The organism is Sinorhizobium sp. GQ132, assembly GCF_059758575.1.
In genome coordinates, this window is record NZ_JCAXDX010000013.1 from 1 (window position 1) to 110,554 (window position 110,554).

Annotated in this window: 114 protein-coding genes, 6 tRNA genes and 5 pseudogenes; 59 read left to right on the forward strand and 66 right to left on the reverse strand. The window is 61.3% G+C overall.

Features of this window, described 5'->3' with window-relative positions:
• Positions 1-104 precede the first annotated feature (104 nt).
• The 7 genes from AC6CIG_RS24775 to AC6CIG_RS24805 all read right to left on the reverse strand — a co-directional run bounded on the left by AC6CIG_RS24775 (position 105) and on the right by AC6CIG_RS24805 (position 7,467).
• Positions 105-941 carry an MBL fold metallo-hydrolase gene (locus tag AC6CIG_RS24775; protein WP_437407732.1) on the reverse strand — a complete coding sequence of 279 codons (837 nt, stop codon included), beginning with the start codon at positions 939-941 and terminating at the stop codon, positions 105-107.
• 1 nt (position 942) lies between these two features.
• Entirely contained in the window at positions 943-1,722 is a 780-nt protein-coding gene (locus AC6CIG_RS24780) for a TatD family hydrolase (RefSeq protein ID WP_018094908.1), read from the reverse strand.
• 13 nt (positions 1,723-1,735) lie between these two features.
• Positions 1,736-3,286, reverse strand: a complete 1,551-nt coding sequence (gene metG / locus AC6CIG_RS24785) for a methionine--tRNA ligase (protein ID WP_379941021.1) — start codon at positions 3,284-3,286, stop codon at positions 1,736-1,738.
• A gap of 136 nt (positions 3,287-3,422) precedes the next feature.
• Positions 3,423-4,454: a DNA polymerase III subunit delta' gene (locus AC6CIG_RS24790; RefSeq protein ID WP_437407731.1), complete on the reverse strand. Its 1,032-nt coding sequence runs from the start codon at positions 4,452-4,454 to the stop codon at positions 3,423-3,425.
• Entirely contained in the window at positions 4,451-5,155 is a 705-nt protein-coding gene (tmk, locus tag AC6CIG_RS24795) for a dTMP kinase (protein ID WP_437407730.1), read from the reverse strand. Before tmk ends, AC6CIG_RS24790 begins: the two co-directional genes overlap by 4 nt.
• A gap of 57 nt (positions 5,156-5,212) precedes the next feature.
• Positions 5,213-6,367: a D-alanyl-D-alanine carboxypeptidase family protein gene (locus AC6CIG_RS24800; protein ID WP_127709868.1), complete on the reverse strand. Its 1,155-nt coding sequence runs from the start codon at positions 6,365-6,367 to the stop codon at positions 5,213-5,215.
• A 56-nt stretch (positions 6,368-6,423) separates the two neighbouring features.
• Positions 6,424-7,467: a septal ring lytic transglycosylase RlpA family protein gene (locus AC6CIG_RS24805; protein WP_437407729.1), complete on the reverse strand. Its 1,044-nt coding sequence runs from the start codon at positions 7,465-7,467 to the stop codon at positions 6,424-6,426.
• A 450-nt stretch (positions 7,468-7,917) separates the two neighbouring features.
• Here AC6CIG_RS24805 and AC6CIG_RS24810 point away from each other — a divergent pair, with 450 nt between their 5' ends.
• From AC6CIG_RS24810 to AC6CIG_RS24850, 9 genes and pseudogenes are all read left to right on the forward strand, one after another.
• Complete coding sequence (locus AC6CIG_RS24810; protein ID WP_127709870.1) at positions 7,918-8,130, forward strand: hypothetical protein; 213 nt, start codon at positions 7,918-7,920, stop codon at positions 8,128-8,130.
• 194 nt (positions 8,131-8,324) lie between these two features.
• Positions 8,325-8,414: transfer RNA gene (locus tag AC6CIG_RS24815), tRNA-Ser, on the forward strand.
• A gap of 268 nt (positions 8,415-8,682) precedes the next feature.
• Positions 8,683-8,758 (forward strand) — tRNA-Ala (locus AC6CIG_RS24820).
• A gap of 193 nt (positions 8,759-8,951) precedes the next feature.
• Positions 8,952-9,116 (forward strand): hypothetical protein, encoded by a 165-nt coding sequence (locus tag AC6CIG_RS24825; RefSeq protein WP_013844460.1) that lies wholly within the window; start codon positions 8,952-8,954, stop codon positions 9,114-9,116.
• A gap of 209 nt (positions 9,117-9,325) precedes the next feature.
• The gene (gene lexA, locus AC6CIG_RS24830) at positions 9,326-10,042 is read left to right on the forward strand and encodes a transcriptional repressor LexA (RefSeq protein WP_437407728.1); all 717 of its coding nucleotides are present in this window, start codon (positions 9,326-9,328) and stop codon (positions 10,040-10,042) included.
• Between the two features lie 218 nt (positions 10,043-10,260).
• Positions 10,261-10,334 (forward strand) — tRNA-Cys (locus AC6CIG_RS24835).
• 91 nt (positions 10,335-10,425) lie between these two features.
• Positions 10,426-10,653: a hypothetical protein gene (locus AC6CIG_RS24840; RefSeq protein ID WP_437407727.1), complete on the forward strand. Its 228-nt coding sequence runs from the start codon at positions 10,426-10,428 to the stop codon at positions 10,651-10,653.
• 95 nt (positions 10,654-10,748) lie between these two features.
• Positions 10,749-10,970 (forward strand): annotated as a pseudogene (locus AC6CIG_RS24845) (IS66 family transposase); the annotation flags it as partial.
• A gap of 62 nt (positions 10,971-11,032) precedes the next feature.
• Positions 11,033-11,722, forward strand: coding sequence for a hypothetical protein (locus AC6CIG_RS24850; RefSeq protein WP_437407726.1), 690 nt, complete (start codon positions 11,033-11,035; stop codon positions 11,720-11,722).
• Between the two features lie 158 nt (positions 11,723-11,880).
• Here AC6CIG_RS24850 and AC6CIG_RS24855 read toward each other — a convergent pair whose 3' ends face one another.
• The 4 genes and pseudogenes from AC6CIG_RS24855 to AC6CIG_RS24870 all read right to left on the reverse strand — a co-directional run bounded on the left by AC6CIG_RS24855 (position 11,881) and on the right by AC6CIG_RS24870 (position 13,416).
• On the reverse strand, positions 11,881-12,204 hold the full coding sequence (locus tag AC6CIG_RS24855; protein ID WP_437407725.1) for an immunity protein CdiI family protein: 324 nt from the start codon (positions 12,202-12,204) through the stop codon (positions 11,881-11,883).
• A gap of 59 nt (positions 12,205-12,263) precedes the next feature.
• Positions 12,264-12,764 (reverse strand): hypothetical protein, encoded by a 501-nt coding sequence (locus AC6CIG_RS24860; RefSeq protein ID WP_437407724.1) that lies wholly within the window; start codon positions 12,762-12,764, stop codon positions 12,264-12,266.
• 80 nt (positions 12,765-12,844) lie between these two features.
• Positions 12,845-13,045: pseudogene (locus AC6CIG_RS24865) on the reverse strand (transposase domain-containing protein); the annotation flags it as partial.
• Complete coding sequence (locus AC6CIG_RS24870) at positions 12,976-13,416, reverse strand: hypothetical protein (RefSeq protein WP_437407723.1); 441 nt, start codon at positions 13,414-13,416, stop codon at positions 12,976-12,978. The gene AC6CIG_RS24870 and the pseudogene AC6CIG_RS24865, both read right to left, overlap by 70 nt.
• Before the next feature lie 429 nt (positions 13,417-13,845).
• Here AC6CIG_RS24870 and AC6CIG_RS24875 point away from each other — a divergent pair, with 429 nt between their 5' ends.
• Both AC6CIG_RS24875 and AC6CIG_RS24880 read left to right on the forward strand, forming a co-directional pair.
• Positions 13,846-14,133, forward strand: a complete 288-nt coding sequence (locus AC6CIG_RS24875) for a hypothetical protein (RefSeq protein ID WP_437407722.1) — start codon at positions 13,846-13,848, stop codon at positions 14,131-14,133.
• A 188-nt stretch (positions 14,134-14,321) separates the two neighbouring features.
• Positions 14,322-14,606: a hypothetical protein gene (locus tag AC6CIG_RS24880; RefSeq protein WP_498324059.1), complete on the forward strand. Its 285-nt coding sequence runs from the start codon at positions 14,322-14,324 to the stop codon at positions 14,604-14,606.
• A 138-nt stretch (positions 14,607-14,744) separates the two neighbouring features.
• Here the strand turns inward: AC6CIG_RS24880 and AC6CIG_RS24885 are convergent, their stop codons facing one another.
• Positions 14,745-15,824 carry a calcium-binding protein gene (locus AC6CIG_RS24885; protein ID WP_437407720.1) on the reverse strand — a complete coding sequence of 360 codons (1,080 nt, stop codon included), beginning with the start codon at positions 15,822-15,824 and terminating at the stop codon, positions 14,745-14,747.
• A 400-nt stretch (positions 15,825-16,224) separates the two neighbouring features.
• Between AC6CIG_RS24885 and AC6CIG_RS24890 the strand changes: the two genes are divergently transcribed.
• Positions 16,225-16,572, forward strand: a complete 348-nt coding sequence (locus AC6CIG_RS24890; RefSeq protein WP_437407819.1) for a hypothetical protein — start codon at positions 16,225-16,227, stop codon at positions 16,570-16,572.
• A gap of 48 nt (positions 16,573-16,620) precedes the next feature.
• On the opposite strand, the gene AC6CIG_RS24895 is transcribed toward AC6CIG_RS24890, so the two are convergent.
• Entirely contained in the window at positions 16,621-16,902 is a 282-nt protein-coding gene (locus AC6CIG_RS24895; RefSeq protein ID WP_018094919.1) for a membrane protein, read from the reverse strand.
• Between the two features lie 142 nt (positions 16,903-17,044).
• Between AC6CIG_RS24895 and AC6CIG_RS24900 the strand changes: the two genes are divergently transcribed.
• Positions 17,045-17,119 (forward strand) — tRNA-Asn (locus AC6CIG_RS24900).
• A 376-nt stretch (positions 17,120-17,495) separates the two neighbouring features.
• On the opposite strand, the gene AC6CIG_RS24905 is transcribed toward AC6CIG_RS24900, so the two are convergent.
• The 4 genes from AC6CIG_RS24905 to AC6CIG_RS24920 form a co-directional block, all read right to left on the reverse strand.
• Positions 17,496-17,669: a DUF3606 domain-containing protein gene (locus AC6CIG_RS24905; RefSeq protein WP_437407719.1), complete on the reverse strand. Its 174-nt coding sequence runs from the start codon at positions 17,667-17,669 to the stop codon at positions 17,496-17,498.
• Between the two features lie 537 nt (positions 17,670-18,206).
• On the reverse strand, positions 18,207-19,049 hold the full coding sequence (locus AC6CIG_RS24910; RefSeq protein WP_018094923.1) for a type 1 glutamine amidotransferase domain-containing protein: 843 nt from the start codon (positions 19,047-19,049) through the stop codon (positions 18,207-18,209).
• A 54-nt stretch (positions 19,050-19,103) separates the two neighbouring features.
• Positions 19,104-19,406 (reverse strand): putative quinol monooxygenase, encoded by a 303-nt coding sequence (locus AC6CIG_RS24915; protein WP_127709886.1) that lies wholly within the window; start codon positions 19,404-19,406, stop codon positions 19,104-19,106.
• A gap of 13 nt (positions 19,407-19,419) precedes the next feature.
• On the reverse strand, positions 19,420-20,211 hold the full coding sequence (locus AC6CIG_RS24920) for an SDR family NAD(P)-dependent oxidoreductase (RefSeq protein WP_018094925.1): 792 nt from the start codon (positions 20,209-20,211) through the stop codon (positions 19,420-19,422).
• Between the two features lie 97 nt (positions 20,212-20,308).
• Between AC6CIG_RS24920 and AC6CIG_RS24925 the strand changes: the two genes are divergently transcribed.
• Positions 20,309-21,226: a LysR family transcriptional regulator gene (locus tag AC6CIG_RS24925; RefSeq protein WP_127709890.1), complete on the forward strand. Its 918-nt coding sequence runs from the start codon at positions 20,309-20,311 to the stop codon at positions 21,224-21,226.
• 17 nt (positions 21,227-21,243) lie between these two features.
• On the opposite strand, the gene AC6CIG_RS24930 is transcribed toward AC6CIG_RS24925, so the two are convergent.
• The gene (locus AC6CIG_RS24930; protein ID WP_018094927.1) at positions 21,244-21,633 is read right to left on the reverse strand and encodes a cupin domain-containing protein; all 390 of its coding nucleotides are present in this window, start codon (positions 21,631-21,633) and stop codon (positions 21,244-21,246) included.
• Positions 21,634-21,799: 166 nt separating this feature from the next.
• Positions 21,800-22,183: a VOC family protein gene (locus AC6CIG_RS24935; protein ID WP_102761322.1), complete on the reverse strand. Its 384-nt coding sequence runs from the start codon at positions 22,181-22,183 to the stop codon at positions 21,800-21,802.
• 463 nt (positions 22,184-22,646) lie between these two features.
• Here AC6CIG_RS24935 and AC6CIG_RS24940 point away from each other — a divergent pair, with 463 nt between their 5' ends.
• Entirely contained in the window at positions 22,647-22,991 is a 345-nt protein-coding gene (locus AC6CIG_RS24940; protein ID WP_100674320.1) for an SMR family transporter, read from the forward strand.
• On the forward strand, positions 22,988-23,314 hold the full coding sequence (locus AC6CIG_RS24945; RefSeq protein WP_100674260.1) for an SMR family transporter: 327 nt from the start codon (positions 22,988-22,990) through the stop codon (positions 23,312-23,314). Before AC6CIG_RS24940 ends, AC6CIG_RS24945 begins: the two co-directional genes overlap by 4 nt.
• 72 nt (positions 23,315-23,386) lie before the next feature.
• Here the strand turns inward: AC6CIG_RS24945 and AC6CIG_RS24950 are convergent.
• Together AC6CIG_RS24950 and AC6CIG_RS24955 are read right to left on the reverse strand one after the other, a co-directional pair.
• A pseudogene (locus AC6CIG_RS24950) lies at positions 23,387-23,569 on the reverse strand (VapC toxin family PIN domain ribonuclease); the annotation flags it as partial.
• A gap of 32 nt (positions 23,570-23,601) precedes the next feature.
• Positions 23,602-24,483 (reverse strand): SDR family NAD(P)-dependent oxidoreductase, encoded by an 882-nt coding sequence (locus tag AC6CIG_RS24955; RefSeq protein ID WP_437407717.1) that lies wholly within the window; start codon positions 24,481-24,483, stop codon positions 23,602-23,604.
• Between the two features lie 312 nt (positions 24,484-24,795).
• Between AC6CIG_RS24955 and AC6CIG_RS24960 the strand changes: the two genes are divergently transcribed.
• The 5 genes from AC6CIG_RS24960 (at position 24,796) to AC6CIG_RS24980 (ending at position 28,648) form a co-directional block, all read left to right on the forward strand.
• Complete coding sequence (locus tag AC6CIG_RS24960) at positions 24,796-25,836, forward strand: cysteine synthase A (RefSeq protein ID WP_026168589.1); 1,041 nt, start codon at positions 24,796-24,798, stop codon at positions 25,834-25,836.
• A 7-nt stretch (positions 25,837-25,843) separates the two neighbouring features.
• Entirely contained in the window at positions 25,844-26,593 is a 750-nt protein-coding gene (locus AC6CIG_RS24965; RefSeq protein WP_018094933.1) for an alanyl-tRNA editing protein, read from the forward strand.
• A 52-nt stretch (positions 26,594-26,645) separates the two neighbouring features.
• A complete protein-coding gene (gene sseA, locus AC6CIG_RS24970; RefSeq protein WP_018094934.1) occupies positions 26,646-27,509 on the forward strand; it encodes a 3-mercaptopyruvate sulfurtransferase in 864 nt (287 codons plus the stop codon).
• A 5-nt stretch (positions 27,510-27,514) separates the two neighbouring features.
• Positions 27,515-28,078 carry a GNAT family N-acetyltransferase gene (locus tag AC6CIG_RS24975; protein ID WP_018094935.1) on the forward strand — a complete coding sequence of 188 codons (564 nt, stop codon included), beginning with the start codon at positions 27,515-27,517 and terminating at the stop codon, positions 28,076-28,078.
• A gap of 102 nt (positions 28,079-28,180) precedes the next feature.
• On the forward strand, positions 28,181-28,648 hold the full coding sequence (locus tag AC6CIG_RS24980) for a DUF1203 domain-containing protein (RefSeq protein ID WP_437407716.1): 468 nt from the start codon (positions 28,181-28,183) through the stop codon (positions 28,646-28,648).
• 41 nt (positions 28,649-28,689) lie between these two features.
• On the opposite strand, the gene ald is transcribed toward AC6CIG_RS24980, so the two are convergent.
• Positions 28,690-29,808, reverse strand: a complete 1,119-nt coding sequence (ald, locus tag AC6CIG_RS24985; protein ID WP_018094937.1) for an alanine dehydrogenase — start codon at positions 29,806-29,808, stop codon at positions 28,690-28,692.
• Positions 29,809-29,964: 156 nt separating this feature from the next.
• Between ald and AC6CIG_RS24990 the strand changes: the two genes are divergently transcribed.
• Together AC6CIG_RS24990 and AC6CIG_RS24995 are read left to right on the forward strand one after the other, a co-directional pair.
• Positions 29,965-30,426 (forward strand): Lrp/AsnC family transcriptional regulator, encoded by a 462-nt coding sequence (locus AC6CIG_RS24990; RefSeq protein ID WP_018094938.1) that lies wholly within the window; start codon positions 29,965-29,967, stop codon positions 30,424-30,426.
• A 119-nt stretch (positions 30,427-30,545) separates the two neighbouring features.
• Positions 30,546-32,519: a bifunctional 2',3'-cyclic-nucleotide 2'-phosphodiesterase/3'-nucleotidase gene (locus AC6CIG_RS24995; protein WP_437407715.1), complete on the forward strand. Its 1,974-nt coding sequence runs from the start codon at positions 30,546-30,548 to the stop codon at positions 32,517-32,519.
• 94 nt (positions 32,520-32,613) lie between these two features.
• On the opposite strand, the gene AC6CIG_RS25000 is transcribed toward AC6CIG_RS24995, so the two are convergent.
• Together AC6CIG_RS25000 and ilvA are read right to left on the reverse strand one after the other, a co-directional pair.
• Positions 32,614-32,934 carry an HlyU family transcriptional regulator gene (locus AC6CIG_RS25000; RefSeq protein WP_018094940.1) on the reverse strand — a complete coding sequence of 107 codons (321 nt, stop codon included), beginning with the start codon at positions 32,932-32,934 and terminating at the stop codon, positions 32,614-32,616.
• A gap of 77 nt (positions 32,935-33,011) precedes the next feature.
• Positions 33,012-34,259, reverse strand: coding sequence for a threonine ammonia-lyase (gene ilvA / locus AC6CIG_RS25005; RefSeq protein ID WP_437407714.1), 1,248 nt, complete (start codon positions 34,257-34,259; stop codon positions 33,012-33,014).
• Positions 34,260-34,419: 160 nt separating this feature from the next.
• Between ilvA and AC6CIG_RS25010 the strand changes: the two genes are divergently transcribed.
• Positions 34,420-35,874, forward strand: a complete 1,455-nt coding sequence (locus AC6CIG_RS25010; RefSeq protein ID WP_026168590.1) for a TrkH family potassium uptake protein — start codon at positions 34,420-34,422, stop codon at positions 35,872-35,874.
• A gap of 86 nt (positions 35,875-35,960) precedes the next feature.
• Positions 35,961-36,551: a hypothetical protein gene (locus AC6CIG_RS25015; protein WP_018094943.1), complete on the forward strand. Its 591-nt coding sequence runs from the start codon at positions 35,961-35,963 to the stop codon at positions 36,549-36,551.
• A 75-nt stretch (positions 36,552-36,626) separates the two neighbouring features.
• On the opposite strand, the gene AC6CIG_RS25020 is transcribed toward AC6CIG_RS25015, so the two are convergent.
• The 4 genes from AC6CIG_RS25020 to AC6CIG_RS25035 form a co-directional block, all read right to left on the reverse strand.
• Positions 36,627-36,709, reverse strand: a tRNA-Leu gene (locus tag AC6CIG_RS25020).
• Between the two features lie 191 nt (positions 36,710-36,900).
• Positions 36,901-37,206: a hypothetical protein gene (locus AC6CIG_RS25025; protein ID WP_437407713.1), complete on the reverse strand. Its 306-nt coding sequence runs from the start codon at positions 37,204-37,206 to the stop codon at positions 36,901-36,903.
• Between the two features lie 267 nt (positions 37,207-37,473).
• Positions 37,474-37,863: a YciI family protein gene (locus AC6CIG_RS25030; RefSeq protein WP_437407712.1), complete on the reverse strand. Its 390-nt coding sequence runs from the start codon at positions 37,861-37,863 to the stop codon at positions 37,474-37,476.
• A gap of 180 nt (positions 37,864-38,043) precedes the next feature.
• Complete coding sequence (locus tag AC6CIG_RS25035; protein ID WP_437407711.1) at positions 38,044-38,304, reverse strand: hypothetical protein; 261 nt, start codon at positions 38,302-38,304, stop codon at positions 38,044-38,046.
• 207 nt (positions 38,305-38,511) lie between these two features.
• On the opposite strand from AC6CIG_RS25035, the gene AC6CIG_RS25040 reads away from it, so the two are divergent.
• Complete coding sequence (locus tag AC6CIG_RS25040; protein ID WP_018094959.1) at positions 38,512-38,751, forward strand: hypothetical protein; 240 nt, start codon at positions 38,512-38,514, stop codon at positions 38,749-38,751.
• A 44-nt stretch (positions 38,752-38,795) separates the two neighbouring features.
• On the opposite strand, the gene AC6CIG_RS25045 is transcribed toward AC6CIG_RS25040, so the two are convergent.
• The 3 genes from AC6CIG_RS25045 to wrbA all read right to left on the reverse strand — a co-directional run bounded on the left by AC6CIG_RS25045 (position 38,796) and on the right by wrbA (position 40,298).
• Positions 38,796-39,014 (reverse strand): hypothetical protein, encoded by a 219-nt coding sequence (locus AC6CIG_RS25045; RefSeq protein ID WP_018094960.1) that lies wholly within the window; start codon positions 39,012-39,014, stop codon positions 38,796-38,798.
• Between the two features lie 86 nt (positions 39,015-39,100).
• Positions 39,101-39,343 carry a DUF2188 domain-containing protein gene (locus tag AC6CIG_RS25050; RefSeq protein ID WP_003528075.1) on the reverse strand — a complete coding sequence of 81 codons (243 nt, stop codon included), beginning with the start codon at positions 39,341-39,343 and terminating at the stop codon, positions 39,101-39,103.
• A gap of 355 nt (positions 39,344-39,698) precedes the next feature.
• Positions 39,699-40,298, reverse strand: coding sequence for an NAD(P)H:quinone oxidoreductase type IV (wrbA, locus tag AC6CIG_RS25055; RefSeq protein ID WP_127709915.1), 600 nt, complete (start codon positions 40,296-40,298; stop codon positions 39,699-39,701).
• A 161-nt stretch (positions 40,299-40,459) separates the two neighbouring features.
• Between wrbA and AC6CIG_RS25060 the strand changes: the two genes are divergently transcribed.
• Together AC6CIG_RS25060 and gpt are read left to right on the forward strand one after the other, a co-directional pair.
• The gene (locus AC6CIG_RS25060) at positions 40,460-41,221 is read left to right on the forward strand and encodes a competence/damage-inducible protein A (protein WP_018094962.1); all 762 of its coding nucleotides are present in this window, start codon (positions 40,460-40,462) and stop codon (positions 41,219-41,221) included.
• Positions 41,222-41,390: 169 nt separating this feature from the next.
• Complete coding sequence (gene gpt, locus AC6CIG_RS25065; protein ID WP_015007526.1) at positions 41,391-41,888, forward strand: xanthine phosphoribosyltransferase; 498 nt, start codon at positions 41,391-41,393, stop codon at positions 41,886-41,888.
• A gap of 121 nt (positions 41,889-42,009) precedes the next feature.
• Here gpt and AC6CIG_RS25070 read toward each other — a convergent pair whose 3' ends face one another.
• Complete coding sequence (locus tag AC6CIG_RS25070) at positions 42,010-43,494, reverse strand: NAD(P)H-hydrate dehydratase (protein ID WP_437407710.1); 1,485 nt, start codon at positions 43,492-43,494, stop codon at positions 42,010-42,012.
• Positions 43,495-43,840: 346 nt separating this feature from the next.
• On the opposite strand from AC6CIG_RS25070, the gene AC6CIG_RS25075 reads away from it, so the two are divergent.
• From AC6CIG_RS25075 to hspQ, 3 genes are all read left to right on the forward strand, one after another.
• Entirely contained in the window at positions 43,841-44,179 is a 339-nt protein-coding gene (locus AC6CIG_RS25075; RefSeq protein WP_003528058.1) for a P-II family nitrogen regulator, read from the forward strand.
• 82 nt (positions 44,180-44,261) lie between these two features.
• On the forward strand, positions 44,262-45,671 hold the full coding sequence (gene glnA / locus AC6CIG_RS25080; RefSeq protein WP_100674228.1) for a type I glutamate--ammonia ligase: 1,410 nt from the start codon (positions 44,262-44,264) through the stop codon (positions 45,669-45,671).
• Positions 45,672-45,851: 180 nt separating this feature from the next.
• A complete protein-coding gene (gene hspQ / locus AC6CIG_RS25085) occupies positions 45,852-46,181 on the forward strand; it encodes a heat shock protein HspQ (RefSeq protein ID WP_437407709.1) in 330 nt (109 codons plus the stop codon).
• Between the two features lie 162 nt (positions 46,182-46,343).
• On the opposite strand, the gene AC6CIG_RS25090 is transcribed toward hspQ, so the two are convergent.
• Positions 46,344-46,973: an invasion associated locus B family protein gene (locus AC6CIG_RS25090; protein WP_100674227.1), complete on the reverse strand. Its 630-nt coding sequence runs from the start codon at positions 46,971-46,973 to the stop codon at positions 46,344-46,346.
• A gap of 319 nt (positions 46,974-47,292) precedes the next feature.
• Here AC6CIG_RS25090 and AC6CIG_RS25095 point away from each other — a divergent pair, with 319 nt between their 5' ends.
• Together AC6CIG_RS25095 and AC6CIG_RS25100 are read left to right on the forward strand one after the other, a co-directional pair.
• The gene (locus AC6CIG_RS25095) at positions 47,293-49,107 is read left to right on the forward strand and encodes an extracellular solute-binding protein (protein WP_018094966.1); all 1,815 of its coding nucleotides are present in this window, start codon (positions 47,293-47,295) and stop codon (positions 49,105-49,107) included.
• A gap of 82 nt (positions 49,108-49,189) precedes the next feature.
• The gene (locus AC6CIG_RS25100; protein WP_437405085.1) at positions 49,190-49,855 is read left to right on the forward strand and encodes a DsbA family oxidoreductase; all 666 of its coding nucleotides are present in this window, start codon (positions 49,190-49,192) and stop codon (positions 49,853-49,855) included.
• A gap of 88 nt (positions 49,856-49,943) precedes the next feature.
• On the opposite strand, the gene AC6CIG_RS25105 is transcribed toward AC6CIG_RS25100, so the two are convergent.
• Complete coding sequence (locus tag AC6CIG_RS25105) at positions 49,944-50,873, reverse strand: AraC family transcriptional regulator (protein ID WP_127710045.1); 930 nt, start codon at positions 50,871-50,873, stop codon at positions 49,944-49,946.
• Positions 50,874-51,131: 258 nt separating this feature from the next.
• On the opposite strand from AC6CIG_RS25105, the gene AC6CIG_RS25110 reads away from it, so the two are divergent.
• The 5 genes from AC6CIG_RS25110 (at position 51,132) to AC6CIG_RS25130 (ending at position 55,295) form a co-directional block, all read left to right on the forward strand.
• Positions 51,132-52,574: a DUF1254 domain-containing protein gene (locus tag AC6CIG_RS25110; protein ID WP_437407708.1), complete on the forward strand. Its 1,443-nt coding sequence runs from the start codon at positions 51,132-51,134 to the stop codon at positions 52,572-52,574.
• A 100-nt stretch (positions 52,575-52,674) separates the two neighbouring features.
• A complete protein-coding gene (locus tag AC6CIG_RS25115; protein WP_164866912.1) occupies positions 52,675-53,925 on the forward strand; it encodes an alpha/beta hydrolase in 1,251 nt (416 codons plus the stop codon).
• Positions 53,926-54,101: 176 nt separating this feature from the next.
• Complete coding sequence (locus AC6CIG_RS25120; RefSeq protein ID WP_018094971.1) at positions 54,102-54,278, forward strand: hypothetical protein; 177 nt, start codon at positions 54,102-54,104, stop codon at positions 54,276-54,278.
• A 4-nt stretch (positions 54,279-54,282) separates the two neighbouring features.
• Positions 54,283-55,077: an exodeoxyribonuclease III gene (gene xth, locus AC6CIG_RS25125; protein ID WP_275597931.1), complete on the forward strand. Its 795-nt coding sequence runs from the start codon at positions 54,283-54,285 to the stop codon at positions 55,075-55,077.
• Positions 55,074-55,295: a hypothetical protein gene (locus tag AC6CIG_RS25130; RefSeq protein ID WP_018094973.1), complete on the forward strand. Its 222-nt coding sequence runs from the start codon at positions 55,074-55,076 to the stop codon at positions 55,293-55,295. Before xth ends, AC6CIG_RS25130 begins: the two co-directional genes overlap by 4 nt.
• Positions 55,296-55,367: 72 nt before the next feature.
• Here the strand turns inward: AC6CIG_RS25130 and mfd are convergent, their stop codons facing one another.
• Both mfd and AC6CIG_RS25140 read right to left on the reverse strand, forming a co-directional pair.
• Positions 55,368-58,883 carry a transcription-repair coupling factor gene (mfd, locus tag AC6CIG_RS25135; RefSeq protein WP_437407707.1) on the reverse strand — a complete coding sequence of 1,172 codons (3,516 nt, stop codon included), beginning with the start codon at positions 58,881-58,883 and terminating at the stop codon, positions 55,368-55,370.
• A 2-nt stretch (positions 58,884-58,885) separates the two neighbouring features.
• Positions 58,886-59,191: an FAD assembly factor SdhE gene (locus AC6CIG_RS25140; RefSeq protein ID WP_003537695.1), complete on the reverse strand. Its 306-nt coding sequence runs from the start codon at positions 59,189-59,191 to the stop codon at positions 58,886-58,888.
• 116 nt (positions 59,192-59,307) lie between these two features.
• Here AC6CIG_RS25140 and recG point away from each other — a divergent pair, with 116 nt between their 5' ends.
• Positions 59,308-61,413, forward strand: coding sequence for an ATP-dependent DNA helicase RecG (gene recG, locus AC6CIG_RS25145; RefSeq protein WP_437407706.1), 2,106 nt, complete (start codon positions 59,308-59,310; stop codon positions 61,411-61,413).
• 18 nt (positions 61,414-61,431) lie between these two features.
• Here recG and AC6CIG_RS25150 read toward each other — a convergent pair whose 3' ends face one another.
• The 5 genes from AC6CIG_RS25150 to AC6CIG_RS25170 form a co-directional block, all read right to left on the reverse strand.
• Positions 61,432-62,124: a DUF502 domain-containing protein gene (locus AC6CIG_RS25150; RefSeq protein WP_018094976.1), complete on the reverse strand. Its 693-nt coding sequence runs from the start codon at positions 62,122-62,124 to the stop codon at positions 61,432-61,434.
• Positions 62,125-62,142: 18 nt separating this feature from the next.
• On the reverse strand, positions 62,143-62,640 hold the full coding sequence (locus AC6CIG_RS25155; RefSeq protein WP_437412231.1) for a GNAT family N-acetyltransferase: 498 nt from the start codon (positions 62,638-62,640) through the stop codon (positions 62,143-62,145).
• Entirely contained in the window at positions 62,637-64,463 is a 1,827-nt protein-coding gene (gene glmS, locus AC6CIG_RS25160) for a glutamine--fructose-6-phosphate transaminase (isomerizing) (protein ID WP_437407704.1), read from the reverse strand. The genes AC6CIG_RS25155 and glmS overlap by 4 nt, the downstream gene beginning before the upstream one ends.
• 243 nt (positions 64,464-64,706) lie before the next feature.
• Entirely contained in the window at positions 64,707-66,077 is a 1,371-nt protein-coding gene (glmU, locus tag AC6CIG_RS25165; protein ID WP_437407703.1) for a bifunctional UDP-N-acetylglucosamine diphosphorylase/glucosamine-1-phosphate N-acetyltransferase GlmU, read from the reverse strand.
• Between the two features lie 153 nt (positions 66,078-66,230).
• Entirely contained in the window at positions 66,231-67,877 is a 1,647-nt protein-coding gene (locus tag AC6CIG_RS25170; RefSeq protein WP_437407702.1) for a Na/Pi cotransporter family protein, read from the reverse strand.
• Positions 67,878-68,228: 351 nt separating this feature from the next.
• Between AC6CIG_RS25170 and AC6CIG_RS25175 the strand changes: the two genes are divergently transcribed.
• The 5 genes from AC6CIG_RS25175 to AC6CIG_RS25195 are packed head-to-tail and all read left to right on the forward strand — an operon-like array spanning position 68,229 to position 73,692.
• Entirely contained in the window at positions 68,229-70,121 is a 1,893-nt protein-coding gene (locus tag AC6CIG_RS25175; protein ID WP_437407701.1) for a peptidylprolyl isomerase, read from the forward strand.
• An 18-nt stretch (positions 70,122-70,139) separates the two neighbouring features.
• Positions 70,140-71,153 (forward strand): anthranilate phosphoribosyltransferase, encoded by a 1,014-nt coding sequence (gene trpD / locus AC6CIG_RS25180; protein WP_437407700.1) that lies wholly within the window; start codon positions 70,140-70,142, stop codon positions 71,151-71,153.
• Positions 71,154-71,162: 9 nt separating this feature from the next.
• Positions 71,163-71,978: an indole-3-glycerol phosphate synthase TrpC gene (trpC, locus tag AC6CIG_RS25185; RefSeq protein ID WP_100673221.1), complete on the forward strand. Its 816-nt coding sequence runs from the start codon at positions 71,163-71,165 to the stop codon at positions 71,976-71,978.
• Positions 71,978-72,472, forward strand: a complete 495-nt coding sequence (gene moaC, locus AC6CIG_RS25190; protein WP_100673220.1) for a cyclic pyranopterin monophosphate synthase MoaC — start codon at positions 71,978-71,980, stop codon at positions 72,470-72,472. Before trpC ends, moaC begins: the two co-directional genes overlap by 1 nt.
• Positions 72,472-73,692: a molybdopterin molybdotransferase MoeA gene (locus AC6CIG_RS25195; RefSeq protein ID WP_437412229.1), complete on the forward strand. Its 1,221-nt coding sequence runs from the start codon at positions 72,472-72,474 to the stop codon at positions 73,690-73,692. Before moaC ends, AC6CIG_RS25195 begins: the two co-directional genes overlap by 1 nt.
• Before the next feature lie 59 nt (positions 73,693-73,751).
• On the opposite strand, the gene AC6CIG_RS25200 is transcribed toward AC6CIG_RS25195, so the two are convergent.
• The 9 genes from AC6CIG_RS25200 to pcsA all read right to left on the reverse strand — a co-directional run bounded on the left by AC6CIG_RS25200 (position 73,752) and on the right by pcsA (position 83,723).
• Positions 73,752-74,342 (reverse strand): hypothetical protein, encoded by a 591-nt coding sequence (locus tag AC6CIG_RS25200; RefSeq protein WP_437407698.1) that lies wholly within the window; start codon positions 74,340-74,342, stop codon positions 73,752-73,754.
• A 125-nt stretch (positions 74,343-74,467) separates the two neighbouring features.
• On the reverse strand, positions 74,468-75,760 hold the full coding sequence (locus tag AC6CIG_RS25205) for a hemolysin family protein (protein WP_018094987.1): 1,293 nt from the start codon (positions 75,758-75,760) through the stop codon (positions 74,468-74,470).
• Positions 75,761-76,188: 428 nt separating this feature from the next.
• On the reverse strand, positions 76,189-76,938 hold the full coding sequence (locus AC6CIG_RS25210; protein WP_018094988.1) for a FadR/GntR family transcriptional regulator: 750 nt from the start codon (positions 76,936-76,938) through the stop codon (positions 76,189-76,191).
• 176 nt (positions 76,939-77,114) lie between these two features.
• Positions 77,115-78,185 (reverse strand): BMP family ABC transporter substrate-binding protein, encoded by a 1,071-nt coding sequence (locus tag AC6CIG_RS25215; protein ID WP_498324060.1) that lies wholly within the window; start codon positions 78,183-78,185, stop codon positions 77,115-77,117.
• Between the two features lie 46 nt (positions 78,186-78,231).
• The gene (locus AC6CIG_RS25220; RefSeq protein WP_437412228.1) at positions 78,232-79,152 is read right to left on the reverse strand and encodes an ABC transporter permease; all 921 of its coding nucleotides are present in this window, start codon (positions 79,150-79,152) and stop codon (positions 78,232-78,234) included.
• Positions 79,152-80,246, reverse strand: coding sequence for an ABC transporter permease (locus AC6CIG_RS25225; protein ID WP_437407696.1), 1,095 nt, complete (start codon positions 80,244-80,246; stop codon positions 79,152-79,154). The genes AC6CIG_RS25220 and AC6CIG_RS25225 overlap by 1 nt, the downstream gene beginning before the upstream one ends.
• Positions 80,236-81,822 carry an ABC transporter ATP-binding protein gene (locus AC6CIG_RS25230; RefSeq protein ID WP_437407695.1) on the reverse strand — a complete coding sequence of 529 codons (1,587 nt, stop codon included), beginning with the start codon at positions 81,820-81,822 and terminating at the stop codon, positions 80,236-80,238. Before AC6CIG_RS25230 ends, AC6CIG_RS25225 begins: the two co-directional genes overlap by 11 nt.
• 144 nt (positions 81,823-81,966) lie before the next feature.
• Positions 81,967-82,944: a quinone oxidoreductase family protein gene (locus tag AC6CIG_RS25235; RefSeq protein WP_437412227.1), complete on the reverse strand. Its 978-nt coding sequence runs from the start codon at positions 82,942-82,944 to the stop codon at positions 81,967-81,969.
• Positions 82,945-82,997: 53 nt separating this feature from the next.
• A complete protein-coding gene (gene pcsA, locus AC6CIG_RS25240; protein ID WP_127709952.1) occupies positions 82,998-83,723 on the reverse strand; it encodes a phosphatidylcholine synthase in 726 nt (241 codons plus the stop codon).
• 343 nt (positions 83,724-84,066) lie between these two features.
• Here pcsA and AC6CIG_RS25245 point away from each other — a divergent pair, with 343 nt between their 5' ends.
• Positions 84,067-85,278 (forward strand): UbiH/UbiF family hydroxylase, encoded by a 1,212-nt coding sequence (locus AC6CIG_RS25245; protein ID WP_127709954.1) that lies wholly within the window; start codon positions 84,067-84,069, stop codon positions 85,276-85,278.
• On the opposite strand, the gene AC6CIG_RS25250 is transcribed toward AC6CIG_RS25245, so the two are convergent.
• Together AC6CIG_RS25250 and AC6CIG_RS25255 are read right to left on the reverse strand one after the other, a co-directional pair.
• Positions 85,246-86,208: an AEC family transporter gene (locus AC6CIG_RS25250; protein ID WP_127709956.1), complete on the reverse strand. Its 963-nt coding sequence runs from the start codon at positions 86,206-86,208 to the stop codon at positions 85,246-85,248. The two genes, AC6CIG_RS25245 and AC6CIG_RS25250, sit on opposite strands and share 33 nt — an antisense overlap.
• A 138-nt stretch (positions 86,209-86,346) precedes the next feature.
• Positions 86,347-87,090, reverse strand: coding sequence for a cytochrome c biogenesis CcdA family protein (locus AC6CIG_RS25255; protein ID WP_026168597.1), 744 nt, complete (start codon positions 87,088-87,090; stop codon positions 86,347-86,349).
• Positions 87,091-87,330: 240 nt separating this feature from the next.
• Between AC6CIG_RS25255 and AC6CIG_RS25260 the strand changes: the two genes are divergently transcribed.
• Positions 87,331-87,406 (forward strand) — tRNA-Lys (locus AC6CIG_RS25260).
• Positions 87,407-87,530: 124 nt separating this feature from the next.
• On the opposite strand, the pseudogene AC6CIG_RS25265 reads toward AC6CIG_RS25260, so the two are convergent.
• Positions 87,531-87,827: pseudogene (locus tag AC6CIG_RS25265) on the reverse strand (hypothetical protein).
• Between the two features lie 180 nt (positions 87,828-88,007).
• On the opposite strand from AC6CIG_RS25265, the gene AC6CIG_RS25270 reads away from it, so the two are divergent.
• From AC6CIG_RS25270 to AC6CIG_RS25295, 6 genes are all read left to right on the forward strand, one after another.
• Entirely contained in the window at positions 88,008-88,253 is a 246-nt protein-coding gene (locus tag AC6CIG_RS25270; protein WP_018094998.1) for a membrane protein, read from the forward strand.
• Positions 88,254-88,633: 380 nt separating this feature from the next.
• Positions 88,634-88,939 carry a hypothetical protein gene (locus AC6CIG_RS25275; protein ID WP_026168598.1) on the forward strand — a complete coding sequence of 102 codons (306 nt, stop codon included), beginning with the start codon at positions 88,634-88,636 and terminating at the stop codon, positions 88,937-88,939.
• A 19-nt stretch (positions 88,940-88,958) separates the two neighbouring features.
• Positions 88,959-89,138, forward strand: a complete 180-nt coding sequence (locus tag AC6CIG_RS25280) for a hypothetical protein (RefSeq protein WP_018095000.1) — start codon at positions 88,959-88,961, stop codon at positions 89,136-89,138.
• Between the two features lie 179 nt (positions 89,139-89,317).
• The gene (locus AC6CIG_RS25285) at positions 89,318-89,461 is read left to right on the forward strand and encodes a hypothetical protein (RefSeq protein ID WP_164866908.1); all 144 of its coding nucleotides are present in this window, start codon (positions 89,318-89,320) and stop codon (positions 89,459-89,461) included.
• Positions 89,462-89,500: 39 nt separating this feature from the next.
• Positions 89,501-89,764, forward strand: coding sequence for a hypothetical protein (locus AC6CIG_RS25290; RefSeq protein WP_018095002.1), 264 nt, complete (start codon positions 89,501-89,503; stop codon positions 89,762-89,764).
• Between the two features lie 452 nt (positions 89,765-90,216).
• On the forward strand, positions 90,217-90,456 hold the full coding sequence (locus tag AC6CIG_RS25295) for a hypothetical protein (RefSeq protein WP_018095003.1): 240 nt from the start codon (positions 90,217-90,219) through the stop codon (positions 90,454-90,456).
• A 73-nt stretch (positions 90,457-90,529) separates the two neighbouring features.
• On the opposite strand, the gene AC6CIG_RS25300 is transcribed toward AC6CIG_RS25295, so the two are convergent.
• On the reverse strand, positions 90,530-90,829 hold the full coding sequence (locus tag AC6CIG_RS25300) for a hypothetical protein (RefSeq protein WP_026168599.1): 300 nt from the start codon (positions 90,827-90,829) through the stop codon (positions 90,530-90,532).
• A gap of 217 nt (positions 90,830-91,046) precedes the next feature.
• On the opposite strand from AC6CIG_RS25300, the gene AC6CIG_RS25305 reads away from it, so the two are divergent.
• From AC6CIG_RS25305 to AC6CIG_RS25315, 3 genes are all read left to right on the forward strand, one after another.
• A complete protein-coding gene (locus AC6CIG_RS25305; RefSeq protein ID WP_100673203.1) occupies positions 91,047-91,448 on the forward strand; it encodes a DUF1236 domain-containing protein in 402 nt (133 codons plus the stop codon).
• Positions 91,449-92,353: 905 nt separating this feature from the next.
• Positions 92,354-92,761: a DUF1236 domain-containing protein gene (locus tag AC6CIG_RS25310; RefSeq protein WP_437412226.1), complete on the forward strand. Its 408-nt coding sequence runs from the start codon at positions 92,354-92,356 to the stop codon at positions 92,759-92,761.
• Between the two features lie 325 nt (positions 92,762-93,086).
• Positions 93,087-93,398 (forward strand): hypothetical protein, encoded by a 312-nt coding sequence (locus tag AC6CIG_RS25315; RefSeq protein WP_018095009.1) that lies wholly within the window; start codon positions 93,087-93,089, stop codon positions 93,396-93,398.
• Positions 93,399-93,489: 91 nt separating this feature from the next.
• On the opposite strand, the gene AC6CIG_RS25320 is transcribed toward AC6CIG_RS25315, so the two are convergent.
• Complete coding sequence (locus tag AC6CIG_RS25320) at positions 93,490-94,491, reverse strand: GlxA family transcriptional regulator (RefSeq protein ID WP_437407692.1); 1,002 nt, start codon at positions 94,489-94,491, stop codon at positions 93,490-93,492.
• Between the two features lie 261 nt (positions 94,492-94,752).
• Between AC6CIG_RS25320 and AC6CIG_RS25325 the strand changes: the two genes are divergently transcribed.
• A complete protein-coding gene (locus AC6CIG_RS25325) occupies positions 94,753-95,400 on the forward strand; it encodes an outer membrane protein (protein WP_437407691.1) in 648 nt (215 codons plus the stop codon).
• A 154-nt stretch (positions 95,401-95,554) separates the two neighbouring features.
• A complete protein-coding gene (locus AC6CIG_RS25330; RefSeq protein ID WP_018095012.1) occupies positions 95,555-95,818 on the forward strand; it encodes a hypothetical protein in 264 nt (87 codons plus the stop codon).
• 16 nt (positions 95,819-95,834) lie between these two features.
• Here AC6CIG_RS25330 and AC6CIG_RS25335 read toward each other — a convergent pair whose 3' ends face one another.
• From AC6CIG_RS25335 to AC6CIG_RS25380, 10 genes are all read right to left on the reverse strand, one after another.
• The gene (locus tag AC6CIG_RS25335) at positions 95,835-96,692 is read right to left on the reverse strand and encodes a PCC domain-containing protein (protein WP_437412224.1); all 858 of its coding nucleotides are present in this window, start codon (positions 96,690-96,692) and stop codon (positions 95,835-95,837) included.
• Positions 96,689-97,450: an SDR family NAD(P)-dependent oxidoreductase gene (locus AC6CIG_RS25340; RefSeq protein ID WP_127709964.1), complete on the reverse strand. Its 762-nt coding sequence runs from the start codon at positions 97,448-97,450 to the stop codon at positions 96,689-96,691. The genes AC6CIG_RS25335 and AC6CIG_RS25340 overlap by 4 nt, the downstream gene beginning before the upstream one ends.
• On the reverse strand, positions 97,447-99,096 hold the full coding sequence (locus AC6CIG_RS25345; protein ID WP_437407690.1) for an acyl-CoA synthetase: 1,650 nt from the start codon (positions 99,094-99,096) through the stop codon (positions 97,447-97,449). The genes AC6CIG_RS25340 and AC6CIG_RS25345 overlap by 4 nt, the downstream gene beginning before the upstream one ends.
• The gene (locus AC6CIG_RS25350) at positions 99,093-100,262 is read right to left on the reverse strand and encodes an acetyl-CoA acetyltransferase (RefSeq protein WP_437407689.1); all 1,170 of its coding nucleotides are present in this window, start codon (positions 100,260-100,262) and stop codon (positions 99,093-99,095) included. Before AC6CIG_RS25350 ends, AC6CIG_RS25345 begins: the two co-directional genes overlap by 4 nt.
• Positions 100,259-101,107 (reverse strand): IclR family transcriptional regulator, encoded by an 849-nt coding sequence (locus AC6CIG_RS25355; RefSeq protein WP_018095017.1) that lies wholly within the window; start codon positions 101,105-101,107, stop codon positions 100,259-100,261. Before AC6CIG_RS25355 ends, AC6CIG_RS25350 begins: the two co-directional genes overlap by 4 nt.
• A gap of 3 nt (positions 101,108-101,110) precedes the next feature.
• Positions 101,111-101,914: an SDR family NAD(P)-dependent oxidoreductase gene (locus tag AC6CIG_RS25360; RefSeq protein WP_127709970.1), complete on the reverse strand. Its 804-nt coding sequence runs from the start codon at positions 101,912-101,914 to the stop codon at positions 101,111-101,113.
• Positions 101,915-102,022: 108 nt separating this feature from the next.
• Positions 102,023-103,033 carry a TRAP transporter substrate-binding protein gene (locus tag AC6CIG_RS25365; RefSeq protein WP_437407688.1) on the reverse strand — a complete coding sequence of 337 codons (1,011 nt, stop codon included), beginning with the start codon at positions 103,031-103,033 and terminating at the stop codon, positions 102,023-102,025.
• A 48-nt stretch (positions 103,034-103,081) separates the two neighbouring features.
• Positions 103,082-104,950: a TRAP transporter large permease gene (locus tag AC6CIG_RS25370; RefSeq protein ID WP_018095020.1), complete on the reverse strand. Its 1,869-nt coding sequence runs from the start codon at positions 104,948-104,950 to the stop codon at positions 103,082-103,084.
• Positions 104,951-105,373: 423 nt separating this feature from the next.
• A complete protein-coding gene (locus AC6CIG_RS25375) occupies positions 105,374-106,249 on the reverse strand; it encodes an MBL fold metallo-hydrolase (RefSeq protein ID WP_018095021.1) in 876 nt (291 codons plus the stop codon).
• The gene (locus AC6CIG_RS25380) at positions 106,236-107,735 is read right to left on the reverse strand and encodes an aminotransferase class V-fold PLP-dependent enzyme (protein WP_026168600.1); all 1,500 of its coding nucleotides are present in this window, start codon (positions 107,733-107,735) and stop codon (positions 106,236-106,238) included. The genes AC6CIG_RS25375 and AC6CIG_RS25380 overlap by 14 nt, the downstream gene beginning before the upstream one ends.
• Before the next feature lie 99 nt (positions 107,736-107,834).
• Between AC6CIG_RS25380 and AC6CIG_RS25385 the strand changes: the two genes are divergently transcribed.
• Complete coding sequence (locus AC6CIG_RS25385) at positions 107,835-108,317, forward strand: Lrp/AsnC family transcriptional regulator (protein ID WP_018095023.1); 483 nt, start codon at positions 107,835-107,837, stop codon at positions 108,315-108,317.
• Between the two features lie 182 nt (positions 108,318-108,499).
• Positions 108,500-109,666 (forward strand): BCCT family transporter, encoded by a 1,167-nt coding sequence (locus tag AC6CIG_RS25390; RefSeq protein ID WP_127709976.1) that lies wholly within the window; start codon positions 108,500-108,502, stop codon positions 109,664-109,666.
• Between the two features lie 544 nt (positions 109,667-110,210).
• On the opposite strand, the pseudogene AC6CIG_RS25395 reads toward AC6CIG_RS25390, so the two are convergent.
• Positions 110,211-110,510, reverse strand: a pseudogene (locus AC6CIG_RS25395) (YybH family protein); the annotation flags it as partial.
• Positions 110,511-110,554: the final 44 nt, after the last annotated feature.

The window sequence follows — 110,554 nt, forward strand, 5'->3', positions numbered from 1 at the left end:
TGCATACGTCGCATAAGATAGATTATGGAACAAGACGCCGTTATCTAAGAAAGGCGTAAGTCGCTTCAGATCAGTGAGTTAGATAAAATCTCTGATATGGGACTTTATGCGTCTTCCGCCGACGGCTGGTCGATATCGAATTCCATGCGCATCATGTCGTAAGCCGGCTCGACGTGATCCGGCGTCTCGGCGCACACGGTCTCGTAATCCATCGGCACATGCATATGCGTGAGCACGGCGCGTTTCGGCCGTAGCCGGTTGATCCACACGAGCGACTGCACCAGGGACAAGTGACTCGGGTGAAATTTGTACTGCAGCGTGTCGATGACGAGCAGATCGAGCCCGCCGAGCTTCCCGACCGTTTCCACCGGAAAGTCGCTGACGTCGCTGCAATAGGCAAAACCGCCGATGCGGAAGCCGAGCGAATGGACGTTGCCGTGAAACTGCATCAGCGGCTCGAACGGGATCGGCCCGCCGGCGCCATGGATGGTCAACGGCGGCAGGTCGTCGGGAATAACGTATGGCTCGACGATCGGCGGATAGCCGCTGCCCGGCGGCGACTCCAGACAGTAGCGGAAGCCGTCGCGAATACGGGCCATCGTGAACGCATCGGCCCAGATCGGCACGCGCCTGCGATTCTCGATGACGAAACCGCGCAGATCGTCGATCCCGTGCAGATGGTCCGCATGGGCATGGGTGTAGAGCACGGCATCGATGTGGCGTACATTCGCCGCGATCATCTGGGCGCGGAAATCCGGGCCGGTGTCGATCACCACGGTCGTCTTGCCGCCGTCCGGCGCAAACTGTTCTACGAGCAAGGCCGCTCGCATGCGACGGTTGCGGGGGTTCGACGGATCGCAGGCGCCCCAATCACCGGTGATGCGCGGCACGCCCGGCGACGAGCCGCAGCCCAGAATGGTGAAGACCCGCCGAAACGCCATTTCAAAGCCTCGGCATCTTCGAGAAGATCCTGAAGGCGTTTTCAGTGGTGATTTCGGCAATCTCCTCGCTGGAGACGCCAATGGCTTGCGCCAGCACCTCGGCCGTGTGCGCCACGTAGGCCGGTTCGTTGCGCTTGCCGCGGAAGGGCTTCGGTGCCAAATAGGGCGCGTCCGTCTCGACGATCATCCGATCGCGCGGGACTGTCCTGGCTATGTCCCTCAGTTCCTCGGATTTCGGGAATGTCAGGATCCCCGAAAAAGACACATAGCCGCCGAGCTCGACGCCGATCCGGGCAAGGTCCGGGCCGGACGAGAAGCAATGGAGAAGGAAGGGGAAGGCGCCCTTCCCCGATTCCTCTGTTAGAATGGCAGCCATATCGTCGTCGGCCGACCTGCTATGGATGACGAGCGGCAGTCCGGTTGTTCGCGCTGCCGCGATATGCCGCCTCAATCCCTCCGCCTGCGCGTCGCGCGGCGCGTTGTCGTAAAAATAATCCAGCCCCGCCTCGCCGATCGCGACGACCTTGGGATGGGCGGAGAGCCGAACGAGATCGTCGGCCGTCACGTCCAGTTCCTCATCGGCATTATGCGGATGCGTGCCGACGGAACAGAAGACGTTCGGATATTTCTCGGCGATGGCGAGGATCGTGTCGAAACGTTTCACCCGGGTCGAAATCGTCACCATCTGCGCCACGCCGGCCTCGCGCGCGCGCTCGATGATTGCGTCGCGTTCGGCCTCAAAATCTGGAAAATCGAGGTGGCAATGGGTGTCGATCAGCATGCTTTCGTCTCGTTCAGGCTTCCGGCGCGACGTAGCGCGGGAAGACCGGCTTGGGTGCTTCGAGCGGCGTTCCCGACACGAGGCGCCCGGCTTCGCCGAGATGGGCGAAATCGCGACGGTCGGCCGGTAGGGCGACGAGATCCAGGAGTTTTCCCGCCGATTCCGGCATGAATGGCTGCAGAAGGATCGCGACCTGGCGAACGACCTCCGCCGTGACGTAAAGCACGGTTGCCATGCGGCTCGGATCGGTCTTCTTCAGCGCCCAGGGCTCCTGGCCTGCGAAGTAGCGGTCGGTCTCGGAAACGACGGCGATGATCGCCGCAAGTGCGCGATGAATGAGCTGCTTGCCCATTTCCTCGCGTGCGGTTTCGATCAGCGAGTCGGCGGCGGCGAGCATCGCCTTGTCTTCGTCGGTCAGCGGCCCACAGAGCGGAATCTGGCCGTCACAATTCTTGACGATCATCGACAGGGAACGGCTGGCGAGATTGCCGATACCGTTGGCGAGGTCGGAATTGATGCGGGTCGCTATCCCCTCCTCGCTGTAGCTGCCGTCCTGGCCGAACGAGACTTCGCGGAGGAAGAAATAGCGGATCTGATCGAGGCCGAAATGCTCGACCAGATTGAACGGATCGACCACATTGCCGAGCGACTTCGACATCTTCTCGCCCTTGTTGAGCAGGAATCCGTGAGCGAAGACGCGCTTGGGAAGCGGAAGACCGGCCGACATCAGGAATGCCGGCCAATAGACGGCGTGGAAACGGATGATGTCCTTGCCGATGACGTGGATGTTTGCGGGCCAGAACTTCGCGCGCGGACCTGTCGGATCTGTCAGATAGCCGGTGGCGGTGACGTAGTTGGTCAGCGCGTCGACCCACACATACATGACATGAGCGGGATCGTTCGGAACTTTGATTCCCCAGTCGAATGTGGTGCGCGAGACGGAGAGGTCCTTCAGGCCCGACTTGACGAAGGAAATGACCTCGTTGCGCCGTTCCGCCGGACCGATGAAGTCTGGATTTTCCTCGTAGTGTTTGAGGAGCTTGTCCTGGTAGGCGGACAGCCGGAAGAAGTAGCTCTCTTCCTCCACCCATTCCACAGGCGTTCCCTGCGGTCCGTATCGTACGCCGTCGCCGCGCAGTTCCGTTTCGTTTTCCTGGTAATAGGCCTCGTCTCGAACGGAATACCACCCGGCATAGGAATCCTTGTAAAGGTCGCCCGCCTCGCCCATGCGGACCCAGATCGCCTGCGAGGCCTCGTGGTGGCGCTGTTCGGTCGTGCGGATGAAATCGTCGTTGGAGGCGTTGAGCAGCCGCGCCATATTCTGGAACTCGGCCGAATTGCGGGCGGCCAGCTCCTGCGGAGAAATCCCTTCCCTCTTCGCCGTCTGCTGCATTTTCTGTCCATGCTCGTCCGTCCCGGTCAGGAAGAAGACCTCGCGCCCGTCAAGCCGCTGAAAGCGTGCCATGGCATCCGTCGCGATCAGCTCATAGGCATGACCGATATGCGGCTTGCCGTTCGGATAGGAAATCGCGGTGGTGATGTAGAACGGGGACGTATCTCTCATAGCGGGCTTCGATATCCTCGGGACAGAAACTATGGGGTGCTATTACCGCATCGCATTCGGGTAGGAAACCGGTAGATCACGTTGAATTTAGGCCGGAGCGGCCTGACTGTGGCCGTGAACCGTCTTCGCTCCCGACCTATAGAGCTTCCTTGAGATCATCGAGGAGGGAAAGGACCGTCTGCTTGCGGTCGAGGTTATAGGCCGCGCTCAGCGTCAGGCGTTCGCCGACAGTGCTGGACAGCCTGGCGAACCGTTCGGCCGCGCCGACGTCGCCGGCGATCGCCGCCTCGCGTGCCATCCGCATGATGCGCCCCGACAGCAGCGACGAAAAGAAATCGAAGATCGTTTCGCTGTCCTTGCCCGAAAGCACGTCGGCCAGCTTGTGCATGTTCTTGCGGACAGCCGGGCCCTGCCCGGCCAGAATGTCTTCGAAAGCCTCGGCTATATCCAGCCCGCCATAGTTGACGAGCTTCAGCGCCTCAGAAACGCTGCCGTTTGCGGCGGCGAGGACGCGCTCTGCATTCAGGCCCGCGAGATCGAGCCCGAGATGCGCAAGCGCCTGGCGCAGGGCTTCCGTGTCCAGAGGCTTCAGCCGCAAAGGCAGGCAACGCGAGCGGATGGTCGGCAGGAGTTTTCCCGGCGCATGGGTGAGCACCAGAAACAGCGAACGGCGCGGCGGCTCCTCCAACATCTTCAAAATGGCATTGGCGGCGTTGCGGTTGAGATCGTCGGCCGGATCGATGATGACGATGCGCCAGTTTCCGGTGCCCGACGTCTGGCCGAAGAACTTGCCGGCGCGGCGAACCTCGTCGACCGTGATCGCGCCCTTCGTCCTGCCCGTCTTTTCGTCCACTGGGCGCGCGAGATGCAGGAGATTGTGCGATGCGCCCGAACCGAGCTGTCTCGTGACGATAGAGGCGGGATCAGGGTCGGCAAGCCTTTCGGGGGCGTCTGCCGGATCCGGATGGCTCAGGACATGATTGGCGAAGCGGAAGGCGAGTGTGGCCTTGCCTATCCCCTCTTGCCCTTCGATCAGGATCGCGTGATGACCCTTTCCGGACCGGTAGCTCTGCGCGAGAAAGGCTTCCGCCTCCTGATGACCGAAGAGCTTGCTGTTCATCACGGGAGCAAGCGCGCCCTCCAGCACACCTGGCTGTTCCGGGGTCATGACGTCGCTTCCGCATTCGAGGGGTGCGGTTTGCCCTCAAGCGGCAATAGCGCCTCGACCAGACTCAATACTTCGGCAGCGATCGCGGTCGGCGGACGGTTGGCATCGACGACGCGGCATCGTTCCGGATCGGCCGCGGCAATATCGAGAAAGGCTTCGCGCCGCTTTTCATGCGTCGCCAACTGTTCCTTTTCAAATCGGTCGGGACGGTCGTTTGCGGCGCGGCGGCGGGCGCGCTCCAGCCCGACCGAGGCGGGAAGATCGAAAATGATGGTGCAGTCGGGAATGACACCGTTCACCGCAACGCGTTCCATGGTCTCGACGAAGGCCGGTTCCAGATTGCCGGTCACGCCCTGATAGACGCGCGAGGAATCCATGAACCGATCGCAAAGGACCATCGTTCCTTGCTGGAGCGCCGGCCGGATCACCTCCTCGACGTGGTCGCTGCGGGCGGCCGCAAAGAGGATCGCCTCCATCCGGACTCCGAAGGACTCCGCCGCGCCCGAAAGAAGGACGTGGCGAACGGCTTCGGCACCCGCGGAGCCTCCCGGCTCGCGCGTGGTGAGCACGCGGTAGCCGCGCGCGCTCAGCGCTTGCGCAAGAAGGCGCATCTGGGTCGACTTGCCGGCCCCCTCTCCCCCCTCGAATGTTATGAACAAACCCTTGGTCAGCGACACTTCAATTCCCGGATCGGCGTGCATTATCGTCTCTGTTTAGCCGATCGGTCCCGCGGAAGGAACCGTCGCAAAGCGCATTTGTCACAGCCAGAAGAACAGCAGTTCCTGCAGCGCGTCGAGCGCCCGGCTCGTGAGCGTTCCGGACTCGACCGCCCTCGCCGTCTTCACGGGAACTTCCCGCAGCAGCTTGTCCCCGTTCCAGAGCTTGACGACGCCGACCTGCTGACCGGCAGCGACGGGTGCGTTGAGCGGCCATTTGTAGACGATGCGTGCCGTCAGCCGTTCGGGATTTTTTACCGGCAGCAGAACGTCGACCGGGCCGCCCGCCACGAGCGCCACCCGGGAATCCGCACCGCCGTAGACGCTCGCCTCTCCGATGGTTTCACCATCTGCGAAAATGCGCCGTTTCTCGAAAGCGGTCATCGCCCAATCCAGGACCCTGCGGCTCTCGTCGATTCTCTCCTTTTCGCTCTCGAGGCCCCCCATCGCGAGAAAGACCCGGCGGTCGCCCCGTTGCATCGAGACGGCGAGCGAGAAGCCGAAACCCTCCGCAAAGCCGGTCGCCAATCCATCGACGCCGACATTCGCGGCGATCAGAGGGTTCTTGTTGCGCTGAAGGATCTTGTTCCACTCGAATTCCGGCTGCGAATAGAGCCGGTAGTAATTCGGGTGCGCCTCGTACAGGTGCCGCGTAAGGGCGACGAGTTCGCGCATCGTGATCTTGTTTTCCGGATGCGGCAGCCCCGTGGCATTCCTGAATGTGGCGACCGGCAGCCCCAGCTCGCGGGCCCGCTTGGTCATCAGTTCGGCAAAAGCAGCCTCGCTGCCAGCAATTCCCTCAGCCAGGACAATGCACGCATCGTTGGCGAGTTGCACCGTTGCGCCCTGGATGAGATCCGCAACGCGGATCCTGGATTTGATCGCGGCGAACATCGTTGCAGTGCCGGAGGGGGCCCCGCCTGTACGCCACGCATGTTCAGAAACCTCGAAACTCGTCTCGGACGTCAGGTCGCCCTTATCCAGGGCTTCGAAAACCACCTCCATCGCCATGAGTTTGGCGAGCGAGGCAGGCGGGACGGGTGCATCCTCGTCGCGTGAAAAGAGCACTGTGCCCGTCTCGGCATCGACGAGATATATCTGCTTCGCTTTGGTGTCGAAGGCGGGCGTCTGCGCGACCGCTTGCCCCGAAACGATGGCCGCGAGGAACCCTACGACCGCAAGCCACTTCATGCGCATGAGAAACTCCGGTTCTGCATGGGCATATCAGCGCGAAAAGCCCTCTTCAACCGGCGTCAGCGCGAGTCGGCGTTTCGGTACTGGCGCTTCGCATAGGCGAGAATGGAATCGGGGGTCAGCGGATTGCGATCGACCATGATCGCCTCGAAGGGCGACGGCTTGTCGCTGACGCGAACTTCGACATAGGCCGCAGCATAGGCTATGCTGCCATCCGGCAGCGGGATCAATTGCGGGCGCGACGTCGGCATGGGGCCGATCTGCGGCAGAACGACGAATTCGTCGAAGGCGCTTGGTGCCGCCGAGGCCTGCGCCGGCTTTGCGAGCGCGTTCACCGGCACGCCGGCATCGAGCGTCGATCTGTTCGGAACCGGAACGGCGCGGAGATTCGGAACCATGTCGCGCAGCGGCTCGTTGGAAGCCACCATAACGCCTGAGGCGATCTGCCCTTCCGGCATCACGCTCGGGCCACGGTCGCCTTTCCTGACGTACGAGGCCATGAGGTAGGGCATGTCATTGCCTTCGAGCGGCGCACGACCGACATATTGAACGCGAACATTGGCGCTGCCCTTGCGCTTGATGTCCAGCAGGTCGGCGGTCTTCGAAGAGACGTCGATGATCCGGCCGTATTCATAGGGGCCGCGATCATTGACACGGACGATGACGGACGTGCCGTTCTCCAGGTTGGTCACGCGCGCATAGCTCGGCAGCGGAAACGTCGGGTGAGCGGCCGAAAGGTGATGCTTGTCATAGACCTCGCCATTGGCCGTCAGCCGGCCATGGAAGGCAGACCCGTACCAGGAGGCCATCCCGCTCTTGTTGTAGCCGAAATCCTCCTTCGGCTGATACCACTTGCCTTTGACCTGATAGGGTTTGCCTACCTGGTAGCGGCCACCGCCCTTGGGAATGTTGTTTCCGGTAGCGACTCTGGGGCTGGCTTTGACGCCATAGACGGACTCGGCGAAGTATTCCTTGCTCCGCGACTTGGTCTTCTTGACGCTCGACGTCGTCGATCCGCAGGCCGCAAGCACCGCGCAAAGCAACGGAACCGCTGCGAGACGGAGCCCCCTCACAAGATATGCCGCACCGTTATTGGATGTCATCTGTCCCACAAGATCATTCGCAAAGCCGCACCCGAAATCCGCTCCTGCAGCGCTCACGCATCCGACCGAACGCGCAACGATCGTCGCAATCGTGCAGTAGTTCCCCCGCGAGAATTTCGCCGTCCCGAAACGGAACAGCCGAACAATCATGACAACAACAAGGCAAAATTGCGAACCGGAGGACGAACGGACGCTAAAAAACGCTCGCTATGGTTTACGAAACGTAAATGAGCCGCTGGACCATAGTCCGATAGAGCGCGCCAAAGGTCCGAAACCCGTTGCCGGGTTTCCCTGCCGACACATATCGCAATAAGTACCCACGCGGCTCGTCGGCCGCGGGGTGCGGCGGCCTCAGAGCTGGCCGAAGCTTCCCGTCGGTGCAACTCTGAGGCTCCGTCCCCGGTTGGCGTGCTGCCCGTGCTCCGGCCCAACGTCCGAGAGGATATCGCAATGGACGACAGATACGATTATGGGCCGCCGGAGCGACGGGCGGCAACCGGCCTCCCCTTAGGCATAATGCTCCTGTCGATGTTGGCGATTGCCGTTTATCTGCTTGCCGGAGCGGCGCTCCTGGACGGCAGAAGCCGGGACGTCGCGGCCTACGTCGCTCGGGCAGGCGACGAAAGTCCGCCTGCAGCGCCGGACAGCGGACGGCGCCCGTGACGATGGCCCACAACCGTGCCATGGGCGCATGCGGCGCGGCACGCCTCGAATGCAAGCAAATGCTCCGGAGCAAGTTGACGCTGTGATCAAAGCTGCTAAAAAGCCAGCCGTTGGTGAATGGGCAGCAAACCCGGTGGCGATCGCCGGTCCATCGAGAACTCGGAAACGAATTTCACGAAGCTCCGCAATCACCTGGAAGAGTGGCCGAGCGGTTTAAGGCACCGGTCTTGAAAACCGGCGTGCGTGAAAGCGTACCGTGGGTTCGAATCCCACCTCTTCCGCCATTTCAGAATTGATCCGGGCACGCCGGAATTCCCGACTTCTCGTCACTGATGGCCGTCTTCCCCACCCGCAAGGCTCATGGCTGCCCTGCCCTTCCGACGCTTTGCGTCACCTGCCGGAGCGGAAGAAGCTGCTTTGGGACTCCATCGCGAAGGGGCGATATTCGGGTGGATGAATTGCAGCGTGCCCTACCGGGCGGCAAGGGTGAAGCCGGCAGACGGAATGCACTGGCGCGCGGGGCCGAAAAATCTTATACAACGAGTGACCAGTGGGGTCGTAGCTCAGTTGGGAGAGCGCCGCAATCGCACTGCGGAGGTCGAGGGTTCGACTCCCTTCGACTCCACCATTCCCCTCTTGTCCAGCCCGGACACCTAGGTGACAGGTCTTACCTGAGGTAACTTCCACCGATGCCGGACGTCAGGCTGCCAGAGCTCGGTCGATGCCGCGGCTCGCCTGCGCTTGCCAAAAAAGCTGATTTGAGAGAAAGTTTTAGTCTGACCCGTTCGAGGTCTGGGCAACTCCCGCGAGTGGAGAAAAACATGCCTGTTAAATCTTTGGTGGCAGCCGTAATTTTTTCCCTCTTCGCCCTTTCGGGGTGCGCCAGCACAGGCTCGACCAACACGACCTATACCCAGTGGTACGGGCCCTATCCCGAGCCTGAATTCGACGTTCTTACGCCGGGCGGACTGCGGCTTGCCTATTAGCATGGCATAGGTGAGCGACTGGGCCGGCCGCTGTAAGTGAGCGTACGCCCCTGCCCCGACATTCCGAGCGATCGCCAACGACACGCCGGATCGGAAGCGGACAGGCATTCAGCAGCAAGCGGTATTCACGGAATTTTAGGCACTTGCGGAACACATATGGAACATATAGGTTCTGTTCTTGATTTGTTTCGCGATTCTGGAGTGACGCCATGCTGACCCGCAAGCAACAGGAATTGCTTCTGTTCATTCATGAACGAATGAAGGAATCCGGGGTTCCGCCGTCCTTCGACGAGATGAAAGATGCCCTCGACCTTGCCTCCAAATCGGGCATCCACCGTCTGATCACCGCACTCGAAGAGCGCGGGTTCATTCGCCGGCTACCGAATCGCGCTCGAGCCCTCGAAGTCATCAAGCTGCCGGAGGCCTATGCCGGTGTTTCGCAGGTCCGCCGCGGCTTTTCGCCGAGCGTGATCGAAGGCAGTCTGGGCAAGCCTGCGGCCCCGCCCCCTGCACCGAAACCGGCGCCCCTGGCCGAGATCGCGTCGGTCGCTGTCCCGGTCATGGGACGCATTGCCGCCGGCGTGCCGATTTCCGCAATCCAGAACAACATGCACGATATTTCCGTACCGGTCGAAATGATCGGCAGCGGCGAGCACTACGCTCTCGAGATCAAGGGTGATTCGATGATCGAGGCCGGCATCCTCGATGGCGATACGGTGATCATCCGGAACGGAAGCACTGCCACCCCCGGGGATATCGTCGTCGCCCTGATCGACGACGAGGAAGCAACTCTGAAGCGTTTCCGTCGCAAGGGCGCCTCTATTGCGCTCGAAGCCGCCAATCCGGCTTACGAGACACGGATATTCGGTCCGGATCGGGTCAAGATCCAAGGCAGGCTTGTCGGCCTCATCCGGCGGTACCACTAGGCTCCCGACGAGGTGTGCAGGCGTTTCTCACGGAAGTACGCAATTTCAACGCGTTAGAAGTGGGGGCATTGCGCCTTGGGGCGCTATGGCCACGCCTCCACAGAACCGAAGCCATATTATACAGAATAAAAAAGACCCTATTCCAAATGTACCCTCTTGCGGATTGCGGGCAATCATTCTAAATCCGCGCCACGATTTGAAAAATCGCAAATCGTAGAGGCCTCGTGGCGGAGTGGTGACGCAGAGGACTGCAAATCCTTGTACCCCGGTTCAATTCCGGGCGAGGCCTCCAAAATTTTCCACAATGATATCAAAGCGATAAGTGGCAGAGAGCTTCGTGTTGTGCGAATGCGGATGTCGCATCTCGTTGCAACTGGATTCCCTTGATTTTCAACGGCTTCCCGGCACACTCGGCAAATCCGTGCAACATCGTTCTACAAGACCGGCGGGTCATTTTTCTTTGCCTTGCGCTTGGTCGGATTTCGTTTGGAAACCGCCCGGCCGATGGCACGGCCGTGATCACGCCGGCGCAGCTCGGCTATCTGATCGAATGCATCGACTGGCGACTGGCGAATGCCGCAAAAAACCTGGCGTCGACGTCGGCGGGATGAGCAAACCGCTGGCACGGCGGGAGCGAATATGATTCCATGCCGTCATGATCGATGCGGCCGATCAGCTTGCCGACGACCTCACCAGTGCGCACGCGATGATCCTCGCAGAACGCGCGGCACGAGGTGAGGCGGAACCCGTTGCCGCTCGGGCCCAGGCGGTGAACTCGCACTCGGAGGCACTGATTGCCCGGCTCCGGCTCGAGATCGAGAAGCTGAAGCGCGACATCCATGGCAGCCGCTCGGAGCGCAAGGCCAGGCTTCTCGAACAGATGGAGTTGCAGCTCGAGGAGTTGGAGGCTAACGCCGGTCAAGACGAAGAGATCAAGCTGCCTGACCTGCGGCCCTGTGAGACGGTGATTGGAAGTTAAAGGGAAACACGGTGCGGACCCAAAAAGAGATTAAAGCTGACCTGCTTGCGGCGCTAAACTCCGTCGGCGATGAAAGACTGGCGCTCTTGGGCTTCGAACGACGAGAGGGTTCGTTTACCTACATGCGAATCCTGGAGGAAGCCGAGCAGGACATCGTTTTCGCAGCGGATTGCTTCCCCACGTATCAGCCGGACGAAGAAATGCACCTTCACCCGGCCATGCGGCTTGGCATGAGATCTGTAACCAAGGCGACGCTAGAACTGGTGGCGGGCAACAAATCTCTTTTGGCGGATGCGCCAGAAATCATCGTGAGCCAGCCAATTGAGTTCACTGCACCAAAGGAGCAACACGTTAGATGGTTTGCAAGCGGCAGCGATCAAATGAAGGCGCGTATTCGTGAGATTGTTGCCTTTATTGAACGATGGCCAGCCCCACTTCTTGATGAGATCCGAACTCCACATGACTTGATCAAGATTTACGAACGGGGCGATGAGCGAATGCTCAAGCAACGGCATTGGTACCTGTTTTTGGCCGCAGCGCAGATGGTCTCCCATGGGAACCGCGCCGACGCACTCTCCGTCTTGGAAAATAATCTTCGCGCCCCAGGCTTGAGGAAACGCTACGCCGTCGCCTTCGAGACCTTATCCAAAGGCCATCCACTCAGATCTGCTGTCGGCATTTCGGACCCTGAGGCAAGCTAGTCATTCGCAAATCATGCCGAAAATTCTTGAAGGTCTCTAGCTGCGGCCTTCACCGGATGCTTACCGTAAACATTGCGATCCGCGCCATGCATGTAATTCTCGACGAGTTCCGCATCTGACGAATTGCCGCAGAGGGAGTGCCGACATCCCAATTGAATTCAATAGACGGGGCAATGTTCGCTGATGACTTCATAGCCGGGCCCAAGTTCCCGTCTGATCTCCTCAACAAGCTGGTAAACTGCTTCGGCAAATCTGAGATCTTCTGCTTTTGACCATGGGCTAGATCCCGGAGGATTGTTCCAATCCAGTGCTGTATCATGCCACACTGCCATGCCGTGCAATCGCTCTCGGATTTCATTCGGCAAAGACAGCTTGTCCTCAATAGGCCCTACGTCAAAGCGTTGATGAGCAGCGTCATTGGCGCACCAAAGAACTCCACCACCCCATTCAAAGAACAATTTAATTTTCGGAACTTCGTTCACAGGGAGAACCTCGTAGCGTTTGCTGTATGCATCCGGCGAGGGCCACGCGTAACAGCGGGTTATTCGTCGCCAGCGAAAAAGTGTATCTCCATGAGCCGGGGCTCATAATCGCCCTGGAAAAAGTATAATTCGGACTTCGTCTCGAGAACGATTTTGCTGACTATCTCGCTGCCATCGGCTTGACTGAATTCCTCGTAGAAAATCCGCAACGAGGCTAACAGTGCTTTAGCAGATGATAACGAGATGCCCGGTTGGAAGCCGCCGAGGTCGACCTCAATCCCCTCGACTAGACGTATAGCAGACCTTTTCGGTTGCGGCTCACTATGATGTGCATTCCACAGTTCGAGCCACACCCTCTCAACTTCGACACAATTGCTACGTGTTCGCAAAGAAAACTCAAAATCGGCATATCCCAACTGGCACGTGAATTCGTCTTCGATACCGAAATCCCAGCGGTCTGGAACTCCTAAGAACTTCCCCAATTTTTCCAACTTGGATCCAGGAACGAGAGGGTAATCGCTCGTTCCGACGAGCATGGAAGTGATTGCTATGACCCTCATTGCATTGCCTTCTTCTCGAAAGTGCGGCGGTGGGGAAAATTCACGAATGAGATCAGGGGGCGCAGGTTAGGCACTGATCTTTAGAGACTTCGTTGGTGCCAATTCCACGGGAGCAGGTCCTCGAGCCTGATGATCCGGGCGTCGGCGATACGAGCCAGAGTGTTGGCAAGCCAGGCCTGCGGATCGATGTCGGTGAGCTTGGCGCTCATGATCAGTGTGGCCTTGAACGCCGCGCGATCGGCACCGCGATCTGAGCCGGCAAAGAACCACTTCCTCCTGCCTGACCTATGCTGTATCTCCAAGTGGCAAGCATGGTGAAGTAATTGATGATACACAAGAAGGCCAAAAGTATCCACGCGCCAATTGGCGTAAGGTCTGCATCGACAGATGTGTAGGACACGTAAATCGTCCAAAGCGCGTCTGCAAATTCAGCGATGACGTGCAAAGTAAGTGCAACTGCGACGCCCCTGCGAAGGCCCTGTGAGAAACATACTGGTCCGAAAGCATAGAGCACGATTACACTAGTTGCTAAGACAGAGAAGATATCGTTCACGACTCTCCACATTGTGAGCTCACCAAAGCCGCCCATCAAAAGCCCTAGCTCGGCAAGACCAAAGAGCACGTTAAGGCACGCGAACAGTTTCCACGCCAAAGCTGGTTTTCCTCTGTGCTCGAAATGCATGAATCAAGGCCTAAGCGACGGCTTCGCAAATTGCAATCACGATTGAGACAACTGTAACGATAGCTCGCCTGAAGAGGCGAGCTATGCGGTAAATCGCCCTCGACCTTGGGGAATGGAAGGCGGCCGCGTGCCCGCGATCGGTGCAAGGTCTGTGAATTTCATTGTGGTCAATCCTTGCTGCGTGCTACCCGCGAGGCGTCCAGGAGGCGGATTAATGCAAGGGCTACCTGCCGAGCGCGCGACGGCGATCTCGGTAGCGCCCAAAACGGGTCAGACGGGGGAACAAATGAAGCTAGCAATGTTCAACGAGCGCTACGGCTTCACGACGCATCATTTCTCGACTTCGGATTTGAGACTGGGAAAATCACCTTCCGGACAGAGCTATGCCACGACCTCGGCATGCCCGGACCGCTCCCGCCGCCTGGGACCGACGACTACGCGACCGGCATTGTCGAAATTTCCGGTGTCCACATCCTTGATGGAGATCCACAAGCGTTTGCAAAGAGCGTCGACGGCGAAATACTGTCTCTGCTACCCATTGCCTCGTCGTCTCCGTTCTTGGATCGTGCTCAGCTCAATGCATTCTTGAAATTGGGCGCGAGCGACGCTCCTGACACCTTTGCTTGCATTGACTTTGAACTTACGGAAATCGTCATCACTTTTCAGGACAGATCGGCCCTGAATTGAAGGCCCCGTACACCTTCACGACATAAATTGCCGGCTTGCCGACCTCATGGCCGGCATAGAGCTGGATGCCGGTGCGCGCGGTGCGGACGTAAGCTCGCGTGCCCGCGATCGGCGCAAGGTCTGTGAATTTTCATTATCGTCAATCCTTGCTGCGTGCTACCTGCGATTGCGTACAGGAGGCGGAATCAATGCAAAAAGTGGTGGACCTCAATGAGCCTGAAATCTGGCGCGGCGCAATCTTCCGCGGGAAGGGCTCTCGTCCCTACGAAGAGCTCGTAGACTTTATGTCAGTGGAAACCGCCGAGGCAGCACGCCCTCTCGGGATGATGGTGGCAACGGGTTACAGCGCGGGACATACGTTCCTTCATCTGCCGCTGGAGGCACTCGTCTCACGAGACAAGGCCCATTTCTACCGCTTGGCTGAAGGCACACTGGATGCAGTGGGTCTACCCCGAGTGCCCGGTCGAGGATGACTGCGACACGCCAACCATTTCTGCAATAATTTCAACATTGGATGCAAGCCTGCAAATCCTTGTACCCCGGTTCAATTCCGGGCGAGGCCTCCAAAAAACCACCCCATTCAGCTTTGTTACCGACAAATCTTACCTGCGTCAGACGAAGGCGAACTCCGCGCCCGCAAAGACGAAGTTGGCAGCGCTGAGGTCGGCGGCGTGGATGCCGATCAGAGTGACCTGATCGACGGTACCATTCAACTGCAGGACAGCGTTCCCGTCAGCATCGTTGCCGATGTTGGGCAAAAAATCAGCGAAGTCGTCGTAGCCATAGCCAGCGATTTGGATGACGTCCTTGTCCAATTCGAAGTCGAAGATCTCATCCCGACCACTGTTTCGTGAAAACAGGAACTGATCGGCACCGGTCTCGACCGCGAAGGCTGCGGTCAGTCGACCATCGCCCCAGAGCTGATCGTTACCGGTGCCGCCGATCAAGAGGTCGTTCCCACCCGCGGTGTCCACGCCGACCTCTGCATCGCCATACAGGACATCATTGCCTTTGCCTCCGTCGAGCAGGTCGTCGCCGCCACTGCCGCCACGTGAGAAAAGAATGTCTCCAACGAGAAAGTCATTGCCCGAACCGCCATAGAGGTGGTCGTTGCCGCCGATCCCGGATTCCACGACGCCCTGGTCGAGGCCATCGCCGTAGAGCTTGTCATGGCCCTCTCCGCCCTGGAGTCGATCGTTCCCGCCAACGAAAAAATCGCCCAGGGAGAAAGCGTCGCCCGAGAGACTATCGTCTCCGGCGCCGCCGTCGAGCCAGTCGTCTCCACCACGTCCTCTGAGGCAATTGTAGCCATCGCCATAGAGTGTATCGTTGCCTTTGCCGCCCGAGAGACGATCATTCCCTCCGGCGACGATAGCGGAATCAATCGCATCGATCTGGAAGGCATCGCCATACAGCGTGTCGTCGCCGGCGCCGCCGTCGAGCTGGTCGTCGCCACCACGCCCCTGATCGGAGATCGTCCAAGCATCGCCGAAGAGCGTGTCGTTGCCCCCAAGGCCGTCAAGGCTGTCGCGGCCACCCTGCCCCGAAGACAGGAAGCCGCCGATTTCGGAGACTCCCAGGCTATTGCCGGTCGTGAACGGGTCTCCGAAGATAATGTCCGGATCGTTCGTTCCGAAGATGTGGTTGTCCAGCCCGAGCCAAGGGGCGATGCCACCGATCAGATGCGCCATTTTTCTCTCCACAGTGCTGTAAAGCAGGCGATGCTCGTCTTGGGAAACCCGGACGGCCTTCGAGGCGCCGACTTCGTCGGGCCCCGTCGGAGTGACGAGCTAACGCTATGAAAATACGGACTTCCTACGGAAGACCGTTACACCCTTTTCCTGAAAGCGCTCCAATGTTGCCGAACGCGATGTTCCTGTCTATTGACCACTTTGGATTAACTACAAGTTGTACTTTGCGACCACATTCAGCGTCCGGATACTGGAAGAAGGACGAGCTCGCCCACGCTCCCGAAGACGTCCGCGAAGGGCGTAAAAACCTGGAGGATCGTGTGGTCTCGTGATCGGCGGTTGTGATATAGCGGTCCGTCGGCCGGCCTCATCGGGAGGGCGGCACTCGAAGCGCGACATGATGGATATTCCTTGGGGCTACATTCAGCGCCACTTCGACTGGCTCGGGCATGTGGTCGAGGGCTTCTGTATTGCAGCAGTCGTCGCCCTCCTGTTCATGGCGATTGCGCCGAGAAGGCTGGCGCTGATCATCGGCCTCGCCTTCGCCATCGGACACTTCCACGGCCGCGAGAAACGTGATTTCGAGATCAGCGCAAAGCTGCCGCCGCCTCACCTGGAGGGCTATGAAATGTGGAGGTGGAGTTGGGACCAGGCCACCGATTTCTGGCCGGTCGCTTTGGTCCTCGCCTGCGTCATTGTCGCCCTCCTGCCCAAACGACGTCGAAAGGCGCGCAATTCCGCCGACTGAAATGCGCTGCATCCGGATGCTGGCGGAACTCTTCGCGAGGCCCACCTCTCAGGATCTGCCGGACGAGTTCGGCTTGCTGCGCCATCGGGCCCACCATACGGCCAGCTTGCGCCGCCGTCGGCGCATCGAGGGAATATCGTGCGAAAGCACGAGCAGGCCCAGAGGAACCATCCAGAAGCCCAGGATGGGCAGAAAACCGAGCAGACCGCCGAAGACGAGCAGAACGCCGATGAGCACGCGCAATGCCGGCGAGTTGGGCAGGCTCATCCGCCATTTGCCGAGCACGATCTCACGCGTCCTGGGATCGATGCCAAAATGCTTCTTCGCCATCACTCTTCTTCCGTACCAATGACCCCACAGTTGGTGCCTTCTCCACAGGGCGGCAACCGCCTACCGACATTTTTTTTGAAAAACCGCTTGGCAAATCGGAAAAGCATTTGTATTAGCAGCCTCACTTCTGCGGCGCAGATGATCCCTGGTAGCTCAGCGGTAGAGCACTCGACTGTTAATCGATAGGTCGCCGGTTCGAATCCGGCCCGGGGAGCCAGTTTCCAAAGCCCTGCATCTCACGGTGCGGGGCTTTTTCTTTGAGTATTTTCATGTACTTAACCGATCATGTAAATGCACCAAGCCTCTAAAAGGTTCGGTGCTGGCTTGCTTTTCGGTTACATTTTGGCTGCTTTGCGGACCACACAGGCCGGCAAACGGGGAATTCATAGGGTCCGAAGCTATTCCGCGTTACGCAATGAGAAACGCCGCAAGCGGCATCTATCGATATTATCGCCGCGTGCCGAGCTGCACACGAACTATCACGCGGCATGGGAGAAGGCGCGGATCAGGAGACGAACGCCACGAAAGGCGGAACGCGACCTCCCTTTGAGCCGGAGACAAAGGAGGTCCAGCAGGCGACGCTGTTTTGAGCGTTATTTCTTGCCGAGGTATTCCATCACTTTTTCGCGGTTCGGCCCAGCTTCACGGATCGCCTTCAACGCCTTCTGCCGCGTCACCTTCGCCGTTTTCATGAGGTAGGCCACCTCGTGCTCCTGCTCGGAAAGCAGCTCACGGTCGCGGCCTTTCTTCTTCGGATTATCTGCCATGCTTTCCTCTCGTCGACGGTCTACCACGAGCCGCCGGACAACCATCTATTGCTGAGATAGTCCTTCGCTTTCACTCCGGCAGGGTTTCCTTCACGGAGGGCCTCCTGCACCATCCTTCTCCTATAGGCCGCATTTTTCTCATCACTTGCGACCCCATGCCCCTCAGTGGAAACGACATCGCGGTCACGATCCGGCTCCTTGTCATTATCTGCCACTCTATTTCTCCATGTACTTAGATGAAGAATAGGAGCGGATCACGCTTCGGCAAGGGCGGGCTTATGACGCGTCTCTGGGTGATGTCGTTGTCCGGGGCGCGCCGTCGACCGGTAGCATTTCACTATCCGTATCAGGGACGTCCACGGCTCAATCAGTGCCTCGATGTTCTCAGCTTCAGATGTCCTCTTTGCTCAATTCAACTCGAGGTCCGGCGCGGCATTCCTGCTGCGCCGGGCTTTTGCATTCGATGAGCCCCGCATCAACACCGCAACTGAGCGCGGTCTCGCCGGCTGGCCTCGTGCTGGCCGGACATGTCGCCTCTTACTTCAAGCGCTCGAGGAGTTCCTGCGCCACGGCGGGGGCCGAGGCCGGATTTTGGCCCGTGATCAGTTCCCGATCGGTGACGACATGCGCGCTGAAGGGCGCATCGGACTGACTATAGCGAGCACCTGCTTGCGTGAGAGCATCCTGCGGATAGAACTTCATCGCGCCGCCGCCGAGCAATCCCTTTGCCAGTTCCTCTTCCTCATTGCTGATCACAGTCAGGTTGTAGCCGGCATAGATCCATTCACGGTCTGCTTTCGCTGCGCCTTCGGTTTCCAGCTGTGTGGTGAAAGCCTTCGGGTCCCGCAGGGTCGAGATGAGCGCGATGGGCCCATGGCAGGCGAGCGCGGTCGTCTTGCCCTGTTCATGGAAATGCGTCAGCAACTTGCCGAGCTCAGGGCTGACAAGAAGATCCTGCATCGGGGCATGGCCGCCAGGGACATAGACCGCGTCGAAATGGTCGTAGCCGATCTGCTCGACCCGCGCGAGACTGATTACGGGCGAGGCAGTGTCAGACAGCAAGCCGATTTCCTCAAGCTGCGCTTCGCTCGCCTTCATCGCAGCTTCGTCTCCGCCGAAATACATCTTGTCGATAGAGGTTTTGTCGATGGACGGCGCCGTGCCCTTGGGGGTGGCGAAGGTGATCTCGTGACCGGCATCGAGCAGCGCCTCGACCGGCTGCATCAGTTCGTTGAGGTAAAAGCCGGTCTGGAAGACCTTGCCGTCCTTCAGGTCGAGATGGTCTGAATCGGAAAGAACGACCAGCACGTTTGCTGCATGGGCGCTGGCGGCGCTGAAACCGAGGGCAAGGGTGATGGCGAGGCGACGCAGGTATTTCATCGTCTGTCTCCGGATGCTTGAAAATTGCGTTGTCAGGAGTGTGCTGCGGCTGTGTCAGCCGGCGATCTTCGCCAGCCGATGCAGCGAGAAATCGGCGAAATAGTCGCCGACGCCGCTGGCCAGAAACCGCTGCATGGCAGCGCCTTCCATGTGGGCACGCCATTGTGCTTCGCTCTCCCAGCTTTCGACGAAGATGCGAATGCGGCCGTCATCGAGGGACTGGTGCAGTTCGTAGCGCAGGCAGCCGTCCTCCATGAGAGTCTCGGCGACGAGCTTTTCCTGGGCAGCCCCAAGGGCCGTCTCCTTGCCGGCTTTGGCGGTAGTCATGGCAATGACGGTGAGCGGAGAATTCGACATCGGACACGCTCTCTCAGGCAATCGTATTGACGAGGCCGCCCTCGGCGCGCAGTGCTGCGCCGTTGGTGGCCGACGAACGCGGGCTGGCGAGATAGGTGACGAGGTTTGCCACTTCTTCTGCCTCCACCATCCGCTGCAGTATCGAAGCGGAGCGCGCAGTGGCGAAGAATTCTGCCTCGATCTCTTTGATCGGAGCGGAAGGATCGGTGGCCTGGCTGCGCAGGAAGGTCTCGATGCCTTCCGAACGGGTCGGCCCCGGCAGCACCGCGTTCACCGTGACGTTGGTGCCGCGCGTCAATTGCGCCAAGCCGCGCGAGACGGAGAGTTGCGCGGTCTTGGTGGTCGCGTAATGAATCATGTCGGGCGGGATGGCGAGGCCGGACTCGCTTGAGATGAAGATGATCCGACCCCAGTTCTGCTCCAGCATGCCAGGCAGGTAAGCGCGCGACAGGCGTACGCCGCTCATCACGTTAACCTCGAAGAGATGGCTCCAGTCAGCATCGGTGATGGCGCCGAAGTCCTTGCTTTCGTAAATGCCAAGATTATTGACCAGGATGTCGACCGACGGGGCGGCCTTGGCGATGGTCGCTGTGCCATCAGTGGTGGCAGCGTCTGCGAGAACGCCGGCAACGGATTCCCCGCCCGACGTCTTGATGTCGGTGATGGCTTTGTCGAGCTTCGGCCGGTCGCGGCCGGTGATGATCACATTCGCGCCTTCGCGGGCGAGCGCGCGGGCGATTTCGAGCCCGATACCAGCGGTGGCGCCGGTAACGAGCGCGGTTTTATCGGTCAGTTGCAAATCCATGACGTGGCTCCTGATTGTGTCCGAATGCAATCTATGATCTGAGAGCCCGAGGAACTATTGCCGCCGCTGGACATGCACCTGTGAATGGAGATCATCAGTGCCGCGCATTTTGATGGAACGCTCTGGCGAGATGGAGGTGTTTACGCGGGTGGTGCAGGAGGGCGGCTTCTCGGCAGCCGCGCGCAGCCTCGACATCACGCCATCGGCAGTCAGCAAGCTGATCGCGCGTCTGGAGGCAAGACTTGGCACGCGCCTTCTGATGCGCACGACCCGCGCGCTAACGCTGACCGAAGAAGGCGAGGCTTATCATCACGCCGCGCTCAAGATCTTGCAGGCTCTGAACGATGCTGATCAGGAAGCGTCGGGCGGCGCCGTTCGTGGCCGGCTTCGGGTGAACGCCACCATTCCGTTCGGCACCATGTTCGTGGCGCCGGCGATGCCCGCCTTCATCGCGCGGAACCCCGATTTGATCGTTGATCTCAGCTTCGCAGACGGTATCGTCGATCTCGTCGCGGAAAAGACCGACGTCGCCATTCGCATGGGCAACCTGCCGGACAGCGGCCTGATCGCGCGAAAGCTCGGTCAGAGCAGACGAGTGGTGTGCGCCGCGCCTTCGTACCTGGAACGCAAAGGAAAACCCCAGACGCCCGCCGACCTTGAGCGTCATGACTGCCTGACCTTCAACTTTCGCCGCGAGCGGCCCTCATGGCCCTTCCGGTGGGACGGCCGGGAGATCGCCCAGGCGGTCACCGGAAGCCTGGTCGTCAACAACGGTGAGACGATGAAGCAGGTGGTGCTGGCCGGAGCCGGCGTTGCACGGCTCGGGCTGTTTCACGTCGCCGCCGACATCGCCGCCGGAAGGCTCGTGCCTCTGCTCGAGGACTGCAATCCAGGTGATCTCGAACTGATCCACGCCATTTACGTTGGCGGTGGACCATTGCCGCATCGGGTTCGAGCCTTCATTGAATACATGATCGAGGCATTGGAAGAGTCACCCCTCCTGAAGGGCGGATAGGTGTTATGCGGGGCCGTCTAGTCGAGGTCGGTCTGGATCCAATGCGGCGAATGGTGGACGTCTATGGTCTGTAAGCGCCCTGGTCCGAGATTTTCGAACCGGTGTGGGATGCCCGCCGGGCCAAACACAGCCTGACCGGCAGTCGCGTCGAGAACAGTGTCTCCAACGAAAAAACGGGCCCGACCCTCGATCACGACAAACACCTCGTCATAGGGATGCACGTGAAGGCGTGGGCCTTCGCCAGTGCGGTTGGTGCCGTAGGCGAGCACGGTCACCGGTGCTCCGAGTGCGTCGCCCGGCAAAGAGCCGCGCCAGGGACCTTCAGCACCCGGATCAAAAAGCGTTGCCTGAGCAGGCGCGCTTCCGCTTGGCCTGACCGAACTGACGTCGAAATCTTTGCGCGTCATGTCATCTCTCGCGAATTGTCCATCTCTGTATCTCACGGTTCAGTATGAAGTCAGCCGGCGTATCCAGGCCGCGACCGAATTGCCCTGCATCTCGGTTCCAATCTCCGGATATCTGGCGCAGCAAAGTGCGCTACTTCATCGTCCCTTCCTTAAGTCGTGAAGCAGCTCATGCGCTGTTCAGATGGAGGATGTTGCCGTCGGGATCCTTGAACCAGACCATTTTGAACCCGTTCGCATCGTGGAGCCCGTCCTTGTATGACACGCCCTCCATCTCATAGCGCTCGAACGTCACACCTTTGGAACCCAAGTCGGCAACGATGGCGTCGATGTCTGGTCCGCAGTCCCACACCACGGCATTGGCCTTGTTGGTGCCGGCAAATTCCGAACTGTAGACGACCAGATACGTCGCACCCGTCTTGTAGACCAGCACGCCTTCCATGCCTTCGTCGTTGAGCTCAAGCCCCAGTATATCACTGTAGAAACGCCTCGCCCGATCGATGTCGCTCACCGCGACAATGGCCGAGGAAGACTTGTCGTTGAGTGCTTTCATGGAATGTCTCCTTGATTGACGTCCAAAGGACGCATGACCTGCTTCGGTTCCGACACCGAAGAGGGTGGTCTCGGCAATTATCCAGAGGTGACAAACAAATGAGGCTGCATCGGCGATGCCAAATGTCCGCTATTCGCCTCCCGGCCCAACGGTCGCTGCCGAGATCGCATACGGCCGCTTCGAGTTCAGTCGCGCGATAGAGGCCATAGCAGACTTTCACGAGCAAGCATTCCTGGCACATCGTGCTTGGATAGCAGCGAGGAACGCCGACGGCGGTGAGATCTCGCGTTCGAACGATGCCTCGTTCTCGCGCCAAAGCGACAGCTCGCTCTCTGAGTGCTGGTTTCGGGCGTCTTTGGCGTTGACACGGCTAGTGGAATCGAGAATTCGTAATTCGCGGTTTCATCCTGCCCGGCGAGCCAGCTTTCATTTTTTCGGGCTGATTTTTCTCGTAGGTTTCCTCATGCGTATCGCATGGCTTTTCCTGGTCCTTGCGATCGCGACCGAGGTCGTCGGCCTGACCGTGATGAAGGCGGCATCCGGCTCCGGCACCTATTGGGGGCATATCGTCATGTATGCCTCGATCGCGCTCTCCTACGTCTTCCTGGCGCGAGCGGTGAAGACCATTCCGGTCGGCGTCGCCTATGCCGTCTGGGAAGGATCGGGCGTCGCAGTGATCACGCTCGTCTCTGTGTTCGTTTTCGGCCATGCGCTTTCCGGTCGCGAGATGCTGGGCCTTGCGATGGCCGTGGCTGGGATACTTCTCCTCAATGCCGGCAGGAGCGATGCGGCGGAAGCCGCCGCATGAGCGCGTCGGGTCTCTCCTTCGCATTCGCAGTCGCCGCCGGTGTGCTCGATGTGGCAGCGAATCTCGCCTCGACGAAGTCGAACGGCTTTGCCCGCCGCGGCTGGGGTGCCCTTTCGATCGTCCTGGTGCTTGCGGCCTTCGCGCTCCTGGCGGAAGCGATCAAGGACATGGACTTGGCGATCGCCTATGCCATTCTCGGCGCAACCGGAATCTTCGGTACGGCCATCTGCGGCCGCCTTTTCTTCGGCCAGAGGCTGAAACCGATCGGCTGGCTTGGACTGTCACTGATTTTCGGCGCGGTGCTGGTGCTTCACACCGCCTGACGCGGCTGTTCTGAGCCTGAGCGCCTCTTCCTCAGGGCCGAAGCGACGGCTGCCTCCGGCACCAGCAGCTGATCATCGGTTTACGAGGCGCATTCCGGCATGATCGGCTGCCGGCTTGTCGAAGGTCAGCGTTTCGGCGCAGCCTGCCAAGCGCCCGCCGTGGGCGATCAGCGCATCGGAGAAGTCCCCCTTCGTCGTCCGGTAGGTGGCAAGCGCCAGATAACCGGCATCCGCTCGATCAACCACGATCTCACGGCGCGGACCTTGGCCGGGCATGGGATGTCGGGTCAAGATTGCAGGGGTCGAGGGCGGTGCTGATGCTTGACACCGCCTGACGGCTGTCCGTCGGATCCTGAGCGCTTGTTCTTCGGAGGCGCGGCGACAGCTGCCCTCCCCGGTACCAAGCGATCGAGAAGCGCGAAATAAAGCCCATAGGGCAGGATCCGCAGCAGTTTGACCAAGTACGTAAATCGTTTCGGGAAGGTGATCTCGAAACGCGAAGACTTCAGCCCCGCGCATATCCGCTCCGCCGCCTCTTCCGTGCTCACCAGCGCGGGTCTCGGGAATCCGCCTTTCGGCACGGCCTTCGTATCCACGAAGCCGGGACAGATGACCTGCAGGCGGATGCCGATCCGGTCGAGATCGAATTTCAGGCTCTCCGCCATGTTGATGAGTGCCGCCTTGCTCGCACCATAGGCGGCGCCCATCGGCAGCCCCCCATAGCCGGCCACCGACGACATGATCGCGATTTGTCCATGCCCCTTGGCCTTCATATGTTCGACAAGCGGAACGAGGCAGTTGACGACCCCGTTGAGATTGACCGCGAAGCTTCTGTCGAAGGCGTCTCGCTGCAGGTCGTCGCCACGGACCGGCAGGACGACGCCGGCGTTGAGCACGGCGAGTGCCACCTGCCCGTGCTCGTATTCGATTTTTGCCAAGAGCCGCTCCATGTCCTTCGGATCGGTGACGTCTCCATCGAGAACGATCATCCGCCCTGCTCCGGCCGCTTCGTGCTGAAGGTCTACCAACTTCTCGTGACTTCGCGCCGTGACCACCACCGAATAGCCTTCCTCGGCCAATCGAAGCGCCACGGCTCGACCGATTCCGGAACTCGCGCCGGTGACCCATGCCAATCCATGTTCGGGGCGGGCGGTGAATACGGCTGTCATCTTTTCCTCGCTCGTCGACGGGGGTTCTCACCGGGGCCACCGCATAAGCGGCGGTCCCATACCTCTCCGGACGGCAAGCGCCTGCCCCGCAATCTCCGCTTCCCGCCCGTCGATTGACGGCAGAGACGTTTTTTGCCCGGGACAGGAAAGCTGCGAAACGCTATTCCTTGCCTGTAAGACAGAGTGAGCCGAAAACACGCCAATATTTCGGCAATCCTACCCATGAAACCAAATGTTTATCGGCTTGCCGTCGACCGAGGTTAGTGCTTGGCTAATGCCGGCACCCGTTCCGTCTAGCGCGAGGTTTTCAAAATGCCTGTTCTTCCGTCCGTGCTCGAAGCAATCGGCAACACGCCGCTGATCCGGCTAAAGGCCGTTTCCGAAGCGACCGGCTGCAACATTCTCGGCAAAGCGGAGTTCCTCAATCCCGGACAGTCCGTGAAGGACCGGGCGGCGCTCTGGATCATCCGCCAGGCCGAGAAGGCCGGGCAGTTGCGACCGGGCGGCGTGATTGTCGAAGGTACGGCCGGCAATACGGGGATCGGCCTTGCCGTTGTGGGCAGCGCACTCGGATACCGCACCGTCATCGTCATCCCCGAAACCCAGAGCCAGGAAAAGAAGGACGCGCTGCGCCTGCTTGGGGCCGAACTGGTCGAAGTTCCGGCTGTGCCTTACAAGAATCCCAACAACTACGTGAAGATCTCCGGCCGGTTGGCGGCCCAACTCGCCGAAACAGAGCCCAACGGCGCCATCTGGGCGAACCAGTTCGACAATGTCGCCAACCGGCAAGCGCATGTCGACACGACGGCGCCTGAAATCTGGCGGGACACCGACGGCAAGGTCGACGGCTTCATCTGCGCCGTCGGCTCCGGCGGCACGCTTGCCGGTGTGGCGGAAGGTCTGCGCGCCCGCAATGCGGCGATCAAGATCGGCATCGCCGACCCGGAAGGGGCGGCACTCTACAATTTTTATGCCCATGGCGAGCTCAAGTCGAGCGGCAGCTCGATCACCGAAGGCATCGGTCAGGGCCGAATCACCGCCAACCTCGAAGGCTTCACGCCGGACTTCGCCTACCAGATTCCCGATGCTGAAGCGGTACCCTACGTGTTCGATCTCATCGAACAGGAAGGTATCTGCGTCGGCGGCTCGACCGGCATCAACATCGCCGGAGCCGTGCGGCTTGCCCGTGACCTCGGGCCGGGACACACGGTCGTGACGATCCTTTGCGACTATGGTAACCGCTATCAGTCGAAGCTCTTCAATCCGGACTTCCTGACCTCTAAGGGTTTGCCGGTTCCGGACTGGCTGAAGACGACCTCGAACATAGCAGTGCCATACGAACCCGCTGGATAGGATTGCCATGACCGGAACCGTCACCGCCCTCTTCCGAGACGATTTTTACCTCTCGACCTGCGAAGCACGTGTGACGGCAATCCTGGAAGGCGGCGGCATCCAGCTGGATCAGACCTGCTTTTATGCGACATCCGGCGGGCAACCGGGAGACACGGGTTTCCTCGAGCGCGAAGACGGCAGCCGCATCGACATCGTCGAAACCCGGCATGGCGCGACCAAGGACGTCATCGCTCACATGCCTGTCGGCGGCGCGCCCACGCCGGCGGTCGGCGAGAAGCTCGTGCTGCACATCGACTGGCCGCGCCGCTACCGGCTGATGCGCATGCACACGGCCTGCCACCTGCTGTCGGTCGTCTGCCCCTTCCCGATCACCGGCGCAGCCGTGGGAGAGGAGGAAAGCCGCGTAGACTTCGACATGAGCGAAACGATCGACAAGGACGAGGTCACGGCAGCGCTGATGAAACTCGTCGAAGAGAACCATCCGGTCTACGTGCAGTGGATCACCGACGAGGAGCTGGCCGCCAATCCGGGCATTGTCAAGTCGAAGAACGTCCGCCCGCCGATGGGGCTTGGCCGGGTCAGTCTCGTCTGCATCGGCGAGAATTCATCGATCGACAGCCAGCCCTGCGGCGGAACGCATGTTTCCGAGACGCAGGAAGTGGGTGCGATCCACATTGCCAAGATCGAGAAGAAGGGCAAGGAAAACAGGCGTTTCCGTATACGCTTCGCGACGCCCGAAGATGGGGTTGCAGTTTAGTGCGGGCAGGGAAATTGTTCTTTCACATGAGAAAGCCAGTGGAGTGACGACGATGAATGGTGATAACGAAAACAAGAGCCGCTTTGTCGTTTCTGCGGATTGGCTTGAACAGCGCCTCGATGATCCGTCGGTCAAGATAATCGATGCCTCCTGGTATCTGCCGGCGCAGAACCGCGACGGGCAAGCCGAATACGCCGCCGCGCACATTCCCGGTGCGGTCTTCTTCGATCAGGACGCGATCGCCGATCGGTCGAGCGCGCTGCCGCACACCCTGCCCTCTCCCGTGGCATTCGCCGACGCCGTGGGCGCAATGGGAATCAGCGAGAACGACACGATCGTCGTCTACGACGGCCCGGGGATTTTCACCGCTCCGAGAGTCTGGTGGATGTTCCGAATCATGGGCGCCAAAAACGTCTTCGTTCTCGATGGCGGAATGGACGGCTGGAAAGCGGACGGCCGGCCGACGACGACCGAGGTCCCGAAATTCAGCCCGCAGGTTTTCAACGCAGTCTTCAACCCGAACGCGGTCACCTCGTTCGAGCGCATGAGAGATGTGGTCGAGCACCGGCTCTCGCAGATTGCCGATGCGCGCAGCGCCGGGCGCTTTGCCGGAGAGGAACCGGAACCGCGGGCAGGCATGCGGTCGGGCCATATGCCGGGCGCAAGGAGCCTGCCTTCGGGCGTATTCTCCGAAAAGGGCAGGTTCAAGGATCTCGATGCGCTGCGCCGGACTTTCGCGGATGCCGGCATCGATCTGACGAAGCCGGTCGTCACGAGCTGCGGCTCCGGCATTACCGCCGCCATCATCACGCTTGCGCTTCAATCCTTGGGACATGAGGACAATACGCTTTATGATGGCTCCTGGTCGGAATGGGGTAGCCGGCCGGATACTCCGGTTGCAATCGGTAAAGAGTGAGAGCCATGCCAAGGTCAAAGCCTGCCGCGATCACGGCGCACGTGACCGAACTCGAAATGACGTCGCCGCCGAAGCAAAGTCTGCCGATGCCGATCAACATCCATACGGCGATCCTGCGCGTTTCGGATATTCCCCTCGCCTATTACCGCTTTCTCTATCTGCGTGTCGGAAAGCGCTGGCACTGGGCGGAGCGCCTGCGCATGAGCGACGACGATCTGGCGGCTATCCTCCACGACAAGCGAACGACGGTCATGGTCCTCTATGTGGACGGTGCGCCGGCCGGTTTCTTCGAATTCCGGCAACTCGACGATGACGTCATCGACCTCACCCATTTCGGGCTCATGGAGCACGCGCTCGGCCTGGGACTCGGTAAGTGGTTCTTGCTGCAGACATTGTTTGCGGCCTGGGCCATGAACCCGCGCAAGGTCACGGTCACGACGAACAATCTCGATCATCCCCGGGCGCTGCAGCTTTACCAGCAGTTCGGCTTTTCTCCGGTCGCGACGCGGGAGACGGTGGTCGAGCCGCTGAGCGACGAGGAACTTCTCACCTTCGCGAAGAAGCTCTGAACGGCTTCAGAATCTTAGATCTAAGTTCGGCAAGTATCGGGTGTCGTTCCCTGACGCCAGTGCGCATCTTTCTCCTGAATTCGGCCAATCGGGAGAAGCGCCATGAAACTCAATTACGTTGCAATGCCCGTCGAGGAGGCGGAGCGGCTAAGGCAAGGCGGGCGGGATGCCTATGGCCACCGGCCCGAGCGGCGCATTTCGGACGGCGACGGCGTGCCGTGCCGGCACTGTCTTCGTGATGTTGATGAAGGCCAGCCGTATCTCGTTCTGGCCTACCGGCCGTTTTCGTCGGTTCAGGCCTATGCCGAAACGGGACCGATCTTCATGCATGCCGAAAATTGCGCGGTTCACGACGGAGCCTCCGTGCCGCCGATTCTCGCGTCCAGCAAGAGCTATCTTCTGCGTGGCTACGGGAGTGATGAGCGCATCGTCTACGGTACCGGCGGGGCCGTCGATGCCGAGTACCTCGAGCAGCGGGCCGAGGAATTGCTGGCACGGCCGGACGTCGCCTTCGTGCATGTTCGCTCGGGAAAATACAACTGCTACCAGTGCCGCATCGAAGCGGCCTGAGTGGGAGCCCGGCGCTCGACGGCGCCGGGCGGTTCAGCGTGTCAGGCGACGTGAAGGACGGCCTCGGGAGCGTGGGCGTCGTAGCCGAGCGCTTCGGCCACGGCCGCGTTGGTTACGCGGCCTCGGTGGACATTCAGGCCGGCGCGCAGATGCCGGTCCTCGGCGATCGCCTTGAGGCCGCGGTCGGCGAGCTGAAGTCCGTATTGGAGCGTCGCATTGTTGAGGGCGTGCGCCGACGTGATCGGCACGGCCCCCGGCATGTTCGCGACGCAGTAGTGCACGATGCCGTCGACCTCATAGGTTGGTTCGGAGTGCGTCGTCGCATGCGACGTCTCGAAGCAGCCGCCCTGGTCGATCGCGACATCGACGATGACAGCGCCTTTTTTCATGGCGGACAGCATTTCGCGCGTGACGAGCTTCGGCGCAGCAGCGCCGGGAATGAGCACGGCTCCGATGACCATGTCGGCGGAGAAGACTTCCTCTTCCAAGGCATCGATCGTCGAGTAGCGCGTATGGACACGGCCGTTGAAGATATCGTCGAGTTGGCGCAGACGCGGCAGGGACCGGTCCAGGATCGAAACGTCGGCCCCGAGACCCGCAGCCATCTTGGCCGCATGCAGGCCGACGACGCCGCCACCGATGATCGCGACCTTGGCCGGAAGAACGCCCGGTACGCCGCCGAGCAGGATTCCGCGGCCTCCATTTGCCTTCTGGAGCGAGGTCGCGCCCGCCTGGATCGCCAGCCGTCCCGCGACCTCGGACATCGGCGCAAGCAGCGGCAACCCGCCGCGCTCATCCGTCACGGTCTCGTAGGCGACCGCCGTGACGCCGGACTTGAGAAGCCCCTGGGTCTGTTCCGGGTCCGGTGCGAGATGAAGATAGGTATAGAGAATCTGGCCTTCGCGCAGTTGCGCCCATTCGGAGGGCTGCGGCTCCTTGACCTTGACGATCATATCCGCCTTTTCGAAGACTTCCCTGGCTGTCGGTACGATCCTCGCACCGGCTGCGCGATAGGAGTCGTCATCCGCCCCGATCCCTGCCCCGGCCTTTGTTTCCACGATAACCTCGTGGCCGTGGGCTGCATATTCCCGTACTGATCCGGGCGTAAGGCCGACACGGTATTCATGGTTTTTGATTTCCTTCGGGCAACCGACACGCATCTTTGCGTTCCTCTCCTATCTGTGGGCTTTTGCCGCGCTGATGAGGGGTCCAGCAAAGCAGATGGCATTCCGAATGTCCTTGCAAAGACGAGCTCATCCATGCATTGCTTTCGGGAGTTATTGCGCAAAACAGCGACTATTCGAAAGAAGATGCGAATGGCTGGCTTGGATGCTATCGATCGTTCGATTCTGCGCATTCTGCAGCAGGATGGCCGAATCTCGAACGCCGACCTCGCAGGGAGGGTCGGCCTCTCGCCGTCCGCCTGTTCGCGGCGGGTCGATATTCTCGAAAAGTCCGGGACGATCGCCGGTTACCATGCGCGCATCGCCCACAAGGCGCTCGACTACAAGATCATGGTCATCGTGCATATTTCGCTCTCCGGGCAGTTCGCCAAGACGCTTGCGGAGTTCGAAGCCGCGGTGAAGCTCTGCCCCAATGTGCTCGTTTGTTACCTGATGTCCGGGGAATACGACTATATCCTGCGCGTGGCAGCGAAGGATCTGGAGGACTATGAACGCATCCATCGCGACTGGCTTTCGGCGCTGCCGCATGTGGTAAAGATCAATTCGAGTTTTTCGCTGCGCGAGGTCATCGACCGCCCCAATGTCGGCATCTGAGACCGTGATCCGCCGAGACGCGGCGGCAACCCCGTCTGCAAAAATCAGCCGCTTTGCGTAGCCCGGCCATTCCGCCATAGTTACGCTTATCTGAACGCGCTTTCGAGGGGAGATCATCGATGACCGTTTTGCATCCCATTTCGCGCCGGACCCTGCTCGGCGGTCTTGCCGCCACGTCGGCATGTGTCGTGCTGCATCCCTTCGCGACCCGCGCGGCTGCAAACCAGGCGCATCTCAGGATCATGGAAACCACGGACCTGCACGTCCATGTCTTTCCCTACGATTACTATGCCGACAAGCCGAACGATACGCTCGGCCTGGCGCGCACCGCTGTGATCGTCGACGCCATCCGCGCCGAGGCGACGAACGCGATCCTCGTCGACAATGGCGATTTTCTTCAGGGAAATCCGATGGGCGATTACATCGCCTACAAGCGCGGCATGAAGGAAGGCGACATGCATCCGGTCATCGCCGCGATGAACGTACTCGGCTACGACTGCGGCACGCTGGGCAATCACGAGTTCAATTACGGCCTGGACTTCATGTTCAATGTGATCAACGGCGCAAACTTTCCGGTCGTCTGCGCCAATCTGACCAATGGCGCCATGGCCGCCGCCCCGCGCCAGGACAAGCTCTTCCTGAAGCCCTATGTGATCCTCGATCGGAAAGTTAAGGACGGGGCCGGTCAGGAACATCCGATCCGCATCGGCCTCATCGGGTTCGTGCCGCCGCAGATCATGACCTGGGACGCCAAGAACCTGGAAGGCAAGGCGAATGCGCGCGACATCGTCAAGGCCGCGCAAGCCTGGGTGCCGCAGATGCGCGAGGAAGGTGCCGACATCGTCATCGCTCTGTCCCATTCCGGCATAGGGCAGCAGGCCTATGCCGAAAATCTCGAAAACGCGTCCGTACCGCTGGCGGCAATCGAAGGTATCGACGCCATCGTCACCGGCCACAGCCACCTCGATTTTCCGGGACCCAAGTTCGACGGAACTCCGGGCGTCGACAATGCCAAAGGGTTGATTTCCGGAAAGCCCGGCGTCATGGGCGGCTTCTGGGGATCGCATCTCGGCCTCATCGATCTCCTGCTCGAACGCGACGGGGGGGAGTGGCGTGTGATCGGTTCGACAAGCGAGGCGCGGCCCATCTTTCGCCGGGAAGAAAAGAAGGTGATCGCCGAGGTCGGTGACAAGCCGGAAGTGCTGGCAGCCGCGCAGAAGGACCACGAAGCGACGCTCGCCTATGTCCGCACCCCCGTCGGCAAAACCTCGGCACCGCTCTACTCTTATTTCGCGCTCGTCGCGGACGATCCGTCGGTGCAGATCGTGAGCCAGGCCCAGACCTGGTATATCCGCGACATGCTCAAGGACACCGAGCACCGCGACCTGCCGGTCCTCTCCGCCGCGGCGCCGTTCAAGGCCGGCGGGCGCGGCGGCGCCGAGTACTATACGGACGTTCCAGCGGGCGACATCGCCATCAAGAACGTTGCCGACCTCTACCTCTATCCGAATACGGTGCAGGCGGTCGTCATTACCGGCGACGAGGTGCGCAACTGGCTCGAAATGTCCGCCGGGATCTTCAACCGGATTGCGCCGGGATCAGCCGATGCAAGCCTGATCAATGGCGACTTCCCTTCCTATAATTTCGACGTGATCGACGGGGTCACCTACCAGATCGACCTCTCGCAGCCTGCGAAATACGACAAGGACGGCAACGTGGCGAACCCGGCGGCCAGCCGCATCCGCGACCTGAAATTCGATGGCAAGCCGATAGATCCCAAGCAGAGATTTGTCGTAGCGACCAACAACTACCGTGCCGGCGGCGGCGGCAATTTTCCGGGCATCACCGGCGACAAGGTCGTCTTCGTCGCGCCCGACACCAACCGTGACGTCATCGTGCGCTACATCGTCGAACAGGGAACGATCAACCCCTCTGCGGACGCGAACTGGACATTTGCGCCGCAGAAGGACACGAGCGTGCTGTTCGATAGCGGCCCGAAGGCGCGTCGATTCCTGGCGGAGGTCAAGGCGGTGAAGATCGAGGATGCAGGCGACGGCAGCGACGGTTTCGCCCGGTTCAGGATCAAGCTTTGACTCGCGATGCGGGCGGAAAGCAGAACATGCTTTTCCTCATCCGGCTCGGCTTGTTTGATTGCCTGATCCCTGTGCTCGTCACAGGTACCGGACGTCAGACTGGCCGGGACTGAGCGTCGTCGGAAAAAAGGGCCGCGCGCTGCTCGTCGATGATCTGCCGTCCCTTGCGCAGCGCCGAGTCGATGGCGTCCTGCTCGGAGGTGAAGAGATCTGCCCGGATGAAGCTGCGGACTTTCGTTGCACCGTCCGGCATCGATTTTTCGATGCTGCCCGCAAGCCGGTACTGCGACCCCTCGCGCTGAGGCGTCGCGCGGATTACGCAATCCGCATAGTTCTCGGACTTGCCTGCCGCAGGCTGCGCCTGCGTTTCAGAGCCGCCGGAGCGACCGAATAATTTCGAGAAAAACGATGCCATGTCTCACAGTTAGCTGTGCTCGCCGGCCCTGTCAAAGCGAAAATTGGTGAACCCGGTGCCGGCCACGTGCCGCCTTGTCAAATGACGAAGTTGGCCAGCATCTCGTTCTCGGTGATATCCTGGTAGCGCAGCCCCGCTGCATCGAAACGCTGTTTGAGGACGGGAAAATTCTCGGCGTGCTTCGTCTCGATACCGATAAGCACCGAGCCGAAGTTTCGGGCCGACTTTTTCAGATATTCGAACCGGGCGATGTCGTCCTCCTCTCCCAGGAGACCGAGGAAATCGCGAAGCGCGCCCGGGCGCTGCGCCATCCGCAGGATAAAGTATTTCTTGAGCCCCGCATGGCGCATGGCCCGCTCCTTCACGTCCGGCAGGCGCTCGAAGTCGAAATTGCCTCCGGAAACGACCGCTACGATGATCTTGCCTTCGAGACTGTCGCGGCCAAGCGCTTCCAGTGCGGTGACTGCAAGCGCGCCGGCGGGTTCGAGAACCACGCCCTCTACATTCAGCATTTCGGTGATCGTCAGGCAGATCGCATTCTCCGGCAGCAGCAACACCTGCTCCGGCGAAAATCTCCGGAGCGCAGCAAAGTTCAGGTCGCCGATCCGTGCAACCGCCGCGCCATCGACGAAATTGTCCACCTGGTCGAGCGTAACGACGCTGCCGAGTTCCAGGCTGCGCCTGAAGCTCGGCGCCCCCTCCGGTTCACAGAACAGAAAGCGATCGGCCGAGAGGCTGTCGCCCAAATAGCCGGTCACGCCCGCGGCCAGGCCGCCGCCGCCGACGGGCAGGACGACGAGATCGGCGGCGAGGCCGGCAGGCAATTGTTCGGCTATCTCCGCTGCAACCGTGGCCTGGCCTTCGATGATATCCTCATGGTCGAAGGGCGGCACCATGACGCCGCCGATCGCTTCCACATGCTCGCGCGCCGCCTTGTAACATTGATCGAAAATATCGCCGACGAGGCGGATCGTGATGAATTCGGCCCCGAACATGCGCGTCTTGTCGATCTTCTGCTGGGGCGTCGTCACGGGCATGAAGACGACGCCGGGAACGCCGAAGTGACGGCAGACGAAAGCAAAGCCCTGAGCGTGATTGCCTGCGGACGCGCAAACGAAGGTCTTCCCGGCCGCTCCGGAGCCGAGCGACTTGCGGAAGAAATTGAAAGCGCCGCGGATCTTGTAGGAGCGCACCGGCGAAAGGTCCTCGCGCTTCAGGAAGACGGTCGCCCCATAGCGCGCGCTCAGGTGCTCGTTGAGCTGAAGCGGCGTCGGCGGAAAGATTTCGCGCATTGCCGCTGCCGCTTTTTCAACATCCTGCTTCATCACGTGACTTCACCCGTTGAGTTTGCCGATGGCAGTCGCTATTGCACATTGCCGCGCCGGAGACCATCGATTTGACACGAATCGGTCACGCACGGCACTATCGCGCCCGCTTCGGGCGATCGCCGGCCCACCGACAAACCGCTTGCAGGAAATCAAGAGCTTGAACGCGAATCTGATCCGGCATGCTGTCCATCTCGCGGCGATCCTGGGGCTCTATCTCTCCGGCGCGATGCTGATTCCGGCTCTGGTCGATCTCTATTACGGCCATGCGGACTGGCAGGTCTTCGCCGTGACGGCCTTTATGACGGGCGCAATCTCGTCGACGACGTTCATGGCGACACGCGCAGGTCCTCCGCCCTTCTCGAAGAAATTCGGCTTCCTGGTGGTGAACGTCCTGTGGATCGTGTTTTCGATCGTCGGCGCCATTCCACTCTGGCTTTCCTCGGTGAATCTGGATTTCGCCCAGGCCCTGTTCGAGTCCGTGTCGGCGGTAACGACGACCGGCTCGACCGTAATCGTCGGGCTCGATGACGCACCGCCCGGCCTCCTGCTCTGGCGGTCGCTCCTGAGCTGGTTCGGCGGCATAGGCATTGTCGTTCTCGGCCTGTTTATCATTCCCTATCTGCGTGTCGGCGGCATGTCCTTCTTCAAGATGGAATCCTCCGACACCAGCGACAAACCCTTTGCCCGGCTCGCAAGCTTCGGCCGCGCCTTCCTCGTCGTGTACGTATCGATCACTCTGCTGTGCGCGATCTGCTACGCCATGCTCGGGATGAACAGGTTCGACGCGATCAACCACGCGATGACGACCGTCGCCACGGGCGGCTTTTCGACTCACGATGCGTCATTCGGCTACTTTTCCAGCATTCCCCTGCTCTGGGTCAGCACGTTCTTCATGACGCTCTGCAGCCTGCCCTTCTCCATCCTGATCGTGCTCGTCGTGCGCGGACGGCTGGACGCGCTTCGCGATCCTCAGATCATCGTATTTCTGGGCTATCTCACGGCATTCTCGGTCGCGGTTGCCGCCTATCACCGGCTCGCGAACGGCGTCGAGTTCCACCTGGCGCTTACCTATGCCTTCTTCAATATCACGTCGATACTGTCGACCACGGGCTATGCGAGCGAAGACTACAATCTTTGGGGACCGTTCGTGGTCATGGTCGCGTTCATATGCACCTTCATCGGCGGTTGTTCCGGCTCGACGGCGGGCGGCATGAAGGCCTACAGGTTCGTCGTTCTCTTCAACGCCATTCGGTCTGCCCTGAACAAGCTCGTCTACCCGAATGCGATTTACGCGGTCCGGTACGGGAAGAATACGGTCGACGCGGACGTGCAGCGCGCCATCCTGCTGTTCTTCATCACCTATATCCTGCTCTGGGTCTTCGGCAGTCTGGTCATGGGCGCCCTTGGCTATGATCTCGTCACGGCCGTGTCGGCCGTCATCACGTGCCTCTCCAATGTCGGCCCCGGCCTCGGCAGCCTTATCGGCCCTGCGGGCAATTTCTCGACACTCCAGGATCCCGAGCTCTATCTGCTGTCGCTGATGATGCTGCTCGGGCGTCTGGAGGTCCTGACCGTCCTCGTCGTGCTCACTCCGATCTTCTGGAAGCAGTAACAGCCGCCGCCCGGCTTCAGCCTTGCCTTGACTTGGGGTGCCAAATACCGAAAGCTCAGAGCGATCGGGCATTCTGGAAAAGCGCGATGCCGAAATACCTGCTCCTGCTGGCGGCCCTCACGAACGCCACCGTCATGCTTGCCGACACGCAGGCAGAGGCGGGTCCGCTTGCCGACGCCGCGGCGAAGGCCGAACAGCAGGCGAGCTCCGGCGATGCCGCCGGCGCGCAGGAAACCTTGCGCAAGGCCGTGAGCGACTTTTCGCAGACCCTTCCCTTCTCCATCGGCAAGGCGGTTTTCGTCACAGAAGCACCGGCGGGCTTTGCAATGTACGAGCCGCGGCCCGACCCCGTATTCGAAGCCGGCGAAACGCTCATATCCTATGTCGAGCCCGTGGGACTTACCTGGAAGGAAGCAAGCGACGAGGGCAAGCTCGAGACACGCTTCACGGTCGACTTCGACATCCTGAACCCGAAGGGAGAGGTGCTCGCCAGCCAGAAGGCGTTCGGCGACTTCACCTTCAAGGGCTATCAGCGCAACCAGGAAATCTATGCGACGCTGAGGATCGACGTCGCCGGGGCGCCATCCGGGAACTATGTGCTGCGCTACCGCTTCAACGACACCAACAGCGGCAGGAGCGCAAGCGTCGATCAGCCGTTCGAGATCTCCGGCTCTTGAGAGTTGCCTGTCTCAGGCAGTAGCACGCCGGAATCGGAAGGCGGAGCACTTGGCTGGTGGGGTATCTGGCGGTTCTGGTGCGGACGACGGGAATCGAACCCGTACGGTTTCCCGAGGGATTTTAAGTCCCTTGCGTCTACCAGTTTCGCCACGTCCGCCCGCAGCCTAAATCAAATACTTAGTCGATTCAGTCAAGGGAATGTTTTGCGAACGGCGTTTTCAGGACAGTCCCAGCGAGATCGCAGGGGGCGCGCCAGGATTTCACATCATGCGAAAGCGCCGTGCGTCTGAAATGACGCACGGCGCAAGAAACGACACCAATTTAATCGCGAAGCGTAAATGGGCCGGCTTACCGACCTCGGCTGGTCTTCGAGCTTTCTTGTGATTGTCCCGCGCCGCGGCCGCCGCGAGCTACGCCCTTGCCATGGGAGCTGCCGGGGTTCCTTGGATCTGCGCCGTTACCCCAGCCGTTGTTGCCTTTAACCTTCCCGCCACCGCCGCCGCCGGACTTGGCGATTGCGTTTGACGTCAGGCTGGTGGAAAGCAACATTGTCACTGCAGGAGGTGTCACAACGGCGAAACGACCGCAATTTTTCAGAAACTCTCGCCGGTCTTCATCGCTCGTTGATAGTGTTTCGTGTGGTACTTCGGGCATGAACGCCTCTCCTTCGGGTTGCATCCATTACACCCGTAGAGATTGCCATCGCAGCCCGGCGTTGAACATATGGGGTATGATATAGAACCAAAGAGAGCGGTTGGGGACCTGACTCAATCCTGAGTTCCTGCTTTCGAACGCATATACGCCGCACCGGCACGCCCCAGGAGGCGCGTCGCGTAGCTTGCCGTTTCGGTCGAGGCACGCAGCGTGAGCAGAAGGTCGACGAAAACCGCTCCCTACGATTACCGACCATGCCGCGCGAAATCAGGCCGGACTCTCGTCGGGGGCCGAGAGCGCGGCACCGGGCAGATAGAGCGAAATCGGCCGGATCTCGTAGACGGCGGTCGGATTGACGCGGCGCAATTCGCGCGCCGTCTCGACGGCGGCTTCGAGGTTCGGGCAATCGACCACGTAGAGGCCGAGCAACTGCTCCTTGGTTTCGGCAAAGGGGCCGTCGATGATCATGCCGGCACCCTCGCCCCGCAGCGTCACGGCGTCCCTGGTCGAGCCAAGCCGTGCGGCCGGCCCCAATCGCTTCTCCCGGACGAGGCGATCATTGACCTGCAGCAGATCGTCCATCAGCTTGGCATCTGCCTCCCCGGTCCAGGATTCGACCACTTCTTCCTCGTGATAGGCCAATATCGCGTAGAACATGGATCCCTCTACAATCTCCCATACGCCGCCCAGGTCAGGCACAACGACATGCATGAAACCGCGATTGCATAGTCACGCGGGTTGCGAAGCGATCCCGATGAAACGCCCTTGTGAGTCGAGGCGATTAGATCGTTTCTGAAGCGCGCGGGCAAGTCCAGCTGCGTCAGCCGCTCGACGTGCTCAAAGCTCGCCCTTGGTCACCTTTGGAGGAACACGGCCTGTGTGATGGATCGGATTGTCCGATCCTGCGCCTTCGGTCGGTTTCTCTTTCTTTGTGGTCTGGCCACTTCTGGCCGGCGGCTCGGCTGCCTCCTTGGTGCCGGACTCTGCGTCCTGGTCCGGGAGGGGCTGTTGCTCCATGTCCATTTCTTTCGGCTCCGGTTTCCATGTGGGAGACGGCATCGGCTGGTCGGTCAGATCGTCATGTTTGGGATCGCTCATGGGCTAGCTCCTTTCGGTCTCGCCAGATCAACCCCGGACATTTCTGAAGGTTCCTCATGGCCTGGCCGGTCCGTTCGAGGATCGGGGATGGCGTCTGCCCAAGAAATTTCGCAACCCCTGATTCGCCAGGGGTTCAATCGCGGCATGTCAATGGCAAGATGATGCAGGGCTCAATGGCATCCCTGATGATGACTAGGAGGGTGGGGCGTGCGTTCACTGCAAGCGTTCGGCGGCATCGCCTTGCTTCCTGAAGACCTGGACACGCTGCAGCGTGTGTTCGACATGCTGTGTCGCGAACATCGATGGCCCCGCGAGAGCGCGCAGGCTCGACGGTTCGGGAGGATGCTGATCCGGGAATATCAGGCGGGCACGACAGATGAGGGACTTCTTCTGCGAGCCGGGCAAGCCTTCGTCAGTCAGGCCATCGCACAAAAGAGATTGGCCTGAACAGAAATCCCGGCCGTGCGGCGAGGAGCCGGTCAATGACCGGCTCAATGATAGTAGAAACAGTCGCAGTCGGCTCTCGTGGCGTCCTCTCCCTTCCACACCCTGACCGCCAGCTTTGACGACTCGCCAGTCTCCTCGAGCCGCAATCCCAACAGCGAAATCGCCGCCGCCTTGGGGTTCGGCGCGTCTATTTCGATGACCGATCCGACCTGGTGAACGCCCAGGCGTGCAGTCCAGGTAAAGATCTGAACATTGTAATGCATGGAAATTCTCCATTCAGTCGCCGGCTGTGCCGGTCACATAGCCAAGGACAACTGCCCCGCGTCACTTGCCCGCCAACGCAGCATCGTCAGCCATCCTCTACGGTCGCTTCCGGTCGATCGCCGCCGTCGGCATGCTCGAAATGCCAGTTTCCCTTCTCATCCTGGAAGCTGATCTCCTCGTCGTCGCCACCGACCTGCTGTTCGGCTGCTGCAGCTTTGGCGGCCGCTAGCGCCATCTCGCGACTGGGAAAGGGCTCTGAATATGCATCGGCTGCCTTGTAGGCCCAGCCTCCATCGTGTGGAACGATGAAATAAGTGATCTGCACCATCCTTCACTCCCATGGATGTTCAAGGACAGTCCCTGCCCTCGACGGGCCGCGCCGCGCGGGCCCCTTATGCTCCTCCTTATTGCCGCATGCTTCCCTGAATCGGAGCCGGTTTGAGAAGCGCCGCAGCCATTCAAGTGCTGTAGCGACCGTGGCTACCTAAAAAGCGCACGTCGCCGTCGGGCATTTCTGATGCCGAATGCTGCGATGTTAACACAAAATTGCCCCATTGGGCCACATTTGCGAATGCTTCTCGGCCGATGTTCGGCGACCCCGCCGATGGGCGAGTTGTGATGCGAATCGCCCGCTAAAAAAAGCGCGCGGCTCGATCGGGAGCCGCGCAAGAATGTTGAGATCGTCAGTCCGCAAGCTTTGCGGCGATCCGCGCGACATGCGCACCCTGAAAGCGAGCCGCTTCGAGTTCGACCGCGGACGGCTGCCGCGAACCGTCGCCGCCGGTAATGGTCGAGGCGCCATAGGGCGAGCCGCCCTTGACTTCCTCAATGCCCATCTGACCCTGGAAGGCATAGGGAAGTCCGACGACCACCATGCCGTGATGCATCATCGTGGGGATGAGGCCGAGAATCGTCGATTCCTGGCCGCCGTGCTGGGTCGCCGACGAGGTGAACGCGGAGCCCACCTTCCCGACGAGCTTGCCTTTTGCCCAGAGGCCGCCGGTCTGGTCGATAAAGTTGCGCAATTGCGAAGCGACAGTCCCGTAGCGGGTGCCCGCGCCGAAGATGATCGCATCGTAATCCGCCAGTTCCTCGACGGTCGCGACCGGTGCCGGCTGGTCGAGCTTGAAATGCGAAGCCTTCGCCACGTCCTCCGGCACGAGTTCCGGAACGCGCTTGACGACCGCTTCGGCGCCGGCCGATCTTGCACCTTCCGCGACCGCATAGGCCATCGTCTCGATATGCCCATAGGCCGAATAGTAAAGAACCAGTACTCTAGCCAAAACGATACTCCTTGTTGTCCGGCAATTCCGCTTGATCGCCGCGGCCGGCAGGATTTATCAAAACACATACCACTGCCAGTGCAGGGATGGTCGACAGACTGTTCAGCTTTTTTCAACACCGACGAGATCGCGTTCGCGATCCGAATACGCCCGGAGCGCCAATGACCAGCCCCACGATCGTCACCGCCGCCATGCTCGCCATTGGCGACGAGCTTCTCTCCGGCCGGACCAAGGACAAGAACATCGGCCACCTTGCCGATATGCTGACGATGGTCGGAATCGATCTGCGCGAGGTGCGCATCGTCGCCGATGACCAGGACGCGATTGTGGAGGCGGTCAATGCATTGCGCAGCCGCTACCGCCACGTGTTTACGTCCGGCGGCATCGGTCCGACCCATGACGACATCACTGCCGATGCGATTTCGAAGGCCTTCGGGGTCGAGTGCATTCACGAGCCGAAGGCAATGGAGCTGCTTGGCGCGATGTACGAGCGCCGCGGCATGGAGTTCACCGAAGCGCGCAAGCGGATGGCCCGCATGCCTGATGGCGCGACCCACATTCCCAATCCGGTATCGACCGCGCCCGGCTTCGCCATCGAGAACGTCTATGTCATGGCCGGCGTGCCCCAGGTCTTCCAGGCGATGCTCGACGCGCTGTTACCGAGCCTCGAGGCCGGCACGCCCGTCCTGTCCCGTACGGTTCGCTCCCCCTATGGCGAGGGCGACATCGGAGCGCCGCTGACCGAGGTGCAGAAGAACCATCCCGAAACGAGCATCGGCTCCTATCCGAAATTCGACGGCAAGAGCTTCTCGACGGATATCGTGATCCGGGCCCGCGATGCCGCGGTCCTTGGCGCCGCCGAAGCCGGGGTGATCGCGATGATCGAGGCGATCGGCAGCTCGCGCGAGAAAAACCAGCCCTGAACTCCTCGGCCGCGAAATCATCGCAGATCGCGGTGCTCGCGCCCGCACTGGCTCTTGCACTTTCGGCTGCATTGCCGCTATTGCATCAGGCATGAACAAGTGTCGGCGGCGTGGCCGTCGAACTGCAGCAACGCTTATCGCCGACAGCGCAAGAGAGCCGGAGTCCGCCATGTCTCTTCCCGAGAAAGCCTTTCCTGTATCCTGGGATCAGTTTCACCGTGACGCCCGCGCCCTGGCCTGGCGGTTGGCCGACAACGGACAGGAATGGCGCGCGATGGTCTGCATCACGCGCGGCGGCCTTGTTCCGGCGGCTATCGTCAGCCGGGAACTCAACATCCGGATGATCGAAACGGTCTGTATCGCCTCCTATCACGACTACGACACGCAGGGTCAGATGAAGGTGCTCAAGAGCATCTCACCTGAGATCGCGAAGGATGGGGGCGAAGGCGTTCTCATCGTCGACGATCTGACCGATACCGGCAAGACTGCCGCCGAGGTTCGTGCGATGCTGCCGAAGGCGCATTTCGCCGCGGTCTACGCAAAGCCGAAAGGTCGCCCCCTCGTCGATACTTTCGTGACCGAGGTCAGCCAGGATACCTGGATCTACTTCCCGTGGGACCTCGGTTTCACCTACCAGGAACCGATCGCCAAGGGCACGCGCGGCTAGCGCAGTTCGTTTCACTGTTCATCGGCGTAGTAAAACACCTTAGCGCTTTAAAGTGCGCACTTCCGGACGGAACGTTACACGCTTTTCCTGGAAGTGTTCTCCTGGCAGAACGCTCGGCGTTCTAAGCATTCTCTCCAAGCGGCGCTATGCTCTCGACAAGGCTTTCGGCCGTTGCCGCGCGGCCGGCCCCGACGCCCGCCTCGCCATGGCGCCAGACTGCGGCCGCTGCCGCCTCGAAGGCAGGCATTCCCTGTGCCAGATGGGCGCCGATGATCCCCGCAAGCACGTCGCCCGAACCTGCCGTCGCGAGCCAGGGCGGCGCGTTGACATTGACAGCGGCCCGGCCGGACGGCGCGGCAACGACCGTATCCGCACCCTTATAGACGATCACGGCATGGCTGAGCCTTGCTGCGGCCTGCGCCTTCTCGATCTTGGACAGCGCCGCATCCTCGGCGATATCCGGGAAGAGCCGGGCGAACTCCCCTTCGTGCGGCGTCATCACCACCTCGCCACCCTCTGCCGCGATCCTGTCGAAAAGCTGCTCCCTGCCCTCTCGAAACGAACTTATCCCGTCGGCATCGAGCACCAGCGCGCGACCGCAGAGCATGAGCACGAAATCCCGGGCCTTTTTACCGATCCCGAAGCCGGGTCCGAGAACGAAGGCATTCAGGCGTCTGTCCTTGAGCCAGGCGGCAAGGCCGGCAGTGTTGCTGATTTCCTTGAGCATGATGGCGGTGAGGTGCGACGCGTTGACGGCAAGCGCTTCCGTGGGAGAAGCAAGCGTCACCAGCCCCGCACCGGCGCGCAGGCCCGCCGCCGCCGATAGCCGCGCGGCCCCGGTCGAAACCGGTCCGCCGCAAAGCACGGCGAGATGGCCGCGCTTGTATTTGTGGGTCGCGGGATCCAGCGCGCCGAGGTGTCGCTCCCATAGCGCGGGCGTGTTGACGGTGAGATCGCCGGCTCTGTCCGCAACGAGCCTTGCAGGAATGCCGATATCGAAGATTTCAAGCGTGCCGCAGCGGGCGCGGCCCGGCATCAGCAGATGGCCGGGCTTGGCCGCCATGAACGTCACCGTGTGAGCCGCAACGAAGCTCAAGCCCCGGATTTCGCCCGTACGCCCGTCGGTGCCGGATGGCAGGTCCACGGCGAGGACCGGTACTCCGCTCGCATTCACTTGCTCGATGATCGTTCTCGCCTCCTCCGGCACGTCGCGCGCAAGCCCCGCCCCGAAAAGTGCGTCGATGACGACGTCGCCCGATTGCGGTGCGTAGGCGTCGAGGGGTCCGGCCACCAGCGCACAGGCATCGCGCGCCCGCGCGGCGTCGCCCTTCAGAATCGCCGCGTCCCCAAGCGCGAAGACGGCGACGCTTGCGCCGGTTTCGGCGAGCGCCGCTGCGGCGACATAGCCATCGCCGCCGTTATTGCCGGGGCCGCAAAGCACGACAAAGCGCAATGCTTCCGGGTAAAGCCTCAAGGCGGCGGCCGATACGGCCGTTCCCGCCGAACGCATGAGCGAGAAGCTGTCGATCCCCGAGCGAGCGGCATCCTTGTCGACCTCTGTCATTTCCGCCGGGGTCACGAGGATATTCGAAAGCGCGTGAAGCATGGAAACGATCTAAGCCCGACCGAAAGCGCAAGACAAGAGCAGCGTTGACGGAAAGTGATGTGACTAAAAAATATGCAATTGCACACTATAAGTGCTCAAATAACATGCTTTGACCACGAAACGCGGCGGTCCTTCGTCGCACAACGGGGTCGAACACGCAAAACCTCATAAAAAATAGGCAGAATGCCGTTGCAGAAGCCACTGCCCCATCGGCACCCATCGCGTTACCACTGGAAATTTCGCAATCTGCGCGTCATTCCGCTACAAAAGTGGCACGCTACGTGCATAGTGTGAGGCCAAGCGGGCAGAACCTGCTTTAAAGGGAGAAGCGGAGAGACATTTTCTCATGAAAAAGATCGAAGCGATCATTAAGCCTTTCAAGCTCGACGAAGTGAAGGAAGCCCTTCAGGAGGTCGGCCTGCAGGGGATCACCGTCACGGAAGCCAAAGGCTTCGGGCGGCAGAAGGGACACACGGAGCTCTACCGCGGCGCAGAATACGTCGTCGACTTCCTGCCGAAGGTGAAGGTCGAAGTGGTGCTGGCGGATGAAAATGCGGAGGCCGTGATCGAAGCCATTCGCAATGCCGCGCAAACCGGCCGCATCGGCGACGGCAAGATTTTCGTATCCAATGTGGAAGAAGTGATCCGCATCCGCACCGGCGAAACCGGTCTCGACGCCATCTGATCGCGTCCGGCGATCTCACCGATCCGGGGGCCGTCCGGCCCCGTTTTTCCAATCCTCGTCATCACACAGGGAATTGCAACAAATGACGACTGCGAATGAAGTTCTGAAGCAGATCAAGGAAAACGACGTCAAATTCGTAGACCTGCGCTTTACCGACCCCAAAGGCAAGCTGCAGCACGTGACGATGGATGTCGTTTGCGTCGACGAAGACATGTTCGCCGACGGCGTCATGTTCGACGGTTCCTCGATCGGCGGCTGGAAAGCTATCAACGAATCCGACATGGTGCTCATGCCCGATCCGGAAACGGCGCATATGGACCCGTTCTTCGCCCAGTCTACCATGGTCATCTTCTGCGACATTCTCGATCCGGTTTCGGGCGAAGCCTATAACCGCGATCCGCGCGGCACGGCCAAGAAGGCAGAAGCCTACCTCAAGGCTTCCGGCATCGGCGACACCGTCTTCGTAGGTCCGGAAGCGGAATTCTTCGTCTTCGACGACGTCAAGTACAAGGCCGATCCGTACAACACCGGGTTCAAGCTCGACAGCTCCGAACTTCCCTCCAATGACGACACGGACTACGAGACCGGCAACCTCGGTCACCGCCCCCGCGTCAAGGGCGGCTATTTCCCGGTTCCGCCGGTCGACAGCAGCCAGGACATGCGCTCCGAAATGCTGACCGTGTTGTCCGAAATGGGCGTGACGGTGGAAAAGCACCACCACGAAGTGGCAGCGGCGCAGCACGAGCTCGGCGTCAAGTTCGATGCCCTCGTGCGCAACGCCGACAAGATGCAGATCTACAAATATGTCGTGCACCAGGTCGCCAATGCCTACGGCAAGACCGCGACCTTCATGCCGAAGCCGATCTTCGGCGACAACGGCTCGGGCATGCACGTGCATCTGTCGATCTGGAAGGACGGCAAGCCTACCTTTGCCGGCGACGAATATGCCGGACTTTCCGAATCCTGCCTCTACTTCATCGGTGGCATCATCAAGCATGCCAAGGCCCTGAACGCCTTCACCAACCCGTCGACGAACTCCTACAAGCGCCTCGTCCCGGGTTATGAAGCACCGGTTCTGCTTGCCTATTCGGCCCGCAACCGCTCGGCCTCCTGCCGCATCCCCTTCGGCACCAACCCGAAGGCGAAGCGCGTCGAAGTCCGCTTCCCCGATCCGACCGCGAACCCCTACCTCGCCTTTGCCGCCATGCTGATGGCCGGTCTCGACGGCATCAAGAACAAGCTTCACCCCGGCAAGGCCATGGACAAGGACCTCTACGACCTGCCGCCGAAGGAACTGAAGAAGATCCCGACCGTCTGCGGCAGCTTGCGCGAAGCGCTCGAAAGCCTCGACAAGGACCGCAAGTTCCTGACCGCCGGCGGCGTTTTCGACGATGACCAGATCGACTCCTTCATCGAACTGAAGATGCAGGAAGTCATGCGCTTCGAAATGACGCCGCACCCGGTCGAGTACGACATGTACTATTCCGTCTGATGGCGAAGCGGACGGCCCTCACAGGTTCTGTCCATGCAAGATGAAACGAGGAAGGCGGGTTTCATCCGAAGCCCGCCTTTTCAGTTCGACGCCGATGGAAGCCTCGCTACCGGAGGACCGGACCTCTTGATGTTCCATATGCGACAACCCAGATAACTGTCTGAAAGGATGTGTTGCGTCATGAAACAAAGAAACGCCAAGTTTGAGATCGGACAGGTGGTTCGCCATCGGATGTTCCCGTTCCGCGGCGTCGTCTTCGACGTCGACCCGGAATATGCGAACACCGAAGAATGGTGGAATGCGATTCCGCAGGAGATCCGGCCCGAAAAGGACCAGCCCTTCTATCACCTGTTTGCGGAGAACGACGAAAGCGAATACGTCGCTTATGTTTCGGAACAGAACCTCGTTTCCGATGACAGCGACAGGCCGATCCGTCACCCCCAGGTGGACGCGCTGTTCGAAAAGGCCGACGCCGGACACTACAGGCCGAAGGCCACCTATCAGCATTAGAGCGGAATGAGCAAAAGGTGCGTGCGGGTAGCTGCCGCATCCGCTCGGCGCCGGGCTGAAAACACGCAGAGTCGCCGCACTTCGTCGGCAGAAGCAGGTACGAAAACGCCCGGCTCGGTGTGAACCGAGCCGGGCGTTTTACCTGTTCAGAGAAGCTGACGATTACTGCTGCTTGGCAGCCTTCTGCGCCTCTTCCAGCTTCTTGCGGGCGTCTTCCGCCTTCTTCTGCATCTCTTCCTGCAGCAGGCGCTGACGCTCTTCAAGCTGGGACTGCTCGATCGGTTCGCCGTCGAAAACGCCGGTGAAGCCTTCGAGCGTCATCTTGATGGGGTTCGGAGCGCGCTGGAAGTTGACGGAGGTGAAGACGACCTCGTTGCCCTTCTTCAGCTGCGCGATAAGCGCGTCGGAGAGCGGCGCTTCGGCAACGCACTTGTCGGGCATGCAGATCGCGTAGTCGAGCTTGACGCCCTTGCCACCGTCGATCTGCATTTGAACTCCGGGCGGGATCATGCGCGCGGACGGTACGGAAACCTGCATGACCTTGCGATTGACCTTGCCGGAGACGGTAATGAGGCCGACGGCCGTCACCAGCTGGCCGTTATTGGCGGTGAGCAGGTTCTGGACGATGCAGACATCGTTGTCTTCCTGCTTGGTGCAGACCTTGAACCAACCCTGCGGCGGCTTGCCTCCCGCCTGCTGCGCGGATGCGACGTTCGGCGCACCGGCTGCTGCGAAAGAAAGCGCCAGCGCTGCCAATCCCGCGCGTGTGGTGAAGTTCGACTTGAAGATCATTGTGATTCCGTCTCCTGAAATCCGGTCACGGAACAGAGTTCCGCAGAGTGAGTATCGTCAGCCGCCGTTGTCCTGTTGGCCAAATGAGGCATTTGAATGGCCCCGATTCCGGAAACACCTGTTACATTGGCTCGTGCGGTTTATCCAGTGTTTGTTGCGATTTTGTGCAATCATTTGCTTTGAGCGGCCCTTTCGAACCGGCGAGGGATGTGGCAGGAGCCTGCTTTGTTCTTTTCCCGACCCGGCGCCGGTTGGAAATGCGCTCCCGCATTGATACCTTGCGCGGAATCGGCCTGTTGAATCCCCACGGGAGGTGAAGTTGCGCGCAGTTGTTTCCGGCCTGGTGATGCTCCTGGCAGCCAGCATGTTTGCCAATGGCGCTCTGGCCGCGCCCGTGCATGCGATCGCCATGCATGGCGAACCCGCCTTGCCTGCCGATTTCAAGCACTTCCCTTACGTCAACCCGCAGGTAAAGAAGGGCGGGAAGGTCGCCTATGGGGTGGTCGGCACGTTCGACAGCCTCAATCCCTTCATTCTGAAGAGCATGCGCACGACCGCGCGCGGCATGTGGGACCCGGGCTTTGGCAACCTGGTCTACGAATCCCTCATGCAGCGCTCGCAGGACGAGCCATTCACGATGTACGGCCTGCTCGCCGAAACCGTCGAATGGGACGATGACCGCACCTTCATCCAGTTCAACCTCAATCCCAAGGCGCGCTGGGCCGACGGCCGGCCGGTGAGCGCCGAAGACGTGATCTTCACCTTCGAATTGTTGCGCGACAAAGGGCGCGCACCCTTCAGCAACCGCCTCTCCAAGGTTGCGAAGATGGAGAAGGTCGGGGAACGTGGCGTGCGCTTCACCTTCACCGAGGAGGCCGATCGCGAGATTCCGCTGTTGCTGGGACTTTCGCCCGTGCTGCCGAAGCATGCGATCGACGTCGAGACGTTCGATCGGACGAGCCTGGAGCCACCGCTCGGCTCCGGTCCCTACCGGGTCGCGGAAGTCAGGCCTGGCGAACGGATCGTCTATCGCCGCAACCCCGACTATTGGGCCAAGGATCTGCCCTCGAAGGTGGGCCTCGACAATTACGATGAGATCTCCGTCGAATATTTCCTGCAGGAGAACACCCTGTTTGAGGCCTTCAAAAAGGGTGTGGTGGACATCTACGCCGAGGGCAGTGCAACGAAATGGGCCCGCGCCTACGATTTTCCCGCCGTTCGCAGCGGCGACGTGATCAAGGAAACGTTCAAGCCGAAGACACCGTCCGGCATGCTCGGCTTCGTCTTCAATACGCGCAGGCCGATGTTCGACAACATCAAGCTCAGGCAGGGGCTCGCTCTCGTTTTCGACTTCGAATGGGTCAACAAGAATCTCTTCGACGGCGCCTATACGCGTACGCAGAGTTATTGGCAGAATTCGACACTTTCCTTCCTCGGGGTGGCGGCTGACAATCGTGAACTGGACCTCATGGGGGACGTGAGGGAGCGCATCAATCCGGCGATCCTCGACGGCACCTACCGGCTCCCCGTGACGGACGGCTCGGGTCGCGATCGCAACGTGCTCCGGGAAGCGGTGACGCTTCTTCGCGAAGCGGGCTACTCCATCAAGGACGGCAAGATGGTCGACGCCAAGGGTACGCCGCTCGCTTTCGAGATCATGAGCCAGAATGCCGGCCAGGAGAAGGTTGCGCTTGCCTATCAGCGGTTTCTCGCGCCGCTCGGCATCGCAGCGAGGGTTCGCACCGTCGACGATTCACAATATCAGTTGCGCAGCCAATCCTTCGATTTCGACGTTATCATCAAGTCATTTCCCTCGTCGCTCTCCCCCGGTCTCGAACAGATCAATCGCTGGAGTTCGCAAACTCGGGACCGGCAAGGCAGCGACAACTTCGCCGGCGTCGCCGACAAGGACGTCGATAAACTGATCAACAACATCCTGCAGGCGCGCAACCCCGAGGACTTCACCGCCGCCGTTCGTGCGCACGACCGGCTCCTCGTCAACAATTCCTATCTTGTTCCGCTTTACCATCTCGATGCGCAATGGATTGCCCGGTGGAAGCATATCGGCCGGCCGACGACGGTACCGCTTTACGGTTATCAGTTGCCGAGTTGGTGGGACGAGCGTGTTCAGTAGGCCGGCACCCGTTCGCTGATGCATTGAAAGATGTTTCCGGCCGGCCTATGTCGCAGTTTTGGTAAAGCGAAAGGCCGGCACCATGGAAACCGTCAATATCGATATCGTCTCGGACGTCGTATGCCCCTGGTGCTATCTCGGCAAGAATCGCCTCGACCAGGCGATCGCCAATGTCGCCGGCGAGATCAACGTCGCTATCCAGTGGCGTCCCTACCAGCTCAATCCCGATCTGCCGCCGGAAGGCGTCGACCATAAAGAGCACCTGGCGGCCAAGCTCGGTGGTCAGGCCGCGGTCGACGAGGCGCACCGGATGCTCGAAGGCCTCGGTGTGGAAGACGGCATCGCCTTCGATTTCGATGCCGTCAAGGTCAGCCCGAATACGCTCGATGCGCACCGGCTGATCCGCTGGGCCGCGACCGGCGGCGAAGCGGCGCAGGACCAAGTGGTGAGCCTGCTGTTCAAGGCGAATTTCGAAGAGGGGCGCAACCTCGGCGACCATGCCGTCCTCCTCCACATCGCCGAACAGGCGGGCCTCGAAAGGCCGGTTATCGCGGCCCTCCTCGCTTCAGACGCCGATAAGGACGCCGTAAGGCAGGAAATCGGCATGGCCCGGGAAATCGGCGTGACCGGCGTTCCCTGCTTCATCATCGAGCAGCAATATGCGGTCATGGGGGCGCAGTCGGTCGAGGTGCTGACCAGCGCTTTGCGCGAGATTGCGCAGATGAAGGCCGAGCATCCGGCTCACTGAGCTTGCGTAGATAGCAAATTCCGCGTGGAACGGCGGCGTTTCACCGTATCGGGAGAACCTTCTTTTCCGCGGGGATAGCTACAGCCGGTCATTTCCGATCAGTCCGGAAGCGGGATGGCGCTACTCCCGTCCAGCGTTTGAACGCGCGGGTGAAATGCGCGGAATCACTGTAGCCTACCCTTAAGGCGATGTCGGTCATGCTATGAACACCTTCGCAGATCAACCGGATTGCCTCACTGCGGCGCGTGTCATCAAGCAACTCCTCGAAATCGACGCCGCAAAACTTGAGGCGCCGCTGCAGGGACCGAGCCGACATGCCAAGGGTTCTCGCGACGGTCTCCAATCCAAGCGCATGACCATCGGACAGCCTTTCGCTGAGCATCTTCGCCGCCTCTACCGCGGAAGCTAGGGCCTCTGTCGCCTTCGAAGGCCGAGTTCCGGCGGTTTTGAGAGGAAGGTCGAGCAGCTCCCGATCGAACTCGATCATGTCGTGGTCGCATCCCGTTTCGATGTTGGACCCCAAGCACTCCTCCAGCGCCCCGTTTCCGAGCATCCTCGAAGCTGTCAGCCGAACCCTTATCGCGGAGGGTTCGCCGGCCATAAGCGGCACTTTGCGAAGTACCGCCAGGCTGCCGAAGATGAACTGCCGGGGATCGAACTCGTAACGGTCCGCGAAGCGGAAGACAATTCGAGCGGTTTTGCCTTCCGTCATGAAGCGTACCTCCGATCCGCGGTGGATGGTAGGCACGTTGACGGTCGCGAGCGCGCATGCGGCGGCCACGTCTCTTGCCGCGAGAACCGATTGTCCCCACACGCCGAGATCGCGGAGTTCAGTCATGAAGCCGACATGCGCGCCCGCGAACGGATCCGCCGCAACCTTCGCCAGCTCGTTGGCCATGTGAAAGCACTGGGCGCGGGGAAGCCAGCCGTCTGCGTTCTGGAACACGTTCGGCGAGATGCCGAGGCGATCGCAGAATTCGATCGCCGAGACACCGCGTTGGGCCAGATAGGGCGCAATTGGCAGGAAAGCCCTGATCCTGATCGAGGGTGCAGGATTCAACATTCGGGGACCAAACTTGGCATGAAAAGGCAAGACGAAATACACGCACTATAGCAGTATGCAACTTCGTTGGAAATCTTTCGCGATTAAGTTGTCGTAGCAAGATTTCTCCGGCGTTTTGGCGGGGTCTATTACCTTATGGCGGCCGTTACGCCGTGATCTGCATCGACCGAACTTGAAGCATTTCGTCACAAATCGATATTATCGGAGGGTACAATGAATATTACGCGCCGTGAGTTGACGGTGGCCGGTCTCGGCCTGATGGCGGCGGGCTCCATAGGTTCGCCGGCGACCGCCCGCGATGGGCTGGTCGCGAATTTGCCGGAGGGTCTCGACGAGTTCGCATCGGCCGTGGAGGCTTACATCTATGCCTATCCTCTTGTGACCATGGAGATCACCAGGCGTGTGATCACCAACGTCGCCGAGACCGAAGGAACCCGGGGCCCGATGGGGCATATCATCAAGCTGCGCCGATATCCGGACGCCAAGTTCCGTGACGTGACGGCGCCCAACGCCGATACGCTCTATACGACCGCATTCTTCGACGTCGGTGATGAACCGTGGGTGGTCAGCCTGCCCGACCTGAACGATCGCTATGCCCTGTTTCCGATGTTGGATGGCTGGACGACCGTGTTCGACGTTCCCGGAAAGCGGACCACGGGCACGGGCGCACAGACCTTCGTGGTTACCGGTCCCGGATGGGAAGGCGCGCTCCCGGAAGGGGTCAAGCAATACAAGTCTCCGACGAGTATCGTCTGGTTGCTCGGGCGCATCTACTGCACCGGAACCCCAGAAGACTACGCCGAAGTCCACAAGCTGCAGGATGAAGTGAAGCTCTACCCTTTGAGCGCCTGGGGGAAGGACTGGACCGCGCCCAAGGGCAAGGTCGATCCGGCGATCGACATGAAGACCGCCGTTCGCGAGCAAGTCAACAATATGGACGCCGTCGAATACTTCACGCTGTTCGCCGAACTCCTGAAACGGAATCCGCCCACCGACGCAGATGCGCCCATGGTGGCCAAGCTTGCTGAACTGGGCATCGTTCCCGGCCGGGATTTCGACAAGACCAAGTTCGATCCAGCCTTCGCAAAGCGCGTCCCCGAGGTCGGTTTTGCGCGCATCATGATGCACTTCAAATTCAGCGATGGCGACGTTCAGGACATCGACGGCTGGGGCTTCACCACGAAAACAGGCATCTACGGCACAAATTATCTCCAGCGTGCCTTGATCACCGCGATCGGGCTTGGGGCAAACCGGCCCCAGGATGCGATCTACCCCACCTCGCTGAAGTCCGACAGCGGCGTGATCAAGCGGGCATACGATGGATCCGAAAAATACGTCCTGACTTTCAAGAAGGGGCTTACGCCGCCGGTTTCGGGTTTCTGGTCATTGACCATGTATGACGCGCAGTACTTCTTCGTCGACAATCCGCTCAATCGCTATTCGATCAGCGCTCGGCAACCGCTCAAGGCCAATCCGGATGGCTCGATCGACCTGCTGATTCAGCATGAATCCCCGGGACCGGACATGGAATCAAACTGGCTGCCGGCCCCCAAGGGAAAATTTATCCTCATGATGCGCCTGTATTGGCCCGACGAGGGCAATCCCTCCATTATCGACGGTTCCTGGACGATACCGCCCGTGAAGAAGGTGAGTTGACGTCTGTATCGGGCGCTTCAGAACCTGGGAGCGACGAATTGTTCGATCGCCGCTCCTCTTCCTGCCGGCGTGGATACGGTATTTTACAGGAGTAATCGATTTGGCGCGGCACCTTAACCGGAACGCCAGGGGCGGCGTACCATCATGGCCGTCGTTGCCGTGCGTCTTGTGCCTGATGCTGCTCTCCGCATGTGCGGGCCGCCCGACAGGGGTGCTCGAGCCGGTAGCGGCCAGTCCGTCGGCCGCTCAAGTCGAGATGCTGGTCACCACCACCCGAGGCAGGGCGGAAAAACCGGGCGAGATGTTCAGCGGCGAGCGCGCGCCTAGCCCGACATTCGCAGACATCACCGTGTCTATTCCGTCCGACACGGTCCGCAAGGCCGGCGAAGTCGCCTGGCCGCGCAAGCTTCCACCGAATCCCGAGACGGATTTCGCAACACTGAAGGCTGAGGAAATCGACCGCGGTGCGGCCGAAAAATGGTTGAACAGCCAGGTGCGCAAGAGCCCGGACGGCAGTGTCCTTGTCTTTATCCACGGGTTCAACAACCATTTCGAGGATGCGGTTTTCCGTTTCGCGCAGATCGTCCATGACTCGGGCGCGCGCAGTGTCCCGGTGCTCGCGACGTGGCCGTCACGCGGGAGTCTGCTGGCCTATGGCTATGATCGCGAAAGCACCAACTATACCCGCAACGCAGTAGAACGGTTATTCCAGTATCTGGCGCGTGATCCCGAGGTCAAGGAAGTCTCGATCCTGGCCCATTCGATGGGAAATTGGCTGGCGCTGGAGTCCTTGCGCCAGATGGCCATCCGCAACGACGGGCTGCCGGCAAAGTTCAGGAATGTCATGCTGGCGGCGCCGGACGTCGATGTCGACGTCTTCGGTTCGCAGATCGCCGACATGGGCAAGCAACGGCCGCGCTTCACCCTCTTCGTCTCGCGTGACGACCGTGCGCTCGCCGTTTCGCGTCGCGTATGGGGAAATGTCTCCCGGCTGGGAGCGATCGATCCGGAGCAGTCGCCCTACAAGGAGGAGCTGGCGGCGAATGGGATCACCGTCGTCGACCTCACCAAAATCAAGGCAGGCGACAATCTGCACCATACCAAGTTCGCGGAGTCCCCCGAAATCGTACGACTGATCGGCAGCCGCCTGTCCAGCGGCCAGACCTTGACCGACAGTCGCCTGGGGCTCGGGGACCATATCGTCGCGGCGACCGCCGGGGCCGCCCATTCCGTCGGAACGGCCGCGGGACTGGTCGTTGCCGCTCCCGCTGCCCTCGTCGATCAGAACACGCGGCGGAATTACGTCCATCACGTCGACTCACTCGCCGGACCATCCGGCGGAGTGAGATGAAACACGGCCGACATTGCGTGCTGGGGAGAGCCAAGCGGGATCCATATACTGCAACCCCATGTGGTCCACGCCAGACAAGCCGGATCACAGGAAAGCTTATGTCGCGGCGGCCAGTGGTTTGTAACTTTTCGGCTTTCCGTGCGTTCTGTCGGGCAAGCTGAGGAACGGAGGCAGTGATGTCGAAGCGCGAACTCATCGATACCGGGACCGACAAGCGCTACGTGCGGCGCGACGAAAGCGGGAAGTTCAAACAATCGGTGGATGTCGGCCGTTCCCTGTCGTCGGACAGGAAACAGAAGGCGAAACACGATGCCAAGCCCGGCCAGGGCGACAAGGGCGATCGCAAGAACTAGCTCCGTGAAGATCGCCACCTATAACGTCAACGGGGTGAATGGCCGTCTGGAAGTCCTGCTTCGGTGGCTGGAGGAGGCGTCCCCCGACGTCGTCTGCCTTCAGGAACTGAAGGCACCAGACCCGAAGTTCCCCGTCAAGGCCATCGAGGCTGCCGGATACGGGGCGATCTGGCACGGCCAGAAGAGTTGGAACGGCGTGGCGATCCTCGCCAGAGACAGGGAGCCAATGCTGACGCGCAAGGGCCTGCCTGGTGATCCGGACGATACGCACAGCCGTTATATCGAGGCAGCCATCGATGGCATCGTGATCGGCTGCCTTTATCTGCCCAACGGGAATCCCTATCCGGGACCGAAGTTCGAATACAAGCTGGCATGGTTCCACAGGCTGACGGCCTACGCGGCAGAACTGCTGGAACTCGACGTGCCGGTGATCCTCGCTGGCGACTACAACGTCATGCCGACGGAACTCGATGTCTACAAACCGGAGCGTTGGGTGAACGACGCGCTGTTCCGCGTCGAGGTCAGAGACGCTTATCATCGCCTGCTTGGACAGGGCTGGACGGATGCCCTCCGGCAGCTTCATCCCGGCGAGCGCGTCTACACCTTTTGGGACTACTTCCGAAATGCCTTCGTGAGGGATGCCGGCCTTCGCATCGACCACTTCCTGCTCAGCCCGGATGTCGCCAAAAGGCTTTCGGCTGCGGGGGTCGACAAGCATGTCCGGGGATGGGAGCACACAAGCGATCACGCGCCGGCCTGGATCGAACTTTCAGATGGAGCTGAGGAGGAAGGTCGATGACGATGAAAGATTGGCGTGCCGAGCTGCGCCTCGAACTGGAAAAACTGGTCGACGCCGCCGTCGTTGTCGGCGCGCGCCAACAGGATGTCTACGCCGCCATTCTTGACGAGATCGGACAGCTTCGGCTCGCCTACGAGCGAGACCCGGATCCCGCCGACTCCGTCAGCGAACAGGTCATCGAAGAACCGTCCAACAATTGGCCCGCCGCGGACGATTGATCGCAGCACGGTGTCGCCGTCGGGAACGGGTTTACGAAATTGGTGATCGCGATCAACCGCGCACACCGTTCCTCATCCGGCTCTAGCGAGCGCTGCAAGCTGCGTCATCACCATCGCTGCGCCGGAAAGCCGTTTCTCCGGTGTTGCGAGGTCGCGCTGGAAGAAGATGCTTTGGTCCGGGCGGATCTTGGCGATTGTTCCCTGTTTCGCGATGTAGCCCACGAGTGCTGCGGGATTGGGAAATTCCTTGTTGCGGAACTGGACCACGACGCCCTTCGGTCCGGCATCGAGCTTTTCTACATTCGCCGTGCGGCAGAGCGACTTGACGTAGACGATCTTCAGGAGGTGCTGTACCTCCGTCGGCAGCGGCCCGAAACGGTCGATCAGCTCCGCACCGAAGCCGTCGATCTCCTTGAGGTCGGTCAGCTCGCCCAAGCGCCGATAAAGGCCGAGCCGCAGATTGAGGTCCGGCACATACTCCTCCGGGATCATCACCGGGGTTCCGACCGATATCTGCGGCGACCAGCCGGTATCGTGGATCTCCTCCTCGCCCTTGAGTTCGGCAACCGCCTCCTCGAGCATCTGCTGGTAGAGCTCGAAGCCGACCTCCTTGATGTGACCCGACTGTTCCTCGCCGAGCAGGTTGCCCGCTCCGCGGATGTCGAGGTCGTGGCTGGCGAGCTGGAACCCGGCTCCGAGCGTGTCAAGCGATTGAAGGACCTTCAGGCGTCGTTCCGCCGGCCCGGTCAACGTCTTGTTGACGGGAAGCGTGAAGAGCGCGAAGGCGCGGACCTTGGAGCGCCCTACCCGACCGCGCAGCTGATAGAGCTGGGCAAGGCCGAACATATCGGCACGATGCACGATCAAGGTGTTGGCGGTCGGCACGTCGAGACCGGACTCAACGATCGTCGTCGAGAGGAGCACATCGTAGCGCCCTTCGTAGAAGGCGTTCATGATGTCTTCGAGCTCGGTCGCCGGCATTTGCCCGTGTGCCACGGCAACTTTCAGTTCGGGCACGTCGGATTTCAGGAAATCATGGATTTCCGGAAGATCGCTCACCCGCGGACAGACATAGAAGCTCTGGCCGCCGCGGTAGTGCTCGCGCATCAAAGTTTCACGGATCACCAAAGCATCGAAGGGCGAAATGAAGGTGCGCACCGCCATGCGGTCGACCGGCGGCGTCGTGATCAGCGACAGTTCGCGCACTCCGGTGAGGGCAAGCTGCAGCGTCCGCGGAATGGGCGTCGCCGAGAGCGTGAGAACGTGCACGTCGCTCTTCAGCTCTTTCAGGCGTTCCTTGTGCTTGACACCGAAATGCTGCTCCTCATCGATGATGAGCAGGCCGAGATTGGCGAATTTGATCGACGAGCCGAGCAGCGCGTGCGTGCCGACCACGATGTCCGTCTTGCCATCGGCGACCTCTTTCTTCGTGAGCGCCAGATCCTTCGCGCTGACCAGCCGCGAGGCCTGCTGAATTCGAATCGGCAAGCCGCGGAAACGATCGGAAAAGGTCTTGAAGTGCTGCCGCGCAAGCAGGGTCGTCGGCACGACCACGGCGACCTGCACGCCGTTCATCGCCGCGATGAAAGCGGCCCGCAGCGCCACCTCCGTCTTGCCGAAGCCGACATCGCCGCACACGAGACGGTCCATGGGCCGGCCGCGGCCGAGATCGTCGCGGACGGCATCGATCGAGTTCAACTGGTCCTCGGTCTCGTCATAGGGGAAGCGGGCGGCGAATTCGTCGTAGACCCCGTCCTGTGCCGCAAGGACCGGCGCATGGCGCGTATGTCTTTCGGCAGCAATGCGGATGAGGCCGCCGGCCATATCGAGCAGCCGCTTTTTGAGCTTGGCCTTGCGCGCCTGCCAGGCGACACCGCCGAGCTTGTCGAGGACCGCATCGGTTCCTTCCGAGCCATAGCGCGACAGGAGCTCGATGTTTTCCACCGGGAGGAAAAGCTTGGCATCGTCCGCATAAACGAGCTCGAGGCAGTCATGCGGCGCGCCGGCGGCCTCGATCGTCCTGAGGCCGACGAAGCGCCCGATGCCGTGCTCGGCGTGCACGACATAACTCCCCTCGTCGAGACCGGTCACTTCCGCGATGAAATCCGCGCCTCGCTTGCGGCGCTTGGAGCGGCGAACCAGACGGTCGCCGAGAATGTCCTGCTCGCCGATGACGACGAGATCACCCGTCTCAAATCCCGCTTCGAGGCTTAGAACCGCGGATGCGGCCTCGCCCGGCTTGAGCGAACCGATATCCGCGAGCGCCTTGACCGGACGGATATTGGCGAGACCATGCTCGGCCAGAACCTGAAGCAGCCGGTCGAGCGAGCCTTCGGTCCAGCCGGACACGATGACCTTGGCGCCTTTTGCCCGCTTCTCGGCGATATGCTTCACGGCCTGATCGAAAACGTTGGTGCGGGTGCCATCGGTATCGGCCTCGCCCGCCGGCTTGGCCCAACGCAGGCCCTGACGCGCTTCGATGTTCACGACCTGGCGCGCTTCGCCCTCGTGTTCGGTAAAGGGCGAAAGGCGGATCGCATTGCGATCATTCAGGGCTTCGCCGAAGCCTTTCGCAGTGAGATAGAGCATGTCCGGCGGCACGGGTTTGTAGGGCGTGCTCTGGGTGACCTGAGACTTGCCCGGCGAAGCCGAAGCGAGGCGGGCGTCGTAATAGTCGAGAACGAGCTTCGAGCGCTCTGCCGCGGCCTCGCGCGCCAGGTGGTCGGTGACGATGCGAAAGCCGTCGAGATAGTCGAAGACCGTTTCGAGTCGATCGTAGAAAAGCGGCAGCCAATGCTCCATGCCGGCATAGCGCCGTCCCTCCGACACGGCCTGATAAAGCGCATCGTCGCGCGTCGCCGCTCCGAAGAGAGAAAGATACTGCTTGCGGAAGTGGCTGATCGTCTCGGGCGTCAGGGATACCTCGCTCATCGGATTGAGGTCGAGGGACCGGACCTGCCCGATCGTGCGCTGGCTTGCGGGGTCGAAGGATCGGATCGCCTCGAGCGTGTCGCCGAAGAAGTCGAGGCGCAAAGGCTCGCCGCTGCCGGGTACATAGACATCCAGGATGCCTCCCCGTACGGCGAATTCGCCCATCTCGCGCACGGTCGGGACCCGCTCGAAGCCGTTTCGCTCGAGCCGGGCGGCAAGGTCGTCCATGCGGATCTGGTTGCCGGGCCGTGCCGTGAAGGCGAGACTTTCGATCACATCCTGCGGTGAGATCCTCTGCAGCGCTGCATTGATGGTGACGAGCACGATCGCCGGATGCGGTTTCCTGCGGTGGGCGATCAACGCGCTCAGCGCGGCGAGCCGGCGCGCCGAGGTGTCGGCGCTCGGCGAGACGCGGTCGTAAGGCAGACAGTCCCAACCGGGCAGCGTCAGGACCGGTATGTCTGGAGCAACGAAACCGAGTACCTGTTCCAGGTCGGCGACCTTCTGGCCATCGGAGAGGATATAGGCGACGGGTGCCCCGGCCCGGGCAAGCTCGGCAAGAACGAGCGCCTCGGCGCCCGTGGGAACCGGGCCGATGGTAATTTCCCGCGTCGCCGCAAGTATCTTCCTAGGGTCGAGGCCAGGTATCATCGTCATGTCTACTTCGTTTCGTGGCGAACCGGGTCGAAATCCGGGCGATAGGCAGCGATCCGGAAGAAGAGCTCCGTCGCATAACGCTCGGGCAGCGGTTTTTCTCCGGTGATCCAGCGGACGAGGTCGTTGTCCTCCTCCCCCATGATCGCTTCGAGTTCGTCGAGCTCCGCCTCGGACAAGGTGGCGAGCTCCGCCTCGGCGAACTGGCCGAGGATCAGGTCCATCTCGCGAATGCCGCGGTGCCACGCACGGAAAAGAATCCTGCGCCGACGCGGGTCGAGATCGGCGCTCGTGCGCGAAATGCCGGTCATGGGATGTCCTTCCTGCCTCCGCCGCTCCGGCGGATCGAGATCATGGGCTCTATAAACGCTGGAAAGCGGGTTGTCAGCCTTGCCAAAGGCGGAATTATCGTCGCAATTTCATTGCTATGCGCCCTGCCCTGCTCGATCCGCTGTTTTCGCCCCTCGACACCTTGCCCGGCATCGGCCCGAAGACCGGCGAACTTTACGCGCGCCTGCTCGGGCGCGAGACGGTCGAAGACTGCCGCGTGGTCGATCTTGTGTTCCATATCCCTCATTCGCTGATCGATCGTCGCCGCCAACCCGGAATCGCCTATGCTCCTGATGGGTCGATCGTCACCATCACCGGACGTGTCGACCGGCACCAACCGGCTCCCGGCGGCAGATCGAACGCGCCCTATCGCGTCTTTCTCCACGACGAGACCGGCGAACTGGCGCTCACCTTCTTTCGCGTCAGGGGCAACTGGCTCGAGAAGGCCCTGCCCATCGATGAGACGGTGATCGTCAGCGGCAAGGTGGACTGGTTCAACGGGCGCGCTTCCATGGTCCACCCGGACTACATGGTCCGCGCGGCCGAATCGGAGAACATGCCGCTCGTCGAGCCTGTCTACGGGTTGACGGCGGGTCTGACCTCGAGGCCCCTTCGCAAGTCGATCGAGGCGGCAGTGGCACGCGTCCCGGACCTGCCGGAATGGCTGGATGAGGCACTTCTGCGCCAACAGGGCTTCAAGAGCGCCAAAGAAAGCTTCCAGCGCCTGCACGAACCGCGGGACGAAACCGATGTCGACGCACAGGCGCCCGCGCGCCGCCGGATCGCCTATGACGAGTTCCTGGCGGGGCAGCTTTCGCTCTCGCTGGTTCGCCAGCGATTGCGCAAAGTCGCCGGTACACCGATTCATCCGACCGGCCGGTTGAGCGGTCCGGTAATCGCCGCCCTGCCCTTCTCCTTGACGAAAAGCCAGTCGGCGGCCGTCGACGAGATCCTTGCCGACATGTCCGGAGCCGACCGCATGCTGCGGCTGCTGCAGGGGGACGTCGGCTCCGGCAAGACGGCCGTGGCCTTGATGGCGATGCTGGCGGCGGTGGAATCCGGCGGCCAGGCCGTGCTGATGGCGCCGACGGAAATTCTCGCGCGGCAGCACCACGCCACGCTTTCGCGAATGGCCGCGCCGGCGGGCATCACGATCGATATCCTCACCGGCAGGACGAAGGGCAAGGAACGGAACGCGATACTGGAACGCATTGCCTCCGGCGAGACGCAGATGGTCATCGGCACGCACGCACTCTTCCAGGACGCCGTGATCTATCGCCAGCTCGTCCTCGCCGTGGTCGACGAGCAGCATCGTTTCGGCGTGCATCAGAGGCTGCGGCTGACGGCCAAGGGTATCTCTCCGCACATGCTCGTCATGACCGCGACCCCAATTCCGAGAACACTCGTGCTCGCCGCCTTCGGCGACATGGATGTATCGAAGCTCACCGAGAAGCCGGCAGGGCGCAAGCCGATCCAGACCGTCACGATACCGAACGAACGTACGGAGGAGATCGTGGAAAGGCTCGACGCAGCGCTCCGGCAGGGCAAGAAGGCCTATTGGATCTGCCCGCTCGTCGAGGAGTCCGAGGAGACCGACGCCATGTCCGCCGATGAGCGCTACCAGAGCCTTGCTCGACGGTTCGGCAAGGATGTCGGCCTGGTGCACGGGCGCATGGCAGGGCCCGACAAGGACGCCGTCATGCTCGCCTTCAAGAACGGTGAAATCCGTTTGCTCGTGGCCACGACGGTCGTCGAGGTGGGCGTGGACGTGCCGGATGCAACTATCATGGTCATCGAGCACGCCGAACGCTTCGGCCTTGCGCAACTGCACCAGTTACGCGGCCGCGTAGGGCGCGGCGACGAAGCCTCGACCTGCATCCTTTTGTACAAGAGCCCGCCCAGCGAAGCGGGGCGCGCGCGTCTTTCGGTCCTGCGTGAAAGCGAAGACGGCTTCCTGATCGCCGAGGAGGACCTGAAGCTGCGCGGCGAAGGCGAGCTTCTCGGCACGCGGCAGTCCGGCACGCCGGGTTTCCTCATCGCAAGCCTCGAGTCGCATGCCGACCTCCTGGAGATGGCGCGCAAGGATGCGGCCTATGTCATAGACAGGGATCCGGAACTGACGTCGGAACGCGGTCAGGCGCTCAGGACGCTGCTCTATCTCTTCCGGCGCGACGAGGCGATCCGGTTCCTGCGGGCCGGCTGATCATCAACTCCCGGAACCTCATACGCTCTCCTGCTGTTTGATCGCACGCGGGGGCGCATTGGCCAGCGGGTTGTAATCCGGCGCAACGAGGCCTCCGGAGATCAGCAGCTTCGCAGCATCCTCGGCGCTCATCTGCAGAGGAATGATCTTGTCGCGCGGCACGAAGAGCAGGAAGCCGGCGGTGGGGATCGGCGTCGGAGGCAGGAAGACCGTCACCATGTCCATGCCGCGCTCGTCGAACCTGGCGGCGATCTCGCCCTTCACATCGGTGGCGATAAAGACCAGCGACCACAGCCCGGGGCTTGGATATTCGATCAGCCCCGCCCTCTTGAACGAGGACGACTGGTCCTGCAGCACGGTCTGGAAGATCTGCTTCAGCGACTTGTAGATGGAGCGGACGAGCGGCGTCCGGTTGAGGAGCGACTCACCGAAGTTGATGATCGAACGTCCGACGAGATTCGCGGTCAGGAAACCGACCAGGGTGATGGCCACCACGGCGACGAGCAGCCCGAACCCCGGGATCGCGATCGGCAGATAATTATCCGGGTTATAGAAACTCGGCAGATACGGTTTCACCCAACCGTCGGCCCACTCGATAAAGGAGCGGACCAGCCACACCGTGATCGCCAGCGGCGCGCAGATGATAAGCCCGGTGAGAAAGTAGTTGCGCAGCCGGGCCGCGATGATGCCGCTTTTGGAACTTTCCGTCATGCCGTTGCCATCGATCCGTCAGTCCGCTCCGAAGGAGGGATGATAAGTGACGGTGCCGGAAACCAGCCCTCCCGACAAGGGTAAAGCCATGAAATATTGCGGCGCACAACCCGGAAAAACAAGAGCAGGCTCGTTGCGGAACCCGAATCTCTCGTAGAAGGCCGGATTGCCCGCGAGGACGCAGCCTGAAGCCCCGGCTTTGCGCAGCATGTCGAGCCCGCGCCGCACAAGTGCGCTCCCCGTGCCGCGTCCTTGCCGATCCGGCCGCACCGACACGGGACCGAGCCCGTACCAGCCGACCGCGAACGGAGTGATCGTGACAGGCGAAAATGCGATGTGACCGATCACCTCGCCCTCTTCCTCGGCAACGAGGGAAAGCGTCATCGCGTCCTCGGAGCGCAGTCGGTCGATGATCCGGGCTTCCGTCTGGTCGCTATAGGGCTGCCCGGCGAAAGCCGCCTCGGTAATCTGCCGGATCGTCTCGGCATCGCCCGCGGTTTCCGGTCGGATGATCATTCGACCGTCACCGATTTGGCGAGGTTGCGCGGCTGGTCCACGTCGGTCCCCATGAAGACGGCCGTATGGTAGGCGAGTAGCTGGACCGGCAATGAGAAGATCATCGGCGCGATGATCTCGTCGACTTCCGGCAGCACGATCGTGTGCATCGTATCGAGCTTCGACGCGGCCGCACCTTTCTCATCGGTTATCAGGATGATGCGGCCGCCGCGCGCGGCCACCTCCTGCATGTTCGATACCGTCTTGTCGTAGAAGCGGTCATGCGGCGCGATGACGATGACGGGCATGTTTTCGTCGATCAAGGCGATCGGTCCGTGCTTCAGCTCGCCCGCGGCGTAACCTTCGGCGTGGATATACGAAATCTCCTTGAGCTTCAGCGCCCCTTCCATTGCCAGCGGGAAGCTGGTGCCGCGGCCGAGATAGAGCACGTCGTGGCATTTGGACAGTTCGCGCGACAGACTCTCGATCTTCGGCTGGATGCTGTTCAGCACCTGCCCCATGATGCGCGGCATTTCGGCAAGGCTCTTTACGAGCGCCTGCTCCTCTTCGTCGCTGATCGTCCCGCGGGCCTTGCCCGCGCCGACGGCGAGTGCGGCCAGAACCGCAAGCTGGCAGGTGAAGGCCTTGGTCGAGGCGACGCCGATCTCGGGGCCCGCAAGGATTGGAAAGACCGCGTCGGATTCCCGCGCGATGCTCGACTCGCGGGCGTTGACGACCGCGCCGATCTTGAGGCCGTGCTCCTTGCAATATCTCAGGGACGCCAGAGTGTCGGCGGTCTCGCCCGACTGCGAGATGAAAAGAGCCGCCGACTGCGGCGACAGCGGTATCTCGCGGTAGCGGAATTCGGATGCGACGTCGATTTCGACTGGCAGGCGGGCATAGCGCTCGAACCAGTATTTGCCGATCAGGCCGGCGAGATAAGCGGTGCCGCAGGCAGAGATCGCCAGGCTCGGGATCTTGCCGAAATCGATGGCGTCGGAAATCGGAACGACACGATTCTCTATGAAATTGACATAGTGCCCGAGAGCATGGGCGATGACCTCCGGCTGCTCATAGATCTCCTTCTCCATGAAATGGCGATGGTTGCCCTTGTCCACCAGAAAGGCAGCAGCCGTCGAAATCTGGCGCGGACGCTCGACGACATTGCCGTCGAAATCGAAGATATGGACGCCGGTCTTGCCGATGATGGCCCAGTCACCATCGATGAGGTAGGTGATTTCATTGGTGAAGGGCGCAAGCGCGATCGCGTCCGAACCCAGGAACATCTCGCCGTTGCCGTGGCCGATCGCCAGCGGCGGTCCGTTGCGCGCCGCCATGATGGTCGACCGATCGTCTTCGAAAAGGACGGCCAGTGCGTAGGCGCCCTTGACGCGCTTCAGCATGGCATGCATCGCCTCGCGCCGCCCAAGGCCGTCCCGGCGAAACTTTGCCAGAAGATGCGCGACGACCTCGGTGTCCGTCTCCGTCTGGAATTCGGCGCCTGCCGCTGCAAGCTCGTCCTTGAGCTCGGCGAAATTCTCGATGATGCCGTTGTGAACCACGGCGACGCCTTCGGTGAAATGCGGGTGGGCGTTGCGTTCCGTGGGTGCTCCATGGGTTGCCCAGCGCGTGTGGGCGATGCCGATGGTGCCGGCCAGAGGCTCCTCTCTCAACCTGCTCTCGAGGTTGACCAGCTTGCCCTCGGCGCGCCGGCGCTGCAGCTTTCCCCCGTCGATCGTCGCGACGCCGGCCGAATCATAGCCGCGATACTCCAGGCGCTTCAATGCTTCGACCAGCCGCTCCGATACCGGCTGATTCCCGACGATGCCAACAATCCCGCACATATCCCTCTCCGCGTCTCTTCACGCCCTGCGGCGTATCAGCTCAAAAGTAACGACCACTGCATGTTTCCCCGAGTCGTACCGGCTCAAGGACAGGAATATGCAGCAGCTCTAAAATGCCGCAGCGACCATTGCGCGTCTGACAAACGCGCGGCGCCGCAGGTGCCCGTTGAAAGCCTTGGTAGCGAAATTGCGTCGCGACGCAATCCGTTTTGATTTCACTTTCAGTTTCAATATTTAATGCGTCTACTCCGCGGCCTTTGCCCGCTTCCTGGCTACCTTTTCCGCCTCGTAGCGCCCGCGCAATACGGGCGCCCTGCCGGGCTTGATGTCCTGGCGCGCACGGCCGAAAGCGACCGCATCCTCCGGCACGTCTTCCGTGATGACGCTTCCGGACGCCACGAGCGCCCCGTCGCCGATCGAAACCGGAGCGACGAGCGACGAATTGGAGCCTATGAAGGCGTTCGCGCCGATGCGGGTGACATGCTTGTTCACGCCATCGTAGTTGCAGGTAATGGTACCGGCGCCGATATTGGATCCGGCGCCGACGAAGGCGTCGCCGATATAGGTGAGGTGATTGACCTTGGCTCCGGCACCGATCTCCGCGTTCTTCACCTCGCAGAAATTGCCGACCTTCGACTTCGCTCCGAGGTCGGCACCCGGGCGCAGGCGCGCGAAAGGTCCAACCGTAGCGCCGGCACGGACGTGAGCGCCTTCCAGATGGGAGAAGGCGTGGATGACCGCACCGCTTTCCACGCGCACGCCGGGCCCGAAGACGACGTTCGGCTCGAGGAGAACGTCCTGGGCAAGTGTGGTGTCCCATGAGAGGAAGACGGTCTCGGGTGCGATCATCGACACGCCCGCCAGCATCAGTTCGTGACGACGGCGCTGCTGCCAGAGGCGCTCGATATAGGCAAGCTCGGCGCGGGTGTTGCAGCCGGTGAGTTCTTCTTCGGGCGCTTCGACAGCGATTGCACGGCCACCGAGGGACCGCACGATCTCGACGAGATCGGTCAGGTAGTATTCGCCTTTCGCATTGGCGTTGCCGATCCGGTCCAGGAGATCGAGGGCCTTGCGGCCGTCGATCGCCATCAGCCCGCCATTGCAATAGGTGATGCGGCGCTCCTCGTCGGAGGCGTCCCGGTGTTCTCGGATGGCGACCAGCGCTCCATCCTTCACGATGAGACGCCCGTATCCGGTCGGGTCCGCCGCCTGGAAGCCAATCACCACGACGTCATCTCCGGCCGCAAGCCCGTCGCGGGCAGCCTTCAAGGGTGCGGCGGTGATAAGCGGCGTGTCTCCGAAAACCACGAGAACGTCGTCATAGCCTCTCGCGATCGCATCTCGGGCAGCAAGCACGGCGTGGGCGGTCCCAAGTCGCTCTTTCTGAAGAAAGGACGTGACGGCCACTTCGCCGGTAGCCGCCGCTGCAGACACGGCATCCGCATCGCGCCCGACGACCAGCGCCACATCGGAGATCGATGCACTCGCCAGGGCGTCGACGACGTGGGCGATCATCGGTCGCCCGGCAACCGGATGCAGCACCTTCGACATGGCCGATTTCATCCGCGTGCTCTCGCCAGCCGCCAGGATGATCGCCAGGCAAGTCCGTTCCATACTCTGATCTCCTTGATACCCTCTCGGGACATTTTTCCGACGCGGCGTCTCGCGCCTGCCCGCGCGCTTTTTGCGCGTTCCTATCAGCAACATATTGCGAGAACCATAATTCGCACAATCACGTCGCGTTAATCCGGTTCAAACCGTATGATATCAGCCCGGCGGCCGCAGACGGCTTTCGGTGAGCAGGCCGCTCTCCTCCAGAATGGGATAGGCGACGGAGGCGATGTGCGCGTTGATGCGCTTCAGGTCCCGCAGCATGTCGAGGTGCAGCGAACTGGTTTGCAGGCTTTCCAGAAGGCCATCACGCAACCGCTCCAGGTGGCGCTCTGCGGAGCGTTTCTCCATATGCCGCACGTCGACCTTGACCTCGATGAGATGACGCGCCAGGTCGGCATTGCGGGTGACGAAGATGGTCTGCGCGATGCGCAGATTGTCGATGGTGAGGTTGAAAAGGCCCTTCAGCTCCTGATAGCCATCCTCCGAGAACCGCAAGCCGCCCCTCACCTTCTTGGCGATCTGTTCACAGAGACCCTTTTCGATGATGTCGCCCATGTGCTCGAGATTGATCGCGTAGTCGATGATCACGATCGAACGGCGCCCGTCCTCCTCGTTCAAACCATCGCGGCCAAGCCGGGACAGAAAAATCTTCACTTCCTGCTGCAGGAGGTCGACCTGCCGCTCGATATTCTCGATATCGCCCAATTCGTTGACATCATTCTTGCTGAACGCCTCGGAGGTTCGCAACAGCATGACCTCGATCAGGTCGCCCACCCTCAGGACCTCTCGCGTGGCGCCGGAAAGAGCCATCACCGGCGTATCGAGCGCCGCCTCATCGAGGTAGCGCGGCCCGGTTTCGGCCGCTTCGTCGTCGGGGAAGAACCGGTTCATGGTGCGGGCGAGCAACCCCGCAAAGGGCCAGGCAACCATCGCCAACAGCAGATTGAACAGCAGGTGAACGTCGACGGGCAGGTTCTGCCGCGGCAGCGGCAGGCTCTGCAGGAAGTCGGCGCTGGCGCCAACCGCCGGAAGGGCGATGAGACAGCCGATGCCGCGCACCACGAGATTGCCCAGCGTGACCCGGCGGGCCGCCGGCGGCGAGCCGAGCGTGGTGATGACCGGCGGGATCGCGCCACCGAGATTGGCACCGAGCACCAGAGCGACCGTCAATACGGGAGAAAGCACGCCGGCGGTTGAAAGCGACAGCACCAGCATGACGACGGCGAGGCTGGACGATGACGCAAAGGCAAGGCCGGCCGCAATGATCATCGCCACCGGCAAGGCGTTGTCGAGCATGCCGAGAAACGCTCCCAGAGCCTGGGATTGGCGCATCGGCTCGGTCGCCGTGCCGAGCAGTTCGAGCGACAGAAGCATCAGACCGATGCCCACGAGCGCGTAGCCGGCGCCCTGGCGCGCGCTCGACCGGCTCAGGCGGTGTGTGGCCACGCCTGCGAGGATGAGCAGCGGCGAAAGCCATCCGATGCCAAGTGCGACGATCCAGGCCGTCATCGCCGTGCCGACATTGGCGCCCAGCAGCACGATCTGCGCCATCTGCGAACGGATGAGTCCCTTCTCGACGAACGAGGCCGTCATCAGTGCCGTGGCCGTCGAGCTCTGCAGCCCGAGCGTTGCGACGAGCCCCGTCGCAAAAGCCCGGAAGGGACCGTTCGTTCCGCGCGCAAGGCCTGCGCGCAGGCGCGCCCCGAAGGCACGCGTCACCCCGTCCTTGACCAGCGACAGGCCGAAGAGCAGCAGCGCAACTGCACCAAAGAGATTGACCATCACGATCGTGGACTGCATGGAGGTGATTTCCCGTAATGGCCGGCGGATCGAAAGTCCCGGTGGAGTATCGAAAAACGATTCCCATCAGTTTGCCACACCGGGGCGCGCTTCCAACGCCTAATTTGCAGCTCGCTTTAAGTTGCCGGCTAACAAATTCCGACATTGCCTTCGTCGTTAGCGCCTTTTGCAGCCTTTGCTCTTGAATGCCCCAGCAGCCCTGATGCGCGCTGTCATGGCGATGGGGTGGCAAGTTCAACTCCGCCGGCGGCAATTTGCGACGAACCGGCCTTCAATTCCTCTCTGGTTTGTTCTAAGGAACGAATTCATTCGGCGTAATGCCGACGCATCCCAACGAGGTTTTCTGCCCCCATGCTCGACTCCCTGAGAAACGCTGCCCAGACCCGGGTCGTCAAAGGCCTGCTGGCCCTTCTCATCCTCTCATTCATGGTGTGGGGTGGTCAGACGTTGATGGTGCCAAGCACTCCCAATGCGGTCGTTACCGTCGGCGACATCAAGGTATCGGCGAGCGACTTTCGCCTGGCTTACGAACGGCAGATCGCCCTGCTCTCGCGCCAGCTCGGTACGCCTTTGTCGCGCCAGCAGGCACAAGCCTTTGGCGTCGAGAACCAGGTCTACGCCCAGCTCGTCGCCGGTGCCGCCCTCGACCAGCTCGCTACCGACATGAATCTCGGTCTTTCGGAAGACAGGCTTGCGCGGCTGATCGGCGAAGACCCGGCCTTCCATGGCGTCAACGGGCAGTTCGACCGGCTGACATTTTCGAGCGTGCTGCGCAATGCCGGGCTGACCGAGCAGGATTACATCAACAACCGCAGCCAGGTCGCGGTTCGATCGCAGATCGTCGATGCGCTCACGGATGGTTACACGGCGCCCAAGGTACTCGTCGACGCCATTGGCAATTACCGTCACGAGACGCGCACGATCGACTATCTGCTGCTTTCCAACGCAAATATCGATGCGGTCAAAACGCCGGGCGACGAGGTGCTCGCGCCCTGGTTCGAAAGCCGCAAGGCGAACTATCGCGCTCCGGAATACCGCAAGATCAGCTACATCAAGCTGGAGCCCGAGGACCTGGCCGCCCCCGACGCCGTGACGGAGGAAGAGCTTCGCGCCGATTATGAGAAGCGCAAGGAGAGCTACCGCACGCCGGCAACGAGGACGGTCGAGCAGCTCACCTTCCCGTCGCGCGAGGCCGCCGACGCCGCGGCCGCCAAGCTTGCGGCCGGCACGTCCTTCGACGATCTGGTCAAGGCCGAGGGCAAGACGTCGGCAGATGTACTGCTCGGCGACTTCACCAAGGAGCGCATGCCGGACGCAAAGATTGCCGATGCAGCCTTTGCCGTTGCCCAGGATGGCGGCACCACGCCCGTCGTCGAAGGTGCATTCGGCCCGGTCATCCTGCGCGTAACCAACATCCGGCCCGATGCGGTTCGCAGCTTTGACGAAGTCAAGGAAGAACTGCGCAAGGAAATCGCCCTCGACGCCGCCCGCGAGCAGCTCGTCGGTCTTCATGACAAGATCGAAGATGAACGCGCCGGCGGCGTGACCGTCAAGGAGATCGCCGAACAGCTGAAGCTCAAGCTCGTCACGGTCGACGCGGTCGACGCTTCCGGCAAGGATCAAAACGGCGACGAAGTTAAGGACCTTCCGGAACCGCGCGCCCTTCTCCAGGAAGTCTTCAAGGCTGATGTCGGAACGGATACCCTTGCCGTCAATATCGGGCGCGACGGCTCCGCATGGTACGATGTCGAGGAAATCATTCCGGCCCGGGACCGGACGCTTGACGAAGTGCGCGACGAAGTGGCCGCCGACTGGACTGCGGAGCAGCAGCGCGCGGCACTGGCCGCCAAGGCGAAGGAACTCAAGGAACGCATCGAGAAGGGCGCCAAGCTCGCCGATATCGCAAGCGAACTCGGCCTTGTCGTCGAGACCAAGACCGGGCTGACCCGCGGGACCAACGATGCGAGTCTGAGCCCTGCCGCGGTGATCGCGGCCTTCGGCGGCCCGAACGGCCATGTCGCCAATGCCCCGGGGATCGGCGGCGATGGCCAGGTGCTCATGCAGGTTACATCGGTCGAAGAGAAAGCGCCTGCCGACGCCCTCGACAACGACAGCAGCCAGATCGAAGCGATTGCGCGCGCGAGCGGTGACGACATCCTGGATCAGATGGTCTCCACCTTGCAAACCGCCTACGGCGTTTCGATCAACCAGTCGCTTGCCGAAACGGCCCTGGCGCAACGGTGACGACGGAGAAGCGAACCCATGAGTGATTTGAAACCGTTCGTCGCGAAGGTCGCAGCGCGCGAGGCACTGAGTCGCGAGGATGCGCGCGCGGCCTTCGAGATCATCATGTCCGGAGCCGCCACGCCATCGCAGATCGGCGGTTTTCTGATGGCGCTCCGGGTGCGTGGCGAAACGGTCGACGAGATCGTGGGCGCGGTCGGCGCCATGCGCGCACGCATGTTGCCCGTGGAAGCGCCTGACGGTGCGATCGACATCGTCGGCACGGGCGGCGACGGTGCCGGTACCTACAACATTTCCACACTCGCCGCGCTGATCGTCGCGGGTGCCGGTGTACCGGTCGCCAAGCATGGCAACCGCGCGCTCAGCTCGAAGTCCGGAACGGCCGATGCGCTCTCCTGCCTCGGGGTCAATCTCGATATCGGACCCGCGACAATCTCGCGCTGTATTGCCGAAGCTGGTCTCGGCTTCATGTTCGCCCAGCAGCACCATTCGGCAATGCGCCACGTCGGCCCGACGCGGGTGGAACTTGGAACGAGAACCATTTTCAATCTGCTCGGCCCCCTCGCCAACCCCGCCGGCGTCAGGCAGCAGCTCGTCGGCGTCTATGCGCCGCAATGGGTCGACCCGCTCGCGGAAGTGCTCCGCGATCTCGGTTCGGAAAGCGTCTGGGTCGTGCATGGCGAAGGGCTCGACGAGATCACGACCACCGGCGTGACCAAAGTGGCGGCGCTCAAGGACGGCACGATCACCAACTTCGAGCTGACGCCGGCCGATTTCGGCCTCGAACGGGTGTCGCTCGATGCCTTGAAGGGCGGAGACGGAGCCCACAATGCCGCTGCGTTGCAGGCCGTTCTCGACGGCGCGGAAAATGCCTACCGGGACATTTCCCTTGCGAATGCCGCCGCGTCGTTGATGATAGCAGGGCGCGCCAGGGACCTGTCCGAAGGCATGGCGCTGGCCCGGCAATCGCTTTCGAGCGGCGGTGCCAAGGTCGCCTTGCAGCGGTTGATCACCGTCTCGAACGCGGCTTGAGGAGAAGACATGACGGACATCCTGCGCCGCATCGAAGCCTATAAGCGAGAGGAGATCGCCGCTGCGAAAGCGCGCGTTCCGCTCGAAGAATTGAAGGCGCGGGCCGCCGATCAGTCGGCGCCGCGCGGTTTCCACGCCGCGCTTGTGGCCCGGCGGGAAAAAGGCCAGTTCGGGCTGATCGCCGAAATCAAGAAGGCGAGCCCCTCGAAGGGTTTGATCCGGCCCGATTTCGACCCTCCGGAACTGGCGAAGGCCTATGCCGCGGGCGGCGCTGCCTGCCTCTCCGTCCTGACCGACGCGCCGAGCTTCCAGGGTGCGCCGGAGTTCCTGACGAAGGCACGCGAGGCCTGCCCGCTCCCGGCTCTGCGCAAGGACTTCATGTTCGACACCTATCAGGTTTTCGAAGCGCGCGCCTGGGGCGCCGATTGCATACTGCTGATCATGGCTTCGCTTGGCGACGATGATGCGCGCCGGCTGGAAGAAGCCGCGTTTGCACTCGGCATGGATGTCCTCGTCGAAGTACACGACGCGGAGGAGATGGAGCGAGCACTTCGCCTGTCATCGCCGCTCGTCGGGATCAACAACCGTAATCTCAGGACGTTCGAGGTCGACCTCGCCGTCTCCGAACGGCTCGCGGCAATGGTTTCCTCAGACCGTCTCCTGGTCGGCGAAAGCGGCGTTTTCACCCACGAAGACTGCCGGCGCCTCGAGAAGAGCGGGATTACGACCTTCCTGGTCGGTGAAAGCCTGATGAGGAAGGACGACGTGGAGGCGGCGACGCGCGCGCTGCTGACCGGCTCGGCAAATATCCTGGCGGCAGAGTGATGAGCGGGCCGACCCTCACCCATATAGACAGCGCCGGCGAAGCCCGCATGGTCGATGTCGGCGACAAGGCCGAGACGGTCCGTATCGCTGTCGCGGAGGGCTTCGTCAGGATGAAGCCGGAGACGCTGACACTCATTCGCGAAGGAAATGCCAAGAAAGGCGACGTGATCGCGACCGCCCGGCTGGCGGGCATCATGGCCGCCAAGCAGACATCCAGCCTCATTCCGCTCTGCCATCCCTTGATGCTGACGAAAGTGTCCGTCGATATTACGCCGGATGACGCCCTTCCCGGGTTGCGGGTCGAAGCGATGGCGAAGCTGACCGGACGGACGGGTGTCGAAATGGAGGCGTTGACCGCCGTCAGCGTAGCCTGCCTGACGATATACGACATGGCCAAGGCCGCTGACCGGGAAATGGAAATCTGCGGCGTGCGGCTGGTCAGCAAGTCGGGCGGGCGTTCCGGCGATTATCACCGCGGGGGAGAGATGCGCTGATGTCGCTTCTTTCGGTCGAGGAAGCACTTCAGAGGATTTTGGCCAGGGCCAATCCGCTGCAACGGACGGAGCGCGTTTCGCTGCATGAATGCCTCGGAAGGGTGCTCGCCGAGAACGTGGCGGCCAAGCTGGCCCACCCCCCTTTCGACAATTCCGCGATGGATGGTTATGCCGTCCGCCACGAGGATATCGCCGAAGTCGGAGTGGAGCTCTCCGTTATCGGCCAGTCGGCCGCAGGACACCGTTTTCGCGGCGAGGTGAAAGGCGGGGAGGCCGTACGCATCTTTACCGGCGCGCCGGTACCTGCAGGCGCCGATACCGTCATCATTCAGGAAGACACGGAAAAACTGCCGGACGGCCGCATCCGCACCCTGTTTGCGCCGGCAAAGGGCCGCCACATCCGTTTGGCGGGCCAGGATTTCCTGGCAGGTGACGTCGCGCTTTCCGCCGGCAGCGCGCTCGACGCCGGCCGCCTGACGCTCGCGGCCGCCATGAATCATCAGGACCTGCCGGTTTTCTCGCGAACCAAGGTTGCAATCATCGCCACGGGCGACGAATTGTTGCCGCCGGGAAGTTCCCTCGGCCCCGACCAGATCATCGCTTCCAACAGTTTCGGGATCGCTGCGGTTGCCCGCGACAATGGGGCCGAAGTTCTTGATCTCGGCATTGTCGGCGACGATCGGACGGCGATCGCCAGCGCCGTCGCCAAGGCACAGGCAGCCCAGGTGGACGTGCTGGTAACACTCGGAGGAGCCTCGGTCGGCGATCACGATCTCGTCCAGTCGACGCTTCTCGACTGCGGCATGACGCTGGACTTTTGGCGCATCGCCATGCGGCCGGGAAAACCGCTGATGGTCGGCGATCTCGACGGCGTCACGGTGCTCGGCCTTCCCGGAAACCCGGTTTCGAGCCTCGTCTGCGCCCTGCTCTTCCTCGAGCCTTTGACGCGCAAGCTTTCGCATCTGCCGCCCCGTTCGAGACTGGTCGATGCACGGCTTGCCGCAGCGCTGCCGGCCAATGACCGGCGCCAGGATTATATACGTGCCCGCCTCACGCTCGAGGCGGACGGTTCGCTCGTGGCGCATCCCTTCCCGCGGCAGGATTCGTCCATGGTCAGCGTTTTCGCGCAGTCCGACGGGTTGATCGTGCGGCGACCGGGTGCTCCCGAAGCTGCGAGCGGAGAGCCATGCAGGGTTTTCAGGCTAAGAGATTCCGCCTGACTTGCGTTGGACCAAATTGAAATGCTCTAGAGATCGGCGAGGAAGGCTGGGGTGCTGAGCTACGGTGCCCTGCCCGCGGGAGGTTTTTCCTGCGCCGCTTTCCGAAACAACAAGGCCGATGCGAGCCAGAGCATTGCGAACAAGGCATTGACGCAAAGGATTTCCAGCGGCGGACTTGCCGGGTAACCCATCCCTGCGGCCACCGCCACCGCGGCGACCAGCGCCTGCGCGAGCGCCGTTGCGAAGAAAGCGCGGGCCATTCCGGCCGGCTGAAAGCGCGCGATGAAGGCGCCGATGATGCCGAAGGCCAGCACCCCGCCATAGAGGAGGTTGGCGGGGTCATCCTCGGTCCCGATGATGCCGACGGCGAGATTCACCCACACCAGGAGGAATGCTGTCGCCAGCGCAAGGCCGACGGCTGCGCGGTATGCGTTCCCGGCAGCGAACCTTGCCGACACCTCGTAGACGCCGCCTGCGGCGATCAGCATGGCTCCGAAGACAGCGAAATCGGCGACATCCCAAACCACTTCCTCCGTGACTTGCATCGCGAGCAAGGGCAGCAGCATAAGCGCTGCGGCCGCGCCCCACGCGACTCTCCTCCAGAGCCTCCCGCGTCCGTTACGATTTTCCGCCTTCGCCGCCATCTGCATCGCCCGCGCGCATTCACCTCGACTACTTCCAGGCGGATCGCGGTGATTTTAGGTCGGATCGACCTGAAATCATGAATGTGATCGATTCTGATGAGTTGAGACGCGGGATGTCGCGGAAAACCGCGTCATGAAAGTGTTTCACCGGCCCGGCTGACGAGGATCTTGTCGATGCGTCGGCCGTCCATGTCGATCACCTCGAAGCGATAGCCGTGGGCCTCGGCAGTGTCGCCCTCCTCCGGAGTCTTGCGCAACTGCTGCACCAGGAAGCCGGCTATGGTTTCGAAATCGCCGTCCACTTCGATTCCATCGATGCCGATCTGGAGGTGAATTTCATCGATCGGCGTCCGTCCGTCTACGATATAGCTGCCGTCGTCGCGCTGGCGAATGAGGGCGTGTTCGGAATTATCATAATTCGATGGGATGACGCCGACGATTGCCTCCAGGATGTCGGCGGTGGTGATGATCCCCTCCGTGCTCCCGTATTCGTCGACGATCATCGCCATATTGATGCTGGACGACTTGAAGGCTTCGAGAGCTTTCAGACAGGAGGCCGTCTCCGGCAGCGTAAGAATTTCGCGGACATAATCGCGGATGTTGAAGGGCGCGGCCGGCGCAACATTCAATATCTCCTTGGTAAGGACCGCGCCGATGACATCACCCGATGGGCCGTCGATCACCGGGTAGCGCGAGTGGCCGAACTGCCGGATCTTCTGCCCGATCGTCTCCAGGCTGTCGTGAACGTCGATGAAACCGACCTCTGTGCGGTGGGTCATGATCGATTTGACGTTGCGATCGCCGAGGCGGATGATTCGGCGCAGCATCTCGTGCTCGCTCTTCTCGATGGCGCCGCTTTCGACGCCTTCCGCCATGATCGCCTGCACTTCCTCTTCGGTGACGCGATCGGCATCCTCCGGCCTCATGCCCATGAGCCGCATCGCAATAGAGGCCGCCGTTTCGAAAATAAAGACGACCGGCGCTACGATACGGGAAAGCAGCGCCATCGGACCGGCGACGAACATGGCCAGCCCTTCGGGATTTCGAAGCGCCAGCTGCTTGGGGATGAGCTCGCCGATGACCACCGACAGAAACGTAATCAGCGTGACGACGAGCGCGACCGCAACGGTGTCGCCGTAAGGGCTGATCCAGCCGATGTCGTTCAGGAACGGAGCAATCTTTGCCGCGATCGTCGCGCCGCCATAGGCGCCCGCGAGGATGCCGACAAGGGTGATGCCGACCTGCACCGTCGACAGGAACTTGCCCGGATCCTCGGCCAGCGTCAGCGCGGCCTCCGCGCGCCGGTTACCCTGCTTCACCATCTGACGAAGCAGCGGCTTGCTTGCCGAGACGATTGCCATTTCCGACAACGCGAAGAAAGCGTTGATCAAGAGCAGAATGAAAATGACAAGAAGCTCGAACATAGTCTCCGGTTCACCGTTGAAGAACAGGCGGCCGCGCGACTGCCCGCTTCCCAGATAGGCTAAGCCGCATGGTCGGGCAAGGCCACCAGCAGGAATTCACGGCCGGGCGCCGGAGCCTGGATCACGATGTTCTGAGGTCGGCTCGACCTAAAAGCATGAACGTAAGTTAGAGCGGGAAGCGTCTCATAAGACGCGCGGCGCTGCAGGAATTTTTCGGAGGGCTGCAACCTCTCCTCATGTGCTCGTCACAGGGATCCAGCAGCGCCGCGTCTGCGGCGCGGGAAGCCTTCTTCAGCCCAAGGACTTGGTCTGGCTGGATTCCTGTGACAAGCACAGGAATGAGGAAGTCAAACACGCGGCGGCGGTGGCCCGAATCTCAACAGTCCCTAGAATGCCGCTGTCTTGTCAATGTGTTTGACGGCCTTCGGTCAGGCTTCTGCACCGCCGCCGCTTAGCGCCTGACGGATGCGCGCACGCCCTACCTTGATCACATGCTCCATCGCAAGGCGTGCAGCCGCCTCGTCGCGTTTGCCGATCGCCTCGACGATGCGGATATGGTTGCGCGCAACTTCGTCGATGCCGCCCTTCTCGGCTGTCGGCGAACTGAGCTTGAACACGCCGACAAGGGCTGCCTCGATCAAGCCCCCGACGGTACGCAGAAAGGGATTGCCGGATGCTTCGATGACCGAGAGATGGAACTTGAGATCCGCCACGGCGAGACTCTCGGGGGTGTGATTCGCCTCGCCCATGGCGACGGCGAGCCGCATCATCCCCGCGATTTCCGCATCCGACGCGTTTCTTGCCGCCAGTGCCGCAGCATGGGTCTCGAAGGCAAGCCGTACCTCGCTCAGATGGTAGAGAAAGTCCTCATCGACGCCGCAGGCGAAATGCCAGGTGAGAATGTCGCTGTCGAAAAGATTCCATTCCTTTCGGGGCGTGACGCGCGTGCCAATCCGGGCGCGCGGAACGATCATGCCCTTGGCGGCAAGTGTCTTCATCGCTTCGCGCAGTACCGTCCGCGAGACGCGGAAACGGAGCGCCAGTTCAGGATCTCCGGGGAGAATGCTGCCGACCGGGAACTCGCCCGAAACGATCGCCTTGCCGAGCTGATCCACGACCTGTGCATGGCTCGTCCGCTTCGGCGTGCCGGATATCACGGTCTCAAGCACGCTCTTCAACCACTCCTCCCCAGGGAAACTCCTCATCGTCAGCGTGATTCTTGCCGGCGACGATCAACACTAGATCGAATAGACGATTCCTGAAAGGCCTGCGGAGAGTTGCAGGCAGGCCGTCGGACTATAGAAAACCCCGCGCACGAGGCGCGGGGTTGCAATTGCCGTGTTCGGGCGTTCGATTATTGCGGCAGCTTGTCGTCTACGCCTTCGACATAGAAGTTCATGCCGAGCAGCGTCGCGTCGTCGGCCGTCTCGCCCTTTTTCAGCCACGGGCTGCCATCCTGTTTGTTGAGCGGACCGGTAAACGGCTTCAGTTCGCCGGACTTGATTTTCGCCTCCGTCGCTTCCGCCATCGCCTTCACGTCATCGGGCATGTTGGTGTAGGGCGCCATGGTCAGGATGCCGTCCTTCAGGCCGTCCCAGCTCGAAGTCGTCGACCATGTTCCATCGAGGAAGGCCTTGGTGCGCTTCACATAGTAGGCGCCCCAGGTATCGACGATCGCAGTCAATTGCGTCTGCGGGCCGGCGGCAATCATGTCGGATGCCTGACCGAAAGCCTTGATACCGCGCTCGGCTGCGACCTGCATCGGCGCGGTCGTGTCGGTATGCTGAGTGATGATATCGACGCCCTGGTCGATGAGCGCCTTGGCGGCGTCCGCTTCCTTGCCCGGATCGAACCAGGTGTTCGCCCATACGACCTTGATCTTGAAGTCCGGATTGACCGCCCGGGCCCCGATGACGAAGGCGTTGATGCCCATCACCACCTCGGGAATCGGGAACGAGGCGATGTAGCCGGCAACGCCCTTTTCCGACATTTTCGCGGCGATCTGGCCTTGGATGTAGCGGCCTTCGTAGAAACGGCTGTTATAGGTGGCCACGTTCGGCGCGGTCTTGTAGCCGGTCGCGTGCTCGAACTTCACATCCGGGAATTTGCCGGCGATCTTGATCGTAGCATCCATGAACCCGAAAGACGTGGTGAAAATCAGACCACAGCCGGAACGCGCCAGGCGCTCGATCGCGCGTTCGGCGTCCGGACCTTCCGGCACGTTTTCCAGGAACTGCGTTTCGATCTTGTCGCCGAGTTCCTTTTCGAGCTCCTGGCGGCCGATGTCGTGGGCCTGGGTCCAGCCGCCGTCTGTCTTCGAGCCGACATAGATGAAGCAGATCTTTGCCTTCTCCTGAGCGCTTGCAGCCGGCGCGATACCGAGCACGGCGACGGTGGTTGCGAGGGCGACGAGTAGTTTTTTCATTTTTGACCTCTGTCGGTTTGAGAAATGTCCGTCTGGCTGTTGTTCTTCACCGGTCCGGCACAAACGGCTTGCCGAGCGATGCCGGCGTATTGATCAGGGTCATACGCCGGTTATGCGATATGAGAATGAGTACGACAATCGTTGCGAGATAGGGAAGCGCAGTCAGGAACTGCGACGGAATGCCGATGCCGAAAGCCTGCGCATGAAGCTGGCTTATCGAGACGGCTCCGAAGAGATATCCTCCGGCGACGACGCGCCAGGGCCGCCACGAGGCGAAAACCACCAATGCCAGCGCGATCCAGCCGCGGCCGGCCGACATGTTCTCCACCCATTGAGGCGTGTAGACGAGCGACAATTGCGCGCCGGCAAGTCCGGCGCAGGCGCCGCCGAACAGAACGGCCAGGTAGCGTGTGCGAATGACGTTCACGCCGAGGGCGTGGGCCGAGGCGTGGCTGTCGCCCACCGCCCGCAACTTCAACCCCGCACGGCTCCGGAATAGAAACAGATGGACGCCCACCACGATCGCGACCGACGCATAGAATATGGCGTCCTGCCGAAACAAAAGCGGTCCGACGACCGGTATCTTCGACAGGAGCGGAATTGCGATCGGCTGCAGCTTGATACCCTGCATCCCGAGAAAACTTTCTCCGACCATCCCGGAAACGCCGAGCCCGAGGAGCGTGAGCGCCAGGCCGGTCGCTACCTGGTTGGCAACGAGCGTCAGCGTCAGGAAGCCGAACAGCAGCGAAAACACGGCGCCAGCAGCGATGCCGGCAAGAATTCCCACATAGGGCGAGCCGCTGAGCTGCGTCGCCGCGAAGGCGCAGACAGCTCCCATGATCAGCATGCCTTCGACGCCGAGGTTGAGCACGCCGGACCGTTCGGCGACGACCTCGCCCAGGGCGGCGAGGACCAGTGGCGTCGCAGCCGTGATGACGCTTAAGAGGATTGCTTCGACTATGCCCATCAGTGCGCCTCTTCCGTCTTGACCGCTGCGAAGCGATCCCACACCAGCCTGATGCGATAGTGAATGAGCGCGTCGCACGACAGCACGAAGAACAGCAGCAGCCCCTGGAAGACGCGCGTCACCTTTTCGGATACGCCGATCGAAAGCTGCGCGGCCTCACCGCCGAGATAAGTCAACGCCAGGACGAGACCGGCGGCCACGATACCGAGCGGATTGAGCCGGCCGAGGAACGCGACGATGATGGCGGTGAAGCCGTAACCGGGCGAGATCACAGGACGCAGCTGCTGCATGGCTCCGCTCACTTCCGAAATGCCGGCGAGCCCCGCCAGCGCGCCGGAAAACAGCATCGAGAACCAGATCATCCTGCGCGAGGAAAAGCCGGCAAAGCGCCCTGCCCGCTCTGATTGGCCGAGAACGGTGATTTCGAATCCCTTCAACGTATAGCGCATCATGAACCACACCAGTACCGCCGCGATGATCGCGAAGGCAAAACCCCAATGCGTACGCCCCGAGGCGAGCATTTCGGGAAGGATAGCGTCCGCGCCGAACGTTCGCGTTTCCGGGAAGTTCATACCTTGAGGGTTGCGCCAAGGGCCACGCACGAGCCAGTCGAGAAAGAGCTGGGCCACATAGACCAGCATCAGACTCGTCAAGATCTCGTTCGTATTCATATGCGCTTTCAGGAAGGCCGGTATCGCGGCGAAGAGCGCTCCACCGAGCATGCCGAGAAGCATCATCAGCGGCAGTATCAACGGCGACTGCCAATCGTAGAAGAGTACCGGGAGGGCCGAGCCGGCGATTGCGCCCATGATGAACTGCCCTTCTGCGCCGATGTTCCAGTTGTTGGAGCGGAAGCAGACGGAGAGCCCGACGCCGATCAGGATCAGTGGCGCCGCCTTGATCGCGAGTTCGTGCAGCGACCAGACCTCGCTCAGCGGTTCAACGAAGAAGCTGTAGAGCGCGGTCGCCGGATTCTTGCCGAGCAATGCGAACATCACGCCGCCGAAGATGATGGTCAGCGCAAAAGCGATGAACGGCGAGAGGATGGAAAACAGCGTCGAGGCCTTCGCGCGCTTTTCGAGTTCAATGCGCATGCGCTGCTCCCGTACCTTCCGCCCCGCCTTCCGATCGGCTATGCATGCCGCCCATCAACAGGCCGATCTTTTCGCGCGAAAGTTCACGGGCCGGATAGGGATCGGAGAGACGCCCGTCGCTTATGACGGCAATCTCGGTCGCCACTTCGAATATTTCATCGAGGTCCTGACTGATGACAAGGACAGCGGATCCCGCTTTTGCGAGATCGACCAGGGCCTGACGGATACGGCTCGCCGCTCCGGCGTCGACTCCCCAAGTGGGCTGGTTGACGACGAGCACGGCCGGCTGACGGTCCAGTTCCCGTCCGACGATAAACTTCTGCAGATTGCCGCCAGAGAGTGATCCGGCCGGCGGATCCTCGCCGCTCTTGCGCACGTCCATCGCCTCGGCAATCCGCTTCGTCGCCGCCTGGACGGCGCCGTGGCGGATGATCTTCAGTGCGCCGCCGCCGAGAAAAGCCCGTCGATCCGATTGGCTGCGCGCGAGCACGAGATTGTCGGAGAGCGACAGCGCCGAGACCGCGGCGTGCCCATGGCGCTCCTCCGGCACGAAACCGGCGCCCATCAGACGGCGGACATTGATGTTCCTGGTCCCCACCGGCCGCTGGCGGATCTGGATGGCATTGTCGTCGGCGACCGGATATTCGCCCGAAAGCGCATCGAAGAGCTCGCTCTGCCCGTTTCCGGCCACTCCGGCGATCGCGAGCACCTCGCCTGCCCTGACCTTGAGACAGATGTTTTTCAAGGAGACCGCAAAGGGCGTGCGCGCCGCGACGGAAAGATGCCGCGCCTCCAACTGCACGTCGCCTCTGGTGCTCGTTCCCTCCGGCGTCACGACGGCAACGTCGCTGCCTACCATCATGCGTGCAAGAGAGGCGGGCGTTTCCGCGCGCGGATCGCAGGCGCCGGTTACCTTGCCGTGTCTCAGCACCGTCGCGCGGTCGCAGATGCGCTGCACTTCCTCGAGACGATGGCTGATATAAAGGACGGAACGCCCCTCCGATCGCAATTTCTGCAGCGTCTCGAAAAGGCGGTCGGCTTCCTGGGGCGTCAGCACCGAAGTCGGTTCGTCGAGGATGATGAGCTGCGGGTTCTGCAGGAGAGCCCGGACGATTTCGATCCGCTGCCTTTCTCCGACCGAGAGATCGGCGACATGCGCCTTCGGATCGAGCGGCAGGCCATAGATGCGCGACAGCCGTGACGCTTCCTCGGCAACCCGGGCAAGCGAAACCGACCTGTCCATCGAAAGGGCGATATTCTCGGCGACCGTCAGCGCCTCGAACAGAGAGAAATGCTGAAAGACCATGCCTATGCCGAGCCGGCGGGCGTCGCTCGGGCTGCCGATGCGAACATTCGACCCCTGCCACATGATCTCGCCGGCGCTCGGCGCGAGCACGCCGAACAGCATCTTCACCAGCGTCGACTTTCCCGCGCCGTTCTCGCCGAGCAGCGCGTGGATTTCTCCGGGTTCTATCTGCAGATCGATTGCATTGCAGGCCGCGAACGAGCCGAACAATTTCGTAAGGTTGCGAACGGCCAGCAGCGGGCCGCTCGCGGTTTGTCCCTTTTCAGGCACGCTGCCCTCTTCCCCTCTTCGATCCCCGCTCGCTTTACTGCACGTTCCTTTGATCGTACCCGATCAATCGACAAGAACCTGCAGCCACGTGAAGACTACGGCGACCTTCGCGTCCGATAAGACACCGGCGCCGTAAGGCTTCTGTCAGGGAATCAGCAATGTCGTTCCACTTGTTTTTCTTGTTTCGAGATCCGTATGCGCCCGACCTGCTTCGGCGAGCGGATAGGTCTGATTGATATTGATACGCACTTTGTTGCTTTGCACAACATCAAACAGGGAATTTGCACATGCCTCCAGGGCCGGCCGGGTCGCGACATAAGTGAAGAGCGTCGGGCGCGTCGCATAGAGCGCGCCCTTCTGCGCCAGGATACCGATGTTGAAAGCATCCACCGGCCCGGAGGAATTGCCGAAGCTGGCCCAGAGGCCGCGCGGCTTCAGGCAGTCGAGCGAGGCCGGATACGTGTCGCGCCCAACGGAATCATAGACGACATCGACGCCGCGCCCTCCGGTCAAGTCCTTGACGCGCTCCACGAAATTGTCCGTGCGGTAGTTGATGACGTGGTCGTAGCCATGGGCAAGAGCCAGATCGATCTTCTCCTGCGATCCGGCTGTTCCGATCACCGTCGCACCAAGTGCCTTGGCCCACTGCCCCGCAATGAGCCCGACGCCGCCCGCGGCGGCGTGAAAGAGCAAGGTCGTCTCCGGGCCTACCTTGAAGGTCTGGTTGAGAAGGTATTGCGCGGTCATGCCCTTGAGCATCATCGCAGCCGCCGTCTCCAGGCTGATTCCGTCCGGCACCTTCAAGAGTTGCGAGGCGTCTACGTTGCGCTCGCTGGCATAGGCGCCGTCAGAGGATGCATAGGCGACGCGGTCGCCGACCGAAAACATGCTGACCCCATCGCCCACCGCAGTCACTACCCCGGCGCCTTCCTTGCCCGGAACGAAGGGAAGTCCGGTCGCCGCCTTGTAAAGGCCGGTGCGAAAATAGACGTCAATGAAGTTGAGGCCGATCGCCACCTGCCGGATCTGCACTTCGCCGGGTCCGGGCGCCGCAAGCGTCACGCCCTCCATCTTCAGAACTTCCGGTCCGCCAAGTTCGCGAATGACGATCGCCTGTGCCATGTCCAACTCCTAATCGATTGCGATGATTTCGGGCCGAGCCTAACCGATCGCGCTCAGGCACGCCCGAGTTTCGGGAATATCTGCAGTATGAAACCGATGACGTAGAGGTAAAGCCCGGTTGCCACGACGCCCACCACCACCCAGGGCGGGGTCTCGAAATGCAGGAGCAACGCATACATGCCGAGCACCGACCAGACGAGAAAGACGCCGAGATTGAGCGGTCTCAGCCTCTTCACACGCACCGGATGCAGGAAGTTGATGGGCAGGAACGTCAAAATCACGGAAAGGAAAACCACAATCGATGCAGTGACTTCGCTCGCCTGGATCACAAAAAGGGTGAAGACGACCATGTTCCAGACGACCGGAAATCCGGAGAAGAAATACTCATCCGTCTTCATCCCCATATCGGCATAGTAGATGGCGCTCGAAACCACGATCGCTCCGGCGGCCACGAACGACCAGGGTTCGCCGATCATGCCGCTCTGGTAGAGCGCGAAGGCCGGCAGCAGCACATAGGTCACGTAGTCGATGACGTTGTCGAGCGTATCGCCCGACCAGTTGGGCAGCACCTCCTTGACCTGGACCTTGCGGGCGATCGGCCCGTCGATGCCGTCGACGAGCAAGGCCAGACCGAGCCACCAGAACATGTCGACGAAGCGATGCTCTGCCGCGGCGACGACGCCGAGAAAGGCCAGGAACGATCCGGACGCTGTAAGGATATGCACGGAAAAGGCGCGGATTTCCGCGTAAGGAACGCGTCTGTAATTGAAGAACTTCATGTGCGAAGCCGCCCTGTCCCTTGTCCCGTCCCTCTGCGCCGCCAGTCAGCCGCTCTTTCAGCACCGGCACCACTTTGGCCGTAATATGCACCGTTTGCCGAGCATCGCCAGCAAATTCCAACCGTTCGCCACTTTGAGGCGGTATTGTCCTGTGGACATGCGGCGCATGCCCCTGCGGTGATTCTGCCCATTTATTTCAATGGGGTAAGCGGCTAGAACTAATGCATGTCGCCCGAAGCTGCGGGCATGAACCAGCACGCTGAAGGACTTCGCATGAAGGCGGGCACTTCAGGCTGCAATATCGAGACGAAAGCGGGCAACCGCACGGGAGGTCCTGTCGGCCATGGATCACTATGACATCGCAATAATCGGCGCGGGGCTTGCCGGCTCTCTGGCGGCCATCGCTCTTGCACGCGAAGGTCACCGCGTTGCGCTCGTCGGCCCGCGGCCTGCCATCGCCGACGGCCGCACCACCGCGCTCATGGACCAGTCGATCGAATATTTGAGGAAGCTCGATCTTTGGGATGAGGTCGAGCCGCTGACGGCACCGCTGGTCGCCATCCACATCCTCGACGGGACCAGGCGGCTTTTTCGGGCGCCCCCGGTCAATTTCCGCGCCTCCGAAGTAGGCCTCGAGGCTTTCGGCTACAACATTCCGAACGCGCCCTTCCTCGAGATTCTGGAAAGGCACGAAGCGGAACTGCCGACGCTCGAGCGTGCGACCGCCGCGGCAACGAGAATAGACATCGACGGCGCAGAGATTCGGATCGGCCTTGGCGATGGCCGCTCGATCACTGCCGATCTGGTGGTCGGCGCCGACGGGCGACGCTCGGCCGTGCGGGAGGCGGCCGGGATCGGCGTTCGCACCTGGTCCTATCCGCAGGCCGCTATCGTCCTGAATTTCAGCCATGAACTGCCGCATCAGGACGTTTCGACCGAGTTTCATACGGAAAGCGGTCCGTTCACGCAGGTGCCGCTTCCCGGCAATCGCTCGAGCCTCGTCTGGGTGCGGAAGCCTCGCGATGCCGAGGAGATGCTGACGCTTGCACCGGATATCCTCTCGCGCACGATCGAGGATCGGATGCAGTCGATTCTCGGCAAAGTCACGACAGAGGGAATGCCGCAATCATTTCCGCTTTCCGGCCTTTCTGCCCGTCGTTTCGGCAAGGGCCGCGTCCTGCTCGTCGGCGAAGCCGCCCATGCCTTTCCGCCGATCGGGGCCCAAGGGCTGAACCTCAGTCTTCGCGACATCATGACCCTTGTCGATCTCGTTGGCCGGCCAACCGGCAGCCGCCTGCCGGCAGACACAGGCGACCGCTTCGATGGACGGCGGCGCGCCGATATTCTCAGCCGTACGGCGAGCGTCGACCTGCTCAACCGTTCGCTGCTCTCGAATTTCCTGCCGGTGCAGGCCTTGCGTGCGGCCGGCCTGCATCTCCTCTCCTCTGCGGGCCCGTTGCGCGGACTTTTGATGCGCGAGGGAATTCATCCCGGCAGCGCGCTGCAGGCATTCAAGGAGGGCTTACGGGAACAGATCCGCCGGAAGAGCGCCTGAGCGTATGAGGTATAACAGCCCGGTGACCGTCGCGACGGAGAGTAGCGTCGTGATGAGGATCGTCGCCGATGCCCGCTCCTGCCAGACGCCGTATTGTTGGCCGATCACGAACACATTGGTTGCGGTCGGCAGCGAAGCCAGCAGCACTGCCGTCTGGACCCAGATGGGGTCGTAGGCACCGCCAAGGCTGAGCGCCAGATACATGAGCACCGGATGAAGCACGAGCTTCGCCGGAACGATGTAACCGATCTCCGCGGGAATACGCTTAAGCGGGCGCAGCGCAAGCGTGACCCCCATCGCAAACAGGGCGCAAGGCGCCGCCGCTTGCGCCAGGTAGTCGATCAGCCGCTGCAGCGGCAGCGGGGCCTCGAAAGAGAGAAAAGCCGCGGCGACGCCGGCAAAGGTCGACAGGATGAATGGATGAAAGGCTATCCGGCGCGCAATGCCCAGCGCGAGGACTGCAGGCTTCTGCTTGCTGCCACCCGCAGCCGCCATCAGCGCCGGAGCGACGGTGAAATGCGCTGCATTCTCGAAACAGAAAATCAGCGCCACCGGAACGGCCGCCGTCTCCCCGAGAGCCAGCAGCGCCAGGCCGGGCCCCATGTAGCCGATATTGCCATAAGCACCGGCGAAGCCCTGCATCGTCGCCTCGGCAACCGTATTGCGGCGAAGGAACAGCCCTATGGCGAAGATCAGCGCAAAGACGACATAGGTCGTGCCTACGCTGGTCAGGATGAAATCGGCACGGGTAAGCTCCTCCACCGGCGTGCGCGATACCAGCTTGAAGAAGAGCGCCGGCAGCGCCAGGTAGACGATGAACGTGTTCAGCCAGCCCATCGCCTCGCCCGGATGGTCGACGAGGCGCGCCGTCAGGTAGCCGAGAAAGATGAGGCCGAAGAACGGCAGCACCAGACCCGTGATTTCCGCCATGATCTCCCTCGCCGCTGCTGGAGCGCTTCCAGGAAAAGTGTGTAGCGGTTTTCCGTCCGGAAGTGCGTTGTTCGAAGACTCAGCGCTTCCAGGAAAAGTGGGTGACGTTTTCCGTCCGGAAGCTGTAGCTGGGCGTGCTTAGCCGATTTGGGAGAGAATTGGGAAGGTCTGCTGGAACCAGATCGCGACGGAACTGACGAAGCCGAAGAGGAAAGCAAGGCCGGCGGCGACGAGCAGAGCGCCCATCAGCTTTTCGATGAGCCCCAGATGGCGGCGAAAACGCGAAAGGAAACGCATGAAGGCACTGGAAAACCCCGCCGCGATCCAGAACGGTACTGCGAGCCCGAGCGAATAGATCGCCAGCAGAGCAGCGCCGTCGGCGACCGTATCGCGCGCGGCGGCAACACCCAGGATGGTGCCCAGCACCGGGCCGATACACGGTGTCCAGCCGAAGGCGAAGGCAAGACCCATGACATAGGCACCAGACAGGGTCGCCGGCTTGCCACCCTGGAAACGTGCCTCGCGGGCAAGCAGGCCGATCCGGAAGACCCCGAGGAAATGCAATCCCATGACGATGATGATGATCCCGCCTATGCGCGAAAGAAGATCGAGATGCTGCCTGAGCAAAAGACCGATCGAAGAGGCGCCCGCCCCGAGCGCCACGAAGACCGTCGCAAAGCCGAGCGTGAAGAACAGCGCCGCCGGCAGGACGGCCCTGCGCGTGCTTGCGGTTGCCACGGCATTTCCATCCCGGAACTGGTCGACGGAAACGCCTGCCATATAGCACAGGTAAGGCGGCACCAGGGGCAGGACGCAAGGCGAGAGAAAGGACAGAGCACCTGCCAGAACGGCGGTCCAGATGGAAATATCTGCAATCGACAAGGTATCAGAACTCCGGCACTCGACTTGCCGCCTTCTTACCCGCATGTATGGAGCGAAACCAATCACCTTTTGGCGATCATTTTGACGCACCGAGCCATGGCCGCACCGACGGGGACGGCCGCACACAGGGCCGCTCGGTTCGAACCCATAATCATGGCTTAGTGCAATTTTTGGGTTGACCGGCGCAAAGCCTGCGTGCATATGTCCGGCCACTCCGCCGGGCCTGCAAGCCCGGCATGGGAGCGCGTAGCTCAGCCGGTAGAGCAACTGACTTTTAATCAGTAGGTCCAGGGTTCGAATCCCTGCGCGCTCACCATAAAAAGACAATTAAACAACGCTTTGCATGATCTTTCTAGCTTTACCCCCGCCTTCCGCCACCCGGCCAGCTTGGCGTCGGCACCAGAATCACAGCCTTGCATTAAGCCCACGTCGGCGAGCCGCTAGAAATTCAAGTAAATATTGACGCTCGGTCGACGGTTGTAGCGGTAATCGTCGCGGTAGCCGTAGCTCTAGGTGTAGTCATAGCGTGGGAAGCACCTGCCGTAGTAGCGGCATGAACGCCAAGCGTGCCGCCTGTTCCAATGGCTGTCTCGCCAGTTGCGTCGGTGGTCGACCTGCTCAACCGCGCCCGTCTTCACCTGCTCTGGCCTAGGCACGAAGATCGGCGCGGCTCTCGCAGGCAAGGCGAAGGACGCAGCCAAAACTGCAGCTGTGAGGGCCGACAAAAACTTTCTCATGAGGGGATCCTCCTCGGTGCGGATGAGATTGCACCGTGGAGGCTGAACTGCTGATGAATGGGTGCGTTGGTGGTGTCCTGCTAAATCGAATCTACGCAATGCGCAGATCCGGTCGGTTCACTGATATCCGGAACCTCCCCGCCGGTCGTCGGTTCCTCCTTCCCCAGCAGGAGAAACAACATGGCCAAAGACGAACTGAGCGCCGGCTTCACCGGGACGCCGACCGAACCGCCCACTGGTGTCCGAAAGGTAGCGAAGACAGCCACCGACGCAGTGAGCCGCGAGGCTAACGCTGTGGTGGCCGGCGCCGCAGATCACCCATACACAGCAACCGGCCTGGCGCTCACAGTCGGCGCCCTCGCCTTCGCAATCGGCTACGTTATGGGCCGATCGTCAATCGACAACGGGCGGAGTTACTGGCGGTAGATTACCGGCCGGCGCTCCTGGTGCGGGCGCAGATGGTGACCGCGCTGGCCATTGGAAACTGTAGCTCTGATTGGTCCTAAAACGCTTTGCGTCGCCAGGACGCGTAACTCAGCCAGTCGCGCTCGCCGCGGCTGTTGTTGCAGCGGCTGGCATGCCATAGCGAGGTTTGACCAATGGCTCGTGCCGCCGTCAACGCGGCGATGCAGATGTTCCACAGAAGCCACCTGAAGTACCTTCCAGCGCGCGCGTCCATCGCTGCCTCCGTGGTCGTCGCTTTGATCTGTCGACGCGGCGCCGAGTCTATCGTGGTGATCTCTTGCGTTTGCCGGCGGCCTGGGCGAACCTCTGATTCCCATTTCCTGAACTGGCATGTGAAACCGATGAGCAGCAAAATTTTCGAAACCTTGACCGGCATGTACTTTACGGTCGACGCCGCCGATGGGAGTTACTCTACCGGTCAAGTGATCCGGCTCGCTGCAGAGGGGCTCTATTTCGTTCGGTTCGATGGAAACGAGGTGACATTGCCCCTGGAACTCGTGACCGTTGGCGAGATGCTGGACACCACCGAAGAAGAGTATAAGCTCTGGCGGTTTTTCGACACAATCGAGGAACGTGACACGTGGATCGAATGGCTGGACGCGCCGTCTAAGCCGCGGGTCATCTCGCTTGTGAAGCCGACTAAGTAACACGTTCGAACCGGTGACAATGGCCAATATCGATCAGATAATCATGTTTGGCGCCGGTCTCTGGATGACAGCGGCAGGTTTTGGCTTCGTCCAGACGAATACTCAAGCGCCGTGGCTCGTTCAACTCACAAGGCATTTTCGCTGGATGGGGCCGTTGTTGACCGTTATCGCTGTGGTTCTGCTGTTTGCCCCAAGTTAGCAACATGATTTTCCGAATGGCAGTAGAAGATGGGACGAAGAGTTGAACTGATTGCAGTGGCAGTGATCATCATCTCCGCCTTTGTGCTCGTTTGGCTGCTATTTGTCTTCAGTTGAACGCTGAAAAGATCAGCATGGCGTGGTCTGGAGTAAGCAATATTGAAGCGTAACGTGCGCGCCATGAGACTACTCGCCCTGGCGGCCACTCTGATCGCAGTGCTGCTGCTGTTCCTGCTCGTATCCGGCATTGCCGATGTCCCCTGTCAGGACGGCACCTGGGACCCGAACAGATATACCTGCATCCATACGGGGGTGACGTCATGAAGGCTGCCCCTCGGCACTCCCACATGCTATAAGAGATCGATGACCGAAAACGAACAGCAGTACGAGTTTTCCGAGTTCTCCGGCGAATTTGTCGACGACGACATCATGGTCACCATCGGCATATATCGCCCGGCCGGCACCAACGCGGACTGGACGCTCGAGGTCGTCGATCAAGAGGGATATTCGACCGTCTGGGATGATCTGTTCGCTACCGACCGCGATGCTTTCCAGGAATTTCTGGCGACCGTCCATCGCGACGGAATACGCAGCTTTCTCGATCAGTCGATCCGCACCGTTCATTGACACTGCGTTCCGCGCGCGTGGATATTCTGATTGGTATTGGGCCGATGCCGCTGATGTGATCAGTAGGCGGAAAATCGCGCTTGATGTAAATGTGCAAAAGCGCTTTACCTGCCCATGTATTTTGAAGAGGCGTACCGGAATCGCGGAATCAGACCTTTCTCGCTGATGAAACCGCAGATAGCGTCTCTGCGCAGCTGCATTCCGGCTGCGTCCCCGAGTCCAATGAAGGCAACTGGATGAGGGCTTGCCCCGCCATCGTGCGGGGCTTTTTCGTGGCCATTGGTACTGCGCGGGCAGCCGATTGACGCACCCGCACACCGCACTGTTGGCTCTCCCTCATGCCCCATAAGGATGCGGTCGCGACCACCGTTTCTAGCCCTTTTTAGTCAGAGAGTAAGCATTGCGCCTCGAAATAGGTTGTGCTGTGATTCGCACTCAACCGGAGTGCTGCTATGTTCGATAATGAAGAGATCGGTATCCCCTGCCCCGAATGCGGCCATGAGACCAGTAAGCCCGTCGCTTGGGTGAAAGCGAACGACGAACTCCCTTGCAGGAGATGTGGGACTGCCATCGTGTTGGAGAATGAAAAGCACTTGCTCACGATCGAGCAAGTCGCTCAGAACATGACGAAACTCAGACGATCGCTTGCAAAGTTTCGCAGGAATGCTCGTGGTGCGCGTTGGCACCGATGACATCCATCCGCCGCAAAAGAAATCCCTCCCCGAATGCGCTTCGAGGAAGGACTAGCATCCGTGTGAACCGTCGCTAGAAATTGAAATAGATCGTCACGCCCGGCCGCCGATGGTAGCGGTGATAGTCTCGATAGCTATAGTGCCTGTAATGGCGGGGATAGCACCTGCCGTAGTAGCGGCAGGAACGCGAAGCGTAGCGTCTGTTCCAGTGGCGCTGCGTGCGCCAATGGCGATGGCGGCGGTGATTGACCTGCTCGACAGCGTCGGTCTTCACCTGCTCCGGCGCAGGCACGAATATCGGTGCGGCGCTTGCCGGAAGGGAAAAAGGCGCAGTCAGGACTAAGGCTGTGAGGGCGGATAAGAGCTTTTTCATCATCGACTCCTTCTCGCTGCCTATGAGCTTGGGCCATCATGCCTGAACCGCTGATGAACGAGCCTTACTCAAGAAAATTCACTATCAAGGAAATATATCCCCGAAGTCCGCACGATTAATCGGGAAATCGTCCGACATTGAGTCGGACTAAAGTCCAAGGAGTGGAACCGCTTGCTTATTTCCCCGTTGAGTGACGAGTTCAACGAGAGGAAATGCTATGAAGAAGCTCGTATTTATTACTGCGACTGTCGCGCTCATCGCCAGCGGTGCTGTCGCGCAGCAAGCCGACGGTACCAACGCGGCAACCGGCATGGTCGGCGGTGCCGCCACCGGCGCCATTCTCGGCGGCCCGATCGGGGCCGGGGTCGGCGCGGTGGTTGGCGCCACGCTCGGCGGCGCACTCACGCCGCCTCCCCCCGAAGTGGTCACTTATGTTCAGCAGCAGCCGGCACCGCCATCGGTCGTCGTTCAGCAGCCGATCGCGGTCGGCAAGCCTGTTCCCGAAACGGTTATGCTGACGCCGGTCCCGCAGAATCCGACCTATGCATATGCGGTGGTCAATGAGCAGCGTGTCATCGTAGAGCCGAAATCGCGCACGGTCGTTCAGGTCATCAACTGACCTGACGGCGGTAAGAGCGGCCCTCGCAGGCTCGGTTTAAGGCCCCAGGCCGGCCCCGCGTTTATCGCCGGCCTGGAACTTACCCGCGGCGTGGCCGTTCACTCGTGAAGAAAGGAGTTGATCGATGAATCAGATTATCTACCTCGTCGGCCTCGTTGTGATCGTGATAGCGATCTTGTCGTTCTTCGGCTTGAGCTGAACTGAGAAGATCGTTCCATGGCGCGGCCAGCCGATCCCGGCTTTTCGCAGCTTCACCAGGGATTCCCGCGGATTTATTCGCAGCGGCGTACCGGAAACCGAGATTCAGACCTTCCCACCCGTTCGGCTCAGAGATAGCGTCCGCGTCGTAGCTGCATTGGAGCTACATCTTTCCCCGCATTTCGTTTGCCAAGCGGATGCGTGCCTGCCCCGCCATCGAGCGGGGCTTTTTTATCGCCGTAACTCCACGTCCCGCCGCGGCTTCGATGCGTGCGCGGTTTGCGGCGGATGCGGCCGTAGACGCAGACAAATCACTGATCTGCCGGACTTTGGTCCCTGGGTCATAAGGCTCTTGGCCGGCCAAAGGTCCGATACGCTGGACTGCCGGCTGCGATATTGTTCGCATGGAAGGCTGCAACTAATCCATCGGCGATTGTTGCAGAGAGATCGGGAGGTCCAAAGCCAGCCGCCGCTGGACGGCGGACCCCGCGAGTGGCCCCAGAGCGGTGTCCCAGTAGTCCCTTCGGGCAGCGTCGCTCTGGGGCTTTCCCCAGGCGCCGGGTCGTGCCTGCAACCCGCCCGCCGTCACGGTACATTTCACCAAAGTAACGTATCGTTACTATATATCGATGCTCAACCGTCAGTAAGATCAGGAACAAATTGGACGATTAGTCGTTCTATCATCGTATATCAAGGGAGTACGATAGATGAACGCCAAGATCTTTATTGTTACCGCGGTCGCAACGGGCATCTTTGCCGCGCCCGCTATTGCAAACGACACCAACCAAGGCGCGGTGACGGGTGCCGCTGGCGGAGCCGTTACCGGCGCTATTGTTGGCGGTCCCGTCGGCGCTGCCATCGGTGGCGCGGTCGGCCTCGTCGCCGGCGCGGTTATCGCTCCTCCGCCGCAGCAGGTCGTAACCTATGTGCGACAGCAGCCGGTTCCCGCCGATACCGTTGTGCTGCAGGAGCGGATCGCCGTCGGTCGTCCGCTACCGCGGACCGTGGCTCTGACGCCCGTTCCAGAGAACCCCTCCTACGCGTTCGCCGTGGTCAACAACCAACGCGTGATCGTCGACCCAAGAACCTACACGGTCGTCCAGGTCGTTCAGTAAGAGGCATTGGAGCGGGATGAGTAAAGTCTATGCGCTTTTCAACCGCATCCCGCTCACACTTATAGATCATGTTCATGATCCTGGTCGACACGGCCTGAAATCATCGTGATCCAGAGCATTTCCGCGCTTCTTCGGTGCGCGGAAATGCTCACGCTCTCGTTTCCGCGCATTTCGAGATGGTGTGGCACATACACATCGCTTTTCAGCAAAAACTGATTCGTGTAAAATTGCTGCTTCCTTCCGAATCGGAATCGCCCTCTATCGAGGGGAACCAAGGAATCATCCCGCCGTTTCCCCATAGGTTCGCTTCCGGAGGGCTGCCACCATGTTTACCGCTTTGTTGATTGCCTCACTCGCGGCGCCTTCGAGTCTCGTCTCGGCCACCGCGACGGTCGATGATCTCCAGTCCGACTTCGAAACTGCCGTGGCCTGCCGGCAGATAGACGGCAGGAACGTATGGAAGGGTGAACTGGCCTATTACATCCAGTCCTATGTCTACGAAGGCGATGCAGCCGCTTCGGCTGACCGCGCCGACATGGCTGATGCCGTGCTGCCGGAGGACAACGAACCGGAGACGGTCAAGGAATTCGAAGAGGCCTGCTCACTTGCCGGGTCGACCGGACACGCACGAAGGTGACCGTTTTGGCGCAAGTCGATTGCCCCTCTCGATCACTACAGCGGCCGTTGAGGAAAACAAGCCGCGGGGGCTATCCGAATTTCAACAGACCTCAGCCTGATGCGTCCGGTGTAACACCTGCGCCACGTGCACTGCGCATTTTCAATGCGCTCGTCCGGTATTCGCGGCGATAGGCGCGCGAAAAGGCGGAGAGACTGTCGAATCCGCAACGCAGGGCGATGTCACGCATCGGAATTCCGGTATCACGTACAAGCCGGTGGGCGACCTGCAGCCTGAGGCGCAGGTAATAGGCGCCGGGGCTCGTCGAGAGGCCTTTGGCGAAGAGCGTTTCGAGCTTGCGCTGCGAGACGGAAAGCCGGCGCGCCAGCGCCGCGACGGTCATCGGACGCTCGAGCGTGCGCTCCATGAGCCTGATGGCCGCGGCAAGCTCCGGGTCGCGTGCCTCTATGCGGCCGAGCGAGACGAAAGGCTGGACATCCGTCGGGCCGTGCATCTGGTCGTAGACGAAAATGCTCGCAACATCGAGCGCCAGTGCAGGCCCGAGCCTCTCCGCGACGAGATGCAGCATCATGTCGAAGGTCGGCGACGCGCCGCCTGAGGTCCAGTATTTTCCGTCGATCACGAAACGGTCGCCGATCACCTCCAATTCCGGAAAAGCCTGGCTGAAATCTTCGAGCTCCTCCCAATGGGCCGTAGCCTTGCGGCCATTGATGAGCCCGGAACGGCCGAGCAGCCAGCACCCGGATTCGACGCCTGCGACGATGTCGAAATGTCGCGCACATTCCTGCAGGGTCGCGAGAAAGCGCTTGCCGGCGTGCCTGTGAAGATTGAACCCGCCGATGATGAGAAGAAGATCTCCCACGACGGGCAAGGTGAAACTTCCGTCCACGGCAATCGGCACGCCGCAGGTCAGCATCACCGCCTGGCCGTCGGCGGACAGAAGCCGCCAGCGGAAGACCTCGTGCCCCGCCACTCGATTTGCCGCGCGCATCGGATCGAGGACCGAGGCAAAGGACATGATCGACGATTCGGGCAGGACGACCACCACGACTTCAATCGGCGATTGTGCAGAACGGTTCGCAATCATGCGCATAACGTCAAATTTTATGCGCAGTATGTCAAATGGGAAACGAGCGTTAGGGCATTATCGACCGGCAATCGATCTCTTCGCGGGCATTTGCAGGCCCGCTCGGAGATGATGTTCCCCTTTTTCCGCTACTTTCGGAAGGGCCGGCCGGACGAACCGCCGGCCCTCTTTCTTTCCCCTGGAACGGGCGGTTCGAGGGCGTTGTTTTTCGCAGACTCGCTCCCGATATGTTGCTAATCTCTGCCGCAACAACAGGAGGCATCTGTGATGATCAGAAATGTGCTTGTTGCAGTCTTCGGGGCTTCGCTGCTCGGGGGAGCGGCCCATGCAGCCGATTTGGCACAGGCACCGGAGCCGGCGCCGACGGTCGAGGCGGTATCCAGCTTCGTATGGACGGGCGGTTATCTCGGCCTGCAGGGCGGGGGTGGCTGGTTGAACAGCGACCTCAGCGTCCCGGGCGACAGCGCCTCCGAAAAATTCAGCGGCGGCCTCTTCGGCGCCTTCGCCGGCTACAACTATCAGCATGGCGACTGGGTCGTCGGCGTCGAGGGCGATGTCAGCTACAACTGGAACGATGAGACCGTCACCGTCTTCGGGTCCAACACCGAAACCGGGACGGATGTTTCCGGATCCGTGCGCGCCCGCCTCGGCTACACCGTAAACGACCGGACGCTGATTTACGGCACAGGCGGTTGGGCTGTAACGCGCGGCTTCGTCGATGTCGCCGGCGCGTCCAAGGAAAAGGAAACCTTCAACGGCTGGACCATCGGCGCAGGCGTCGACTACGGCTTCACCGACAGCGTCTTCGGACGCGCGGAATATCGTTACAACGATTTCGGAGACAAGGATGTGGGCGGCGTCGATGTCGACCTCGACCAACACCAGTTTACCGTCGGCGTCGGCGTGAAATTCTGATCGCCGCAGGAGTTTCGATCAATGACCCGGCAATCGCCGGGTTTTTTCTGAAGGCATATCGGCTCCGCCATGAGGACGCAGCAGGCATCAGGAGACGGGTTGCGGAACCGGGACGGGATGTAACCGCGCACGCCGAAACATACGGGGAGGAAGGATGGGACGATTTCTGGAGTTCTTGGGCGGTGCGATCGTCATCGGAACGCTGGTTTTGCTGGCGATGACACTGGTTCCCTCTCCCGACGTGAGAACCCTCGTCGCCGTCCTCCCCTGGGCCTTTCCGGCGATTGCCGGCGGCCTCCTCCTCGTCGCCTTCGGCGCGATGCTCGACCACCTTGCCGCCATACGCTCGGCGGCAGACCGGCAGGCCGATATTTTCCAGCAATTGCTCGAGCGGCGAAACACAGCGAAGAAGGAGTGAGGCTCGCCCTCGACCGTCACTCTTCGACGATCAGCACCTCGAACGTTATGCAAACGGCGTCAACGCCGTAGGCTATCTCACCCTCGAAAATGGTGCATTCCGTATCGACGATCGCGATGTCGAGCTTCGCTTTGGCCTGTCCGCTCCGCTCGGGTGAAAGCGTCCCCTTGCGAATGAGCAATTCCGAAGCGGCCGATTCCATGACCTGGCCGTCGGCGAACGTGCAGCCGACGAGGCTGCCGATGCCGTGCAACGTCGCCCGTTCGATTCCGTGCTCGGCTGCCGTGCGCTCGATCGCCGAATGGATCGGTTCGTTCGGCTTCAACCGGCAGAGAACGGCGCGCCGCGGAGTGATGGCCGGTGCGGCGGCATGAGGCACAGGCGTGAACAGACGGAATCGGGTCTCGCTGTCCTCCAGCTGATCCATGATGGCGCCCGACAGTATCCAGGCTTCCGCCTCCACCGGTTCGGCGAATTGCGAATCCTTCGGCATCACGTGCCCGGCCGCGCGGAAACCGTCCTCGTGCCGCCAGACACCATGGCCGTGCAGGAACGGCTCCCCGTCGCGCCGGCCGAATGTCATGACCAGATCTTCGATGGGCGCGTGGCCATTAGGCGCATGTATGTCGCTGTACCAGGCGGCATGAAGACCGTCATGCGAGAGAGTCGGTGCGACATAGGCAAGCGGCGCAAACGCACCGCCCCTGACCTCTACGATCGCGCTGTCGCAGCCTTTTTCAGCGAGCGCCTCGTGGACGGCTTCGAGCACGCTCCGGCCCGGTTTGAAGGTCAATCGCGTCTTCTCGGCGTGGCACCCGAGAGAGATCACCCTCGGCGTGAACGGCACGCCGGGTTGGCGGAGGCTCCGCATCATCGTCCTTTCAAAGCCAGACCGGCGTTGACGAATCCTCCATCGACCGCCAGCACCTGGCCGTTGATATAGCTCGCCTCCTCCGAGATCAGGAACGCCGCGCTGGCCGCGATTTCGCCCGAAGAACCGTAGCGGCGCTGGGGGATGCGCTCGTGCCATTGCGCACGCACGTCATCCGTATGGACGGCACGCGACAAAGGCGTGTCGATGGCACCGGGAGCGATGGCATTGACGCGAATTCCATCCTGTCCGAGCTCGGTCGCGAGAATGTAGGTGAGCAGATTGACCGCGCCTTTGGAGGCGCCGTAGGCGGCGCGTCCCTTGTTGCCGACAAGACCCGATACGGAGGAGATGTTGACGATTGCACCGGGCGTGGCCGTCGCCAGCCAATGACGCGCCGCCTCACGGCAGACGATGAACGTGCCGGTCAGATTGACGTCCAGAATGCGGCGGAAATCGTCGACGCTGGTCTCGACGGCAGGCCTGTCGATCGCGATGCCCGCCGAATTGATGACCGCCCGCAGCGGTGCCCTCGCCGCCGCGGTCTCGATGGCCGATGCGACCTCCTTTTCATCCGTGACGCTGCAGGCGATTGCCTGCGCGGGATCGATCGGGATCGCGCGACATGCGTCCGCCAGCGCATCGGCATTGCGATCCACCAGATAGACCCTCCAGCCGCGATCGTTGAGAAGTCTCGCTATTTCGAGGCCGATACCGGATGCTCCTCCCGTGACGAGTACGGATTTCATTCCATCGCTCATGGGGCAGCACTCCTGCGGTCCCCGATGCCAACGGAACCGATGTCCAGTTCGCCGCGCCGTTCGAGTTCCTCGCGGATCAGCTTCTTGGTGATCTTGCCATAGGCCGATTTTGGCATTTCGGACCAGAACACGATCTTCTTCGGAAGCTTGTAGCGGGCAATCTTCCCGTCCAGCCATTCCCTCAGAGCCGCCGCGTCGACCGACGCAGCGTCACGTGCGACGCAAACCGCGATGCCGACCTCTCCCCAGACCGGATCGGGAACGCCGACGATCGCCGCCTCGCTGATATCCGGATGCATCAGGAGCTTTTCCTCGATCTCGCGCGGATAGACGTTGGACCCGCCCGAAATGAACATGTCGGAGGCGCGGCCGGTGATGTAAAGGAAGCCTTGCGCATCGACATGGCCAAGGTCGCCGGTACGAAACCAGCCGTTGCGAAACGCTTTGGCGTTGGCCTCGGGGTTCCGATAATAGCCGGCAAAAACCGCCGGGCCGATCACGCAGATCTCGCCGGTCGCGCCCGCCGGGACTTCGTTGCCGTCGTCGTCCTGGATCTGCAGCTGCATGCCCGTCCGCTCGAAACCGCAGGTGCCGATACGCGCATCCGGGCCGTCCTCCGCGCTGTGGAAGGCGGGAGGCAGGACGGTGATCGCTCCCGTCACTTCGCCGAGCCCGAAATACTGCACCAGGACGGCGCCGAGCTTTTCCAGCGCCTTTTTCTGATCGGCACGGTACATCGGCGCACCGGCATAGATGACATAGCGCAGCGACGAGTGGTCGTACCGGTCGACGGACGGATCCTCGATGAGCAGCTTTACGATAGTCGGTACGGCGAAGAGGTTGTTGACCCTCCATTTTTCGACGAGGGCCCAGAACTGCGGTATGTCGAGCTTCTCGGACGGCAAAAGGATCGTGGTTGCGCCCCGTGCGACCTGGCACAGCTGATGGATCCCGGCGCCGTGCGACAGCGGCGCAACGACGATCGACCGGTCGCGATGGGTCGTAGCCGGAAAGAGATCGCCGATATGATTATTGATGACGAAGGCCATTTGCCCGTGCGTCAGCACGGCAGCCTTGGGGCGGCCGGTGGTGCCGGACGTATAGAAATACCAGCATGGATCATCGCGATCGACGGCAGCGGGCGAAATCGACTTTCCAAGATTGCGCGCAACGATCGCGTCATAGTCTTCGCCGACCCGTGACGCGCCGATCGGGATGCATGATCCGATCTGCTCGCCCGCAGCTCGACATGCTTCGGCATGGGCCTCGAAGGCGGCCTGGAATATCACCAGCCTGGCACCGCTCGATTCGGCCAGATAGGCGACCTCCTCCGGCAGCTGCCGGAAATTCGTGGGAACCCAGACCGCACCTGCTCTGAACGCCGCAAACATGGACTCGAACATCTGGTTGCAGTTGGCGGAGTGGACGAGAATCCGGTCTCCTTTGCGCACGCCGAACTCATGGACGAGCGCATATGCCATGGCGTCGACCCGCGCCTCCAGCTCGTTCCAGCGCCACCGGTGATCGCCGTGAACGAGGGCGATCTCGTCCGGATTGCGTCTCGCTGCCTGCGAAAGGAAATTGCCGAGGTTCATGACTCGCGTCGAAACGGGGGTGACGCCGCCCTGCGGTTCGTTGCTCGTCATTTCGCCCGTTCCAGGATGGAGACATAGTTTGCGACGGCAGCGCCGCCCATGTTGAAGATGCCGGCGAGACCGGCGCCGGGGATCTGCATTTCACCCGCCTCCTCCATAAGCTGCATGGCGGAAATGACATGCATCGAGACCCCCGTCGCGCCGATCGGATGACCCTTGGATTTCAAGCCGCCGGAGGGGTTGACCGGCAGGCTTCCGCTCCTGGTGGTGGTTCCGTCGCGGATCGCACGGTAGCCTTCGCCGGGTGCGGTCAGTCCCATCGCCTCGTATTCGATCATCTCGGCTATGGTGAAGCAGTCATGCGTCTCGACGAAGGAGAGATCGTCCAGCGTGGCGCCGGCCATGGAAAGTGCCGCTTTCCAGGCCCGCCGTGGCCCGTCGAATTCCAGCATGTCCCGGCGGCTGAGCGCAAACACGTCGTTGACGTGGCTGCGGGCCCGGAAGGCGATTGCCCGCTGCAGCGTCGCAGCCGTGTCCGCGTCGGCGAGCACGAGGGCGGCCGCCCCGTCCGAGACGAGCGAGCAGTCGGTGCGGCGCAAGGGGGCCGCGACGATCGGATTCTTTTCCGAAACGGTATTGCAGAACGCAAAACCGAAATCCCTTCGCATATGCGCGTAAGGGTTGGCTACGCCGTTTTCGTGGTTCTTGGCCGCGATCATCGCAAGTTCCTCGGAACGGTCGCCGTAACGCTGGAAGTAATGCTGTGCTATGCGGCCGAAGACGCCGGCAAAGCCCCCTTCCACGTCGCCTTCCTCTTTCCGGTAGCTGCCGCCCAGAAGGATATCGCCGACTGCTGCCGTCGGAACGGCGGTCATCTTCTCGGCACCGATGACGAGCGCGATGCGGCCGCGGCCGGCCTCGATGAAGTCCATCGCCGTATAGATCGCCGCCGAGCCTGTCGCGCACGCATTTTCAAGCCGCACGGACGGGACGTGAGCAAGCGCCTCGTCGGTCATGCCGACAAGTGCGGCCTGAAACTCCTGCTTGGAGAAGCCGCCATTCATGACTCCGACAAAGATGCCGTCGACATCCGAGGCGGCAAGACCGGCATGGGCAAGTGCCGGCGCCGCGACCGCGGCCATCAGCGCCTCTGTGTCCGCGTAGTCGGTCTTGCCGAACTGGGAGTGGGCCCAGCCTACGATCTGCGCCTTGGTCATCTGGACAATCTCCTTTTGAGAGGTCTTGCAATGGAGGCTATGTGTCGCGTCCCGCGGTCACGGAACTGCTCGGCGAGCTTGCTCTCGATGCGTGAAGCTTCCTGCCTGAGAAGAGCTGCCAATTCGCTCTGCCGCGGCTCCTGCATGCGGCTGTCGATGGCGGCAATGCTGATGGCCCCGGCGACGCCGCCGCCGGGATAGCGGATTGCGACGCCCACACCCCAGGAGTTGGTGAGGATAAGGCCGGGATTGACCGCATAGCCCTGAGCGCGGGCAAGCTCGACGCGGCGGCGCAGTTCGTCCGGCCCGAGCATCGGAAACTGCTCCTCGAGCACGGCGGCATTCTGGTCCAGAACGGACGAAACCTCCTCGTCGGGAAGAGCCGCAAGCATGGCCAGAGAGCCGGCGCCGACGCCCAGCGGGTGCACGAAGCCCGCCTGGAGTGCGTGGGTGCGGATCGGAAAGCTCCCCTCCTCCCGGTGGAGACAGACCGACGACGCTCCGCGGCGTACGGAGAGAAAGCAGGAGTCGCTGGTCTTCTGCGCCAGGCGATGCAGGCTTTCCGTCGACAGGCGCAGGAGCCCGTGCCGGCTCGATGCGAGGGTGCCGAGCACATACGCTTCTTCACCGACATAGTAGCGCCGATCGCGGTCGTCCTGCTCCAGGAGGCCGGCCCTGATCAGGGCAAGCAGGAGGCGGCGAACCGTTGGTTTGTTGAGGCCGCTCTGCTCCACGACGGCGCTCAGAGACATGCCGTCCATCTGGCGGCCGACCAGCGACAGGAGCTTGGCCGCACGATCGACGCTTTGCGAACCGGTCATGTCCCTGTCGGCCGCATCGCCCATGTTTCAGTGTACCCCCATGATCGTGCAGCTCTGGCCGCCATCGACCGGCAGACAAACGCCGGTAATGAATTTCGCTTCGTCGGAGGCAAGGAAAAGCGCTGCATTGGCGACATCCCAGGCATCGCCCATGCGCCCGCCCGGAAGCGCCGCGTTGCGGGCTGCCACCATTTCCTCGGCGGAGGCGTATTGCGAGGAGATCTGCTTGTAGATCAGGGGCGTGTCGATCAAGCCGGGGACGACACAGTTCGCGCGGATTCCGTGCGGCGCATATTGAGCCGCGATCGCGACCGTCGCCTGGTTGACCGCCGCCTTCGTCGCGTAATAGGCGAAGTAGGGATAGCCGGTCCACCGGATGCCTGCGAGCGACGAGATGTTGACGACGGCGCCACCGCCGGCTTCGATCATGTGCGGGATGACAGCCTTGGCGGTGCGGAACACCGAGCCGAGATTGAGATCCACGGATTGCTGGAACTGTGCTTCCGACAACTCGACCGGTCCACCCATATGCGTGACGCCGACATTGTTGTGCAGAATGGAAATGGTGCCGAATGCCTGCCGTGCGGCCGCCACCGCCGCTTCGACAGATGCGAGAGCGGTGACGTCTGCGGCGACGGCTAGGGCCTGGCCGCCTTCCGCCGCGATGATTGCCGCCGTTTCCTCGGCTGCCTCCCTGTCGACGTCGACACAGACGACCTTGGCGCCCTCACGCGCATAAAGCACGGCGGCAGCCTTGCCATTGCCCCAGCCGGGGCCGGAGGAACCCGCACCGAAGACGATTGCCGATTTTCCCTTGAGACGGTCTGTCACTTCGAAACCTCGGAAGGCGCCACGCGCTCGTGGAAGAACGCGCCGCGTCGCTGCATCGGTCGGCGAACGGCCGGGTGAACGGCCGCCCGCCTCGTCGTGCTCAGGTGGTCAGCCGAGGCTGGTGCCTACGGCCTTTTCGAGGATGGCCCAGGCGTCGTCGCCGAATTTTCCCTTCCATTCGGCGTAGAAACCCGCCGATCTCAGCGTCTCCCGGAAAGCTGCCTTGTCCGGGTCGGTGAACGTCATGCCGCTCTGGGTGAGCTGCTCGCGTACCGTGTCGTTCACCTTGGCGGTATCGGTGCGCTGGGCGATGGCCGACTCGTTGAGATGTTTGGCCGCAATCACCCTTATGTCTTCCGGCAGGGTTTCCCAGGCCTGCTTGTTCGCCAGCATCCAGAAACCGTCCCACATATGGTTGGTCATGGCGCAATGTTTCTGCACCTCGTAGAGCTTGGCGGTCGAGGCGATTGCCAGCGGGTTTTCCTGGCCATCGACGGTGCCGGTGCTGAGCGCCGTGTAGACTTCCGCGAAATTGATCGTGGTCGGTGCAGCCCCGAAGGCGGTGAACATGGATTGCCAGAGCGGGCTCGGCGGAACGCGGATCTTGAACCCCTTGAGGTCCTCCGGCGTGTTGATCGGCTTGGTCGAACTGGTGATCTGGCGAAAGCCGTTGTCCCAGATCTTCTCCATGGGCACGAGGCCCTTCTTTTCGATCTCACCGCGCGCATAGGCGCCCAGCTCTCCGTCCATCGCCTTCCAGACCGTGTCGTAGTCGGGGAAGGCGAAGCCGATGCCGCTGATGGCAGCGTTGGGCACCAGGGTCGAGAGAATCAGCGGCGAGAGCGAGAAGAACTCGGTTGCGCCGTTGCGAAGCTGCGAAAGCGTTTCGGTGTCGTTGCCGAGCTGACTGCTCGGGAAGATGTTGATCTTCAGGCGGCCGCCCGTCTCCTCCAGGATCTTGTCGGCGGCTTCCTTCAGGCGAATGTTGAGCGGATGGGTGACCGGCAGGTTGTTTGCCAGCTTATAGGTGAAGTCCGCGGCATGGGCCCTGGTGCGGATCGAAGCCCCAAGCGCAACTGCTCCAGTACCGAGCAGCATCGTTCTACGGGTTATTTTCATCGCTCTGTTCTCCTCCTGATCGTCGATGATGAATATGGGATGGCGGGCTCACAGCAATGCGAGCGAGAACCAGGGCACGGCGGCGATCAACAAGAGGCCAAGCACCATCGCGCCGATATAGGGCCAGATCGCTCCCATGGCTTCGTCGGGCGAAACGTTGCCGATCTTGCAGGCGATGTAGAAGCCGATGCCGATCGGCGGTGCCATCAGTCCGACGTTCATCGCGGTGACGATGACCATGGAATAGTGGACGTCATGGATCCCCATCGCACGCGCGATCGGAAACATGATCGGCGCCAGGAGCACGATCGCAGGGAGGCCTTCGAGCACGCAGCCGAGCAGCATGAACAGGGCGATCGAGACCAGCATGAAGGTGAACCATCCACCCGGCAGGCCGCTCATCATATCGGTGAGCTCGAAGGCGAACCCGGTCTGGGTGAGCGCCCAGGCCATCGCCGCGGCGGTACCGAGGATCAGGAGGATCGCACCGCTCATCGCGGCGGTCTCGACCAGCATCCTGTAGGTCCGGCGCATGCCGATGCCGCCATAAAGGACAGTGCCGATGATGAAGGCGTAGACGACCGCGATGGTGGAGACCTCAGTCGCGGTCGCCGCGCCGCTCGCGACCGCGCTGCGGATGATGAACGGCAGTACCAGGGCCGGCGCCGCGATCAGCGCCGTGCCGCCGATGTGTTTCAGCGACGGGCGCACGACGCCGTCGACATTTTCTCGGGCGGCCTTGATGCGTGCAAGCGCGGCAAGCGCGACCAGCAACACGAGAGCGATGGCAAAACCGCTGGTAAACAGAGCGGCGATCGAAACGCCGGCCACCGAGCCGAGAACGATCAGCACGATGCTCGGCGGTACGGTGTCGGCCATGGCGGCCCCGGTCGCGAGCAGCGCTATCATCTCCTTCGGCTTGTGACCCCGGCGCTTCATTTCCGGAAACAGCGCCGGGGCAACCGTCGCCATGTCCGAGACTTTCGACCCGGAAATGCCGGACACGAGAAAGAGCGAGCCCAACAGAACGTAGGACATGCCGGCCTTGACGTGGCCGAGCATGGAGGCGAGGAAATCTACGATCGCTTTGCCCATTCCGGTCGCGTCCAGAATGCAGCCGAGAAGCACGAAGACCGGGACCGACAGCAGAATGAGGCTGGACATCCCCTCGTCCATGCGGCCGATCATGACGACCAGCGGCATCGACGTCGTGAAGGCGAGAAACAGAAGCGTCGCGATGCCGAAGCAGAAGGCGATCGGAACGCCCATCGCGAGGCAGATGGCAGCACCGCCGACGAGAAAGATCAGAATGTTGCCGTTGCCGAACGAGCTGAGTGCAGGCGTCAGCAACCAGAGCACCAAAGCGACCGCGAGCACGACTGCCACGGCCAGCACCACGTCGAACGGCTTGGCGGTTCTGATCAGTTGAGCGACGGCCAGCAGCACCATCAGGACCATGCCGACTGCAATGGCCGCGGCACGATAGCCCGCCGGGATGTTCAAGGCCGACGAAGTGATGTCCATTTCGCCAGCGGCATAGGTGTAAGCTGCCGGCAGCAGGACGAGAAGGAACGCCATGATAGCGACCATGCCGAGCGTTTCGGTGAACTGCCGGGCCCTTTCGCCGAGGGCATTGAGAAGAATGGTCAGCCGCAGATGCTCGCAACGGTCGATCGCAATCGCCGAACCGAGCATGGCCAGCCACAGGAAGGCGATGGATGCGGCTTCATCGATCCAGACGATCGGTCTCGACAGGCCGTAGCGAAAGGCTACGCCGGAGAGCAGCATGGCGATGATCGCCACAAGCAGAGCGGCGGACAGCGCTTCGACGGGGCGCATCAGCCGCGAACCCGGCCGGGCCTCCATCGTCTCGGCGAGCACGGCGAATTCGGACACGCCCTCCGTCGTGGTGGTCATCGGCTTCCTCCCTTACGAACCGTTCGATCGCCTTGCGCGCCAGCCGCGCGAATCGCGGCGGGATGAACGACGTCAAAGCTCCTCCCGGAGGTGTCGTCCGAAGAAAATGGATGCATCGGATCGACATTCCAGATCGTCCGTCGCCCTCCAAAGCAAACGTTCGATCAGGTCCATTTTGTAGGTGAAAGGAAACCATCAAGCAACACGCTGAACTAAACCGTTGAATATGAGATATATTCCTCGTGCAGCGAGGTCCATAATGTGAACCTCATCGTGCCGTCGCGGAACAAGCGTAAGCCCCGTGGTCGCCTGGTGCGAATCGCCTCGCCACCGCATTTGCACGGATCGAGCACCCGCGTGTGGAGCCCTGCCGCGGGTCCCCTTCGCCCGGTTTGCGGCGGACGAAGGCCGTCCCTGTCCTCGTCATTCCCAGACGGCACCGGGAAAGGCGTTCAGCGGTATCTTGAGGTAGCGGCGGCCATTATCCTCTGCGACCGGCAGTTCTCCGCCGCGAATATTGACCTGCAGGGCATGCAGAATCAGCTTGGGCATCGGTAAGGTCCTGTCGCGCGCCTCCCGCAGATTGACGAAATCCGCCCGTGTTTTTCCGGCGACATGCGTATTATTGGCTTTCTGTTCCGCCACCGTACTTTCCCACAGAGCTTCACGGCCGCCTGGCCGATAGTCATGTCCGGTGAAGAGGCGGGTCTCGCCCGGAAGGGCAAGAATGGCCTCGATCGAGTTCCACAGGCTCTCGGCGCTGCCGCCGGGAAAATCCGCGCGGGCGGACCCGCTGTCAGGCATGAACAACGTGTCGTGAATGAAGGCCGCATCGCCGATGATATAGCTGATCGACGCCAGCGTATGCCCAGGCGAGTGCAGTACGCGGGCTTCGAGATTCCCGAGTTCGAACATATCGCCGTCGCGAAACAGCCGATCCCATTGCGAACCGTCACAAACGAAATCCGGCCAATTGTAGATCTGTTTCCAGATCTGCTGCACGCTTTTCACGTGCTCGCCGATGGCAGTGGGCGCCCCCGTTCGATCCTTGAGGTAGCGTGCCGCCGAGAAATGATCCGCATGCGGATGGGTGTCCAGTATCCATTCGACACTCAAACCCTGCTTGGCCACATGATCGAGAATGGCGTCGGCGTTCGTCGTCGCGGTGGAACCCGATTTCTGATCGAAGTCGAGCACCGGATCGATGATCGCGCATTTTCCCGTTTCGGGGTCGGCCACGACATACTGAATGCTGCACGTGGCCGCGTCGTAAAAGGCGGCTACATCAGGCCTGTGCATGTGCCCTTCCCTTCTCGGCCGCTACACGAGGGAAGAATATCGCACGTGCCGGATCGAAGTCGTAATCCCGTTCGAACGCAGGAGCGTCGGCAGCCAGTTTCGCGACGGAATCGAGGATGAATTTCACCTTTTCGTCCGAGAGCAGAACGCTGAAATTCAGCCGCGTGAAGCCGGGCTTCTTTATTTCGTCGCCGGCGAGAATGGCTTGGCGCATCTGCTCTGACTGCTGCGCATCGATCGACAGCAGCCTGTGAACATAGGGCCCGGCGCAGGCGCAACCGCCACGGGCCTGAATGCCGAACCGGTCGCTCAGCATGCGAGTAACGAGTTGCTGGTGCATATACCCCCCTTTGCCGTCGCGGATACGGAAGGAAAAAATCGGTAGCCGGTCCAGCGCCGGAAGACCAAGTATCTCCAATTGCGGGACATCCTTCCATGCGGAAAAGGCACGAACCGTAAGCTGGCGATTGCGCCGCGCCATTTCCTCCAATCCGATGGCGTGCTTGACGACAAAGGCGAGGGCCGCCCGGATGTCGCCGACGACGTTCGGTGTCCCCGCCTCTTCGCGCGCTTCGAGGCTGTCGCTGTAGTCGTGCGTCTCCGGCGAGACGAATTTCACCGTTCCGCCGCCCGGCCAGGAGGGTTTGCTCGTGGCCAGACCGTCGCGCCGAACGATCAAAATGCCGGAAGCGCCCGGGCCGCCGATGAACTTGTGCGGCGAGAGAACGATGGCGTCGATCTCCGCAGAACCGCTCGGCGACACCGAAATCGGTACATAGGGTCCGGCACCTGCATAGTCCCAGATCATCTTGGCCCCGGCCGATTTCACCAAGTCGGTAATCGCGGCGACGTCGCTGGTGATTCCCGTGATGTTCGAGGCCGCGGACAATGTACAGATGGTCAGGTCGCAAGATCCGCTTCGCAGAGCCTGATCCAGAAGGAAAAGGTCCGGGCCGCCCTCGGGCGATTCGGTCAGCTCGACGATTTCCGCACCGCTTTCGCGCCAGGGAAGTATGTTGGAGTGGTGCTCATACGGACCGATGATGACCCGCACGGTCTTCCCTGCCGCGATCGCTTCGGTGACGCCGAACAGTTTGACGAGGCGGTTCAGCCCCGAAGTCGCGCCGGATCCGGTAAAGATGACCGCATGCCTCTCGTCCGCTCCGCAGCACTCGGCGATCAACGCCCGCGCCTCCCTTCGCATGCGGGTCATGAACCCGCCGCAGTAGGAAGCCTCGGTATGGCTATTGGCGTAAAATGGCAGGACTTCCTCGAGGATGAAGCGTTCAACCGTTCCAAGCGCCCGTCCGGATGCAACATAGTCGGCATAGATCAGGTTCCTGATGCCGTAGGGGCCTTCGATCCGCGACGTGGCCCCGACCAGATCATCCCGCAGGAAGTTTATAAGATCGCCGCGGTCCAGCCCTCGGCGAAACCGCTCGAGAGGCGTGACGTTATCTTTCGGCTCATGGCGGACAGCTTGCACGATCACCTCCCGAGGCTTGAATGTTGACATCGATTGTATTCTGCCGCACCGTCGAAATGTTCACCTATTTTCTGCAGTTCCTCCCGGATTTTGTGTCACATGATCGAGTCTCAAGCCAAAGTCGATGGATTCGATCTGAAGATTCTCGCGGCTCTGCAAAAGGATTCGAACCTCTCGCAGCGCGAACTGGCGGAGAAGGTAGGGCTGTCGCAAAATGCCTGTTGGCGCCGTCTTCAGCGGCTTCACTCGATCGGAATGATCCGCGGGTCCCATAGCGATATAGATATCGGCGCGTTGGGCCTTGATCTCATCGTGTTCGTGATGATTCGCACCCGACATCACTCCAAGGAGTGGAGCGACGGCTTCAGGGCACATGTCGAGAGACTTCCCGAAGTGATCGACTTTTACCGTATCGGCGGAGAATGGGACTACCTGATCAAAGTCGTCACCAGGGGCATGTCCGGCTATGACGCCTTCTATCAGAAGCTCATCACAAATTTCGACCTCGCCACCGTGACGGGCTTTTTTTCGATGGAAGCGATCATCAACAACCGCCCTGTGGATTTGACACGTCTCCGGTGAGCCTCTCGATCTGCGGACCTTCAGGGCCATTTTCGATCGCTTGCGGCTCGAAACGGCCGCGGTGCGCGTCGTTCACGATTAGCGCCGCGTCGTTCATGGACATTTGAAACCGGCATGCTTGTGGCCTCATGCCGCTCCCGTCCGATCGGATGCGGCGGGACGACAAGAGGGGGAGATCTGCCGTGAGCTACATCATCAGCACCGCCTATGCGGCGGTCCTTCTCAGCGCCGTCTTCGTGATCGTCCGCTGGGGCAATGTCTACTGCCGCGGGCAAACTCCCGTCGGCATATACACCTTCGTGGCGCTGCTGTTCACGGCTGGTCTCGATATGGGCCTGGTCATGCTCCCCCTGACCGAGTTTCCCGCCTATGCGGCCGATAGCGCCTATGGCTTCACCAATCCGCTCGCCATCGAGTTCGGCATGTGGGGACCATTGGTCTGGATGATGTACTTCCTCTCGGCCTTCTATTTCGTGGTGCTCGAACCGCGACTCAAGATCTTCGAGATCGCGGCCGTCAAATGGGTCTACAATCTCACGGTCATCGCGACATGCGCGTTCACTTGCTATCTCTTCCTCACGGCCTTGCCGAGCTATATCGAGGGGATCTCGATGCCGGCGCGCTGGGCTATCGTCGTCGCCGTCATCGCGGCGTCCGTCTATTCCAGCAGCAACGTCAATTTCATGAAGTGGCTGGCGGTCACCTCGACATGGATGTTCGTGACCCTGGCTCTCGCGGCCCTTTTGGCAGCCGCCTTTTTCTACAGCAATACAGGCCTCAGCGGGCTCGTATCGAATGTGGGCCTGCTGTCGGACTATTTTGCCAACTTGAACCGCTTCGTCAGTCCGATCACAGAATATCACGAGTTCTACCTCTTCTGGTGGTTCTCCTGGAGCATCATGATCGGCCAGTTCGTTTCCATGTTCGTCGGAGGGCTGAGGACATGGCGGCTGGCGGTTGCAATGGTCCTCCTGCCTTCGATCCCCTTGGCAGTGTGGTTCGCGGTGCTTTACATCTATTTCCAGCAGCAGATCGTCATTCCGGCCTGGTTGAACTGGTTCATGGTCACGGTCGGCATCATCTTTGTCGTGAATTCGCTCGACTCCCTGATCCGTCTCTACGGCCTCAACCTCGGCTGGACGAAGTCGCGGCTCGGCGCGAGAGCATACTATCCGCTGCACTTCCTTCTTCAGCTCGGCCTGGTAATGGCCTACCAGTTCACGCCGTTCAGGGTCGAATGGGTGGGCGTGATCGTGATCGGCATTTACGCGGCGATCTATGCGCTCATTTTGCGCCACCACGTTCATGTTCGGGCGGCATTGCACGAGGCGCGGAGCGCGGCAGCCTAAGGCCAGGGCACTGCCAGGAGAGATTTGCTCGGCCGTGCTTTCGCGCAACTGCTGGAAGAGCGTCAGGTACCCAGCTGCGGCGACAAGGCGGAGATACTGAAAACTGACGCTGCATTCCCGAATGCCGCGGGTGGCACGATCGGCCGGACGGAACGCAGCCGTCCGGAGCATTCGCGGGAAAACTGTGTGCCGTCCGGTGTCGAGATGCCCGGTTGCGCGGGAACAGGCCTGATTCAAATAAAATTAACCGTGACAGGCATCGGTGACCTTCTTCGTCGATGTTTGCCCCGGTTTGCTCGCATTCAGCTTGCCATGATGGGGGATGGATAAAGCGGGACTCGCCTTTCTGGTGCTCATACTCGTGCTCATCTCTATCGTGATGAGCATACTTGCCGTCGAGCGGGAACCGGAGGCGCCGCCCACCGGGTCGATCATCGCCCCGGCGGTCGGAACCCGTCGTGGCTGCCGGCGGCCCCAAAGAAGCCGAAGGCCATTTGCAGGATAGTTCACTATCCCTCTTGGCTTCCCGGGAGACGTGGATCTGTCAGTTGAAGGTGTGCACTCTGAGTTTCAGGCTGCCGTCTGCCTGTTTCTCAAAGACATGGGTTGCCACCCCAGCCCATGGCTGATCGGCACCTTTGGCGTCTTTGCCCTTGGCCGACCATTTCGCTGTGCCGATCAGCAGGTTGCCCTCGCCTTGCGCCTCGATCAATTCAAGCTTGTGACCCGTCACGCCCATGCCGAAGATTCCGCCAAAGAATTTCTCGACGCCGGCGGGCCCCTTGATCACGTCATGGGTGGCAGGCAAGAAAATAGCGTCGTCCGTGTAGAACGCCGCGATGGATGTCGTCGCTCATTTGGTCCTCTTCTCAGCGGTGGACGTAGTAT

Coding starts and splice junctions, on each gene's coding strand:
- AC6CIG_RS25170 (WP_437407702.1), bottom strand. CDS start 67,877: ATGCAGTCCACGATCGTGATGGTCAATCTCTTTGGTGCAGTTGCGCTG.
- AC6CIG_RS24775 (WP_437407732.1), bottom strand. CDS start 941: ATGGCGTTTCGGCGGGTCTTCACCATTCTGGGCTGCGGCTCGTCGCCG.
- AC6CIG_RS24915 (WP_127709886.1), bottom strand. CDS start 19,406: ATGTCGAATTCTCCGCTCACCGTCATTGCCATGACTACCGCCAAAGCC.
- AC6CIG_RS25335 (WP_437412224.1), bottom strand. CDS start 96,692: ATGATGCGGAGCCTCCGCCAACCCGGCGTGCCGTTCACGCCGAGGGTG.
- AC6CIG_RS25140 (WP_003537695.1), bottom strand. CDS start 59,191: ATGACCGGCATTTCGCGCACGAGCGCCGATCTCGACCCGCGTCGGCGC.
- AC6CIG_RS25305 (WP_100673203.1), top strand. CDS start 91,047: ATGAAGAAGCTCGTATTTATTACTGCGACTGTCGCGCTCATCGCCAGC.
- AC6CIG_RS24935 (WP_102761322.1), bottom strand. CDS start 22,183: ATGAAAGCACTCAACGACAAGTCTTCCTCGGCCATTGTCGCGGTGAGC.
- AC6CIG_RS24980 (WP_437407716.1), top strand. CDS start 28,181: ATGAAACTCAATTACGTTGCAATGCCCGTCGAGGAGGCGGAGCGGCTA.
- AC6CIG_RS25215 (WP_498324060.1), bottom strand. CDS start 78,185: ATGAAAAAACTACTCGTCGCCCTCGCAACCACCGTCGCCGTGCTCGGT.
- AC6CIG_RS24895 (WP_018094919.1), bottom strand. CDS start 16,902: ATGGCGAAGAAGCATTTTGGCATCGATCCCAGGACGCGTGAGATCGTG.
- AC6CIG_RS25330 (WP_018095012.1), top strand. CDS start 95,555: ATGGGACGATTTCTGGAGTTCTTGGGCGGTGCGATCGTCATCGGAACG.
- AC6CIG_RS25195 (WP_437412229.1), top strand. CDS start 72,472: ATGTCGCTTCTTTCGGTCGAGGAAGCACTTCAGAGGATTTTGGCCAGG.
- mfd (WP_437407707.1), bottom strand. CDS start 58,883: ATGACGATGATACCTGGCCTCGACCCTAGGAAGATACTTGCGGCGACG.
- AC6CIG_RS25340 (WP_127709964.1), bottom strand. CDS start 97,450: ATGAGCGATGGAATGAAATCCGTACTCGTCACGGGAGGAGCATCCGGT.
- AC6CIG_RS25015 (WP_018094943.1), top strand. CDS start 35,961: ATGCCGAAATACCTGCTCCTGCTGGCGGCCCTCACGAACGCCACCGTC.
- AC6CIG_RS25300 (WP_026168599.1), bottom strand. CDS start 90,829: ATGAAAAAGCTCTTATCCGCCCTCACAGCCTTAGTCCTGACTGCGCCT.
- AC6CIG_RS25120 (WP_018094971.1), top strand. CDS start 54,102: ATGTCGAAGCGCGAACTCATCGATACCGGGACCGACAAGCGCTACGTG.
- AC6CIG_RS25050 (WP_003528075.1), bottom strand. CDS start 39,343: ATGGTGCAGATCACTTATTTCATCGTTCCACACGATGGAGGCTGGGCC.
- AC6CIG_RS25225 (WP_437407696.1), bottom strand. CDS start 80,246: ATGCGCATTGAACTCGAAAAGCGCGCGAAGGCCTCGACGCTGTTTTCC.
- AC6CIG_RS25365 (WP_437407688.1), bottom strand. CDS start 103,033: ATGAAAATAACCCGTAGAACGATGCTGCTCGGTACTGGAGCAGTTGCG.
- glnA (WP_100674228.1), top strand. CDS start 44,262: ATGACGACTGCGAATGAAGTTCTGAAGCAGATCAAGGAAAACGACGTC.
- AC6CIG_RS25285 (WP_164866908.1), top strand. CDS start 89,318: ATGAGACTACTCGCCCTGGCGGCCACTCTGATCGCAGTGCTGCTGCTG.
- AC6CIG_RS25235 (WP_437412227.1), bottom strand. CDS start 82,944: ATGGCACAGGCGATCGTCATTCGCGAACTTGGCGGACCGGAAGTTCTG.
- AC6CIG_RS25100 (WP_437405085.1), top strand. CDS start 49,190: ATGGAAACCGTCAATATCGATATCGTCTCGGACGTCGTATGCCCCTGG.
- AC6CIG_RS24975 (WP_018094935.1), top strand. CDS start 27,515: ATGCCAAGGTCAAAGCCTGCCGCGATCACGGCGCACGTGACCGAACTC.
- AC6CIG_RS25245 (WP_127709954.1), top strand. CDS start 84,067: ATGGATCACTATGACATCGCAATAATCGGCGCGGGGCTTGCCGGCTCT.
- AC6CIG_RS24990 (WP_018094938.1), top strand. CDS start 29,965: ATGGCTGGCTTGGATGCTATCGATCGTTCGATTCTGCGCATTCTGCAG.
- AC6CIG_RS25295 (WP_018095003.1), top strand. CDS start 90,217: ATGTTCGATAATGAAGAGATCGGTATCCCCTGCCCCGAATGCGGCCAT.
- AC6CIG_RS25025 (WP_437407713.1), bottom strand. CDS start 37,206: ATGCCCGAAGTACCACACGAAACACTATCAACGAGCGATGAAGACCGG.
- AC6CIG_RS24965 (WP_018094933.1), top strand. CDS start 25,844: ATGACCGGAACCGTCACCGCCCTCTTCCGAGACGATTTTTACCTCTCG.
- AC6CIG_RS25315 (WP_018095009.1), top strand. CDS start 93,087: ATGTTTACCGCTTTGTTGATTGCCTCACTCGCGGCGCCTTCGAGTCTC.
- gpt (WP_015007526.1), top strand. CDS start 41,391: ATGTCTCTTCCCGAGAAAGCCTTTCCTGTATCCTGGGATCAGTTTCAC.
- AC6CIG_RS24940 (WP_100674320.1), top strand. CDS start 22,647: ATGCGTATCGCATGGCTTTTCCTGGTCCTTGCGATCGCGACCGAGGTC.
- glmU (WP_437407703.1), bottom strand. CDS start 66,077: ATGGAACGGACTTGCCTGGCGATCATCCTGGCGGCTGGCGAGAGCACG.
- AC6CIG_RS24930 (WP_018094927.1), bottom strand. CDS start 21,633: ATGACGCGCAAAGATTTCGACGTCAGTTCGGTCAGGCCAAGCGGAAGC.
- AC6CIG_RS24790 (WP_437407731.1), bottom strand. CDS start 4,454: ATGACCCCGGAACAGCCAGGTGTGCTGGAGGGCGCGCTTGCTCCCGTG.
- AC6CIG_RS24805 (WP_437407729.1), bottom strand. CDS start 7,467: ATGACATCCAATAACGGTGCGGCATATCTTGTGAGGGGGCTCCGTCTC.
- AC6CIG_RS25110 (WP_437407708.1), top strand. CDS start 51,132: ATGAATATTACGCGCCGTGAGTTGACGGTGGCCGGTCTCGGCCTGATG.
- hspQ (WP_437407709.1), top strand. CDS start 45,852: ATGAAACAAAGAAACGCCAAGTTTGAGATCGGACAGGTGGTTCGCCAT.
- AC6CIG_RS25045 (WP_018094960.1), bottom strand. CDS start 39,014: ATGCATTACAATGTTCAGATCTTTACCTGGACTGCACGCCTGGGCGTT.
- moaC (WP_100673220.1), top strand. CDS start 71,978: ATGAGCGGGCCGACCCTCACCCATATAGACAGCGCCGGCGAAGCCCGC.
- AC6CIG_RS25030 (WP_437407712.1), bottom strand. CDS start 37,863: ATGTTCTACGCGATATTGGCCTATCACGAGGAAGAAGTGGTCGAATCC.
- lexA (WP_437407728.1), top strand. CDS start 9,326: ATGCTGACCCGCAAGCAACAGGAATTGCTTCTGTTCATTCATGAACGA.
- AC6CIG_RS25325 (WP_437407691.1), top strand. CDS start 94,753: ATGATCAGAAATGTGCTTGTTGCAGTCTTCGGGGCTTCGCTGCTCGGG.
- AC6CIG_RS25375 (WP_018095021.1), bottom strand. CDS start 106,249: ATGCACAGGCCTGATGTAGCCGCCTTTTACGACGCGGCCACGTGCAGC.
- AC6CIG_RS25350 (WP_437407689.1), bottom strand. CDS start 100,262: ATGACCAAGGCGCAGATCGTAGGCTGGGCCCACTCCCAGTTCGGCAAG.
- trpC (WP_100673221.1), top strand. CDS start 71,163: ATGACGGACATCCTGCGCCGCATCGAAGCCTATAAGCGAGAGGAGATC.
- recG (WP_437407706.1), top strand. CDS start 59,308: ATGCGCCCTGCCCTGCTCGATCCGCTGTTTTCGCCCCTCGACACCTTG.
- AC6CIG_RS24825 (WP_013844460.1), top strand. CDS start 8,952: ATGCCTGTTAAATCTTTGGTGGCAGCCGTAATTTTTTCCCTCTTCGCC.
- AC6CIG_RS24880 (WP_498324059.1), top strand. CDS start 14,322: ATGCAAAAAGTGGTGGACCTCAATGAGCCTGAAATCTGGCGCGGCGCA.
- AC6CIG_RS25175 (WP_437407701.1), top strand. CDS start 68,229: ATGCTCGACTCCCTGAGAAACGCTGCCCAGACCCGGGTCGTCAAAGGC.
- AC6CIG_RS24995 (WP_437407715.1), top strand. CDS start 30,546: ATGACCGTTTTGCATCCCATTTCGCGCCGGACCCTGCTCGGCGGTCTT.
- AC6CIG_RS25370 (WP_018095020.1), bottom strand. CDS start 104,950: ATGACCACCACGACGGAGGGCGTGTCCGAATTCGCCGTGCTCGCCGAG.
- AC6CIG_RS25205 (WP_018094987.1), bottom strand. CDS start 75,760: ATGTTCGAGCTTCTTGTCATTTTCATTCTGCTCTTGATCAACGCTTTC.
- AC6CIG_RS24955 (WP_437407717.1), bottom strand. CDS start 24,483: ATGACAGCCGTATTCACCGCCCGCCCCGAACATGGATTGGCATGGGTC.
- AC6CIG_RS25270 (WP_018094998.1), top strand. CDS start 88,008: ATGGCCAAAGACGAACTGAGCGCCGGCTTCACCGGGACGCCGACCGAA.
- glmS (WP_437407704.1), bottom strand. CDS start 64,463: ATGTGCGGGATTGTTGGCATCGTCGGGAATCAGCCGGTATCGGAGCGG.
- AC6CIG_RS24890 (WP_437407819.1), top strand. CDS start 16,225: ATGGATATTCCTTGGGGCTACATTCAGCGCCACTTCGACTGGCTCGGG.
- AC6CIG_RS25310 (WP_437412226.1), top strand. CDS start 92,354: ATGAACGCCAAGATCTTTATTGTTACCGCGGTCGCAACGGGCATCTTT.
- sseA (WP_018094934.1), top strand. CDS start 26,646: ATGAATGGTGATAACGAAAACAAGAGCCGCTTTGTCGTTTCTGCGGAT.
- AC6CIG_RS25150 (WP_018094976.1), bottom strand. CDS start 62,124: ATGACGGAAAGTTCCAAAAGCGGCATCATCGCGGCCCGGCTGCGCAAC.
- AC6CIG_RS24885 (WP_437407720.1), bottom strand. CDS start 15,824: ATGGCGCATCTGATCGGTGGCATCGCCCCTTGGCTCGGGCTGGACAAC.
- AC6CIG_RS24875 (WP_437407722.1), top strand. CDS start 13,846: ATGCCCGGACCGCTCCCGCCGCCTGGGACCGACGACTACGCGACCGGC.
- AC6CIG_RS24960 (WP_026168589.1), top strand. CDS start 24,796: ATGCCTGTTCTTCCGTCCGTGCTCGAAGCAATCGGCAACACGCCGCTG.
- AC6CIG_RS25345 (WP_437407690.1), bottom strand. CDS start 99,096: ATGACGAGCAACGAACCGCAGGGCGGCGTCACCCCCGTTTCGACGCGA.
- AC6CIG_RS25280 (WP_018095000.1), top strand. CDS start 88,959: ATGGCCAATATCGATCAGATAATCATGTTTGGCGCCGGTCTCTGGATG.
- AC6CIG_RS25320 (WP_437407692.1), bottom strand. CDS start 94,491: ATGCGCATGATTGCGAACCGTTCTGCACAATCGCCGATTGAAGTCGTG.
- AC6CIG_RS25075 (WP_003528058.1), top strand. CDS start 43,841: ATGAAAAAGATCGAAGCGATCATTAAGCCTTTCAAGCTCGACGAAGTG.
- AC6CIG_RS25385 (WP_018095023.1), top strand. CDS start 107,835: ATGATCGAGTCTCAAGCCAAAGTCGATGGATTCGATCTGAAGATTCTC.
- AC6CIG_RS24860 (WP_437407724.1), bottom strand. CDS start 12,764: ATGAGGGTCATAGCAATCACTTCCATGCTCGTCGGAACGAGCGATTAC.
- tmk (WP_437407730.1), bottom strand. CDS start 5,155: ATGCACGCCGATCCGGGAATTGAAGTGTCGCTGACCAAGGGTTTGTTC.
- AC6CIG_RS25155 (WP_437412231.1), bottom strand. CDS start 62,640: ATGATCATCCGACCGGAAACCGCGGGCGATGCCGAGACGATCCGGCAG.
- AC6CIG_RS25250 (WP_127709956.1), bottom strand. CDS start 86,208: ATGGCGGAAATCACGGGTCTGGTGCTGCCGTTCTTCGGCCTCATCTTT.
- AC6CIG_RS25275 (WP_026168598.1), top strand. CDS start 88,634: ATGAGCAGCAAAATTTTCGAAACCTTGACCGGCATGTACTTTACGGTC.
- AC6CIG_RS25130 (WP_018094973.1), top strand. CDS start 55,074: ATGACGATGAAAGATTGGCGTGCCGAGCTGCGCCTCGAACTGGAAAAA.
- AC6CIG_RS24800 (WP_127709868.1), bottom strand. CDS start 6,367: ATGCGCATGAAGTGGCTTGCGGTCGTAGGGTTCCTCGCGGCCATCGTT.
- AC6CIG_RS25355 (WP_018095017.1), bottom strand. CDS start 101,107: ATGGGCGATGCGGCCGACAGGGACATGACCGGTTCGCAAAGCGTCGAT.
- AC6CIG_RS24810 (WP_127709870.1), top strand. CDS start 7,918: ATGGACGACAGATACGATTATGGGCCGCCGGAGCGACGGGCGGCAACC.
- AC6CIG_RS24780 (WP_018094908.1), bottom strand. CDS start 1,722: ATGCTGATCGACACCCATTGCCACCTCGATTTTCCAGATTTTGAGGCC.
- AC6CIG_RS25000 (WP_018094940.1), bottom strand. CDS start 32,934: ATGGCATCGTTTTTCTCGAAATTATTCGGTCGCTCCGGCGGCTCTGAA.
- AC6CIG_RS24945 (WP_100674260.1), top strand. CDS start 22,988: ATGAGCGCGTCGGGTCTCTCCTTCGCATTCGCAGTCGCCGCCGGTGTG.
- AC6CIG_RS25200 (WP_437407698.1), bottom strand. CDS start 74,342: ATGCAGATGGCGGCGAAGGCGGAAAATCGTAACGGACGCGGGAGGCTC.
- AC6CIG_RS24910 (WP_018094923.1), bottom strand. CDS start 19,049: ATGAAATACCTGCGTCGCCTCGCCATCACCCTTGCCCTCGGTTTCAGC.
- trpD (WP_437407700.1), top strand. CDS start 70,140: ATGAGTGATTTGAAACCGTTCGTCGCGAAGGTCGCAGCGCGCGAGGCA.
- AC6CIG_RS25060 (WP_018094962.1), top strand. CDS start 40,460: ATGACCAGCCCCACGATCGTCACCGCCGCCATGCTCGCCATTGGCGAC.
- AC6CIG_RS25220 (WP_437412228.1), bottom strand. CDS start 79,152: ATGGGCATAGTCGAAGCAATCCTCTTAAGCGTCATCACGGCTGCGACG.
- AC6CIG_RS25035 (WP_437407711.1), bottom strand. CDS start 38,304: ATGAGCGATCCCAAACATGACGATCTGACCGACCAGCCGATGCCGTCT.
- pcsA (WP_127709952.1), bottom strand. CDS start 83,723: ATGAAGTTCTTCAATTACAGACGCGTTCCTTACGCGGAAATCCGCGCC.
- AC6CIG_RS24905 (WP_437407719.1), bottom strand. CDS start 17,669: ATGGCAGATAATCCGAAGAAGAAAGGCCGCGACCGTGAGCTGCTTTCC.
- AC6CIG_RS24920 (WP_018094925.1), bottom strand. CDS start 20,211: ATGGATTTGCAACTGACCGATAAAACCGCGCTCGTTACCGGCGCCACC.
- AC6CIG_RS25290 (WP_018095002.1), top strand. CDS start 89,501: ATGACCGAAAACGAACAGCAGTACGAGTTTTCCGAGTTCTCCGGCGAA.
- ilvA (WP_437407714.1), bottom strand. CDS start 34,259: ATGAAGCAGGATGTTGAAAAAGCGGCAGCGGCAATGCGCGAAATCTTT.
- metG (WP_379941021.1), bottom strand. CDS start 3,286: ATGAGAGATACGTCCCCGTTCTACATCACCACCGCGATTTCCTATCCG.
- AC6CIG_RS25070 (WP_437407710.1), bottom strand. CDS start 43,494: ATGCTTCACGCGCTTTCGAATATCCTCGTGACCCCGGCGGAAATGACA.
- ald (WP_018094937.1), bottom strand. CDS start 29,808: ATGCGTGTCGGTTGCCCGAAGGAAATCAAAAACCATGAATACCGTGTC.
- AC6CIG_RS25090 (WP_100674227.1), bottom strand. CDS start 46,973: ATGATCTTCAAGTCGAACTTCACCACACGCGCGGGATTGGCAGCGCTG.